Below are 107,573 nucleotides of genomic sequence, written 5' to 3' on the forward strand. Positions count from 1 at the left end.
ACGCGCCGCCGCAGCCCTCCCGCTCATCCCCTCCCCGATCAGACGCGCGAAGCGACGCCGCACATCCATCGACAACGTTCTCGCCATGACAAGACCCCCGACAGAGGGAGCCACGGGACCGCCGCCAACGCAAAATGTGACTCGGAGATAACGTCCGGTGCTTTAACGTAGGCGGGGCGGCGCGTCGGGATCGCGGACGGGGCCGGACGGCTCCGGCGCGGGCAGGTCGATGCGCAGGCCGTGACGCGCGAGGGCCGCCGATACCGCCGCGTCTGCGCGAAGGAAGGCCACGTCCAGTTGGCCCGCCTCCAAGCCAGAGAAGATGAGTGCTTCCGAGACGGCGCGGGCGATGTCTTCCTCGGCGCCAGGCACGGTCTCAATGAAGGCCAGGACATGGCCGCGTGTGCCGTCGTCATATGTCGCCTGCGCCAGATAGCCGCTGCGGGCCAGCCCCGCCGCCAGCCCCAGCTTGGCGTCGAGCGCCGAGAGCAGCGCCTCGGGCAGGGTGCCGGGCGGTGCGATCTCGGACAGGCGGCGCTCGGCTTCGGTGGGCGCGGTCCGGGTCGTCTCCGCCAGCCAGGCCATCGCCGCCGGCTCCAGCATCTGGGCCGAGGGCGCGTCTTCCAGGTTGAGGCCCAGCCCCAGCCCCTCGGCCGCCAGGAGCGCGGCCAGGCGCCGGCCCGACAGCGTGGCCGTGGGCGCGCCGCCAGCGAAGGCCTCTAGCCGCTCGGGCAGGTCGAAGGCCAGGGCATAGCGGGTGCCTTCCACGTCGAAGAGACGCGGCGTCACCGTCTCGCCCTCGGCGGCCTCCAGCAGCAGGTGCAATTCGGCCTCGGCGAGGCGGCCCAGAAAGGCGAGCCGGTCGGTGTCGGCGCCGGTCTCCTCGGCGCGCAGATGGGCGGTATCGAGCGGAGTCATGGGCGTCTCTCAGATCAGGCCAGCGCGTCCCGGATCGCGGCGCGGAGGGCGGGCAGCGTCTCGGCCTCGAACCACGGGTGTTTCTTGAGCCACGCGGTATTGCGCCAGGACGGGTGAGGCAAGCACCAGACGCGCGGCGCATGGGCGCGCCAGTCGCGCACCCGGTCGGTCACGCGGCCTTTCCCGAGATGCCAGGACTGCGCGTAGCCACCGATCAGCAGCGTCACTGGCGGATCGCCCGCATGGGCCAGCGCCTTTTCCCGCCACTTCCGGGCGCAGACCTTGGGGGGCGGGATGTCGCCGCCCGCCTTGTCGTAGCCGGGAAAGCAGAAGCCCATCGGCACGATGGCCACGCGGCTCTGGTCCCAGAACGTCGCCTCGTCCACCCCCATCCAGTCGCGCAGCCGCACGCCAGAGGGGTCGTCGAAGGGCTTGCCGGACAGATGCGCGCGCATCCCCGGCGCCTGACTGGCCACCAGGATCCGTGCGCCGGGGGCGAACCAGACGACCGGGGCAGGCGCATGGGCCGTCTCCGTCGCCGCGAAGCGGTCGGCGCAGTGGCGGCAGGCGCGGATCTCGTCGGTGACGGCCATGGAGCGCAGCTAACGACGCGCCCGCCCGATGCAAGGGGTCAGCAAGGCGCGAGCCGGGCGCGCAGGGCCGCAGAGGCGTCCGGGTGCAAGCAGGTCGCTGGCGTCTGTCCGGCGGGTGAGGGGCCGGAAAGCGCCATCCTCGGTGGCGCGCAGCCAGGAGGAGATGGGGAAGTCCGCTCCAAGCGGCCCAGTCGGGCATCCGCGCGAGACCTCGACCGAGAGGATGCCCTGGAGCTGGACCCCGTCGGCGCGCCGGGCCGCGACCTCGACTTTGGCGGTGGCGAAGCGGGGCCGTTCGCACGGGGGAATGGCGGCGGTGTATGCCCGCGCGCGGTGATCGACCCGCAGGCCGTCTGCGACCTACGCGACATCCAGGGGCACGGTCACATCGACGGCTGGCGCGGACGCGCGCTCCACCACGAAGGCCGGGCGCAGCGTCGCATCGCCGTTCGAGAGGCGCAGCGCATCCGGAACGGCCAGAGCCAGGGCGACATCGGCGGGCGGCGTTCCGAGCGGATCAAGGCGGGACGCGGCGACCAGCCCGGCCGGGGTGATCGCATCGCAGGAGGCCGCGCAGCGTCCTGGCCAGTTGGCGCTTTCGCTGGGCGTGGCCGAGCTGTCCATCGCGATGGCGGCTCTGCTCGCGGCGTTCCTGGGGCAGGCCTCGGGGCTGGTGGGGACGGAGCTTTGGCGGGACCGTCGCGTGGTGATCTGACAGCGATCTCCGGGCGTGGGCCGGTGATGCCGGCGCCATCTGAGAGGCGACGGGCCCTCTCGGAGCGGTGCCGGGGGCGGCAGCGCGCCCGGGCGGGCGTTCCTCCACCCGGGAGGCGCGCCGCCCTGAGGCGGCGTCCCGGCTTGGCAATCTGTCGGCGGATGCCGGTTAGCGCCTGAGCGTCCCCGGGCGGCTGAAGGTCATCGGACCCGAGAGCGCCTCGGGCGCGCCGGTCCAGGCATAGGCGAGCAGGCAGGGATCCCGGTCGCCGGTGGTGATCCGGTGCTCGTGGCCGTCATCGTTGAGGATCAGCGAACCGGGCGCGAAGACTGCCGCGTCGTTCTCGGACCAGGAGCCGGCGATCGAGATGTAGCTCTCGGAGATGCCCTTGTGGCTGTGCTGGGGGTAGGTCGTCTTGGGCGCGAAGAGGACGAAGCCGAGGATCAGGTCGTCGGCGGGGACGGGGCCCTTCGGGCCGAGCACTTCGCAATAGGCGTAGCGGCGGGCCAGCGCCTTGGGCATCTTGTCATATCCGTATTCCCAAGTGAGGCGGTCTCGCACCTCGCACCTCGCACCTCGCACCTCGCACCTCGCACCTCGCACCTCGCACCTCGCACCTCGCACCTCGCACCTCGCGCAGCGCGCGGGCCATGCCCTGCATCGCGCCCCGCTCGCCCAGGTCGAGGGCGCGTGGGAAATGGGCGGTGACGGGGCGCAGCTCGGCCCGGCGCGGTGTGATCTGCGGGTTTGCGGCGATGACGCGGGAGAGCGCCTCGCGCACGCGGCGGCGATGGGAGCGGATCCGCGTGCTGCCCCCGGCCGAGCCATGGCGGTAGAGGGCGTCGAACTCCCGCAGAAGGTAAAGCCAGTCGGGGGCGTCCAGAAGGGTGGGGGTGTCGGTCATGGTGGGGGCGGTGGTAGCGTCTTGCTCAGAACCCTTCCATCGTCATCTCGGCCGCGCCCCAATTTCTGGCCTCCAGATCGGCGTGGTCGATCCAGAATTGGAGCACGCCGACATCGCCCCATAGGAAGCCCGGCATGTCGTCCGAGGTGAGTTGCAGCAGCAGGTGCCGGGACTGGTTCTCCTCCGCGGCGCCCTGGACGTTCGCGGAGGGGCCGAACATGGCGTGGACCTGTTCGTCCGACCAGCCCGATCTCCGGCGACGCGTCTGAAGATGGATCCGCAATCTCGCCGGGATGGCGTCGAAGGCCTCCCGCGGGCCGGGCATCATGGCGCGATACGCGCGCGCGGCCGCGTCTTCGACGATGGACTGTCCGGCTCCGAGATTCGGTGCGACGCCCGATCCTGCCGCGAGCCAGGGATCGAAATCGGTCCAGAAGCGCGAGGCGAGATCCGGGCTGACCGGGGGCCCACCAGGGGCGGCCGTCGAGGTCGCGGAGCCAGTCCGCGGCGAGGGACCGGAAGGGGACCTGCTCGAAGGATCGGCGTTGCAGGCGCTCAAAGGCCGACCGATGCTGATCGTGGCCTTGCGCGCGCTCCAGGGAGAGGAACGGCAAGGCCTTGTCGGCCGTCTGGAGCATGGCCCAGATCATGGTCTGGATCGTGCGGACGGGAAACGCCGCCAGTCGCGGGTCCGGCTGGCCGGGGGGCGGCGGAGGTCCGAAGTGGTCGCGCAGCGGCAAGTGGAGGTCCTGGGGCGGCGGGCCGAGGATGTCGGTCTTGACCCGGGACCACGCGCGCTCGTCGGGCAGGAGGTGCAGGGCATCCAACTCGGCCGAGCCGAGGAAGCGAACGGGCCAGCGGGGAAAGCCCGCGGGCGCGGCGGAGATGAACGGCGCCGCCGGGTGATGGTATCGCCATTCCTGCGCGCCGTAGACGGGCGGGGTCATCGGTGGCGGGGCCGTCGGCTCCGCCGGCGCAACTGGGGGCACATGGACGACGGCACGGGCGCCCGGCCCGTTCTCGAAATCGGTGCCCGCGAAGAAGACGAGCATGCCTCGGTCATGTCCGCCCGGAATGCGGAGCGTCTGCGCCAGTTCGGCGAGGTCGATCCGTGCTAGGCAGTGGAGGCCGGGGGCCTGCCACCCCGTTCCCCGTCTGGGTTAAGGGAGCTTTCCGAGGGAGGGCTGGCCGCCGAGACAGCTCCGGCTGGTTTGCCAGAAGCGTTCGTCGGCCCGGTCCAGCCGGTCCGGAAGCACGGCCTCCCGCTTCGGGACGCGGAACGCGCTGGTGAGATCCCGGCTCAATGACACGTCGTCCGCCCGCTTCGTTTTCCGGGGTTCAGCCGAGGCGAGAAATCCGGTGCGATTGTGGCGCCATGCCCGTTGACAGCCTCGTGAGGCTTCCCTATCTCGCGGTCGTTGGCACTCCCCGAGGGTGAGTGCCAACAGGGAGAAACGTTTTAGCTGAGAGGCCCCGCAATGGCTTTCACACCGCTGCACGACCGCGTCCTGGTTCGCCGCGTCGAGTCCGACGAGAAGACCAAAGGCGGTCTGATCATCCCCGACACCGCCAAGGAAAAGCCCGCCGAGGGTGAGGTCATCGCCGTTGGCGAGGGCGCCCGCAAGGACTCGGGCGAACTGATCGCGCCCGCCGTCAAGGCCGGCGACCGCATCCTGTTCGGCAAGTGGTCGGGCACCGAGGTCACGATCGACGGCGAAGAGCTGCTGATCATGAAGGAATCGGACATCCTCGGCATCATCGGCGACGCCTCCGCCGCGAAAGCCGCCTGATCCGCACCCCATCCGCAGGAGGTGGGCATGTGATGCCCACCCTACGCAACACAAGTTTTTAGGAGAGTATCATGGCCGCTAAGGACGTGAAATTCGACACCGACGCCCGCAATCGCATGCTCAAGGGCGTCAACACCCTGGCCGATGCCGTCAAGGTGACCCTGGGCCCCAAGGGCCGCAACGTCGTTCTCGACAAGTCGTTCGGCGCTCCGCGCATCACCAAGGACGGCGTCTCCGTCGCCAAGGAGATCGAGCTTGAGGACAAGTTCGAGAACATGGGCGCGCAGATGGTCAAGGAAGTGGCCCAGCGCACCAACGACGAAGCGGGTGACGGCACCACCACCGCCACCGTGCTGGCTCAGGCCATCGTCAAGGAAGGCATGAAGTCGGTCGCCGCCGGCATGAACCCGATGGACCTGAAGCGCGGCATCGACATGGCCACCGCCAAGGTCGTCGAGGCGATCAAGGCCGCCGCCCGTGACGTGACCGACAGCGACGAAGTCGCTCAGGTCGGCACCATCTCCGCCAACGGCGAGGCCGAGATCGGCCGTCAGATCGCCGACGCGATGCAGAAGGTCGGCAACGAAGGCGTCATCACTGTCGAGGAGAACAAGGGTCTCGAGACCGAGACCGACGTCGTCGAGGGCATGCAGTTCGACCGCGGCTACCTGTCGCCCTACTTCGTGACCAACCCCGACAAGATGACCACCGAGCTGGAAGACGCGATCATCCTGCTGCACGAGAAGAAGCTCTCGTCGCTGCAGCCGATGGTTCCGCTGCTCGAGTCGGTGATCCAGTCGCAGAAGCCGCTGCTGATCATCGCCGAGGACGTGGAAGGCGAGGCCCTGGCCACGCTGGTCGTTAACAAGCTGCGGGGCGGCCTGAAGATCGCCGCCGTGAAGGCGCCGGGCTTCGGCGACCGCCGCAAGGCCATGCTGCAGGACATCGCGATCCTGACCGGCGGCCAGGTGATCTCGGACGACCTCGGCATGAAGCTGGAGAACGTCACGATCGACATGCTGGGCTCCGCCAAGCGCGTCTCGATCACCAAGGACGAGACCACGATCGTGGACGGTGCCGGCGAGAAGGCCGAGATCGAGGCGCGCGTCGCCCAGATCCGCGGCCAGATCGAAGAGACCAACTCCGACTACGACCGCGAAAAGCTGCAGGAGCGTGTCGCGAAGCTGGCCGGTGGCGTTGCCGTCATCCGCGTCGGCGGCATGACCGAGGTCGAGGTGAAGGAGCGCAAGGACCGCGTCGATGACGCGCTCAACGCGACCCGCGCCGCCGTCCAGGAAGGCATCGTCGTCGGTGGCGGCGTCGCTCTGGTCCAGGCCGCGAAGTCGCTGGACGGTCTGACGGGCGCCAACAACGACCAGAATGTCGGCGTGTCCATCGTCCGCAAGGCGCTGGAAGCCCCGCTGCGTCAGATCGCCGAGAACGCCGGTGTCGACGGCTCCGTCGTCGCGGGCAAGATCCGCGAGAGCGACGACCTGAAGTTCGGCTTCAACGCTCAGACCGAAGAATATGGCGACATGTTCAAGTTCGGCGTGATCGACCCCGCGAAGGTCGTCCGCACCGCGCTGCAGGACGCCGCCTCCATCGCCGGTCTGCTGATCACGACCGAAGCCATGGTCGCTGACAAGCCGCAGAAGGAAGGCGCTGGTGCCGGTGGCGGCATGCCCGACATGGGCGGCATGGGCGGCATGATGTAAGCCGACCCCCAGGTCGACACCGACACATACGCGGCCCCCGGAGCGATCCGGGGGCCGTTTTTCATGCGCGCGGCGGGAATTATTCCGCGAATGGGGCGCGTTCCGCACGCGGAATGCCTTTCGGGCGGCTCAATGCGGTCCGAATGTTGATCAATCCTCCGCGTGTCATTCGCTGCACGAGGAATCGGTCATGTCCGATAGCGGAAACTCAGCCCCTTGCTTTCTTGCCGACGAAAGCGGCGCTATCACCGTTGATTGGGTTGTCCTGACGGCCGCTCTGGTCGGGCTGGGATTGGCGGTGATGGCCGTCGTCAGCGGCGGCGCGGAAGACCTGTCCGGCGACGTTCGGACCCAGCTCGAGTCGGATGGCATTATCCGCGTGAGCTTCTCGAACGGCGGCGGCGCGTTCGAGGCGGCCGCGGCGTCACTTGGCATCGATGTCTCGGAAGAGCTCGGCCAGATGCGGACCATGAGCAACAGCCAGATCCTTGCCGAGCTCGAGTCGTCCACCAATGCGCTGGCCACGGCGAGCGCCGACGCGGAGAGCCTCGCGGCGGCTTTCGCGGCCTTCGAGGCCGATACGGGCTGGCAGACGATCGAGATGGTCGGGGACGGCAATGGCGAGCCGGTGCCGCATACCGTCAACCACAGCTTCACCCATAACGGCCAGACCTACACGAATACGGCGCAGGTCGAAGAGGCATCGATCATGCTGGCGAATACGATCGTCTACGAGGAAGGTCGGGTTGACGCCTATACCAACGAGGCGGCCGAGCGCGGGATCTGACCCGCCGATCCGTGCCCGGCGCCGGAGGGCGCGCCCGGTCGGCGCGCCTCCGAGGGGGGCGCCGGCAGGAGAGGGGCGGCGCAGGTAGCGTGAAAGCGGTGCCTTGAACCGATACTCCCTAGGCACTGCACGGGCCGGAAGGACCACGGGGTGGACCGCACGTATCGCGTCTGGGACGTCGTCACGAACGGCACGACCGTGCTGGTCTTCGGTGCGGTCGTTGCGCTGTCTTGGGTCAATCTCGATCCCCAGCCCTATCAGATGATGGTCGAATATCCGATCTGGTTCAAAGTCTTGATCGGATATGATCCGCAGCGCGGGCAGGCCGCGTTTGCGGCCCCTTTTTTCGTTGGGCGCTCCGCCTAGCGGCGGGGAGCGGCGCCGAGCGTCCGGAGATGCAGCGCCGTCGCGGCGTCGATCTTTGGGGGCGCGGGTCGGTGGGCAGACCGTGTGGGGGAGCGCCTCCGCTCGAAGAGACGCGGCAGCGCCGCGCGGAGGGGGCGCAGGGTGGGCAGGATGGGGCGGGGCAGGTCGATAAAGGCCATCTTTGGCTCCTGTGATGCGGATGCGTCGATGCCCTCAGGCTGCCCGCCGGACGCGTCTTTCGGCCAGTTCCTCGACTGAACCGCGCCCGCTACAGATCGTGAACTGGCGAGACCGCGCCGCCCCGCGCTAAGGTCGGGGCGGAGGTGCTCCATGGATATCAAGCCCTACGGGCTGATCTGCCCGATCATCCAGGCGGCCGAACTGCTCGAGCCGCGCTGGACGATTCCGATCCTCACCGAGATGTGGGGCGGCTCCAGCCGCTTCAACGACATTCGCCGCGGGGTCGGGAACATCTCGCCGGCCCTGCTGTCACGACGACTCAAGAGCCTTGAGGCCGTGGGTCTGATCGAGCGGGTGGAGGATCCGGCCACCGGGAGCATCGACTACCTGCGGACCGCGAAGGCGCGCGCCCTGGAGCCCGTCCTCGACGCGATGGCCCGCTGGGCTCTGGTCCATTGCGATGCCGAGGAGTCCTGCGACGGGATCGAGGTCACGTCCCTGATGTGGGTCGTCGGGCGGAAGATCGCGTCCGATCTCTTCCCGCCCGGCCGCACCGTGCTGCGTTTCCACTTCGCCGATGACGACCTCGAATGGCCGACCTGGCACGCGCTCGTGCGCCCCGGCGCGCAGACCGAGATGTGCACCGACGTGCCCGGCTACGATGTCGATCTCTATATCGAGACGACGGTTCCCGCGCTGGCCGCGACCGTCCAGGGCCGTTCCACCATCGGGCGCGAGATCGCGGCGGAGCGGCTGTTCGTCACCGGCGCGCCGCGCCTCGCCCGGACGATGGAGGTATGGATGCCAAGGGTCTCCTATGCCGACACGACGGATGGGATCGGACTGTTCGACGCCGGGCGGGGGCGGAGCGGAACGGCCCCGAGGGCGCGCCCCAATTCCTGTGGGCACCGTCATTAGAAGGGCGGCGCAGGTGGCGTGACAGCGGCGCCTTGAAACGATTGTCCCTAAGCACTACGCGGGCCGGACGCACCACCGGAGGGGCCGCATGTATCGCGTCTGGGACTTCGTCACGAATTACTCGATCCTGCTGGTCCTCGGTGCGGTCATCGCGCTGCTCTGGGTCAATCTCGATCCCCAGTCCTATCAGGCGATGGTCGAATATCCGATCTGGTTCAACGACTTGGTCGGATACGATCTCCAGCGCTGGCAGGCCACACTGGCCGCGCACAGCTTGGACCCGGCGGGGTTCGGCAATCCAGGCGGCGCGGAGAAGGTCCTGACGGCCCATTACTTCGTCAACAACATCCTGATGGCCTTCTTCTTCGCCATCGCGGGCAAGGAGGTCTGGGAGGCGGTCGTCCTCAAGAACGGCAGCCTGCGCGGCAAGAAGGCGGCGACGCCGCTTGTCGCCACCGTCGGGGGCATCCTCGGGCCGATCGCGGTCTATCTGGGGCTTGCGTCGATCCTGGGCTCGACCACCTATGATGCGCTGGCCAATGGCTGGGCCATCCCGACGGCGACGGATATCGCGTTCAGCTATCTCGTGGGCCGGATCGTTTTCGGCGCGGGGCACCCGGCCGTGCGATTCCTGCTGCTCCTGGCGATTGCGGACGATGCGGCGGGCCTCATCATCCTGGCGGTCTTCTACCCCGAAGGTGAGGTCGCGCCGATCTGGCTGCTGCTGTCGCTGATCTCGGCGGTCGCGGTCTATCTCCTGGCCAACTGGCTGCCGCGACGCATGGATCGGGGCGATCAGCTGCGCATGCATTCGACCCGGGTCCGCCGGAGGCTCAAGTGGTGGCCCTATCTCTTTGCGGGCGTGCTGAGTTGGTTCGGTTTCGCCCAGGCGGGGCTGCATCCGGCGCTGGGCCTGCTGCCCATCGTGCCGACGCTGCCCCATGCCGACCGTGCCTTCGGCATCTTCGCCGAGGCGGAGGCATATCTGCACGACCTCCTCAACGAGGTGGAGCAGTTGCTCAAGCACCCGGTCGAGATCGTCCTCTTCCTGTTCGGCCTGTTCAATGCCGGCGTCGAATTCTCTTCGATCGGAGCGCCGACTTGGCTGGTGCTGGCGGGCCTGACCCTGGGCAAGCCGCTGGGCGTGCTGCTGTTCGGCTATATCGGGGCGCATATTCTGCGTCTGGGGCTGCCTGCGGGGATGCGGACGGTGGATCTGTTCGTGGTCGGCTGCGTGGCGGCGATCGGCTTCACGGTCTCGCTCTTCCTGGCCTCGGTGGCCTTCGAGCCGGGGCCGGTCCAGTCGGCGGCGAAGATGGGCGCGCTGCTCAGCTTCGGATCGGCGGCCATCGCCATCGCCCTGGGCCGCGTGACCGGGGTGAAGAAAGTCGGGGTCTGACACCGGGATCGTTTCCCGATCCGGTCGAATTCACGGTAAAAATGAGGTGTCGGTGCGGTCAAACCGTGTCGGCGTCCACCTTTGGGCACCGTTAACCTGCTATAAGGGGCAAATGTGGGCCCTGCGGTCGGGGTCGTCCAACCAGTGATGCGATTCGGCGCCAGATGATCGAGTTCAACAACGTCTCCAAGTCTTTCTGGACCGGCAGGCAGCGTAAGGTGATCCTGGACCGCGCGTCGTTTCGGGTAGAAATGGGGCGCTCGGTGGGCATTCTCGCGCCGAACGGCACGGGCAAGACCACGCTCATCAACATGATGGCCGGCCTTGAAAAGCCCGACGAGGGCGAGGTGCGCCGCACCGCCCGCGTCTCCTTTCCGTTGGGCTTCATGGGCGGCATCCAACCAAAGAACACCGCGACCGAGAACGCGCGCTATATCAGCCAGCTCTACGGGCTCGACCCCGACTATGTGGAGGCTTTCTGCCGCTGGCTCTGCGACATTCGCGAATATTTCGACATGCCGGTCGGCACCTATAGCCAGGGGATGCGCGCGCGCTTCGCCTTCGCGCTGATGCTGGCGCTGGAATTCGACATCTACCTCATCGACGAGGGCATGCCCTCGACCACCGATGCGGGGTTCAACAAGCGCGCGGGCTCCATCCTGCGCGACCGGCTGGCCGATGCGACCGTCGTGATCGTCAGTCACCAGCCCCGCATCCTGGAGCGGTTCGCCACCTCGGCCGCCGTGCTGCGCGACGGAAAATTGCACCAGTTCGACACTTTGGACGAAGCCCGGAGGCTTTACGAGTATGACGCCTAGAGCCCTCAAGTACCGCATCCGCCCCGACACCTCCTATGCGCCGGCGGGGATCGAGCTGCCCAAGGACGCGACGCCCCCGACCGAACCCACCGTGCTGGCACCGCCCGCCAACGATCCCGCACCGGCCGAGGGGGAGCCGACGGGCCGTCAGCTGCGCCTCGCGCGGCGGATCGCGCAGAAGCACGGGCTTGAGGTTTCTTCGGACAGAGAGGCGGTGGAGGCGCTGCGCGCTCGGGGGATCGACCCGTTCTCTCGGGCCAACATGCTGCAACTCGTGCCGGGGCAGGGCGAGGAGGCCTCCGTCCCCGCGCTCGCGCCCGAGGCGCCGCCGCCGGCGGAACCGGTCGTGCTGGACGGGGACCGCCGCGCCTCCGAGATCGTCAAGATCCAGCGCGACATCGCCCGGCGGCGCAAGCGGCGCCTGGCGCTGCTTGGGATGCGGTTGGCGTTCTTCGTGGGCCTGCCGACGCTGATCGCGGGGATCTATTTCTACGTGCTGGCGACGCCGATGTACGCCACCAAGTCCGAATTCGTGATCCAGCAGGCCGATCTGGCGGCGGGTGGCGGCGCCGGGCTGGGCGGGCTCTTCTCGGGCACGGGGTTTGCCACGCAGACCGACAGCATCGCGGTGCAGGGCTATCTGCTCTCGCGGGAGGCGTTCCAGCGGCTCGACGCGGAGCTGGGCTTCAGCGCCCATTTCGCCGACCCGAATATCGACGCGCTCCAGCGTCTCGACTCCGGCAGCTCGCGGGAGGATGCCTATGAGCTTTATCAGCGCATGGTCGAGATCGGCTACGACCCGACAGAGGGCGTCATCAAGATGGAGGTCGTTGCCGCCGATCCCCAGATCAGCGCCGAGTTCAGCCGCGCGCTGATCGGCTATGCCGAAGAGCAGGTCGACCAGCTGACGGCCCGTCTGCGGTCCGACCAGATGGAGGGGGCCATCGAAAGCTTCCAGGCCGCCGAGGCGCGGATGTTGGCCGCCCAGGCCCGTGTCGTCGATCTACAGGAACAGCTTGGGGTCGTCTCGGCCGATGCGGAGTTGTCGAACCGCTACACTCAGATCAGCGCCATCGAGACCGAACTGCGGGCCGAGCGGCTGCGGCTGGACCAGCTGCTGGCGAACCCGCGCCCCAACGCCGCCCGGGTCGAACTGGCCGAGAACAATATCGCCAATCTCAACGCCGAGCTCGAGATGTTGCGCGACGGCCTGACCGACGGGGTCAATGCGGATGTGAGCCTGGCCCGGATCTCGGCGGAGCTGGGCGTGGCGCAGATGGACCTGCAAACGCGGCAATTGCTGCTCCAGCAGGCCGCGCAGCAGCAGGAGACGGCCCGGATCGAGGCGAACCGGCAGGTCCGCTACCTGTCGACGCCGGTGGCGCCCCTCGCCCCCGACGAGGCGACCTATCCCCGATCGTTCGAGAACACGCTCCTGGCCTTCCTGATCTTCTCCGGCATCTACCTGATGGTCTCGCTGACCGCCGCGATCCTGCGGGAACAGGTCAGCGGGTAACGCTCTTGACCTCTCCCTCGGCGTCATAGCTTGATCGACACGCCGAGGGAGGGCCCCGCTTTGACCATCCTATCGCGTCTTTTGCTGGCGCTTCTGCTGCTGACGGCGCCGGCTTGGGCGCAGGACGAAGCGCAGCCCACCGGCACCATCGAGACCGAGCAGACCGCGGGGGGCGACAGCGCCATCGAGCGGCGGATCGAGGGCATCCTGTCGGAACTGGAGGGCTATGAGGCCGTGCGCGTCGATGTCCGCGAGGGCATCGTCACCTTCACCGGCGAGGTGCTGACCCCAGAGGCAATCAACCGGCTCGACGTGCTGGCCGCGCGGGTCAACGGGGTTGTCGCCATCGAAAACCGGGTGACCGAGGATACGGACGTTGCACGGCGTCTGGATCCTGTGCTGGAGCGGTTCCACGACCGCTTCTGGCAGGCCGTCGCGTATCTGCCGCTCCTGGTCATCGCGATCGGGAGCGGGCTGCTCGTGATGGCGCTGGGCTTTGCTTTCTCCCGCTGGGACGCGCCCTGGCGGCGGCTGGCGCCCAACGCCTTCATCGCCGAGATCTACCGCGTGATCCTCCGCCTCGCCTTCGTGTTGGCGGGCGTGGTGGTGGCGTTGGACATCCTGAACGCGACCGCCGTGTTGACGGGCCTCCTGGGCGCGGCGGGGATCGTCGGCCTCGCCGTCGGCTTTGCCGTGCGCGACACGGTGGAGAACTTCATCGCGTCGGTCATGCTGTCGCTGCGGCAGCCGTTCCGGCCGAACGACTTCGTCGATATCGAGGGCAATGTGGGCTCCGTCATTCGCCTCACCAGCCGGGCCACGGTCCTCCTGGACCCGGACGGCAACCACGTCCGCCTGCCCAATTCCTTCGTCTTCAAGGCCAAGATCCTGAACTACACGCGCAACGACGAGCGCCGCTTCGGCTTTGCCCTGGGCATCGATCCGAATGACGATCTGGCGGAGGCCCGCGCGATCGGCTTGGACACGTTGCGGGCGCTGCCCTTTACCCTGGAGGATCCGGCCCCCGCCGTCTGGGTGAAGGATGCGGCCGATTCCACCGTCACGATGGAGTTCTACGCCTGGATCAACCAGCGGGACACGGATTTCATGGTGTCCCGGGGCGAGGCCTTGCGCCTCGTCATGGCGGCCCTGACCAGGGCCGGGATCGGCCTGCCGGAGCCGTCCTACCGGCTCAACCTGGTCGGCGGCGGCCTGCCCGTCATCGACCTGCCGGACGCCGAGGCGCGGGCGCGCGCGGTCACCGTCTCCAAGGAGGAGACACCGCGCAAGCCGGAGCCGATGCCCAAGGCGCAGGATGTCGCCGCCGACGACACGATCACCCGGCTCGTCGACGAAGAGCGGCGCGAGACCGAGCGCCGCGACCTCCTGAGCGAGGCCGCGCCCGAGGAATGACCATGTCCGCCCCCATCCTTCAGCGGGCCTTGCCCTTCACGCCATGGGCCGACCCTGCCCTGTCGCGTCTGCCGGGCATGCGGCCGGTCGAGGGCTCCTGGATCGTGGTCGACGACGCCTATGCTGCGCAGATGGCGGAACGGGCGCGGTTGATCGCGGCGCGGCCCCAGGCGGTGCGGCAGGTCCTGCCCGAGGCGGGCCCGGCGCTAGAGGAATTGCGGGAGATCGTCCTGCGCGACCTGCCCGAAGGCTTCGCGCGGGAGGGCGCGGGCATGCGCTGCCCGGACGGGCGTGTCGTCGCGTTGGAGGGCGATCCCCTGGACGTGGTCGGCGCGCTCATCCAGGAGGACGTCCTGATTCTGCTCCCTGCCGGGGCGGAGCATCGCCTCGTCGCGGGGCTGCTCTGCTTCCCGGCCTCCTGGACGCTGGCCGAGAAGATGGGCCGTCCGCTGACCGCGATCCATCGGCCGGTCCCCGTCTACGATTCCGATCTCGCGCCCCGGGTGCAGCGTCTCTTCGACCGCGCGCAGCCCGGCCGCCCGCTCTGGCGGGCCAATGCGCTGGCCTATGCCGATCCGGCCCTCCACCAGCCCCGGCGCGAAGCCGATCCCCGCCAGGACGCGGCGCCGCGCTACCTGCGCTCCGAACGGCAGACGGTCCTCAGGCTGCCCCAGAGCGACGCGGTCCTCTTCGCGGTCCACACCTATGTCGTGCCCTTCGACCGGCTCACCCCCGCGCAACGCGAGGGCTGCCCCGGTCTCTGATCAGGGAGCGGCGAAGTGCTTGGACAGCTTCAGCCCCTGGCCCTGGTAATTCGAGGCGATCCCCGCGCCATAAAGCTGCGCCGGGATCTCCGACATGGCCTCGTAAACCAGGCGGCCGACGATCTGGCCATGTTCCAGCGCGAAGGGCGCCTCGTGGCAGCGCACCTCCAGCACGCCCCTGGCGGGCGTGCCATAGCCGAAGCCCGGATCGAAGAAGCCCGCGTAATGCACGCGGAATTCTCCCACCATGGCGAGATAGGGCGCCATCTCCGCCGCATGGCTGGGCGGGATCGTCACCGCCTCGCGGCTCACCAGGATGTAGAAGGCGCCAGGGTCCAGCACGATGCGCCGTTGATCGGTGCGGATCGCCTCCCAGAAGTCGCGGGGCGCATAATAGCCCAGCCGATCCAGGTCGATGACGCCGGTATGGGGCTTGGCCCGCCAGCCGACGAGGTTGTTCGGCCCTGGCTCCAGATCGACGGAAAAGCCCAGCCCGTCATCGATCATCGCGGGGCCGTCGACCAGCGGCGTCCGGGCGTGCAGCGCGCGCAGGGCGTCGTCGTCCAGCACGGCCGCGCCGGCGCGGAACCGGATCTGGTTGAGCCGCATTCCCGGCCGCACCAGCACCGAAAAGCTGCGCGGGCAGATTTCGGCATAGAGCGGGCCGGTATAGCCCGGCGCGATGCGGTCGAACTCCCGCCCGCCATCGGTAACGGTGCGGGTCAGCAGGTCCAGGCGGCCGGTCGAGGATTTGGCGTTGGCCACCGCCGAGAGATGCGCGGGCAGGGCGAGCGATTCCTGGAGCGGCACGAGATAGACCGCGCCCTTCTCCAGCACGGCGCCGCGACTCAGGTCGATCTCGTGCATGTGGAAGTCCGGCAGACGGTCCGTCAGCGTGGCGTCGCCGGGCAGGAAGGACGCGCGGACGCGGTAGGCGACATGCCCGAGTCGCAGATCGAGCGAGGCCGGCTGCACCTGACCCGGCACCGGGTCGGGCCCACGGATGGCGCCGGCGGCCAGAAGCGCCTCGATCTGCTGGCTGGCCAGCACGCCGGTGGGATGAATCACGGGTTGGGTCATGCGGCCCCCGAACGACGGACGCCCCGGGCCGGGCGGCGCGGGGCGTCGGGTCTGCCCCGGAGCGGGGCGAAATCGATGGTCGGGCTAGCAGGACTCGAACCTGCGACCTTCCGTCCCCCAGACGGACGCGCTACCAGGCTGCGCCATAGCCCGACTTCCCGCCCTACATACGGTCCTTCGCGGCGGGCGCAAGCGGGAATTCGGGCGGCGGGGAAGGTCAGCGCGATGACCCTTCGGACAGGTCCTCGGCGATCTCCTCTGACAGGGCGCGATAGCGGCGGACAAGGCGGCGCAGGCGCTTGCGATCGAGCGGCGCGAGCGGTTCCGCCCCCCGGGCGAGGCGCCGCGCGCGGGTAAGCGGGTAGGGCGCGTCCGCGGCGGGCTCCGAGGCGGGGGGCTCGACGGGATCGGCCGGGCGCGCAGCGGGAAGGTCGGGCTCCGGCTCGGGCGCGTGGCGCAGCTGATGCGGCGGATCGGCGGGGGCCGCCGTGTCGTCGACCGCGGGGGGCAGGCCGGGCGGGGCCCAGTCCAGGGGCCGCTTCGCGGGGTCCGGCGTGGGCGCTTCGGGGAGCGGGTCCGCCGGAGGCGTCGCGGCGTTGGAAGAGACCGGCGCGTCCGGCTGCTCCGGCAAGCTGTCGAAGAGAGGGGTCGGGTGATCCCTGGCGATCGGAACAGCTGGCCGCGTGGCCTGGACCGGGTCTGGCACGCTGCGCGGCGGGCCCAAGTCGGGGGCGGGCCGGGTCGGCTCCGTGGGCTCGGGCGTGACGGGCGGCGGGCTCTCCGTCCGCTTTGGCTCCGGGGGGGTGGGTTTCGACGCCGTGTCCTTCGCGCCCATGGGGTCGCCCTTGCGGATGACGCGCCGCGTGCGCGGGGCTGGGGTCGGCTCCTCCGCGGCAAGCTCGGGCGAGAGGTCCCGGATCGGGTCGACGCCCCCCTCCTCGATTCGCTGCGCGACGGCCCGGATCGTCAGGCCATCGTCATGCAGCAAAACCTTGATTCCCCCCAGAAGCCGCATGTCCTCGGGCCGGTAGTAGCGCCGTCCTCCGGCGCCTTTGACCGGGGCGATCTGGTCGAATTTCGACTCCCAGAACCGCAGGACATGGGTCGGCACGCCCAGCCAATCCGCGACCTCGCGAATCGTGCGGAACGCGCTGTCTGACTTCTCGGGGGATTTGGGCAAGGTCAGGCCTTGTTGCCTTCGACCACGCGGTCCTTCATCAGATGTGAGGGCCGGAAGGTGAGCACGCGGCGCGGCGGGATCGGCGCCTCTTCGCCGGTCTTCGGATTGCGGCCGACTCGGGCCGACTTGTCGCGGGTCGAGAACGTGCCGAAGCCCGAGATCTTGACCTGCTCCCCGGCCACGAGCGCATCCGAGACATGCTGCAAAACCGAGGCGACCAGTGTCGCGCTCTCGTTGCGGCTAAGTCCTACTTCGCGGAACACGGCCTCGCTCAGGTCCATCCGCGTCATTGTTTTACCGGCCATCCCTAACCTCCCAGTCGATTTCATCAACCGCACCCTCTACCATGTTGCCAAGACCCAAAGCGGTGTCAATGCCGAGGCTTAGGGCGCGAAGTTCATGCGTGGGACCAAAGCGGGAACGCGCGTGATCCTGCCTACCAGCGCAGCAGAATCGCGCCCCAGGCAAGCCCGCCGCCGATGGCTTCGGTCACGGTCAGGTCGCCTCGGCGCAATTCGCCCCGTTCCTGCGCGACCGACATCGCCAGGGGAATCGATGCGGCCGAGGTATTGCCGTGGTCCTGCACGGTCACCACGATTTTCCCCATCGGCAGGTTCAGCTTTGCCGCCGTGCGGGAGATGATGCGGATATTCGCCTGATGCGGCACGAGCCGGTCGATCTGATCGGCGGTCACGCCGCCCTTGGCCATCACGTCGATCGTCGATTGGGCCAGCTTCTCGACGGCGTGGCGGAAGACTTCCTTGCCCGCCATGATTAGGTGGCCTGTCGTTTGCGACGAGGACACGCCCCCCGAGACCTGCAGAATCTCGCGGTGCCGTCCGTCGGAATGGAGATCCGTCGCCAGAATGCCGCGATCGGCGGGGGTGCCTTCGCCTTCGCCCGCCTCCAGCACCAGCGCGCCGGCGCCGTCGCCGAACAGAACGCAGGTGGAGCGGTCCTGCCAGTTCATGATGCGGCTGAAGGTTTCGGCGCCGATGACGAGCACCCGTTCCGCCTGGCCCGACAGGATCAGCGCGTTGGCGTTCGCCAGCGCATAGACGAAGCCCGCGCAGACCGCTTGAACGTCGAAGGCGAAGCCGCGGGTCATGCCCAGCTTTTGCTGCACGATCGTGGCCGTCGCCGGAAAGGTGAGGTCGGGCGTGGAGGTGGCCAGGACGATGGTGTCGATCTCATCCGGCTCCAACCCGGCGTTGGCGAGGGCCGCCTTGGCCGCCTCGGTGGCGAGATCCGAAGTCGTTTGCCCCTCTTCGGCGAAATGGCGCCGCTCGATGCCCGAGCGGGCGCGGATCCATTCGTCGGAGGTTTCCAGAAAGCCGGCGAACCATTCGTTGGGGACGACCCGTTCGGGCAGATAGTGGCCGACGCCTCGGACGATAGCGCGCTTCATTCCTGGGTCTCCTTTGCCCGGGTCGCCGAAGCGATGCGGGACTTCAGACGCTCCGAAAAGCCGGAGCGCGACAAGTTCCAAGCGAGATCCAGGGCGGCGGCCACCCCGGTCTCGTCCGCTGAGCCGTGGGATTTCACCACGGTCCCGTTGAGGCCCAGGAAGACGCCACCATTCACCCGCCTGGGGTCGATCCGCTTGGAGAGGCGCTTGAGCGAGCCCATCGCCAGCAGCGCCGCGATCTTCGACAGGGGCGTGGCGCTGAACGCCTCGCCCAGCATGTCGCGGACGAAGCGGGCCGTGCCCTCGCCCGTCTTGAGCGCCACGTTGCCGGTGAAGCCGTCGGTGACGATGACGTCGGCGGTGTCGCCTGGGATATCGCCGCCCTCAATGAAGCCCACATAGGAAAATCCTGCCGCGCCCGCATTGGCTTCGATCAGGTCCGACGCTTCCTTGAGTTCGGCCCGGCCCTTGGTCTCTTCGGTGCCGACATTCAGCAGACCGATACGCGGGCGCTCCAGGCCCAGACCGTTTCGGGCGTAGGAACTGCCCATCAGCGCGTATTGCAGCAGATCGTCCGGGTCGGCCCGGATATCGGCGCCGACATCCAGCATCACGTTGAAGCCCCCCGCGCTGCGCGAGGGCCAGAGCACTGCGATGGCGGGCCGCTGCACGCCCGGCAGCTTGCGCAGCCGGATCATCGAGACCGCCATGAGCGCGCCGGTATTGCCGCAGGACACGCAGACATCCGCTTCGCCGGTGCGCACCGACTCGACGGCGGACCACATCGAGCTGTCCTTGCCCTGGCGGACGATCTGGCTCGGCTTGTCGTCCATCCGAACGACGCCGTCGGCATGGCGGATCGTCACGTGATCGGAGAGGCCGCGACGCTTGGCGATCAGGGCCGAGAGCACGGCGGAGTCGCCATGCACGATGAATCGCATCGCGGGCGTGTGCCGAATGGCGCGGGCCAAGCCCGCGACCACGGCCTCCGGCCCGAGATCGCCGCCCATCGCATCGACGGACAACACGCCGGAGGCTGGCCTGATGCCCGCTCCGGTGCCGTCCCCGTCAGCTGGCATCCGGCCTGTCCCCCCGCTCATGCGTTCTCGGAGTGGCTTACAGATCGTCCTCGAGCTCGACCGTGTCGGCCGTCACGACCTCCCGGTCGGCATAGTGGCCGCAGGCGCCGCAGACATGGTGCGGACGCTTCAACTCACCACAGTTCGGGCACTCGGCCGGGTTGCCCGGCTTCAGAAAGTCGTGCGAACGGCGGTTGTTGCGGCGGGACGGAGTGACCTTGTTCTGCGGAACGGCCATGGCTCAACCTCGGGTGTTGTCGGCGGGGCCGATGCGTGGCCCGCGATGCGTTTCGGTGTTCGGACGGTCCCTATTGCCAATCCGGCCAAGGGTCCAGCGGTTTCCCGGCCCCTCGGGGAGGCGGAGCGCGCCTGATACAAGGATTCGCGCAAGATGCAAGCCCGGGGGGCCGGTGCGGCGGGCTATTCCTCCCTGTCCTCCTTGCCTTCCATCCGCGCCTTGAGGGCGGCGAGACCGGCGAAGGGTTTGACCTTGTCGTCGTCGAGCGGGGCCGCGCCCGCGGGGGCGGCGGTCAGGTCGATCTCTTCGGCGCCCTCGGCGCGGGGATAGGCGGGGATGGCCAGGGCCAGGGCTTCTTCCAACAGGTCACCCAGATCCAGCACGGCGGGCAGGGGCTCGATCGCGTCGTCGTCTTCTCCCATCTCGACCTCATCGCCCGTCGGCGGCGTGTAGTCGGCGGCGAAGCGGCGGGTTACGTCTTCCTCGATCCGGGTCGTGACCGGATCGGTCGTCACCCGGCAGGGTTGGACGACAGTCGCCCCGAGATGTCCCTCGACGGTCCAGTCCCGGCCCGGGCCGGGTTTCAGCACCCCTTCGAACCGCAGCTTGCGGAACACGTCCACATCCATCCGATCGGCCAGGGCTTCCAGCTGCCCCTCATCCGGGACGAGCCGGAACGGCGTGGGTTTGCGCTGCGGCAGGTCCGACAGGCGCAGCGGTTTGGACAGAATGGGCGTCATAGCGAACTCCGTCGCGCGGGGGGCGGGCTTGATGGGGGGGAACCGCGCGGGTAAGGCATAGGACCAAACGCCCGGAGGCCGCAACGGCTCCGGGAGGTGGAGGGACACGTGGCCAGGACGAGACGGATGATTGGGCGCCTATCGCTCGCGGCTGTTTGCGCGGGGGGGCTCACGGCTTGCGCGGCCACGTTTCAGAACCATGGCTACGTCCCCGACGAGGCGATGCTCCAGGAAGTGATCGTGGGCGTCGATACCCGCGATTCGGTCGAGAGCCTGGTCGGACGCCCCTCGACGGCGGGTGTGCTGAGCGAGGACAACTGGTATTTCGTCCGCTCCCGCGTCCGCTCCTTCGCCTGGCGTGCGCCCGAAACCATCGAGCGGGAGCTTGTCGCTATCTCCTTCGGGGAGGACGGGACCGTCGAGAATATCGAGCGCTTCGGCCTGGAGGACGGGCGTGTCGTGACTCTGTCGCGCCGCATCACCGATACCTCGATCCGGGATTTCGGGCTCATCCAGCAGCTTCTGCGCAACTTCGGCCGGGTCGATATTGGCGAGACGCTCGCTGCCGGCAACTGAGATGGGAGGTGACACGGCCGAGCGGTATCTGCTGCGCGCGGCCGAGATCGCCGCTATGCCGGGTCAGGACAAGACCCATTTCCTGAACGCCAACGCGCGGCGGCTGAACCGGTGCCTGGGCGACGCGACCGGGCTGACGGCCGTTGGCATTCATCTGATCGAGGTCGCGCCGGGGCACGAGACCACCGAATATCACCGCCATTATCACGAGGACGAAGCCGTCTATGTCATCTCGGGCCGCGCGACTGCGACGATCGGAGCCGAGGATATGGAGATAGGGCCGGGCGACTTCATCGGCTACCGCGCCGGGGGCTGGCCCATACCATCGTCAATACCGGGGCCGAGCCTCTCAGGCTCCTGGTGATCGGCCAGCGCCTGGGGCAGGACGAGGCGGACTATCCGCGCCTGGGCAAGCGGATCTATCGGCAGGTGGGCGTCGGCGCGGATATCGCGGACCTGGATTCCCTGATCCATCCGGTGACCGGGGCGCGGACGTGAGCGTCAGGCCGCTGGCGTGTCCTGGCTGAAGAGATTGAGCCATCCATCGGGTGTCCGGCGCCAGAGGCTCGTCACCCACATCGCTTCCTCCGGCCGTCCGGGACGGGTGAATCGCGCACGATAAGAGAGCAGGCCCAGCCCGTCCCCGGGGGCGGAGGCGCGCGGGGACTCGATGGCGTAGGACGCGATTGTCGGGCCTTGGGCCAATTGGCCGACATGGTCGTCGCGGTCCGCATAGCCGTCTGGGTAGAGGCCAAGGAAATCGGAGTGGAGCGCGGCGCGGTCGGCCTCCGCATCGCCGGCGACGAGCGCGTCCCAGATCCCGCGCTCCGCGGCAAGAAGCTCGGCCAGCACATCGGTCGGTTCCTCGATGCGGGCCAGCAGCGATTCCAGCGCGTCCAGGTCCGGGCCGTCGAACTGCCCGAAGCTCTGCATCCAGACCGAGGCCGCGCGCAGGGCGTCCGGCTGCAACTTACACCAGACAACGCGGCCGCGCCGCTCCCGCGCGATCAGGCCCGCGCGGTCCAGGGCAGCGAGATGCTTGGAGATGGCGGCGAGCGAGATGTCGAACCCCTCCGCCACGTCGGTGACGGCCATGTCGTCCTCCAGCAGCATCGACAGGATCGCGCGGCGGGTCGGGTCCGCGAGCGCGGCGAAGACGGTGTCGAGGGACGGGGACATAGAGCGGGCCGATGCCCGCCCGAGGGGCCGCGGTCAAGGATGTTCAACTCCGGCGTTGAATATGTCGCGCATGTAGGGGTGGCTCTGGTGCTGAATGGAGTGCTTCGTAACGACTTGAAAGGGCTGCGTTTCCGCAGCGCGGCGGAGCGCGTTGACTCCGTGCCTCCGGCCCCCTAGACCCTGCCGCAACATCCGTGGGGGCCAAATGCCTGACGAACCCGACGACCGCCTGCGCGCCCTCGAGGCCCGCATCGCCGCGGCCAAGGGCGGCGAGCAGAAGGACCACATGGAGGAGCACTACTCCCAGGCGCAGCTTGCCTGGCGGATGGTGATCGAGATGGTCGCGGGGCTGGGGATCGGCTTCGGCATCGGCTACGGACTCGACGTCGTCCTGGGAACGCAGCCGTTCCTGATGGTGGTGTTCACGCTTCTCGGCTTCGTGGCCGGGGTGAAGACGATGATCGCCTCCGCCAAGGAGGTGCAGGGCAAGATCGACGCCAAGGCGGCGTTAAAGGAACCGGGCGCTGGCGCGCCGAGAGACGAGGGAAAGCATGGCTGAATCTGCCGAAGGCGGTCTGGTCTTCCACCCGATGGACCAGTTCATCGTGAAGCCCCTGTTCGGGGAAGCGGGCGATCCGGTGGGCATGCTGACGCTGACCAACCACACGTTTTGGCTGGCCCTGGCGGTTTTGTCGGTCGTGCTCCTGTTCGTCGTCGGCACCCGCGGGCGTGCCATCGTGCCGTCGCGGACGCAGTCGGTCGCGGAGCTCTTCTACGGCTTCGTCTATAAGATGGTGGAGGACGTGACCGGCAAGGACGCGATCCGCTATTTTCCCTACATCTTCACGCTCTTCCTGTTCATCTTCTTCGCCAACTTCCTGGCGCTGATCCCGATGAGCTATTCGCCCACCTCCATGATTGCCGTGACGGCGGTTCTGGGCTTTGGCGTGTTCTTCGCGGTGACGATCCTTGGCTTCGTCAAGAATGGCGCGTCGTTCCTGGGATTGTTCTGGGTGTCTTCGGCGCCCCTGGCCTTGCGGCCGATCCTTGCCGTGATCGAGGTGATTTCCTACTTCGTTCGCCCGGTCAGCCACTCCATTCGTCTTGCTGGCAACATCATGGCCGGTCACGCCGTGCTGAAGGTTTTCGCGGGTTTCGCAGCGATCGGTGCGGTCGCGCCCCTGGCCATCTTCGGAATCGTCGGCATCTTTGCCCTCGAAGTGCTGGTCGCCGCGATCCAGGCCTACGTGTTCACGATCCTCACCTGCGTCTACCTCAAGGACGCGTTGCATCCGCATCACTGAGTTGCGGTGGGCATGGTGTTGCCCACCCTACGACCATCGACAGACTTCCAACGTAAGGAGAAATACCATGGAAGGCGATCTCGCTCACATCGGCGCTGGCCTGGCTGCTATCGGTTCCGGCGCTGCCGCCATCGGGGTGGGCAACGTGGCTGGCAACTTCCTCGCCGGCGCCCTGCGCAACCCCTCGGCTGCCGGCGCGCAGACCGCGACCCTGTTCATCGGCATCGCCTTCGCGGAAGCCCTGGGCATCTTCGCGTTCCTGGTGTCGCTGCTGCTGATGTTCGCGGTCTAAGGCCCGCAGATCATCCTTACGCTCGGCGGGCGGCCCAAGGGCCCCCGCCGCAGGACACTCAGCCGCCAAGGGGGCATAAGACATGGCCGATCCGGTCGACCCATCCAGCGCGTCCGCCTGCGTCGTCGACGGCAGTGCCATCGGCATGCCGCAGCTTTGCGCGGACTGGTACCTGAACCAGATTTTCTGGCTGCTGGTCGCGCTGGTCGCGATTTACTTCGTCCTGACCCGCATCGCTCTGCCGCGCGTGGGCGCGGTTCTGGCCGAGCGGTCCGGGACCATATCCAATGACTTGGCCGCCGCCGAAGACCTGAAGCGTCAGGCGGTCGATGCCGAGGCCGCCTATGAAAAGGCCCTGGCCGACGCCCGCGCCGAGGCGCAGCGCATCTCGGCGGAGGCACGTGCGGCGATCCAGGCCGATCTGAACGCCGCCATCGCGAAAGCGGACGCGCAGATCGCCGAGAAAACCGCCGAATCCGAGGCTCAGATCGCCGAGATCCGTGCGGGCGCGAGCGCATCCGTGGCCGAGGTGGCCCGCGACGTGGCCGGCGAGATCGTCCGTGCCCTCGGCGGCAAGCCCGACCAGGGCGCCATCGACGCCGCAGTCGACACCCGCGTGAAGGGGAGCTGAGCCGATGATCCGCACGACCATTCCGCTGATCCTGCTCGCCAGCCCGGCCCTGGCGGCCTCGGGCGAGTATGGCTTCTTCTCGCTGCGCAATACCGACTTCGTCGTCTCGATCGGTTTCGTCATCTTCATCGGTATCCTGGTCTACTTCAAAGTGCCGGGCCTGCTGTTGGGGATGCTCGACTCCCGCGCCGAGGGCATCCAGAAGGATCTCGATGAGGCCCGTTCGCTGCGCGACGAAGCGACCGCGCTGTTGGCCGATTACGAGCGCAAGACCCGCGAGGCACGTGCTCAGGCCGACGAGATCGTCGCCACCGCCAAGGCGGAGGCCGAGGCCTCCAACGTCCAGGCGCGCAAAGATCTCGAAGCCTCGGTCGAGCGTCGTCTGGCGGCGGCCGCCGACCAGATCGAGAGCGCCCGCGCCGCTGCCGTCCGCGAAGTCCGCGACGAGGCGATCCGCGTCGCCACCGCTGTGGCGGCCGATATGCTGGCCAAGCAGACCTCGGCCTCGGACCGGGACGCGATGATCGACCGGTCGATCGAAGCTGTGCGCGAGCGGTTGCACTGACGACTTGGTTCGGTCTTAGAACGGGGCGCCTTCGGGCGCCCTTTTTCGTTTCGGGAGGAATGCATGGACGGTTGGGGACGGATGAACCGGGCGGCTTTGGACGATGCCTATCAGGTCCGGGCCTATATCCCTGGCGGCGACGACTACCCGGCGCGATGGGCCAAAGCGGCGGCGGCCTTTCGCGCCGCGCATCCGCCGGAGACGATCCCGGTCGGCCCCGCAGCGGTGGACCTGTTCCGGCCGGAGGGGGAGGCCGCCGGGCTCATGGTCTTCGTCCATGGCGGCTATTGGCATCTCTTCGGGCGTGAGGACTGGTCGCATTTCGCCGAGGGAGGTCTGGCCCAGGGATATGCGGTGGCGATGGTCGGCTATCCGCTCGCGCCCGGCGTTCGGATTGCCGAGATCACGGCCCATGTCGCCCGGGCCATCGACGCGGTGGCGGCTCTGGTGGAGGGGCCGATACACCTGACGGGGCATAGCGCCGGGGGCCATCTGGCGGCGCGGATGGTGATGGCCGATGCCGCGCCGTCTTGCCTGGACCGCATCGTGGCATGCGTGCCGATCAGTCCCGTCACCGACTTGCGTCCGCTTGTGGCCCTGTCGATGAACGCGGAGCTGCGGCTCGACACGGCGGAGGCCGTGGCCGAGAGCCCTTGCTTGGGGGCGCCTCTGCCGGGGCGGCGGATCGCGGTTCATGTCGGCGAAGCGGAGCGGCCGAGCTTTCACTGGCAGGCCAAGGCGCTGGCCACGGCGTGGGATGTCCCGCTGCGCATCGCCGCGGGCCGGCACCATTTCGACGTGATCGACGCGCTCCGGGATCCGGGATCGGCGCTGATGGCCGACATCCTGGGCTGAGCTAGAGCGGGCCGCTCCGATAGAGCCGGACGCGCAGACCGCCATGGGCGATCGGCGCGCTTTCGTCGAGATCAAGCCCGGTCGCGCGGGCGAGCGACGGCTCCGAGGTCACGAGTCCCAGCCGCCAGCCCGAAAACCGCTCGCGCAGCGCCGTGCCCAGCGCGCCGTAGAGGCCATAAAGCGGCTTCCGGTCGCCGATCCGCGTGCCGTAGGGCGGGTTGGCGATGACGAGGCCGGGGCCGCCCGGCGGCGGGGCGATTTCGCTGACGGTGCGTTTTTCGAAATGGCAGAGTTCCGCCACGCCGGCCCGCTCCGCATTCGCGCGCGCGGCGGCGAAGGCCCCCGCGTCCCGGTCCGAGCCGTAGAAGCCGAGATCCGGGCGAGGCGGCTGGGGCATGTCGCGCAGCGCGGCCCAGGCGGCCGCGTCGAATGTCGCGAGGCGCTCGAAGGCGAAGCGGCGGGCGCGGCCGGGGGCGAGCCCCGCAGCGATCTCGGCCGCCTCCAGCACGAAGGTCCCAGAGCCGCAGAACGGGTCGAGCACTGGCTCGGAGCCATCGAAGCCGCAGGCGCGCAGCAGAAGCGCGGCCATGGTCTCCCGCAAGGGTGCCTTGCCGACTGCCTGTTTTGCCCCGCGCTTGTGAAGCGGATCGCCTGAGGTGTCGACGGACAGGATGACGAGGTTGTCGTCGATCCGGGCGCGCACCGTCACCGGGTCGGGCCCCTCCAGCGGCGCGCCCAGCTCTTCGTGGATGGCGCGGGCGATCCGCTCCTCCGCGGCGCCTTTGTGGTAGATCTTCGACTTCCGGTTGGTCGCGACCTCGACCCGCACCGGCACATCGGGGCGCAGCACCTCGCGCCAGGGAAACTTGCGCGCACGCTTGTCGAGTTGTGCGAGGTGAAACGCGCGAAAGCTGCCGATCCGGGCGGAAACCCGCCCCGCCCCGCGAAGCTTCAGGTTGGCGCGCCAGACCTCGGGCCAGCCCCCCATGAGTACGACGCCGCCAGGGACGGGCCGCGCGCCCGAGAGGCCCGCCGCGCGCGCCTCCTCGGCCAGGATCGGCTCCAATCCGGGCGGGGCCATGAGGTGAATTTCAAAGCTCATCGCACTTGCCTAGACGATCGCGCGGAAAGGCGAAATGGCCTCTGGACTCGGGCGGTCCGCGCTCCATCTGCCGTCAGGAAACAACCGGAGTAGACTATGTTGGAACAGGCCCTGACCCAGACCCACCGCGCGCGGCTGGAGGCCGAAATCGAACGCGCGCGCCTCGCGGCCAAGGAGGCCACCGCGCATGCCCGCGAGACGGGCGCCAAGATGCCGCCGCGGGAAGAAGACGACGCCGAGATGCAACTCTATCACAAGGCCGGGCGCGCGGCGTTCTTCTTCTGCATCTGGTTCGCGATGGTGTCGCCGATCATCCTGTTCATCACCCTCTGGGACTGACCCGTCCACTCGCCCGATAGGGGAATACAACGAAGGCCCGGCGCGCGCGTCGCGCACCGGGCCTCTTGTGGGTCAGCTCTCTTGTCGGACGGCCGGTGTCTCAGCCGGTCTGATCCAGCGCGAGGCCGGGATAGAGCGGCTCGTAGATCGGCTCCAGCGTCGCGGTGTCGAAGAGCGACGAGACCGAGGTGCCGTTCCAGATGTTCAGGATCGCCTGGGTCAGCATCGGCGCCGAGGGGACAATGCGGATATTGGGGCAGTCCTGCACCGGCTGCGGCTGCTGGATCGAGTCCGTGATCACCAGGGATTTGAGCTGCGAATTGGTGATGCGGCCCACGGCGGGACCGGACAGCACGCCGTGGGTGATATAGGCGTGGACCTCGGTCGCGCCCGCATTCACCAGCACATCGGCCGCTTTGCAGAGCGTTCCGGCCGTGTCGCAGATGTCGTCGACGATAATCACCTTCTTGCCCGACACGTCCCCGATCACCGTCATCTCGGAGACCTCGCCCGCCTTTTCGCGGCGCTTATCGACGATGCTCAGCGGGGCGTTGATCCGCTTGGCCAGTTCCCGCGCGCGCGCCACGCCGCCCACATCCGGGGAGACGACCATGACGTCCTCCATCTGGCCGCGGAAATGGTGGCGGATGTCGAGTTCGAAGATCGGCGACGCGTAGAGGTTGTCCACCGGAATGTCGAAGAAGCCCTGGATCTGGGCCGCGTGCAGATCCATCGTCAGTATCCGTTCGACGCCGGAATTGGCGATCAGGTTGGCGACCAGCTTCGCGCTGATGGGCGAGCGCGATTTGGTCCGCCGGTCCTGACGGGCATAGCCGAAATAGGGGATCACAGCGGTGATGCGCCCGGCCGAGGACCGGCGCAGCGCATCGGCCATGATCAAGAGTTCCATCAGGTTGTCATTGGCCGGGTTCGAGGTGGGCTGGACGACGAACATGTCCTCCCCGCGCACGTTCTCGAACACCTCGACGAAGATCTCCCCGTCATTGAACCGCTCGACCCGCGCGTCGACCAGGCCCGTCTTCATACCGCGATGCAGGGTCATCCGCCGCGCGATCTGTGCCGCGAGCGCGGGGTTCGCATTACCGGACATGAGCTTGGGGTCAGTATTGGGCATCGGGCGGGCCTCGCGAATCGCAGCCAGAGCAGGGTGGGGCCGCCCTAGCACCGTGCGCCCTTCCGGCAAAGCGCCCCCGGCGCGATTGCCCCCGCTGCAGGGGCACGCTAGCGCTACCAAAAAGATACCGGGAGGGTCCGATGCGGATCGACTACTATTTTGCCACCATTTCCCCCTTCACCTATCTCGCGGGCACGCGGCTGGAGGAGGTCGCGGCCAAGCATGGGGCCGAGGTCGCCTACAAGCCGCTCAACCTCGCGGATCTGTTCCTGCGCACCGGCGGCACGCCGCTGCCCGAGCGGCACGAGAACCGCAAGGTCTGGCGCTTGCAGCAGTTGCGCCGCACGGCGGCCGCGCTCGGCATGCCGATCAATCTTCAGCCCGCCCATTGGCCGACCAATCCCGCGCCCTCCTCCTATGCGATCATTGCGGCGGCCAAGGATGGATCGGGGGATGTCGGCGCCCTGGTCGCGGGCCTCACCCGGGCGTGCTGGGCGGAGGAGCGGGACATCGCCCAGGACGACGTGATCGCCGACTGCCTGGAGGCGGCGGGCTTCGATCGTGCGCTGGTCAACAGGGGGATGATGGAAGGCGCCGAGACCTACGCCCGCAACCTGGAGGACGCGGTGGCGGCCGGTGCCTTCGGCGTGCCGTTCTACATCGTGGGCGACGAGCGGTTCTGGGGCCAGGACAGCATTGGCGAGCTCGACGCCTATCTCGCCACGCTGTGAGACCGCTTCTGGCGCTGCACTGCGCCCTGGCGTCGGGGGGCGCGTGGCGCCGGGTCTTCGCGGCCTTGCCGGAGGTGCGGGGCATCGCTCCGGACCTGCCCGGCCATGGGCAGGCGGCCGAAGCGCAAGGGCCGATGATGGACGCGGCCCTGGCGCGGGTCCATGCGGCGGCGCCCGAGGGGCCTCTGGACGTGGTCGGCCACAGCTACGGCGCCGTGGTCGCGCTCGCCCTGGCCGTGGAAGATCCGGCCCGCATTCGCAGCCTCACCCTGATCGAACCGGTCCTGTTCGCCGCCCATCCGGAAGCTCTTGCCTGGAGCCGGACCGCGATGGCGCCTTTCGCGGAGGCGCTGGCGCGGGGCGATCGCGCGACGGCCGCGGCGCATTTCAACGGGCTCTGGGGGATGGGCGACTGGGCCGCGCTTCCATCGCCGGTGCGGCGCTACATCACCGACCGCATCCACCTGATCGCGGCCACCCGAGACGAGTTGGAGCGCGACCGCCACGGTCTCTTGCCGCGTCTCTCTGCGGGGTTCGCGCCCTTGCTCGTCACCCGGCGCGATCCGCCTCTGCCCATTCTGCGCATCGCCGAAGGCCTGGCGGACCGAATGCCTGACGTGCGCCGGATCGAGATCGAGGCCGGGCAGGATCACATGCTCCCGATGAGCGCGCCGCAGGCCGTCGCGGGCATCCTTCAGGCGGAGATGGCCAGGGGGCGATGACGGTCGCCAGACCGGAAGAGCGGCTTGGCGGGCGGGTGACGATGAACCGCGGCAACCGTCGGGCATATCTTCCCGAGGACCTGTATATACAGGTGGGCGCCAGGTAGCATGACCAGGGCCATACCAGAGCCAGCTCCCTCGGATTTGCTTAAGGCCACCGGAATTATGCCGGGATGACGTGAAGCGCAGAAGCATCGTCACGCCAGGACATAGGCGCCAGCTGGGACCATGACAACCGCGCAGGCGCTGCCGACACTGCGGAACCCGCACGGCCGGGTGCGGCGTTTGGATGCAACCCTGAGCGCTCAGACGAAAGGAGCCCCGCGAGGACTCCGGTCGCTACGACCGACGGCCCCGGAACCGCGCGCTAGCAGAGCAAAGGGCAGGCGAGCGGGCCGCGCGTCATCGGATGGCCATGCCGGGCCATCTCTGCCCCTTTGGCCTGAAATCCCAGTCGATGTTCAGACGCCAGGGGCTATGACATCGGCGACACCCTGCTGACCTGCCGCGCGGAGGCCGACGCCTTCAAGCGGCCCAGGGGGGCGAGACGATGACCCACGACCCTCATCGATGGGGTGCGGATCGGCGGCTACCCCGACTTGAAGACGCATCTCCGCGACCGCGTGCTGGGCGAGGGCGAGACGACCGACCTCCCCGTGATCGCGATCTTGTGCGCCACCGCGCTGAGGGCCGCGGCGATCGTGCTGAACCTCAGAGAGCTTTCCGATCCTCCCATGGGTCAAGTGGTTCCTCGCCACCTCGATGGTCGCCCGCGCCATCCAGAAGCTCCAGGACGTGGGGGGCTTCGGGAACGGCTTCCTCGGCTACGACCTGCTAGCGTGGCGCAACGGGGCCCTATGGCTATGCCTATCCGTTGCTCGAACTCTATGGCGACATCGGTATGATGGCCCTGATCGGGACCGGCAGCGCGCTGATTTGGCTGGTCGCACCGGTCGGCGTCTTCATCGGCACCATCGGCGACGTCTCAGTCATCAATGCGGTCTATGTCGACAAGCGGGGGCTGACCGACGCCAGTGTCGGCGGCGGCTCAAACCTGCCGCTGGGGGCGATCTCGCTCAGCGAGAACCTCGCCATGCTGGCGCTTGGCCGTGGATGCCGGGGATCGCGATCGCGGGCTGAGCCAAGCCTGCGGCGGCGTGACTCATGTCTTCTCAGGCGGTTTCGGGCTGGACGCACGTTCGCGCTCCGTTCACACTCGGGCCCATGACACCCGACACCTGCGCCCCCGGCCTCCAACCCGGCCAGCTTCTGGCCCGCGGCGTCGCCCGCCATCTTCGCGCGCATGATTTCACCTGCCTGGAGGAGTTCTCGCCCGAACGCGGCCGCCGTCTCGATGTCATGGCGCTCGGCCCCAAGGGCGAGTTCTGGATCGTCGAGTGTAAGTCGTCCCGCGCGGACTTCACGTCCGACTGCAAATGGGAGGGCTATCTCGACTGGGGGGACCGTTTCTTCTGGGCCGTCGACACCGACTTTCCCACCGGGATCCTGCCGCCCGAGACCGGGTTGATCCTGGCGGACGGGTTCGGCGCGGAAGTGGTGCGGATGCCCGAGGCCACGCCGCTCGCCGCCGCCCGCCGCAAGGCGCTCACCCTGCGCTTCGCGCGCTGCGCGGCGCTGCGGCTGCATGCCAGCCGCGATCCGGGGTTGGGCCTGCCCTGACGACCGCCCGCTCGGTGACGCCGGGCCCCCGTCGGTAGAGAACGCGGCCATGGCCGTTTCGCCGACCCGGTAGCCCCAGCATTTCGCGTCCAGAATCGCCCCGCAGCGCGCCGCCGAGCGGCGTGCTGTGGGTCATCTGCGCGCGCCTCTCAGGCAGCCGAGCCGAAAGCCCCAGCGACGCGAGCCCCTCCCGCGCTACGATGGCGGCGTTGTAGGCGGGCAGGGCGGCCCTGCCTCGGGGCGCAGCAGTGCGCGCAACCCACGCCCATGATCCGGCAGCGGGCGCGCCCCTATCCCTCGCTCCCCGTCACGCCGACCGGAGTGCGGTGCAGGCGGACTTGCTCCCGCGCCACCCGCGCCAATCGCGAGGGGCACCCGCGCGTCGCCCCGGGGCCGAGCGCGTCGCTATCTTTTGGTCTTGCGGGCCATGGCGGCGGCAGCGCGCAGCTCTTCCGCGATTTCGAGCGCTTCGTCGGGCTCGAAATCCATCGGGATCTCGATCCCGTCGCCCTCGACATACAAGCGCACCATCCCCGCATCGGTCGGCCCGATCTGGAGATTGGCGGAGATGTCGCTTTCGTCATTGATGCCCATACCGCGTGACTAGACGCGGGCGCGGCGCCGTGCAAGCCAGGGCGTATGGATGACATCACCTTCCGTGACCTTGCGCCGGGCGATCCCGGATGGGTGCTTCAGCGCCACGGCGAACTCTACTGGCAGGACGAAGGCTATGATCAGCGCTTCGAGGCGCTGGTGGCGCGCATCCTGGCCGACTTCATCGAAACCCGCGGCCCGCAGGAGCGGGCCTGGATCGCAGTCGATCGCGAGGGCCGGCGCCAGGGCTGTGTGTTCTGCGCGCGGGACTCGGAGACGGACGCGCGTCTGCGGATGTTCCTTGTCGAGCCGGCGCGGCGGGGCACGGGGCTGGCGCAGGCGCTGCTGGAGGCGGTCATCGCCCACGCCCGCGCAACCGGCGCCTCCCGCCTCGTCCTCTGGACCCATGAGAGCCACCGCGCGGCGGGCCGCCTCTATGCCCGCAGCGGCTTCGAATTGCTCGACGAGACCCCGGTCGATGCCTTCGGCCAGTCCACGATTGAACAAAACTGGATGTTGCCGCTCTGACCCTTGCGGCCGGGGGACGCCCCCCGGACCCCCGGCGGCACGGGCGCGCGACGCTCCCATCGGCGCGCCTGCGGCATTTGTCGTGTCGTGAGTATTTGGAAACCCGTGATGAGCACGGACACCACGCGTGCGGTATGCCTGCCCGCGGTCTTTCTTCCCTGCTCAAATATCCCCGCCGGAGGCGCACAGTCCCGCCAGGCGTTCCCGCCTGCTGAGGATCTTTGCATCTCGAAGCATGCCGTCGCCGCTATGTCTGCTTCCCCGCCTAACATCGGGCTCTTGCACCCCAGGGCTGGCTTCGGTATGCGCGGCCCTGTGCCGGCGTAGCTCAGTTGGTTAGAGCGCCTGATTGTGGATCAGGAGGTCCCCCGTTCGAGCCGGGGCGCTGGTACCATCCCCCTCATATATGTGGCCGCAGCAGGCCTGCGACGTCGACGCGGGCGCGCAGCTTGGCACAGATCAGGAAGAGCCCAGCGATCTTGCGTTGCAGGAACAGCGCGTCGATCGGCAGGGGCGGGGGGACGAATCCGTTTTCGCCCAGTGCCATGCCCTCGGCCTGGAGGCGGCGGGACAGCGCCGGATCGCCGAAATCGTAGAGGCCGGATCGCAACGGGGCGAAGACCATCTCCATCATCGACAGGATTCGGGCCGCATGGTCGGCGGTGACGGTCTCGTCCAGAAACCCGATCGCTTGCGCCGCCTCCCGGACCGCGTCCGCATCCCCCGAGAGACCCGCGCGCATCAGATCCCGGTACTGCGCCACGGTCGTCTCACTGAGCGCCCGCGTGGCGCCGAAATCGAGCAGGACGATCCGCGACCGCTCCGGATCGTAGCGGTAATTCGCGAGATTGGGGTCGGTCTGCATCAGCGCGAAGTCGAAGAGTTCGCGGAAGAGCAAATCCAGAAGCGCGGTCGCCACGGCATCCCGCTCGGCCTGGGGGGCGGTCTCCAGCGTCTCCAGCGGGCGGCTGTCCAGGTAGGACATGGCCAGGATGCGCGGCGTGGTCCAGTTGTCATGGCGCTGCGGGACGGCAAAGCGGTCATCGCCGGACAGGAGTTCGGCGAAGCGGGCCATATGGGCGCCCTCGGCCTCGTAATCCGTCTCGGCGTGCAGTTGCAGCCGCGCTTCCTCGACATAGGGAACCAGATCGAATCCCGCCGGGATCAGGCCAGACATGCGCACCAGAGCCGCGACATTGGCCACGTCGCTGTCGATGCTGCCCGCCACGCCCGGATACTGGACCTTCACCGCGACATCCCGCCCGTCCTTGAGCTGCGCGCGGTGGACCTGCCCGATGGAGGCGGCGGCGATCGGTCGGACGTCGAATCGGGCGAAGTGGCGCAGCCAGTCTCGGGGCCACTCGGCGGCGAGCACCTTCTTCAACTGCGCGGGGGGCATGAAATCGGCTTCGGCGCGCAGGCGGGCCATGATCTCGGAGAGCTCGGGCGGGAGCATCTCGCCCGTGTCCATCGACAAAAGCTGCCCCATCTTCATGGCCGCGCCGCGCATCCGGGCCAGTTCGTCGGCGACGCGGCGCAGATTGCCGGGTGTCAGCAGCAGATCGCGCCGGGCGGGACGGCGACCGCGCAGCAGCTCGCCCGCGCCGCCCGCCGCCATGGAGCCGGCGACGCCCAGGGTCATGCGGCCCAGCCGCCCCATTCGCGTGAAGCGGCCGGAAGGAACGGCCACGGGGCGGCCGAAATCGGGTCTGTCGGTCATCGCGTGCTCCGCCTTGGGGGACGGGGCGGAGGTAGGGCGCGGGGCGCGGGTGGCGACTATTGCAGGTCGCCGAACGCCTTTTGCAGGCGTTCCACCGCCTCCACGATCCGGCTGCGCGCCATGCCGAGGTTGAAGCGCAGGAAGTTGTCGCCGCCGCTGCCGAAGCTGGTGCCGTGATTGGTGGCGATGCGGGCATCGTGCTCCACCCGCGCGGTGAACTCTTCCCGCGTCATGCCGGTGCCCGAGAAATCGACCCAGGAGAGATAGGTCGCCTCCAGCGGCACCGAGGTCACGCCGGGAATGGCGGCGATGCCCTCGTCGAAGATCCGGCGATTGCCGTCGATATAGGCGACCAGATCGTCGACCCAGGCCGCGCCTTCCGGCGAATAGGCGGCGCGCACCATCTCCAGACCGAAGCTGTTGGGCGAGATGCCGAGCCCCGCCATACGGGCCGCGAAGGCGGCGCGCAGGCTCTCGTCCTCGATCACCACGTTGCCGATATGGCTGCCCGGGATGTTGAAGGTCTTGTTGGTCGAGGTCATCGACACCAGCCGGTCGCGGACGCCCTCGATGGAGGACATCGGCAGGAAGCGGTTGCCGGGGAAGACGATGTCGCGGTGGATCTCGTCCGAGACTAGGATCAGGTCGTGGCGCTTGGCGAAGGCGGCGAAGCCGGCCAGTTCCTCGGCGGTCCAGACGCGGCCATTGGGATTGTGGGGCGAGCAGAGGATCATCAGCTTGGCGCCGCTGCCCTCCATCTGCGCGTCCCAGGCGTCGAAGTCACAGCTATAGCGGGTGCCGTCATAGGCGAGATCGCATTCGATCACGCGGCGCCCGGCCGCTTTGATGACGCGGGCGAAGGCGTGATAGACAGGCGTGAATAGGACGACGCCATCGCCCGGCTCGGTCCAGGTATCGACGCAGATGCCCGTGCCGTTGACCAGCCCGTGGGTCGAGAAGATCGCTTCGCGGCTGACCTCCTCGCCGTGGCGTTCCTTGCCCCACCAGCGGATCGCGTCGCGATAGGCGGTGTCGTCGCCCGAATAGCCGAAGATGCCATGATCCAGCATCGCGCGCAGCGCGTCGGTGACGCAGGCGGGCGGGCGGAAGTCCATGTCCGCCACCCACATCGCCAGTCCGTCCTCGGCCGGGACGCCATAGACGGCCTCCATGCGGTCCCACTTCACGCAATTCGTGCCGCGGCGGTCGATGATCTGATCGAAGCGGGGGTCGGCAGTCTTGTCGAAACGCGGGGCGGCGGTCATGCGGGTCTCCTGGTGGTGGACGCGCCGGATGTGGCACCACCTCCCCCGGAGGGCAAGACGCGCCGATGCACGGTGCGGTTGCGCGGCCGCGCGCGCGCGCTTATCTCGCGCTCATCATGAAGCGCCCGATCCTCATCCATCCCGACCCGCGTCTCAAAAAGGTGGCGAAGCCGGTCTCCGACATCTCCGACGAGCTGCGGGGGCTGGCCGACGACATGCTCGAGACGATGTACGACGCGCCGGGCATCGGGCTGGCCGCGCCGCAGATCGGGGTCGATGCCCGGCTGATCGTGCTCGATTGCGTCAAGGAGGAGGGGGCGGCGCCGCGCCCGCTCGCCATGTTCAACCCCGAGATCGTCGCCGCCTCGGACGAGACCAGCACCTATGAAGAGGGCTGTTTGTCGATCCCGGAGCAGTTCGCCGAGGTGACGCGCCCCGCCGAAGTCACGGTGCGCTGGATCGATGCCGACGGCAACGAGGTGTCGGAGGATATGAATGGGCTCTGGGCGACCTGCGTGCAGCACGAGATCGACCATTTGGACGGCAAGCTCTTCATCGACTACCTCAAGCCGCTCAAGCGCCAGCTGATTACCCGCAAGATGATGAAGCTGAAGCGCGAGCGGGCCCGTGGCTGAGGTCTATGCGCCGCGCCTGACAGCGCGGCTGCCCGACCGCGAGGCGTTCGGCATCCCGATCAAGATGCACTGGATCGATCTGCAAGGGCAGGCGGCGCCGCCCGGTGCCTTGCTCGCGTCCGCTTGGGCCTGCGTCGCGGAGGTTCTCCCGGCCGCCATGGCCGAAGAGGGCGGCAGCGAGGGGGCCGCCTTTTGCGTGCTGCATCGCGGGGCCGAAGGCGTGTGGCTGCTGATGGATTGGTGGGCGCATGGGGATATCCTGTGCCAGCGATTGGCCCGTGCTGACATGGATGCGGATCCGTTCGAGCTTCTGACGGACCGGCCGCTCCTGGCCTGCGTCTGGGAACTGGAGGTCATCGCGCGGGAGCGGGCTGCCTGGATCGCGCACATGATGGGCCCGGTCCCGAACCGCAGCGCCTGGCTCCGGGCCTGAGCGTCGCCGCTTGCGGGGGCGGCGGCGATGGGCCAGCTTGGGGTCATGCTCGAAATCCTCCGCCATCCCGACCCTGTCCTGCGCCTGCGCTGCACCCCCGTGACCGGAGATCCGACCGCGCTGGCGCGCGACATGCTGGTCGCGATGTATGCCGCGCCGGGCCGGGGTCTGGCCGCGCCGCAGATCGGCGTGGCCGAGCGTCTCTTCGTGATGGATGCGAGTTGGAAGGACGGGCTGCCGGATCCGCGGGTCTTCGTGAACCCCGAGATCGTCGCGTCGGAGGGTCGGCAGGTGAGCGAGGAGGCCTGCCTCTCGATCCCCGGTCAGGCACGGCGCGTGGCGCGGGCCGAGATCGTGACGCTGGCCTTCGACGGACCCTCCGGGCGGCGGCGCGAGGTCTTCCAGGGCTTTGCCGCGGCCTGCGTGCAGCATGAGATGGACCATCTCGACGGCATTCTGATCCTGGATCACGATCCCGTGGCCTGAATTGCGGTGGCTTGGCGGCATTTGTCGGGCGAAAACCGGAACGAATTAGGACTTCGTTATCGATTGGCTCGCTAGCCAGGGGCGGCAAGGATCGAACGGATGCGAGATGGCGCCGAGATGGCAGGCTTTCACGTTCCCGGATGCACGGGGGGTCGCCATGCTCGCGCTGGTCGCCCTCTTTGTGTTCACAGCCGATTTGCTGATCCAGCGTGCGGTCTCGGCCGCCATTGCCCGCGATTCGGTGCGCGAGGTGGCGCATTTGGCAGACCTCCTGTCAGAGCAGCCTGGGCTGACGGACGCTTGGCTGTGGCAGGGCCCCTTGCCGGCGGAGCTGCCGCCATCGGAAGCGCCCCATTTTCCGGCGATCGAGATCCATGGCTTCGATGTGGACGGCCATCCGGTCAGTCCCGGCACCACGGAATTCGGGCGCGTGGACCCTTCCACGCTCTCTGCTGTTGCGACCGGTGACGCGCCGGTGGTGACCCTTGTCGAGCGGCCTCCGGGGATGAGCCCGCAGGCCGTCGCCTACCTCCCCCAGCGCGACCGGGCAGGCAGCCTGACCGGCATCGTTGGCCTCGTCGCGACCCAGGCGGCGGGGCATGACGCGCTTCTGCGGACCGTCAGGATCCTTGGGATCGGTCTTGCCACGCTCTGCGCGTCGCTGCTGCTGGTCGTCGCCTTTCATTTGCAGTGGCTGGCGCCAAGGCAGCACCGGCAGGCCTCGGGAAAGACCGATGCATTAACAAATGTCTTCAACAGGTTGGCCTTGCATGAGGCGCTCGAGGCGGCGCTCGACCCCAAAGGCGCTGGGCCGCCGACGGTCGGCCTCCTTTCGGTCGACATCGACCGTCTGCACGTGCTCAACGACGCAGCCGGAACCCAGGCGGGCGACGACTATCTCCGCGCCGTGGCTGGCTGTCTGACGGCGCGGCTTCGTGCCGGCGACACGGTGGGACGCGTGGCCGGAGACCGCTTCGTCGCTGTCGTGCCCGGGGCAACGACCACCGGGCTCGCGGCCCTGGCCGCAGGGTTGCAGGCCGCCATGCGGCGGGACATGCCGGGCGTCGCTGGCCCTGCAGCGGCAACGGTCAGCATCGGCCATTACGTCGCGAGGGTGGGCCAAAGCGCGCCGGAGGCGCTGCGTCGTGCGACCCTGGCCTTGCGCCAAGCCAAGGCACAGGGACGCGGAGGCGTCGCGGCCCATCGGCCGTCACTCGACGCGCAGGATCGCCGCCGGCAGGCGGTCGAGCGCGCCCTGCACGGCGCATGGGAGAGCGGGCGGATGGAACTCTATTTCCAACCGATCGTCGCCGCCGCCGATGCGCGGGTGGTGGGCTTCGAGGCGCTCTTGCGGATGCGCGACGAAAACGGCGCGCCGATCTCTCCGACGGAGTTCATTCCCGCGGCGGAACGCTCGGGCCAGATCCACGATATCGGCATGGAAGCCCTGGTTCGGGCGATCCGGATCGCGACCGACTGGCCCGCGGATCGGTTCGTTTCCGTCAATCTGTCGCCCGCGCAGTTCCGACGGTCCGACTTGGTCGAGCGGGTCGCGGCCTGTCTCGAAAGCACGGGCTTCCCCCCATCCCGGCTGGAATTGGAGGTGACTGAAAGCCTGCTGATCGGCGACGAGGAACGGGTGACCGATCATCTCGTCGGCCTCAAGGCGCTGGGTCTGTCGCTGGCGCTGGACGACTTCGGGACCGGCTATTCGAGCCTCAGCTATCTGTTCCGCTTCAGCTTCGACAAGCTCAAGATCGATCGGGTCTTCCTGGAGGGCTACAGTTTCGAGAGCCCGAAACATGCCGAGATCATCGAGATCATCGGGCTGCTGGGCCGGAAGCTTGGCATGACCGTGGTGGCCGAGGGCGTCGAGACGGAGGCGCAGCGCGAGATGCTGGCGCGGCTGGATTGCGATCAGATGCAGGGCTTCCTGTTCGGCAAGCCGGTGTCGGCCGCCGAGGCTTTGCGGATGATGGTCCAGGCGCCGCGCCCATACCCGCCGGTCCGCGTGCGTGCGGTGTGACAACGCCTGCGCCCGATAGGCGCGCCGTTGAGCCGTTGCCCCAGGCTGGTCTCCGTCCAGGGCCGGACGGTCTCGATGGCCTCGGTCTTGGAGCGTCAAGCTGCCGTGCCGGAGGGTCTCCGGCCGCCCTGGGCCGACCTTTGGGAGATGACGTTGGGGCAGGGCGCGCGCCGGGTCCGAAAAACGGGGATCGACGGATGGATCGCACCGTCTGGACCCGGGCGCGCGCTTGGCCCAAAAGCGCCGCCATGGCTCATCGTCCCTTCCTCTTCTGGCCCGACCCGCGCCTGACCCGTCCTTCGGAGCCGGTCGATGCCGTCACCGACGAAACCCGAGCGATCTGGGCCGAGATGGTCGACGCCATGCGCGCTATGCCGGGCGTGGGCCTCGCGGCGCCGCAACTGGGCATCCCGCTGCGGCTCGCGATCGTCGATGACGGGACCGGGGTGACCTATCTCGCCAATCCGCGCATCCTGCACGCGTCCACGATCTTGCGCGAACATGAGGAGGCCTCGCCCAACCTGCCCGGCGTCTCGGCCAAGCTGAAGCGGCCGCGTGCCGTGACGGTGGCCTATCTCGATGAGACTGGCGCCGCGCGTGAGGAGGAGTTCGTTCTGCTGCGGGCGACCTCGGTGCAGCACCAGATCGACCATCTCGACGGCAAGCTCTACATCCACCGCTTGTCCAAGACGCGGCGCGACATGATCCTGAAGAAATACGAGAAATTGCGGAGGACGTGAGATGCGCGTGATCTTCATGGGAACGCCGGATTTCTCCGTCCCGATCCTGGAGGCCATCGCCGCCGAGCACGAGCTCGTCGCCGTCTACACCCAGCCGCCGCGCCCGGCGGGCCGGGGCAAGAAGACGCGGCCCTCGCCGGTCCAGGCCCGCGCCGAAGCGTTGGGGCTGGAGGTGCGGCATCCCGTTTCGCTCCGCGATGCGGAGGTGCAGGCGGCCTTTGCGGCGCTCGATGCCGAGGTTGCGGTCGTCGTTGCCTACGGGCTTATCCTGCCGCAGGCGGTGCTGGACGCGCCCGCGCGCGGCTGTCTGAACGTGCATGCGTCGCTTCTGCCGCGCTGGCGGGGCGCGGCGCCGATCCACCGGGCGGTGATGGCGGGAGACACGCGCACGGGCGTATGCCTGATGCAGATGGAGGCGGGGCTCGATACCGGGCCGGTCCTGATGCGGGAGGCGACCGATATCGGGCCGACCGATACGACGGGCGATCTGCATGACCGACTGTCGCAGATGGGCGCGCGGATGGTGGCCCAGGCGCTGCCCGCGCTCGACGCGCTGTCCCCGGTGGCGCAGCCGGAGGAGGGCGTGACCTATGCCGACAAGATCGACAAGACCGAGGCGGCGCTGAACTGGGACAACGCCGCGGACATCGTGGCGCGGCAGATCAACGGGTTGTCGCCCTTTCCCGGCGCCCATGTCCAGCATGGCGGCGCGCGGCTGAAGCTGTTGCGCGCGCAGGCCGTCGCGGGCGAGGGAATGCCGGGCACCTTGCTTGCGCTCGATCCGCCGACCGTGGCCGCGGGGCAGGGGGCCGTCGCCCTTCTGGAGGTGCAGCCGGCCGGGCGCGGGCCGATGGAGGCCGGCGCCTGGATCAACGGCGCGCGGCTGGCCCTGGGCGACCGACTGAGCGACTAGCCGCCTTTACCGCGCGGGGCGGGACGCTTAGACCGGGGCGACACGGACGGAGCCTGCCTTATGACCAAGCCGCCCCTCAGCCTTCACCTTGCCGCGCCGCGCGGCTTTTGCGCGGGCGTGGACCGGGCGATCAAGATCGTCGAGATGGCGCTGCAGAAATGGGGCGCGCCGGTCTATGTGCGCCACGAGATCGTGCATAACCGCTTCGTGGTGGACGGGCTGCGGGAGAAGGGCGCGGTCTTCGTGGAAGAGCTCGACGAGTGCCCCGAGGATCGGCCGGTCATCTTTTCCGCCCATGGCGTGCCGAAATCCGTGCCCGCGGCCGCCCAGGCGCGGGAGATGGTCTATGTCGACGCGACCTGCCCGCTTGTGTCGAAGGTCCATATCGAGGCCGCGCGCCACCACGAGAACGGCTTGCAGATGGTCATGATCGGCCATGCAGGACACCCCGAAACCGTGGGGACGATGGGGCAGTTGCCCGAGGGGGAAGTCCTGCTGGTCGAGACGCCGGAGGATGTGGCCGGCCTGACGCCGCGCGACCCGGAGCGGCTGGCCTTCATCACGCAGACGACGCTCTCGGTGGACGACACAGCGGAGGTCGTGGCGGCCCTGAAGGCGCGCTTCCCCGCCATCGTCGGCCCCCACAAGGAAGACATCTGCTACGCCACCACCAACCGCCAGGAGGCGGTCAAGGCGATGGCGCCGCTCTGCGATGCGATCCTCGTGGTCGGCGCGCCCAATTCCTCCAATTCCAAGCGCCTTGTCGAGGTCGGAGCCCGTGCGGGATGCAGCTATGCGCAGCTGGTCCAGCGGGCGGCCGATATCGACTGGCGCGCCTTGGAAGGGGTGCGGTCTGTCGGGATCACGGCCGGGGCCTCGGCCCCCGAGGTCCTCATCGCCGAGGTGATCGACGCGTTCAAGGCGCGCTACGACGTCACCGAGGTGCCGGTGGTGACGGCGGAGGAGAACGTCGAATTCAAGGTGCCACGGGTGTTGCGCGAACCGGCGTGACCTCGCGCCCTCTCCTCCGGTGGTGGTGTGAAGGGGGAGGCCAGATGACCGACTATCTTGGGACCGAGGCGCAGCGCGCGTTGCTGGCGCGGGGACAGGCGATCCATGTCCTGACCCGGGTCGATCCCGCCTTCACCTATTATGGGCGAACGGTGGGGTTGCTCGAACCGGAGGAGCAGGGGATCGAGCGGCTTGTCGCGCTCGCGCGGGTGCAGGGCAGCAGCAATAATGCGCGCATGCCCAATGCGCGCCTTTCGAGATTGCGGGCGGAGGTGGAGAAAGCCGGGCTCACGGTCACGCATTACGCCCGTTGGGTCGGCGGGGACGAGACCGTGCGGCGCGCGGAGGCCCTGGAGCAGGAGATTGTCCTGCCCGAGGATCTGACCGTCGAAGAGATCGACGCGTAGACGCCCGGCTCGACGCTGGATGCTTTCGCGTCGATGGCGTGATCCTGCGGCGTGCTGCCGCCCGCGCTGGCTGTGCTGACGGGACGGGACGAGCAGGGCGTCTGCCTGATCGCGCGAGACGGGGTGGGCCGCGTCGTGTCCTGCGCAGGGGCCGCGGCCTTCATGCGGCCCGAACACGCCCAAGCTCGATCGGAATGCTGGTGGGGCATGCTCGCGACCGATCCGGGTCGGCGCGGCGCGCGGCTTTCGCTGCTGCTTGGCGCACGGGCGATCCTGATCATGCGCGGGCGCTACGGCTTCGGCGGGGTCACGACCGGCGTGGCTCCGGGCAGCGCCCCGTCGGAGGAGACCATCCTGAGCGCGGCCGATCCGACCCTGGTCGCGGGCGGGCGCATGACGAAGTGAGCCGCCCCTGGCGTATCCGGCTCGGGGGGGGGGCACGGCTGGGATTCGGAGAGATGCCGTGACCCATCGACAAAGGGCCGTCAGGGTGCCGGGCTGGTTCGACCAGTCATAAGCGGCGGATCGATCCGCGGCCCAAGCCGCGTCCGGCCTGTTGAAGGCGGCTCCCCGGCGGGCGAGACGCACTGCGCGGGTGGTGGCGGCTCGCCTTGACGCCGCAGGGGGGCGGTGGCCCCTTTCCTCGACCGGTTCGCCGTGGCATCCCCCGCCCATGTTCGACGACCGTATCCCGCCTTCTGCATTGCTGCTGGGCCTCGCGGGTCTGCTCCCCTTCGCCTGGGGGGTGGTGACCATGTGGGTGCCCGGGACGGCGGAGCTGACCATGGGCCTGATCGGGCCGCGATTCATCGGGCCCTATGTGGGGCTGTCCTACGGGACGGTGATCCTTTCCTTCATGTCGGGCGTGCTCTGGGGCTTCGCCACGCGGGCCGAGGGCGGCGTGGCGGCCTCGGGTTATGCCCTATCGACTTTGCCGGCGCTGTGGGCCTTCTTCATGGTGGGCGGCGGACCGGTCTCGGCGGCGATGGCGCTGATCGCGGGGTTCCTGGGCCTGCTGGGGCTGGACTGGCTGTTCTGGAACCAGGGTCTGGCGCCGGCCTGGTGGATGAAGCTGCGCGTTCTGCTGACGACGGGCGTCGTGCTTTGCCTGCTGCCGGTGACGTTGTGAGTGATGCGAAGACCCTAGAGGTCTACGACGCGCAGGCCGCTGCCTATGCCGCCGCGTTCGATGCCGAGCTGCCACGCGATCTGGAGGCCTTCGCGGCGCTGCTGCCCGAGGGCGGGCGGGTCCTGGATCTCGGCTGCGGCCCCGGCGGGATGGCGGGCTGGCTGGCGGGCCAGGGCTTCGCCGTGGACGCCTGGGATGCCTCGCCCGAGATGGTCGCCTTGGCGGGGCGGCATGCGGGCGTGACGACCCGCCTCGCGGTGTTCGAGGATTTGGAGGCCGAGGGCGTCTATGACGGCATCTGGGCGAGCTTTTCGCTGCTGCATGCCCGGCGGTCGGAACTGCCAGACCTCATCGGCCGAATGGCCCGGGCTTTGCGGCCAGGGGGCGTGGCTTATGTCGGGATGAAGCTCGGCAGCGGCGAGGGGCGCGACGCGCTGGGGCGCCATTACGCCTATGTCTCGGAGGCGGAGCTGACCGGATGGCTGGAGGTGGCCGGTCTGACACTCGTCCAGGTGCGGACCGGCCGCGCGAAGGGGCTTGCGGGGACCGACGACCCTTTTGTCACGGTGACGGCCCGTGGCTGAGCTGTTCGCCTATACGGACGGCGCCTGCTCGGGCAATCCGGGGCCGGGCGGCTGGGGTGCGCTGCTGGTCGCGCGGGAGGGCGACGCCGTCCTCAAGGAGCGGGAGCTGAAGGGCGGCGAGGCCAACACGACGAACAACCGGATGGAATTGCTGGCCGCGATCCACGCGCTGGAGGCGCTGGAGCGGCCCTCGCGCCTGACCGTCGTGACCGACAGCGCTTATGTGAAGGGCGGGATCACCGCGTGGCTGCATGGCTGGAAGCGGAACGGCTGGAAGACCTCGACCCGGAAGCCGGTGAAGAACGAGGATCTGTGGCGGCGTCTGGATGCCGCGCAGGCACGCCACGATGTCGTATGGGAATGGGTCAAGGGCCATGCCGGCCATCCCGAGAACGAACGCGCGGACGAGTTGGCCCGCGCCGGCATGGCGCCGTTCAAGGCGCGCGGGTGAGCGCGGGATGGTGACGCTGACCATCCCGATCGTTGCGGTCTTCGTTCTGCGCGGGGTGGGGGCGGCCACCGAGCTTCTGATGCTGCGGCGGCTCGCGCCGCCGGTCGGGACATGGGCGCAGGTCTCGGGCGAGATCGAGGACGGAGAGACCGCGTGGCAGGCCGCGCTGCGCGAGACGCGGGAGGAGACCGGGCTGGTGCCCGACTCGCTCTGGTCGGCGGATTGCCACGAGATGTTCTACGAGCCCGCCCGAGACGCCTTCACCATCGCGCCCTGTTTCGTGGCCCGCGTGGCGCCGGCAGCGGAACCCGTGCTGAACGCGGAGCACGACGCGGCGGCCTGGCTCAGCTTCGACGACGCGCTGGCGGCGGTCTCTTTCGCGGGGCAACGCCGGGTCTTGCGCGCCATCCGGGAAGAGTTCGTCGACCACGATCCCCACCCGGACCAGCGGTGCTGGCCATGACGCTGATTTCCGTTCTCGATCTCGCGGCGGTGCTGGTCTTTGCAGTGACGGGGGCGCTGGTGGCGGCGCGGGCGCTGCTCGACGTGGTCGGGTTCATTTTCGTGGCCTGCCTGACCGCGGTGGGCGGCGGCACGGTGCGGGACCTGCTGCTCGGGCGCGACCCGGTGTTCTGGCTGGCGGAGCCCGCGCCGGTGGCCGTGGCCGCGGTCGTGGCGGTGGTGGTCTTCTTCACGCATCATCTGGTCGCCTCCCGTCACACGGTGATCGTCTGGCTGGACGCAGTGGCGCTTTCGGTCGCGGTGGCCGCGGGGGTGGCGGTGGCCCATGGCTTGCAACAACCGGTCTGGGTACAGATCGTCTTGGGGATCGTGACGGGCTGCTTCGGCGGTCTGATGCGGGACGTGGTCTGCAACGAGGTCCCCTTGGTGCTGAAGGCGGGCGAGCTCTATGTGACCGCGGCGCTGGCCGGGGCCGGCGCGGCCGTCGCGATGCGGGAGCTGGGCGCGGACGGGCTCTGGCCGCTGGCGGCCTGCACCGGGATGACCTTTCTGTTGCGCGCGGGCTCGATCCGCTTCGGATGGCGGCTGCCTGCCTTCCGGCCGCGTCCGCCCCGGGCCTGAGCGCGCGCTTTCTGCGCCCGCTCCCTGCGGTCGGTTCATCTCCCGTTAACTGCTCCGGGCGATCTCGGGATTTCCGATCGCCAGAAGGGGGCCCGACCGATGCAGACCGTCCGATCCATCGCCGAAGAGATCGTCGCCCGGGAGGGCGGTTTCGTGGACGACCCGGACGATCCGGGCGGCGCGACGAAGTTCGGCGTGACCATCCACACCATGCGCCGCCTGGGTCTGGACCTGGATAGCGACGGGGATGTCGACAGCGCGGATGTGCGGCGCCTCACCCGCGCGCAGGCCACGGATATCTTCGTCGAGCATTATTTCGACCGTCCCCGACTCGGCCTCCTGCCAGAAGTGCTCCAGGCGAGCGTCTTCGACATGTATGTGAATGCCGGGGCGCATGCGGTCCGCATCCTTCAGAGACTGCTCAACCAGATGGGCCAGACGGTGGCCGTGGATGGAGTTCTCGGGCCTCGCACGGCGGCGGCGGCGGCCGTCGCCGCCGATCTGGCGCCGGATCACATCGCGGACGCTTACGGGATTGCGCGCCGCAACTATTACTACGCCCTGGCGGATCGGCGACCGGCCTCCCGCAAATACGCGCGGCGGCGAGATGGCGGGAAGGGCGGCTGGATTACCCGCGCGGAGGTCTTCATTTCCCCGCGTCACCATCTCAGTACGGCGCAGCATGAGGCAAGGGTGGCGGCATGGGCGTGATCGGCGGGTTCATTCGCGGCAGCGGGGCGGTCGCTTCGCTCGGCCGTGCGGCACAGGGCCTGTCGGAGGTCTTTTTGCCGAACGCCACCGAGGGCCAGGCACTCGCGCACGCCGCGCAGCGGGCGGCGCTGGAGCAGCTCGGGGCGGAGTTCGCGCTGCCCAAGCGCGGGCGCTTCGACCGGATGCTGGACGGCCTCAACCGGCTGCCGCGCCCGTTGCTGGCGCTGGGGACGCTGGCGTTGTTCGTCTATGCGATGGCCGAGCCTGTCGGATTCGCGGCGCGGATGGAGGGGCTGGGCTATGTGCCCGACCCGCTCTGGTGGCTGCTGGGCGCGATCGTGGGATTTTACTTTGGCGCGAGGGAGTTGCATTACGCCCGTGGCCCGCGCCCGCCCGCCGAGCCGCCGCGGCCGGAGCCGGTCCATTCGGCCTGGCGGGCGGCGGATCACGCCGAAGCGCGGCCCACGGAGGGCAACGAGGAGAACGCCGCCTTGGCCGAGTGGCGACAACAGGCGCGTATGTAGGGTCAGGCGACGGTCTGCGGGAAAGGAAACGGAAGCGTGACTGTGTTCGGATGGCTGGCCCTCGGGGCCTTCGGGTGGCTGCTCCTGTTTCAGGCGGCCCTGGCCCTTGGCGCGCCGCTCGGGAGATTGGCTTGGGGCGGACAGCATCGGATCCTGCCGCGGAAGCTCCGGTTGGCCAGTGCGGTGACGATCCCGGTCATCTCCGTCGGGGGCTTGGCGGTCGGGCAGGCGCTGGGCCTCTGGCCGGTCCTGCCGCGCGCAGCGCTCGCCCCGATCCTCTGGGGCTTCGCCGGGCTGTTTGGGCTGAGCCTGGCCGGAAACCTTGCCTCGTCGAGCGGCATCGAACGGGCGCATGGCGCGCCGCTCGCCGCGATCCTGGCCTTGGGATGCGCTTTGCTGGCCATCGATCTGTGAGGCCGGGGAGGTCGAAATAACGCAGGCGTGACGACGCACCCCCGTTGGCCCCGGCACGGTCGTCGCTTATACGGGATGTATGATCGTAGAACTCGGCCATTTCGCCCTCGTCCTCGCCTTCGCCACGGCCCTCGTGCAGATGGTGATCCCGCTCATCGGCGCCCATTACCGATGGAGCGGATGGATGGCGGTCGCGTCGCCGGCTGCCACCGTTCAGGTGCTCCTGGTCGGGTTCAGCTTCGCGGCGCTGACCTATGCCTTCGTGACCTCGGATTTCTCGCTGCGGCTGGTGGTTCTGAACTCTCACACCGACAAGCCGATGCTCTACAAGGTGACTGGGGTCTGGGGGAACCACGAGGGATCCCTGCTGCTCTGGGTGCTGATCCTGGCGCTGTTCGGGGCGGCGGCCGCGTGGTTCGGATCGCAACTGCCGACGACATTGCGTGCCCGGGTGCTGGGCGTGCAGGCGAGCGTCGGGGTCGCGTTCTACGCCTTCATCCTGTTTACCTCGAACCCGTTCGAGCGGCTGGCCGTGCCGCCGTTCAACGGCGAGGATCTAAACCCGCTGTTGCAGGATCCCGGTTTGGCCTTCCATCCGCCGTTCCTCTATCTGGGCTATGTGGGCCTCAGCATGGCGTTCAGCTTTGCCGTGGCGGCACTGCTTGAGGGGCGCGTCGACGCCGCCTGGGGGCGCTGGGTGCGGCCCTGGACCCTGGCGGCCTGGCTGTTTCTCACCATCGGTATCGCGCTGGGTTCCTGGTGGGCCTATTACGAGTTGGGCTGGGGCGGGTTCTGGTTCTGGGATCCGGTCGAGAACGCCTCCTTCATGCCCTGGCTGATCGCCGCTGCCCTGCTGCATTCCGCCATCGTGGTGGAGAAGCGGGAGGCGTTGAAATCCTGGACCATCCTTCTGGCGATCCTGGCCTTCGGCTTTTCCCTGGTCGGCACGTTCATCGTCCGCTCCGGCGTTTTGACCTCGGTCCACGCCTTCGCGAACGACCCGGAGCGCGGCGTCTACATCCTGGCCATCCTCGGTATTTTCACCGGTGGGGCGCTGTTGCTTTATGCGTGGCGCGCGCCGTTGATGCAGGCCAAGGGCGTGTTCGGCGTCGTCTCCCGCGAAAGCGCGCTGGTGGCCAACAATCTGCTGCTGGCGGTGAGCTGCTTCGTGGTGTTCATCGGGACGATCTGGCCGCTGATCGCGGAGCTTCTGTTCGACCGGAAGCTGTCGGTGGGTCCGCCCTTCTTCAACGCGGCCTTCACGCCCTTCGTCATCGCCATCGCGATCATCCTGCCGCTGGGGTCGATCCTGCCGTGGAAGCGGGGGACGGTGACGACGTTCCGCAAGATGTGGCCCGCCGCCGCCCTGGCTGTCGCGATCGCGGGACTGATCTGGGCGATCGAGACGGAGAAGTCGCTGGGCGGGCCGCTCGGCGCGGCCCTGGGCGTCTGGCTTGTGGTTGGTGCCGGGATCGACCTGTGGTCGCGGACGGGACGCGGGGCTCTGTCGAACCGGCTGTCTCGGCTGACGCGCCTGCCGGGGGCGGATTGGGGCAAGGCCCTGGCCCATGGCGGTCTCGGGATCACGATCTTCGGGGTCGCCGCGCTGGTCGCCTGGGAGCAAGAGAAGATCGCCGTCATGGATGTCGGCGACCGGATGGAGTTGGGGCGCTACGAGGTCGTGTTGGAGGACGTGCGCCGGGTGCAGGGGCCGAACTACATCTCCACCCTGGCGCAGATGCATGTCTATGAGGACGGGCGCGACATCGGCGTGCTGCCCGCCGAGAAGCGGATCTATCCGGTGGCGCAGATGCCGACGACCGAGGCGGGCATCGACAATGGCTTTACCCGCGATGTCTATGCCGTGATCGGCGATCCGCAACAGGGCGGAGGCTGGGCCGTGCGGGTCTACATCAAGCCTTTCGCGAACTGGATCTGGGGCGGCGCGATCATCATGGCGCTGGGCGGGATCGTCTCTCTGACCGACCGCCGGTATCGCGTGGCGGCCGGCGCGCGGAAGACCGCGCCGCAGCCGGTCCCGGCGGAATGAGTCGGCGCAGGGGGTGGTGGGCAAACTGCCCACCCTACATCGCCGCTCTGTTCCTGAGCGTGGCGCCCGTCGCCGCCGTGCAGCCAGACGAGGTGCTGGACGACCCGGTCCTGGAGGGGCGGGCGCGGGATATTTCTGGCGGTATCCGCTGCCTCGTCTGCCGCAACGAGTCGATCGATGAGAGCAACGCCGATCTGGCGCGCGATCTGCGTCTGCTGATCCGGGAGCGCCTCGTGGCCGGGGATAGCGACGCGGAGGTGATCGACTTCCTGGTCGATCGTTACGGGGAATACGTGCTGTTGAACCCGCCCGCGACCGGCTCGACTCTGTTGCTCTGGGGGGCGCCGCTGGCTTTGCTCCTGCTTGGGGCGGGCGTGGCGGTGGCGCATATCCGGGGGCAGCGGACGGCCGCGCCCACGGACACGCTGAGCGAGGCGGAAGAGGCGCGGCTGCGGGAGTTGACCGAAGGCCGCGGAGACGGCTAAGCCCGACCCACGGTCCGCAGTTCACCGAGGCGCCGCCGTCCCTGTCGGGACATGCTGAACCTGCCAGTCACCTCCGATAAGCTCCGCTGCGTCCGGCGGGCAAGGGCGGCCCCTCGACCACCGCAAGGACGCGCGACCGGAGACCTGCCATGACCCGTGAGGCCATTCCCCTGGTGGTGGACGACCTGTCCGCCTTCACCCGAACCCTGCGCGCCGATCTCGCCCTGGAGGCGTCCCATCAGACGGTGTTGAACGCGCTGGCGCGGGCCGGGGGATTTCGGAACTTCCAGCATCTGAAGGCTCTGCGCCAAGCGCCGGACGCGGAGGCGCCACCGGACCTGAGCGCGGTGCGCAAGGCGGCGGCGTGGTTCGATACGGCCGGACGCTTCACGGGCTGGCCGGTGAAGCGGTCGCTGCGGCTGCTCTGCCTCTGGCCGATCTGGGCGCGGCTCCCGGCCGGGGAGTTTTGGGACGAGCGGGGCGTTTCGGACCGGATCCATGCCCGCTGCACCTTCCGTGACGCGGCGGGGATCCGGCGCGAGATGGTCGGCGAGGGGATGCTCTGGCGCACCCGTGACGGGTCGGCATATCGCAGGGTCGAGCGGCGGCCCGACGCCACGCAGCGCGCCTTGATCCGTGCCGTCGGGTAGGGCTTTCGCCTCCGGACGGGGGCGGCTACCTTCGCCCCCGCAATCCCGGAGGGTCCGATGGACTACGACACGATCCGCCTGAGCGTCCGCGACGATGTCGCGGTGCTCCAATTCAACCGGCCCGAGGTGATGAACGCGCTGTCGACGCAGATGCGGGCCGAGATCCTCCACGCGGTCGGTGCCGCCGAGGAACAGGCGCGGGTGCTGGTCATGACCGGCAAGGGCAAGGCGTTTTGCTCCGGTCAGGATCTGGGCGACCGGGCCAACATGAACGATCTCAACCTGGAGCGGACGCTGCGCGACGAATACGAGCCGATGCTGCGGGCGATCTTCGATTGCGGCATCCCGACCATCGCCGCCGTCAACGGTCCCGCTGCCGGGGCCGGGGCCAACCTCGCGCTGGCCTGTGACGTGGTGATCGCGACTGAGAGCGCGGTCTTCCTGCAAGCCTTCACGCGGATCGGGCTGATCCCCGACGCGGGCGGCACCTATTGGCTGCCGCGCCAGATCGGGACGGCACGAGCCATGGGCGCGGCCTTGTTCGCGGAGCCGGTCCCGGCCCGGCAGGCGGCGGAGTGGGGGATGATCTGGGAGGCGGTTCCGAACGAGGATTTCCGCGAGGTCTGGAACGAGCGGGCGCGGCATCTCGCGCGCGGGCCTTCGGTCGCCTACAAGGCGGTGAAGGAGGCGATCCGCGGGAGCTTCGACAATAATCTGGACGAGCAATTGGCGCTGGAGGCGCGGTTGCAGGGGAAAGCGGGGCAGACGCGGGACTTCAAGGAGGGCGTGCTGGCCTTCCTGGAGAAGCGAGCGGCTGCCTTCGAGGGGCGCTGACGCGCCCTTGCACCTCGGGATGCCCGCGTCGTATCTGGCGCCGAAACGATGGAGGGTCTGGCATGCGCCGCGTTGTCGTGACGGGACTTGGAATGGTGACGCCGCTGGCTTGCGGCGTGGAAGAGACGTGGCGGCGGCTGCTGGACGGGCAGTCGGGCGCGGGGACGATCACGCGGTTCGACGCCTCGCATCTGGCGACGACCTATGCCTGCGAGATCCCGCGCGGGGATGGCAGCGACGGCACCTTCAACCCGGACGATTGGATGTCGCCGAAAGAGCAGCGCAAGGTCGACGATTTCATCCTCTACGGGATGGCGGCGGCGCAGCAGGCGGTCGCGGATAGCGGCTGGGCGCCGGGGGAGGCGGGCAAGCTGCGCACCGGCGTCATGATCGGCTCGGGGATCGGCGGGCTGGAGACCATCGCCGAGACCGCGATCACGCTGAAGGAGCGGGGGGCGCGGCGGGTGTCGCCGTTCTTCATTCCGTCCTCGCTCATCAACCTGGTGGGCGGGCAGGTCTCGATCCATTTCGGCTTCAAGGGGCCGAACCACGCGCCGGTCACGGCCTGCGCGACGGGTGCCCATGCCATCGGGGATGCGGCGCGGATGATCATGCTGGACGATGCGGATGTGATGGTCGCGGGCGGCGCCGAGGCCCCGATCTGCGAGATCGGGATCGCCGGGTTCAACGCCTGCAAGGCGCTGTCTACCAAGTGGGGCGACGACCCGACCAAGGCCTCGCGGCCCTATAGCGCGGACCGCGACGGCTTCGTGATGGGCGAGGGGGCCGGCATCGTCGTGCTGGAGGAGTACGAGCACGCCAAGGCGCGGGGCGCCAAGATCTATGCCGAGGTCGTGGGCTACGGCATGTCGGGCGACGCCTACCACATCACGGCCCCGTCTGAGGATGGCGAAGGGGGCGAGCGGGCGATGCGCGCGGCGTTGCGCAACGCCAAGCTGGAGCCCGGAGCCGTCGATTACGTCAACGCGCACGGCACCTCGACCATGGCCGACACGATCGAACTGGGCGCCGTGGAGCGGGTGCTGGGCGATCATGCGGCGAACGTCACCATGTCCTCGACCAAGTCGGCGACCGGGCATTTGCTGGGGGCCGCCGGGGCCATCGAGGCGATCTTCTGCGTGCTGGCCCTGCGCGATCAAGTGGCTCCGCCCACACTGAACCTCGACGCGCCAGACGCGGAGACCAAGATGTCGCTTGCGCCAAAGGTCGCCGAGCGGCGCAAGATCGATGTGGCCGTGTCGAACTCCTTCGGGTTCGGCGGTACCAATGCCTCGCTGGTTCTCGCGAAGCCGTCTTAAGGCCGGCCCAATCAACTTCGGAGCGTAACCCTCGGATGTGGAAGCATATCGCAGCCAATGCGATGACCCTCGGGATCGTCGGAATCGTGGTTCTGATCGGCCTCATCCAGATCGGGAAATCACAATGGTCGGAGCCGGGCCCCCTGGCCGAGCCGACCTTTTTCGAGGTGCCGCGGGGGGCGAACCTGACGCAGGTGAGTTCGGCTTTGGAGCGGCAGGGGATCATCGTCTCCGACAGCGTTTTCCGCCTGGGCGTGCGCTACACGGAGCGCGACGACGAGATCAAGTTCGGCACCTATGAGATCCCGGCCCGGGCGACGATGCCGGAGATCCTCGACATCATCACCGCCGGAGGGCCTTCGGTCTTCCCGTACACGGTGACGCATCTGCTGAGGGCCAGTGGGCCCGAGGTGCGCGTCCGAGAGCGGCAGCCGGGCTCCAGCGATTTGATCGAGATCGCGACCTTCGTGCCCGGGGTGGATCCGGTGCCGGAGGCCTACACCGCGCTTGTCGAGAGCGGAGAGCCGATCACCTGGCGCATCTCCGTCGCGCCCGGCCTGACCTCCTGGGAAGTGATCGAGGGGCTGAAATCGGCGGATTTCCTGACCGGTGCCGAGGAGCTGGGCGTTCCGGCGGAAGGCACGCTGGCGCCGGATACCTATGAGGTCGCGCGCGGTGCGGAGGCCGGCACGCTGATCGACCGGATGCAGGACGCGCAAGAGCGGGTCATCGCAGAGGCCTGGGCCAACCGCGCGCCGGGCCTGCCGCTGGCGGACCCGCTGGAGATGCTGACGCTGGCCTCGATCATCGAGAAGGAGACCGGGGTGGCGGAGGAACGGGCGCTGGTCTCCGGCGTCTTCGTCAACCGGCTGAACCAAGGGATGCGGCTGCAAACGGACCCGACCGTCATCTATGGCGTGACCGAGGGGCGCGGCAGCCTGGGACGTGGGCTGCGGCGCAGCGAATTGGACCGGATGACGCCTTATAACACCTATCTCATCGACGGTCTGCCGCCCGGCCCCATCGCCAATCCGAGCGCGGCGGCCATTCGCGCGGCGGTCGACCCTGCGGAGACGGATTATGTCTTCTTCGTCGCGGATGGGACCGGCGGGCACGCGTTTGCGGAGACCTTGGCCGAGCATAACGAGAACGTTGCCGCTTGGCGGGCGATCGAAGCGGCGCGGGAGAGCGTCGAGAACTAGGGGCGTGTTTCCCTGACAGCGAAAAAGGGCGGCCGTTGGGCCGCTTTCTTTTGTGTGGATCAGGGGATCAGGCGCCGACGATTTGAGCTGTGCGGTCGCGCTCGATCGCGGCGGCGCGGGGGCGGTCTCGCACCTCGTAGACGCGTTCGTCGGAGGCCTGGATCCGCGAGGGGCGTCTTGCTCGGAGGCGGGAGCTGTAGAGGTTTGATCTGCCTGAAATGCGTATGTGGTCAGTTACTTGGGGTGAAATTGAGTGCTCCGCGCGATTTCATGGTTGACCGGGCGAACGCTCTCCGGGACATTTCAGTCAAGCTGGAAGAAATGGGCGAGGCGCCGAGGGTTTGGGCAACCAAATCGGGGCGCTTTTTTCGTTTCTAGGGACGTGCGGACCGGGGGCAACCTGCACGGAGCTTAACATGACAGACGAGAGGGTAAGGCCCGCCGGAACGCTGGTTCCGGAGGGATTGGATGCGCGCGCGGAGGTCGCGCGCCGCAGCATGGAGACGCTGCGGGAGCTGGTCGACCGCAAGGTCGCCGATATCAGGAGCGCCGAGGCGTGGGGCGAGACGGGCAGCGATCTGGACCGGCTCATGCGGGATCTGACCCGTGCCGTGCTCTCGGCTGTGGAACTGGAAGGGAAGATCCAGGATGCAAGACGGATCGAACGTGGAGGCGACGGGCTCGACCTCGATGCGGCCCGATCTGAGATCGGGCGCCGACTCGATCTGCGCGCTGCCGCCGGAGGCGCGACAGGCGTGGATGGAGGGGCTGAGCGATAACGCCCTGGGGGCGTTGCCTTGGCTCTTCGACTTTTGGGCGCTGCCGCATCAGGTGGCGCCCGAGGGCGATTGGCGGACTTGGGTCATCCTGGGGGGGCGCGGCGCGGGGAAGACCCGCGCCGGATCCGAATGGGTCCGTGCTCAGGTCGAAGGAAGCCGACCCTTGATGCCCGGGCGCGCCCGGCGCGTCGCCTTGGTGGGCGAGACCTACGAGCAGGTTCGCGACGTGATGATCGAAGGGGAGAGCGGTATTCTGGCTTGCACCCCGCCCGACAGGCGGCCCCGCTGGGTGGCGGGGCAGCGCAAGCTGGTCTGGCCCAACGGGGCGGAGGCGCAGGCCTTCAGCGCCCATGACCCGGAGGCCTTGCGGGGACCGCAATTCGATGCGGCCTGGGTGGACGAGTTGGCCAAGTGGAAGCGGGGGCAGGAGACCTGGGACAATTTGCAGTTCTGCCTGCGGCTCGGGACCGATCCGCGAGCGGTGGTCACGACGACGCCGCGCAATGTCGAGGTACTGAAGGAGCTTCTGGGGCGGGCCTCGACGGTTTCGACCCATGCGCCCACGGACGCGAACCGGGCGCATCTGGCGCGGCCTTTCCTGGAGGAGGTCCGGGCCAAATATGCGGGCACGCGGCTGGGACGGCAGGAGCTGGACGGCGTGCTGCTGGAGGACATGGAGGGGGCATTCTGGACGACGGCGGCGCTGGATGCCCTGCGGGTCGATGCGGTGCCGGAATTCGACCGGGTGGTCGTGGGCGTGGACCCGGCGGTGAGCTCGGGCGGGGCGTCGGACGAGACGGGCATCGTGGTTGTGGGCGCCGTGACGCAGGGGCCGCCCGCGACCTGGCGGGCCTGGGTGCTGGCGGATGCCAGCGTCTCGGCGGCCTCGCCGACCGAATGGGCGGCGGCGGTGGCGGCGGCCTATGCGAATTTCGGCGCGGATCGCGTGGTCGCGGAGGGCAACCAGGGCGGCGAGATGATCGAGGCCGTGTTGCGGCAGGTGGCACCTTTTGTGAGCTATCGCAAGGTGACGGCCCGCCAGGCCAAGGGCGCCCGGGCGGAGCCTGTCGCCGCGCTCTATGAGCAGGGGCGGGTGCGGCACCGGCGGGGGCTGGGCCGGTTGGAGGACCAGATGTGCCGGATGGGACCGGGCGGCTATCAGGGCCGCGGGTCGCCCGACCGGGTCGATGCGCTGGTCTGGGCGATGTGGGACGCGATGCTGGACCCCGCGCGGGCGCGGGGGGGACCGACGGTCCGGGTGTTGTGACAGGCCCCTGGCGGGGCGACGGAACTGAGAGAGGGGCGCCGCTGGGGCGCCCCTTTCTGTTGGGAACGGACGGAAAGGACGGCCGATGTTCGGATTTGGCAGGAAGGACCAGGATGCAGCGCCGGCGCGGCGGGAGGTCAAAGCCTCGGCCGCGGGGCGCGTCATCGCCTGGGGCACGGTCGGGCGGAACGTCTGGTCGGCGCGCGATACCGTGTCGCTGACGCGGAGCGGGTTCGCCTCGAACCCGGTCGGGTTCCGGGCCGTCAAGCTGATCGCGGAGGCGGCGGCGGCGGTGCCCGTTGTCGTGGGCGATGGCGCCGCGCGGTTCGAGGTGCATCCGGTGATGGACCTGCTGCGGCGGCCGAACGGCACGCAGGGCCGGGCGGAGCTGTTCGAGGCTCTGTTCGGGCAGCTTCTGCTGTCGGGAGACGCCTATCTGGAGGCGGTCGGCCCGGAAGGCGTGCCGCTGGAGCTGCATGTTCTGCGCTCGGACCGGATGTCGGTGGTGCCGGGGCCGGACGGGTGGCCGGCGGCCTATGACTATTCGGTCGGGGGCCGGTCGCATCGGTTCAAGGTCGGCGAGGTGTCGCCGGTGCTGCATATCCGCAGCTTTCACCCGCTCGACGACCATTACGGCTTGTCGCCGTTCCAGGCGGCGGGAAGCGCGATCGACGTGCACAACGCGGCCTCGGCCTGGTCGAAGGGGCTGCTGGATAATGCGGCGCGGCCCTCAGGCGCCATCGTGCATCGCGGCGAAGCGCCGCTGACCCAGGAACAGTTCGACCAGCTGACCGCCGCGCTGGAGGCGCATCATCAGGGGTCGCGGAATGCGGGGCGGCCGATCCTGCTTGATGGTGGGTTGGAATGGGAGAGCATGGGGCTGTCTCCCTCGGACATGGAGTTCCAGAAGACCAAGGAAGTCGCGGCCCGTGAGATCGCGATGGCCTTCGGCGTGCCGCCGATGCTGCTGGGGATCCCGGGCGACGCGACCTATGCAAACTACGTTGAGGCCAACCGGGCCTTCTACCGGCTAACGGTGCTGCCGCTGGTCGGGCGGGTCTCGGATGCGGTGGCGCGGTGGCTGTCGACGCATATGGGCGAAGCGCTGGATATCCAGCCCGACCGGGACCGCATCCCCGCCTTGCAGGCGGAGCGGGACGCCGAGTGGCAGCGGATCGCGCAGGCCGACTTCCTGACGGCGGCCGAGAAACGGGAGCGGCTGGGTCTGCCGCCCTTGGGGGATGCGTGAGCGTCCAGCGGGGCGGGTCGCGGTTCCTCTACGAGCCGTTCGACGCCGCGAACGCCCGCATCGAGGCCAATGAACGCGTGTTGGAGGAGCGCTGGGACGCGTTGTCGTTCCGGCTGCGGCATATCGAGGGCGTGCTGGAGCGGCTGGAGCGGCGGCTCTGGCTGGCCGTGATGGGCGTGGCCGGGACCGTGCTGGCCCAGGGCGTGACGTATCTGATCCAACTTTGAGGGAGGGGCTCATGGCCTTGGAACGGAAGTTCGCGCACGGGGATGCCCGGGTGCGGCTGGCGGACGGTGTCCGGATCACCGGCTATGCCTCGTGGTTCGGCGTCGAGGACGGGGGCCGCGACGTGGTCCAGTCCGGCGCCTATTGCGACAGCCTGGCGCGGGCCAGCGCCGAGGGGCGCGCCATCAAGATGCTTTGGCAGCATGACCCGACACAGGTGATCGGCGTCTGGGACGCCGTGGTCGAGGACACGCGCGGGCTGCGCGTTGAGGGGCGGCTGCTGAAGGGCGTGGAGAAGGCCCGGGAGGCTGCGGCCCTGATCGAGGCGGGGGCGCTGGACGGGCTGAGCATCGGCTACACCGTCAAACGCGCCGTGAGGGACGGGCAGGGGCGCAGGCTCCTGCAGGAACTGGAGCTTTGGGAGGTGTCGCTTGTGACCTTTCCGATGCTGCCCAGTGCGCGGGTGGGGGCCAAGGCGGACCCCCTGCGCGACGTGGCGCAGGCCATTCGGGCCGCGCGTCTTGAACTGGCGCGCGACTGACGCCGCCGACATCCAGAGGAGAGACCCGATGAGCCATGACGGCGTCGGCGAAGTCGCCGAGGCGCTGACCGGATTGGTCCGCGATCTCAAAGGCTTCCGAACGGAGATGACCCAGAAGATGCAACAGCAGGAAGAGCGTCTGAACATGACCTACAAGAGCCACCGTCCGCAGCTGGAGACGGCGCAATCGACCGAGGCCCCTCATCAGAAGGCGATGGACCTCTACTTGCGTTCGGGCGACGACGATGCGCTGCGCGCGCTGTCCCTGGAGGGCAAGGCGCTGAACACGGCCGTCTCGGCCGAGGGCGGCTACTTGATCGATCCGCAGACCGCCGAGACGGTCTCCTCGGTGCTCAAGGGCGCGGCGTCGATCCGGGCCATTGCCAATGTCGTGAACGTGGAGGCGACCTCCTACGATGTGCTGGTCGACCATACCGAACTGGGCACCGGCTGGGCCACCGAGAGCGCGCCCACCGCGGAGACGACCACGCCCGTCTTCGACCGCATCTCGATCCCGCTGCACGAATTGTCGGCGTTGCCGAAGGCGTCGCAGCGGCTGCTGGACGACGTGGCGTTCGATATCGAGGGCTGGCTGGCCGGGCGGATTGCCGACAAGTTCGCGACCGCCGAGGCCACGGCCTTCGTGTCGGGAGACGGCATCGACAAGCCGACCGGCTTCCTGACCTACACAGCGGTGCCGGATGCGTCCTGGAGTTGGGGCGATATCGGCTATGTGCCGACCGGCGCGGCCGCCGATTTCGATTCGAACAGCCCGTCGGATGCCATCGTCGACCTGGTCTATGCGCTGGGCGCGAAGTATCGGGCCAATGCGACCTTCGTGATGAACTCCAAAACGGCGGGCGCCGTGCGGAAGATGAAGGACGCGGACGGGCGGTTCCTGTGGGCCGACAGCCTGCAAGCGGGCCAGCCGGCGCAGCTGATGGGCTACCCGGTGCTGATCGCCGAGGACATGCCCGATGTGGGCGCGAACGCTCATTGCGTCGCCTTCGGCGATTTCGGGGCGGGCTACACCATTGCGGAGCGGCCGGACTTGCGGGTGCTGCGCGACCCGTTCTCGGCCAAGCCGCATGTCCTGTTCTACGCCACCAAGCGCGTCGGCGGGGACGTCACGGATTTCGCGGCGATCAAGCTGCTGAAATGCGCCATCTCGTGATCCTGTCGCGGGCCACGCGCCCGTGACGCCATCCCGCCGGCCGCTCTCGCGGGCGGCGGGGGCGGGGCCGGAGGGCCCCCGGCTTGGTCCGCACGCGCGGTCCGCCGGCCTCGTCAGAACTTCATGCAATTTCGGGAGGGCCGCATGGTCTTGAGGGTCTTGGAAACCGAGGCGCTGGCGGATGCCGCGCTGCCGGTGGCGCAGCTGGCCACCCATATGCGCCTGGCGGAGGGCTATGCGCTGGTGCCGGGCCAGGAGGACCGGCTGCGGCTGCGCCTGCGCGCGGCGATCGCGACGATCGAGCGGCGGCTCGGGCTGATCCTGATTGCGCGGGAGGTCGTGTTGACGGGGCCGGGCGGGGCCGCGCGCATCGCCGTTCCGGTCGGGCCGAACGCGGTGTTGGTCTCGGTGGAGCAGGAGTTGGGCGGCGTCACCTCGGCCATCACGGGGGGCGTGCTGCGCCTGGAGGACACGTTGGGTCCCGTTCTGGAGCTGCCGAAGGCGCCGCCGGAGACGGCGCAGCTTCGCGTGATCCTGCAAGCCGGGTTCGCGAACTGGGACGCGGTTCCGGCGGAATTGGCGCAGGCGGTGCTGGCCTGGGGGGAGGCGCTCGATCTGGGCGAGGACGCGCCCAAGGCCGCGGAGCGGTTGATCGCGCCCTGGCGGGCGGCTCGGATCGGGGCGCGGGTCTGATGCCGCGGCAACTGACGCGGCGGCTGACGCATGAGGCACCCACGCGCGTGGAGGACGGCGCGGGTGGCTGGACCCGGAGCTGGGAGATGCGCGGCGCGCATTGGTGCGAGGTGCGGATGCGCTCGGGCCAGCTGAGACCGACGGAATTCGGGCGGACGCCGCGGCTGGCGGTGCGGATCGTGACCCATGCGGTACCGCAGGATCAGCCGACCCGGCCCTGGCCGGGCCATCGCCTGTCCGACCTCGGGCGCGGCTACATCGTCGATGCGGTGCACGAGAACGATCCGAACGACCGCTACATGACGATCCTCGCCTCCGAGGAGGTGGTGGAATGACCTATGCGATGGGCGCGAGCCTCCAGACCGCGGTCTATGGCACCCTGGCCTCGGACCCGGCGCTGGATGGGATGCTGGCCGGCGCGATCTATGACGTGGTGCCGCAGCGGGCGCCGGATCTGTTCATCGCGCTGGGGCCCGAAGACGCGGTCGGGATCGGCGACGCGACCGGGCAGGGCGCACGGCACGACCTACGGATCAGCGTGGTGACGAAGCGCGAGGGCTACTCGGCGGCCAAGGCGGCGGCGGTGCTGGTCTCGGACGCGCTGCTGGGCGCGCCGTTGAGCCTGACGCGGGGACGACTGGTCTCGCTGCGCTTCCTGAAGGCGCGGGCGCGGCGGGACGAGGGCGAGAACACGCGGCGGATCGATCTGTGGTTCCGCGCGCGGGTGGACGACGACAATTCCTGAGGAGTGGGACTATGAGCGTACAAAGCGGCAAGGACCTTTTGCTGAAGGTCGATCTGGATGGGGTCGGAAACTTCGCGACCATGGCGGGGCTGCGCGCCACGCGGCTGACCTTCAACTCGGGCAGCATCGACGTGACCTCGCTGGAGAGCGCGGGGGGCTGGCGCGAATTGTTGGGGGGCGGCGTGAAGTCGGCGGCGATCCAGGGCTCGGGCGTGTTCCGCGACGCGGCCTCGGATGCACGGGCGCGGACGATGTTCTTCGACGGCGCCGTGCCGGTGTTCCGGATCATCATCCCGGATTTCGGGACCGTCGAGGGGCCATTCCAGATCACGTCGCTGGAATATGCGGGCAGCCATGACGGTGAGGCGACCTATGAGATCGCGCTGGCCTCGGCGGGGGCGGTGAGCTTCACCGCGCTTTGATGGGGGACGGGAACCCTTGGGCCGGGGAGGTGGCGCTGACGCTCGACGGGGAGCGCCGGGTGCTGAAGCTGACTTTGGGCGCTCTGGCCGAACTGGAGGCGGCGATGGAGGCGGACAGTCTCGTCGCGCTGGTCGAGCGGTTTGAGACCGGGGGCTTCTCCGCGCGGGACGTGGCGGCATTGCTGCTGGCGGGGCTGCGCGGAGGCGGGTGGTCCGGCGGGGCGGGAAATCTGCTGGACGCGGAGATCGAGGGCGGGCCGCTGGAGTGCACGCGGGTGGCCGCGTTGCTGCTGGGACGCGCCTTCGCGTTGCCGGGCGGATGAGCGGGACGTTCGACTGGTCCGCGCTGATGCGGGCGGGGATGCGCGGGCTGGGGCTGAGCCCCGCCGTGTTCTGGGCGCTGACGCCGGCGGAGCTGGCCTTTCTGCTGGGGCATGGGGACGGGCGGCTGCCGATGGACCGCGCGGCGCTGGAGGCGCTGGCGGCTCGGTTTCCCGATGAAGGAGGGACGTGATGGATCGTGAGATCGGCAAATACGGCGATGAGCTGGACGCCTTGGAAGAGAAGCTGGGGGGCGGCCATCTGGTCATCTCCCGCTTCACCAGGGAGCTTGGGGCGCTAGAGGGACAGATGTTGTTCACGCAGCGCGAGGTGAAGGGCCTGTCGCGCAGCTTCGGCGGAAGTCTGAAGCGGGCTTTCGACGGGGTCGTCTTCGACGGAACGAAGTTGTCGGACGCGCTGAGCGGGCTGGCCCGGTCGATGGTGAACGCGACCTACAACGCGGCCGTGAAGCCGGTGCAGACCGCGCTGGGCGGCGCCTTGGCGCAGGGGATCAACCGGATCCTGCCTTTCGCGGACGGTGCCTCTTTTGCGCAGGGTCGGGTGATGCCCTTCGCGTCGGGGGGCGTCGTCTCGGGCCCGGTGGCGTTTCCGATGCGCGGTGGCACCGGGCTGATGGGCGAGGCGGGGCCGGAGGCGATCATGCCGCTGCGTCGAGGCGCGGATGGGCGGCTGGGCGTCGAGATGACCGGAGGCGGGGCGGTGACCGTGAACATGAACATCACAACGCCGGATGTCGCCGGATTCCGGCGGTCGCGCAGTCAGGTCGCCGCCGAGATGTCGCGGGCCTTGGCGCGCGGCGCCCGCAATCGCTGAGGGAGGTGAGCCATGGGCTTTCACGAGATACGGTTTCCGACGGCGCTCTCTTTCGGGAGCGTCGGCGGGCCGGAGCGGCTGACCGAGATCGTCGCGCTGGCAAATGGGCATGAGGAGCGGAACACGCCCTGGGCTCATTCGCGGCGGCGCTACGATGCGGGGATCGGGATGCGGTCCCTAGACAATCTGGCCGAGCTGATCGCCTTTTTCGAGGCACGGCGTGGGCGGCTCTATGGGTTCAGGTGGAAAGACTGGGCGGATCACCTTTCCTGTGGGCCGTCCGGGGTGCCGGGTCCTGGGGATCAGGTGATCGGCTTTGGCGACGGAAGTGCGACGGAATTCGCGTTGACGAAGACCTACGCCTCGGGTGGCGCGGATTATGTGCGGCCGATCACCAAGCCGGTGGAAGGCAGTGTGCGGGTCGCGGTGGACGGAATCGAAGTCGCCGAAGGCGCCGGGTTCACAGTCGATCCGACGACGGGGCTCGTCAGTCTGAACGTCACGCCAGGGTCGGGGCTGGTGGTCTCGGCCGGTTTCGCTTTCGACGTTCCGGTGCGGTTCGACACGGATGCGATCCGGATCTCGGCAGCGGGGTTCCAGGCGGGCGAAGTGCCGGACGTCCCGGTCGTGGAGCTGCGCGCATGACCGGTCTGCTGGGACGCTTCGCGGGAGGTGTGAGCACGATCTGTCGGGCTTGGGTGCTGACGCGGACGGATGGTCGTGTGTTCGGCTTCACCGATCACGATGCTTCGCTGACGGTGGATGGCGTGACCTGCGTGGCGGAGTCGGGGATGACGGCAGGCGCGCTGGAGGCCGCCACGGGGCTGTCGGTGGACAACACCGAGGCCGTCGGAGCACTGCGTCACGATGGGCTGACCGAAGCGGACATGCGCGCGGGCCGGTGGGATGATGCTGCCGTGGTGGCCTATCTCGTGGATTGGCGGCTGCCCTCGGCTTTCGAAGTGGTGTTTCGCGGGACGCTTGGGGAATTGAGCGTGGGCGAGGGCGCCTTTACCGCCGAGCTGCGCGGGCTCTCGGAGGCTCTGAACCGCGTGCGGGGCCGCGTCTACCAGCCGCGCTGTGATGCCGTTCTGGGCGATTTGCGCTGCGGGGTCGATTTGGCCGATCCCACCTTCTTCGGCGAGGGCGTCGTGGATGCGGTCGAGGAGGGTCGGGTGCTCAGCCTGTCGGGGCTGGCGGCATTCGCGGATGGCTGGTTCGCCCGGGGTCGGATCGAGGTCTTGGATGGGGCGGCGGCCGGTCTTGTGGAGCAGATAAAGCGCGACGTGGGACAAGCCGAGCGGCGTGTCGAGCTTTGGGGCGCGCTGCGCGCCGATCTGGCTGTGGGAGATCGGGTTCGCGTCGAGGCGGGCTGCGACAAACGGGCGGAGACATGCCGCGCGAAGTTCTCTAACTTTTGGAACTTTCGAGGGTTTCCGCATATCCCTGGGGACGACTGGCTGATGGCCTATCCGACATCGGGCAAGCGTAACGATGGCGGGCGGCTGTGAACCGCGTCGTCAATGAGGCGCGGCGGTGGCTGGGCACGCCCTACATGCACCAAGCCTCTGTGCGGGGCGCGGGGACGGATTGCCTGGGGCTGATCCGTGGCGTGTGGCGGGCCCTCTACGGCAACGAGCCTGAGGTCGTACCGCGATACAGTGCCGATTGGGCGGAGCCGCAGCGCGATGAGGTGCTCTGGCGGGCGGCGTTACGCCATTTGGTTCCGGTCCCGCCCGAGCGGGCGCTGACATCCGGGGAGTGCCTGCTGTTCCGGATGCGCGACGGTAGCGTCGCCAAGCATCTCGGCATCGTAGGTCTGGACGGACCCATGCCAAGCTTCATTCACGCCTATAGCGGGCGCGGCGTGGTCGAAAGCCCGCTGTCTCGCCCTTGGGTGCGCCGTATCGCGGCGCGCTTCGACTTTCCCGCCTGAGGCGGCACGGAAGGACCTGACACATGGCGACACTCGTTCTTGGCGCGGCTGGCGCCGCTATTGGTGGCAGCCTTGGCGGCTCCGTCCTGGGCTTGAGCGCAGCGGTGATCGGGCGGGCGGCTGGCGCCACGCTCGGCCGCGTGCTGGATCAGCACATATTGGGCGGTGGCGCGGATGCCATCGAGCATGGGCGGATCGACCGGTTTCGTCTGACCGGTGCGGCGGAGGGCGCGACCGTGCCCCGCGTGACCGGGCGGATGCGCGTGGGGGGCCAGGTGATCTGGGCCAGCCGGTTCAAGGAAAGCCGCGAGACGAGCGGTGGGGGCGGCAAGGGGACGCCCAACACGCCTAAGACGACGACCTTTTCCTACTCCGTGTCCTTTGCGCTGGCGCTTTGCGAAGGTGAGATCCGGCGGATCGGGCGCATCTGGGCGGATGGGGAAGAAATCGCGCGAGATAGCGTTCAGCTGCGGCTCTATCACGGGAGCGAGGATCAGCAGCCGGACGCGCTGATCGAGGCGATCGAGGGGACCGGGCAAGCGCCGGCCTTTCGCGGGACGGCCTATGTGGTGATCGAGGATCTGGAACTGGGACGGTTCGGGAACCGCGTGCCGCAGCTCTCTTTCGAAGTGGTGCGCGCGGCGGATGCGCCGGAGATCGGCTCGCCCGTTTCGGACCTGATCCGCGGCGTGGCCATCGTGCCTGGCACCGGGGAATATTCGCTGGCCACTTCGCCGGTGCATTTCGACTATGGCGGCGGGCTGAAGGACGCGGCGAACGTCAATACGGTGCAAGAGATCTCCGATTTTGAGGTCTCGCTGCGTGACCTGACGGAGGAGCTACCGCAGGTCGGGGCCGCGTCGCTCGTGGTGTCCTGGTTCGGCGACGATCTGCGTTGCGGTGCTTGCCGCCTGCGGCCGCGGGTGGAGCAGACCGAGTTCGACGGCACGCCGATGGCGTGGGAAGTCAGTGGCATGGACCGGGCCTCGGCAGAGACCGTGCCGTTGGCGGATGGACGGCCTGTCTATGGCGGGACGCCTGCGGACGCGGCCGTGATCGAAGCGATTCAGGGGCTGACCGGGCGGGGCATCGACGTCACGTTCTATCCTTTCATTCTGATGGAGCAGCTTGCGGGCAATGGCTTGCCAGATCCGTATGGGCAACCGGAGCAAGCTGCACTGCCGTGGCGGGGACGGATCACGACGGCTCTCGCGCCCGGACAGCCTGGGACGACGGACCGGACAGCGGCGGCGCGCGCGGAGGTCGACGCGTTCTTCGGCACGGTGCGTGCATCTGACTTCGCGCTTTCCGGTGGAGACGTGGTGTATTCCGGCCCCGCGGAGCTCAGCTATTCCCGCTTCATCCTGCACTACGCTGCGCTTTGCGCAGCGGCAGGCGGCGTCGAGGGGTTCTGCATCGGATCCGAAATGCGTGGTCTGACGCGGATCCGGGCCGATGGCGACAGCTTTCCGGCAGTGGAGCGTCTGCGGGATCTGTTGGAGGATGTGCGCCTGTTGCTGCCTGGCGCGAAGCTCGGCTATGCGGCGGATTGGTCGGAGTATTTCGGGTATCATCCGTCGGATACGGGGGATGTCCATTTCCATCTCGACCCGGTCTGGTCGCATCCGGATTGCGACTTCGTCGGGATCGACAACTACATGCCTCTGACGGACTGGCGGGATGGATCCGACCATCTGGACGCGGGTCACGGGAGCATCCTGAACCCTGGCTATCTGCGCGCCGGGGTGATCGGCGGCGAGGGCTACGATTGGTATTATCCGGACGCGGCGGCCCGTGACGCGCAGGCCCGCGCGCCCATCACAGACGGGGCGTATGGTGAGCCTTGGGTGTTCCGCTACAAGGATTTGCAGGGCTGGTGGTCGAACATGCACCACGACCGCATCAGCGGCGTGCGGCAGGCGAGCCCGACCGGCTGGGTGCCTATGTCCAAGCCGATCCGTTTCACCGAGTACGGCTGTGCAGCCATCGACAAGGGAACGAACCAGCCCAACAAATTCCTCGATCCGAAATCTTCGGAGTCACGGCTGCCGCACTACTCGGCGGGGACGCGGGACGATGCGGTGCAGCAGGGCTATCTCGATGCGATGCTCCATGTCTGGAGTGACGCCGCGAACAACCCGGTTTCGGCGCTCTACGGGGCGCCGATGCTGGACTTGGATCACAGCTTCGTCTGGGCCTGGGACGCGCGGCCCTGGCCGGCATTCCCCCAGTTGCTGGATTACTGGAATGACGGGGCGAATTACGCCCGGGGCCACTGGGTGAACGGGCGTAGCGGATTGCAGTCGCTGGCGCAGACAATCGCCGAAATTTGCCGTGACGCCGGTATCGTCGACGTCGATGTCTCAGCGGTGCGCGGGGTGCTGCGCGGCCACCAGACGGATGACGTTCAGAGCGGCCGAGCCGATCTGCAGTCCTTGCTACTGGCCTATGCTGTGGAGGCGGTCGAGACGGGCGGTAAGCTGGTCTTTGGGATGCGTGAAGTGCCTCGGATACATGATGTGTCCGTGGATGACCTCGTCCGGGCGGAGGGGCCGACCCGTTCGCTGACGCGAAGCGCCGTCGCCGAGATCCCGGGGCGTGTCCGCGTCGGATATGGCGATGCGATGGGCCAGTTCGAGGCGCGTATGGCGGAAGCCGTGCATCCTGGATCGACAGGTCTGCCTGTCGATGAGTCGTCCTTTCCGCTCTCCCTGACAGCTGGCGAAGGTCATGCCCTGGCCGAACGGTTCCTGGCCCAGGCGCGCGTGGCGCGCGATGGGTTGGAATGCGGGCTTGGGCCGTCCCGTCGCGACGTGGCGCCGGGCGATCTCCTCCGTTTCGAGGGCGAGGCGGAGCGGTGGCGGATCGACCGCATTCAAGATGAGGGCATGCGTTTGATCCGGGCGCGCCGCGTTGAACCTACCTCGTTTCGGCCGGGCGGTGACAGCGAGGACCCCATTGCCCGTCCCAGGCCATCGGCGCCGCTCCCGGTGGAGGCGGTCTTTCTGGACCTTCCGCTGTTGACCGGGGAAGAAGTGCCGCGTGCTCCCTATGTGGCAGCCGCGGCCTCGCCCTGGCCCGGAACCGTCGCCGTCCAATCATCCGTCGAGGATAGCGGCTATGTCTTCGACACCGCTCTGGATGTGCCCGCGGCGATGGGTGTGACACTATCGGAGCTTCCTTCCGCATCGCCTGGGCGTTGGGACAGGGGCGCCGACCTCCTGGTTCGAATACCAGGTGCGGAGCTTCAGAGCGTTTCGGACACGGCGCTTCGGGCAGGGGCAAATGCCCTGGCGATCGGGAGCGGCGCGACGCAGGGATGGGAGATCCTGCAGTTCCGGGATGCAAGCCTGGTGGAACCGGATGTCTGGGCTCTCTCCATGCGGCTGCGAGGCCAAAGGGGCACGACGATCCCGGCAAATTGGCCCCTGGGCGCGCAGGTGGTGATTCTGGATGGCGCGTTGGGTCAGGTGCATGTGACCGCAAACGGCGTCGGGCTCCCCCGCCATTATCGATTGGGGGCGGCTCGCCTGCCGCTTGACCACCCAAGCGTCATCCATCGCGAGGTGACACCGCATGCCGTCGGGCTGCGTCCCTTTTCGCCCGTCCATCTGCGGGCCGACTGGGTCGGGGGCGATCTCGCGATCCAGTGGGTGCGGAGGACGCGGGCCGTGGGCGAGGCTTGGGGCACGGCGGATGTGCCGCTCGCGGAAGCGTCGGAGCGCTACCGTATCGAGGTCTCCGACGATCTTGGCGCGACGCTTGTCACGAATGCGTCCAGCTCGACCGCCGTCATCAGCGCCGCAGAACTGACTGCGAGCGGTCTGACGGTCGCGCCGTTCCGCATTCGTGTGGCTCAGATCTCGGACGTGGTCGGTCCGGGCGCGTGGGCGGAAATGACGCTCTCGTGACAATGTGACGAATGGCTTACGCCCTGGGCCAGAAAGGCCTAGTATCATGACGCGACACGAGCACGAGGCGCGCCATGACCCGGACAGACACCAATATCCGTTCCGTCGATTTCGTTTGGGAGCAGGCGCTGAGCGAGGCTTCTGATGCCATCGCTGCCGAGCCTCTCCTGGGCGGCCTCGTGCATTCGTCGATCTTGCACCATGCTTCGCTCGAGAACGCGTTGGCCCATCGTTTCGCCCAGAAACTGGCGTCGCAGGAGATGGGCGAGCAATTGCTGCGCGAAATCGCGGACCAAGCCTATGGCGAAGACCTGGATCTGGGCCAAGCCGCGCGCGCCGATATAGTCGCGGTTTTCGAGCGCGATCCTGCCTGCCATCGGTTTCTGCAGCCTCTTCTGTTTTTCAAGGGATTCCAAGCTGTTCAAGCCTATCGAGTTTCAAACTGGCTTTGGCGGAAGGGACGGCAGGATCTTGCCTATTTCGTCCAGATGCGGATCAGCGAAGCCTTTGGCGTCGACATTCATCCTGGCGCGAGGATTGGCCGCGGGATCATGATCGACCACGCGCATTCCATCGTGATCGGCGAGACCGCCGTGGTCGGGGACAATGTGTCCATGCTGCATTCCGTGACCTTGGGCGGCACCGGCAAGGAGCATCATGATCGACATCCGAAAATTGGCAACGGCGTCTTAATCGGAGCCGGAGCGAAGGTGCTCGGGAACATCAAGGTCGGCCACTGCTCTCGCATCGCGGCCGGATCGGTCGTGCTGGAAGAGGTTCCGCCGATGAAGACTGTCGCAGGCGTTCCGGCCCGCATCGTCGGAGAGGCGGGCTGTGCGCAGCCCTCCACCATGATGGACCAGTTGATCGGAATCCGCGGCCCGGACGCCTGAGAGACGGCCGGCATCGGGCCTGGTCCGGTAGCGCCGCGCCCGGATCCGTGATCGGGCGCGGCGGAGGCTCAGGCGAGCATCGTCATCGGGTTTTCGAGGTTCTCGGCTAGCGCCTTCAGGAAGTCAGCCCCAAGCGCCCCGTCGATCACCCGGTGATCGACGCTGAGCGTTACCGACATGACGGTCGCCGCCGTGATTTCGCCATCGGCGCCGATGACCGGCTTCTTTACCCCCGAGCCCACCGCCAGGATCGAGCCGTGCGGCGGATTGATGACGGCGTCGAAATTGTCGATGCCGAACATCCCGAGGTTGGAAATGGCGAAGCTGCCGCCCTGATACTCGTGAGGGGCGAGTTTGCGCTCGCGGGCGCGTGTCGCGAGGTCCTTCATCTCGGCGGATAGCGCCGACAGGGACTTGTGATGCGCGTCCTTGAGAACCGGCGTGAATAGGCCGCCCTCAATCGCGACGGCAACCGCCACATCCGACGGTTTGAGCTTCAGGATGCGGTCGCCCGCCCAGACGGCATTGGCGTCCGGCACCTGCTGAAGGGCGATGGCGCCCGCCTTGATGATGAAGTCGTTCACCGACAGCTTGACACCCCGCGATTCCAGTTGCTTATTCAACTGGCTGCGGAACTTGAGCAGCGCATCGAGCTTGATCTCCCGACGCAGATAGAAATGCGGGATCGTCTGCTTCGCTTCGGTGAGGCGCGCGGCGATCGTCTTGCGCATCCCGTCGAGCTTGACCTCCTCGAAGTCGCGCCCCTCATACATCTTGAGAACGGTATCGGTGGCCATACCGGCAGGCATCGCCGGCTTCTGGCCCTGGGCTGCCGCTGCGGGCTTGGCTGCCTCGGCTTGCGGGGCAGCCGCAGGCGCCGCCTTCGACGGATCGAACGCCTCGACATCCGCTTTCACGATACGCCCACGCGGGCCGGAGCCCTTCACCTGCGACAGGTCGATCCCGCGATCCTTGGCTATACGCCGCGCGACCGGCGTGGCGAAGAGACGTTTGCCGTCGCCGCCACTTGGCGCCGGGGCCGGGGCGCTGTTGCCACCAGCTTCGCGGCCATAGCCCTTTTGGGGCTCGGTGTCCGGCGTAGGCTCCGCCGGAGCGGCATTGGAGGATCCGCCCGACGACGCGCTGTCGATGGCGGAGGCGTCCTCGCCCTCCTCCAGCAGCACCGCGATCGGAGAGTTCACCTTCACGTTCTCGGTGCCCTCGGCCACGAGGATCTTGCCGACGATGCCTTCATCGACAGCCTCGAACTCCATCGTCGCCTTGTCGGTCTCGATTTCGGCCAGCAGGTCGCCGGAGGAGACGGTGTCCCCCTCCTTGACAAGCCATTTCGCCAGCGTGCCCTCCTCCATCGTGGGGCTGAGGGCGGGCATCAGGATTTCGGTCGCCATGTGCTGAGCCCCTTATTTGTAGGTCACTTTGCGGACGGCCTCGATCACCTCGTCGGTGGAGGTCAGCGCCAGCTTTTCGAGATTGGCCGCGTAGGGCATGGGCACGTCCTTGCCCGTGCAGGTCACGACCGGCGCATCGAGATAATCGAAGGCGCGCTGCATGATCGTCGAGGCCATGTGGTCGCTGAAACTGGCCACAGGGAACCCTTCCTCGACCAGGACGCAGCGGTTCGTCTTCATCACCGAGGCAAGCACCGTGTCGTAGTCGACCGGGCGCAGGGTGCGAAGGTCGATCACTTCCGCCTCGATCCCGTCGCCTGCGAGCTTTTCAGCCGCCTCCAGCGCGTAGGTCATGCCGATCCCCCAAGAGACCAGCGTCACGTCCGAGCCCTCGCGCCAGATCTTCGCCTTGCCGAAGGGGATCGTGAAGTCGTCCAGCTTCGGCACGTCGAAGGACTTGCCGTAGAGGATCTCGTTTTCCAGGAAGATCACCGGGTTGGGGTCGCGGATGGCCGTTTTCATCAGGCCCTTCGCGTCGGCTGCCGAGTAGGGCATCACCACCTTCAGCCCCGGGATCGAAGCATACCAGGCCGCATAGTCCTGCGAGTGCTGGGCGCCGACCCGCGCGGCCGCGCCGTTGGGCCCGCGGAACACCATCGGCGCGCCCATCTGGCCGCCCGACATATAGAGCGTCTTGGCCGCCGAGTTGATGATCTGGTCGATCGCCTGCATCGCGAAGTTGAAGGTCATGAATTCGACGATCGGACGCAAACCGCCGAAGGCCGCGCCGACGCCGATCCCGGCAAAGCCGTGCTCGGTGATCGGCGTGTCGATCACGCGCTTGGCGCCGAACTCGTCCAGCATGCCCTGGGTGATCTTGTAGGCGCCGTTATACTCGGCGACCTCTTCACCCATGATGAAAACGTTCTCGTCGCGGCGCATCTCTTCGGACATGGCGTCGCGCAGCGCTTCGCGGACGGTCTGGCTGACCATCTCGGTCCCCTCGGGCCAGTCCGGGGAGGCGTTGGATTGCGGCGCCGGCGCCTCGCTGGCGACCTGAGCCGCGGCGGGGGCAGGGGCGGGGGCCTCGTCGCGGGCCTCCTGGGTAGGCGCCTCGGCGGTGGAGCCGATATCGTCGGCGCTCTCGCCCTCCTCCAGCAGGACGGCGATGGGCGAGTTGACCTTCACCCCTTCGGTGCCTTCTGCGACCAGGATCTTGCCGATCGTCCCCTCGTCGACGGCTTCGAATTCCATCGTCGCCTTGTCGGTCTCGATCTCGGCCAGGATGTCGCCGGAGGAGACGGTGTCTCCCTCCTTCACCAGCCATTTCGCCAGCGTGCCCTCCTCCATCGTGGGGGAGAGGGCGGGCATCAGGATCTCGGTCGCCATTTACACGGCCTCCTGCGGAACTTCTTTGGCGTAGATGTCGGTCCAGAGCTCTTCGAGCGCGGGCTCCGGGCTTTCCTTGGCGAATTCGGCGCTCTCGTTGACGATCTCCTTCACCTCCTTGTCGACGGCCTTCAGGTCGTCTTCGGTGGCGTGCTTGCCGGTCAGCAGCATCTGGCGGATCATCTCGATCGCGTCCCGTTCCTCGCGCATCTTCTGCACCTCGTCGCGGGTGCGGTATTTGGCCGGGTCGGACATGGAGTGGCCGCGATAGCGGTAGGTCATGACCTCAAGGATATACGGGCCCTTGCCCGAGCGGCAGTAGGCGACGGCCCGCTCGCCCGCATCCTTGACCGCCAGCACGTCCATGCCGTCGACCTCTTCGCCCTCGATGCCGTAGGCCGCGCCCCGCTCCCAATAGGAGGGCGACTTGGTCGAGCGCTTGGTCGAGGTGCCCATGGCGTATTGGTTGTTCTCGATCACGAAGATCGCGGGCAGGTCCCACAGCTCGGCCATGTTGTAGGTCTCGTAGACTTGGCCCTGGTTGGCCGCGCCGTCGCCGAAATAGATGAAGGTGACGTTGTCGTTGCCCTTGTATTTATCGGAGAAGGCCAGCCCCGCGCCCAGCGGCACCTGGGCCGCGACGATGCCATGGCCGCCGTAGAAATGCTTCTCCTTGGAGAACATGTGCATCGAGCCGCCCTTGCCCTTGGAGTAGCCCCCCTCGCGGCCCGTCAGCTCGGCCATAACGCCCTTCGGGTCCATCCCACAGGCCAGCATGTGCCCGTGGTCGCGGTAAGAGGTGATGCGCTTGTCGCCCTCTTTCGCGGCGGCCTCCAGGCCGACCACGACGGCCTCCTGGCCGATATAGAGGTGGCAGAAGCCACCGATCAGGCCCATCCCGTAAAGCTGGCCGGCCTTCTCTTCGAACCGCCGGATCAACAGCATGTCCTTGTAGTAGCCGAGCAGCTCTTCCGCGCTGACGTTAGGTTTCGCTTTGGCGGTCGATTTGCGCGCTGCCATTCTTGTTCCTCCGGTCGCGAGAACGTTCAACGTTAAACAGTCTCTACCGGCTGTGGCCCAAGAACGCAAAGCGGCTTATGTGGTGGGGGGTATGCGTCTCGCGCAAGGCCGCCTTTCCGGATGTTTGTCAGGCTATTCGACGATGATCTCGTCAGTGCGCGCGACGCCGAGTACGGCCCGCGCCCGTTCGTCCAGAAGGTCGAGGTCGAGGAAGTCGTCGGAAAGGCGCTTGGTGCGGTCGGTCATCCGCTCCACTTCCTCCGTCAGCAAGGCCAATTCGGCCTCGAGCACCTGCCGCTCGGCTTCAAGCTCCACCCCTCGCAGCACACCGTACTCGCCCTGGACCGCGGCGAAGGTGAAGTAGAGGGCAAAACCCAGGAGGCCGATAGGGAGAATCAGGCCGGGGCCTGGAGTGAGACGTCTGGTCGACATGCATGGTCCTGCGCGCTCGGACCTCTGCCGGGCCCGTTCTCCGACACCCTAGCGGCAAATGATTCGCGGTGTCAGTCCCTTCCGGGCGACGGGCGCGCGCCGTTGCGCGCCCGCCACGGCCTCAACCCGCGACCGAGGCGTCGCGGATGCTGTCGATGGTCGCGCCCAGGGTCGCGTCGAACTCTTCCTGCGACTGCTGGTCCGACAGACCCTCGGTCAGCGCCCGGCTGAAGCTGGCGATGACGCCCTTGTTCTGGGCCAGGCGCGCATTGGCTTCCTCGCGGGAATAGCCGCCCGAGAGCGCGACGACGCGCATCACCTGCGGATGGTCGACCAGCGGCTGATAGAAGTTCGCCTGCTCGGGCAGCGTCAGCTTCAGCATGATCTCCTTGCCCTCTTCCAGCGCGTCCAGATGCTTCAGGATCGCGTCGCGCAGCATCGCTTCGGCCTCGGCCTTGTCGGGGATGGAGATCGTGATCTCAGGCTCCAGGATCGGGATCAGCCCATGCGCCAGGACCTGGCGCCCGACCTCGAATTGCTGGGCCACGATCGCCTCGATTCCCTCGGCATTGGCCGCGCCGATCACCGAGCGTTCCTTGGTGCCGAAGATGCCCATTTCGACCGCGCGGGCCAGCGTGGCGTCGAGGCCCGGCATCGGCTTCATCAGCTGCACGCCATTCGCGGCCGCCTCCAGTCCCTTGTCGATCTTGAGGAACGGGACGACGCCCTTCTTCTCCCACAGGAACTGGGCGGCGGGCATGCCGTCGAATTCCCGGTCCATGGTCTGCTCGAACAGGATGGCGCCGATCACCTTCTCGCCGGTGAAGACGGGCGAGGTCACGATCCGCTCCCGCATGCCGTGGATCAGGTCGAACATCTCCGCATCCGAGGAATAGCGATCCTCCTCGATCCCGTAGAGGCGCAGAGCCTTCGGGCTGGAGCCCCCGGATTGGTCGAGGGCCGCGATGAAACCCTGGCCGGCGCGGATTTTGGCGGCTTGATCGACGTTGCTCATGAGCTCTCCTCCGGGGCACGAAAACTTTTCCCGGCCTAAGCCGCGCCCGATGTTACGGCAAGGGCGTGGTTGCGCTAACGCGCCGGACGATCCGGTGATCCCGGCGCGAAGCTCCGACCTCCTATCGCGCGGCGGCGGACCAGGCGGCCAGCGCGATGTCGGCCATCTCCGCGGCGCGGTCCTCCCAGATGGGCCAGGCCGCGTCCGGGATTGATCTGTCGATTCGATCAAGCAGACGGACGGCCCCCCGGTCGCCACGGGCGCCGGCCAGCGAGGCGTAGAGCTGGGCGGCCTGGAGGCTGCGCACCGCGCCTTGGCCCGAGAAATGGGCCTGGGCGCGCGCGGCCAGATCGCGCGGCGACGCGTCGAGCCCGTCCAGCGCGCCCGCTGCCTCCGCCTGCATGTCGAGCCGTGCGGCAAAGTCCAGATCATCTTCCAGCCGGTCCATCAGGCCCTGCGCCCCCGGGGCCCCCGCGACCCCCGCCACCAGCGCGGCGGAATAGGCCGCCGCGGGATCGCGCGCGGACAGGGCTTCGGCGACCGCCAGGGCCACCTCTCCGTCCTGCTGCGCGAGGCCCGACAGCAATGCCAGCCCTCGCGCCTCGGCCAGCGGCGCGCCTTCCCCGCGCAGGAGCGCCAGGCCGACCTCGCGACGTTGCGCCTCCGTGAGCGTGTCCGGAGTGTCCAGCGCCTGCACGACGAGCGCCGGAGGCAGCGCGGCTCGCTCCGCGGCGGGCGCCTGCCGGACGATGGGCTGGAGACCTTCGATCAGGGCCAGCGCCCCGTCTTCGAAGCTGCTCGGCTCCAGAAACAACGGCGCGTCAGGAGAGAAACCCGTCTCGATCACGAGCCGGTCCGGATCGGCGACGAAGGCGGACCAGCCTTGGGCCACTTCGGTCACGAAGGTCTTGCCATGCTTCGGCAGAACGCCGTCTTCGGCCTGTGCCGAAAGCATCCCGCTCAACATCTGCGTGATCGCCGCCCCGGCCTGATCGGGGTCGATAAGAGGCGGCGGCAGGAAGCCCTGCGCCACCTCCCATCCGCCAAGATTCTCAAGGATCAGCGAGGCCGCGCGCAGATCGCCCGATGGCTCCGGATCCTGACCCTCGCCCGCCCAGAGCGTGACGTAGTCGAAGTCCAAATCCAGCGTGGCGGCCAGCACGCCCGCCAGGCCGGTCTCGATCCGGGCCTGGGCCGCGGCGCTGGGCATGTCATAGACGACGTCCATGACGACTTGGGGCAGGCTGAGTCCCGCCGGTCCCATCATCATCGCCAGCGGCCCGGCATCCGGCGGCAGGCAGTCGGGGGCGAGCGTCACCGCTCTGGCGGCCAGACTGAACTCCATGCGGCTTGCGTCGAACGGGTCGCCGGTCAGCACCTCCATCCCGCCGATGGAGATGTCGCAGACCGGACCGTCGGTGATGTTGTCGTAGAGCGTCACTTCCAGGTCGTCGATCGCCAGGGTGCCCTCGGCGATCGAGACCGAAAGGTCGGAATAGCGCAGGTCCATCTGCGAGCGGAGCGCGAGCACGCCGGAGCGAACCACGGAGGCCGCCAGCCGGTCGGGGTGGATCAACTCCCAAAGGGACCGCTCCTGCGCGGCGGCAGGCAGGGCGGTGGCCGTGGCGAGGAGTGGCAAAACGAGGCGGCGCATGATCGGTCCTCCAGTCCGGAATGTCTCCAGACTAGGGGCGCCCGCGCCGCCCAAGCAAATGCTTTTAGTCCGAGAGCGCGGCCACGCCGGGCAGGGTTTTCCCCTCCATCCACTCCAGGAACGCGCCGCCCGCGGTCGAGATGTAGCTGAAATCGTCCGCGACGCCCGCTTGGTTCAGCGCCGCCACCGTGTCTCCACCGCCCGCGACGGAGATCAGCTTGCCCTCCTGCGTGAGCTTGGCGGCATGGCGCGCGGCGGCGACCGTCGCCGCGTCGAAGGGCGACAGCTCGAACGCGCCCAGCGGACCGTTCCAGATCAGCGTGGCGCAGCCATCCAGGACCGTCTTGATATGGGCGACCGAGTCCGGGCCCGCGTCGAGGATCATATGTCCGGCGGGCACCTCCTCAGCCCTGACGGTCTTCGTCGGCGGATTGGCGCGAAACTCCTCGGCCACCACCACGTCCCGCGGCAGCAGGATCGCGCACCCGGCCGTCTCGGCCTTGGCCGCGATCTCGCGGGCTGTGTCCAGGAGGTCGTGCTCGCAGAGGCTCTTGGCGACATCGATGCCCTGCGCGGCCAGGAAGGTGTTCGCCATGCCGCCGCCGATGATCAGGTGCTGGACCCGGCCCACGAGATTGCCCAGCAGATCGAGCTTGGTCGAGACCTTGGCCCCGCCGACCACGGCAGCCACGGGCGGGGTCGGGTTGCCGAGGGCCTTCTCCAGGGCTTCGAGTTCGGCCTGCATCAGCCGTCCGGCGCAGGCGGGCAGCAGACGGGCCAGCGCGTGGGTCGTGGCATGGGCGCGGTGCGCGGCCGAGAAGGCATCGTTGCAATAGACGTCGCCGATGGCCGCGAGGCGCTGGGCGAAGCCCTGGTCGTCCTTCTCTTCACCGGGGTTGAAGCGCACGTTCTCGAAAAGCAGCACATCGCCCGCCGCCATCGCGCCGACCGCCTCGCCATAACTGCCATCGACGAACCCCACCTCGCGGCCGAGCGCGGCGCTCAGGGCGGGGACCACCTGGCGCAGCGACATCTCCGGCACGACCTTCCCCTTGGGCCGGCCGAAATGCGCGAGCAGGACGGGTTTGCCGCCCTTGGCGATGATGTCGGTCACCGTCGGCACGATCCGGTCGATCCGGGTTGTGTCGCTCACGCGCCCGTCCTCGACGGGCACGTTAATGTCCACGCGGGTCAGGACGACCTTGCCGTCTAGGTCCATGTCGTCGAGCGTCTTGAAGGGCATGCGGCGTCTCCGGTGCGGTTTGCGCCGTCCTTAACCGTGGACGGCGCCGAGCGGAACCGGAGGACTGGGGCTCTGCCCCAGACCCCGGGATATTTAGGCAGGGAAGAAGAGGAGGCGTCGGCCCCTCCTCAGATCAGCTTGCCCATCGCGACGGCGGTGTCGGCCATCCGGTTGGAGAATCCCCACTCGTTGTCGTACCAGCTCAGGATCCGGCACATCTTGCCGCCATCCATCACCTTGGTCTGATCCATGTGGAAGACGGAGGAATGCGGGTCGTGGTTGAAGTCGGTCGAGACCAGCTTCCTCTCGGTATAGCCCAGGATGCCCTTCAGCGGCCCGTCGGCAGCGGCCTTGATCGCCGCGTTGATCTCTTCGACGGAGGTGTCGCGGGCGGCGGTGAAGGTCAGGTCCACGACCGAGACGTTCGGCGTGGGCACGCGAATCGCGACACCGTCCATCTTGCCGTTGAGCTCCGGCATGACCAGGCCGACGGCCTTGGCGGCGCCGGTGGAGGTCGGGATCATCGACAGAGCCGCGGCGCGGGCGCGGTAGAGATCCTTGTGCATCGTGTCCAGCGTCGGCTGGTCGCCGGTGTAGCTGTGGATCGTCGTCATGAAGCCGCGTTCGATCCCGATGGCGTTGTGCAAGGTGTGGGCCACCGGCGTGAGGCAGTTCGTCGTGCAGGACGCGTTCGAGACGATCAGGTCGTCCGAGGTCAGCGTGTCGTGATTGACGCCATAGACGATGGTCTTGTCGGCATTGGTGCCGGGCGCCGAGATCAGCACGCGGCTGGAGCCGTTCTCCAGATGCGCCTGACACTTCTCCTTGGAGGTGAAGATGCCGGTGCATTCCATCACGACGTCCACATCGGACCAGGGCAGGTCGGCGGGATTGCGCTCGGCGGTGACGCGCATCGGACCGCGGCCCACATCGATCCAGTCGTCGCCGGTGGTCACCTCGGCCGGAAAGCGGCCATGGACCGAGTCGTACTGCAGAAGGTGGGCATTGGTCTCGACGGGGCCCAGATCGTTGATCGCGACGACCTCGATATCGGTGCGGCCCGATTCAATGATCCCGCGCAGGACGTTGCGGCCGATCCGGCCAAATCCGTTGATTGCTACCTTGACCATGAATTCCTCTCAGCTGTGCGATGCTGTGACGTGGTAACGGACCGTTATCGCTAACGGTTCCACGCGGCGCTAGCACGGCGTCGGGGCGGCGGGCAAGTCAGCGCCAGAACGCGACCAACTCGATCAGGCGCAGCAGGCGCCGGGCGAGGAAGAGCAGCGCCTCGGATCCGTTGAGGAAAATATCGGCCAGGATGAAGGCCAGAAGGACGAAGCCGAGGCCGATAGCGATCTTGTTGGTCATGGCGCGACCATGACCGGGCTGCGGGGCCGGGGGAAGCCCGCCCCGCAGCCGATCCGTCAGATCAGGCGGCCCATATGGCCCGCGACATCGGCCATCCGGCAGGAGAAGCCCCATTCGTTGTCGTACCAGGCCAGCACGCGGACCGTGCGGCCGACGACCTTGGTCTGGTCCGGGGCGAAGATCGAGGAATGGGTCGTGTGGTTGAAGTCGATGGAGACCTTGGGCTCCGGATCGTAGGCGAGTACGGCGCCCATGTGACCGGCGGCGGCCTCGGCGACGACCTCGTTGACGTCGGCGACGGTCACGTCGCGTCCGGCCTGGAAGGTCAGATCTACCGCCGAGACATTCGGGGTGGGAACGCGCAGCGCGGTGCCGTCGAGTTTGCCGGCCAGTTCGGGCACCACCTCGCCGATGGCCTTCGCCGCGCCGGTCGAAGTCGGGATCATCGCCATGGCCGCCGCCCGGGCGCGGTATAGATCCTTGTGGCGGCGGTCCAGCGTCGGCTGGTCGCCGGTATAGGAATGGATCGTCGTCATCACGCCGGACTCGATCCCGATGGCGTCGTTGAGCACCTTGGCCAGGGGGGCGAGGCAATTCGTCGTGCAGGAGGCGTTGGAGGCGACATGGTGGTCGCGGGTCAGCGCCCGGTGGTTCACGCCATAGACCACGGTCAGGTCGGCATTCGTGGCCGGGGCCGAGACCAGCACGCGCTTGGCGCCGCGGTTCAGGTGGACCGCCGCCGCGTCGCGCCGGTTGAACTTGCCGGTGCATTCCAGAACGACGTCCACGCCGTCCCAGTCCAGCTCTTCTGGGTCGTAGGTCGACATCACCTCGATGGGCCCTGCGCCCAGGTCGAGCGTATTGCCCTCGACCCGAACTTCGCCGCCATAGCGGCCATGCACCGAATCGTAGCGCAGCAAGTGGGCGTTGGTCTCGATCGGGCCGGTGGCGTTCACCTTGACGACGGCGACATCATTGCGCGCGGCGGAGGCGATATGCGCCAAAGTGCAGCGCCCGATCCGCCCGAACCCGTTGATCCCGATCGTCACCGTCATGGCCGTTCCTCGCTGGCTGTTTCACGCCGGTATATGGCGGTATACCGTGGGGGCAACGGGCGCGACCGGGCCGTTAGCGGTAAACTTGCATTGGTTGCGCAAACGGTTAGCGCTATCTTGCGGGAACGCGCTTCGGCGCCCCGGCGTTTGGGCCGGATATCCATGACGCTCGTTTCGGCGGGCCGAGACCCTTGAGCGAGGAACAGCCTGCATGAGCGGACTTCTAGCCCTGTTGGACGACGTGGCGGCCATCTCGAAAGTGGCGGCGGCCAGCGTCGATGACGTCATCGGTCAGGCGACCAAGGCCGGGGTTAAGGCCGCTGGTGCGGTGATCGACGACGCGGCGGTGACGCCGAAATATGTCCACGGCTTCGCCCCGGCCCGCGAGATCCCGATCGTCCTCAAGATCGCGCGCGCCTCGCTGTTCAACAAGATCGTGATCCTGCTGCCCATCGCGCTCCTGCTCAGCAGCTTCGCGCCCTGGCTGATTCCGCCGCTCCTGATCCTGGGCGGGCTCTATCTGTGTTTCGAAGGCGCGGAGAAGCTCCACCATTGGCTCAGTCCCAAGCAGCCCGCCAGCCTTGCCAAGATCCAGGACCCCGAACATACGCCCCTTGACGCCGCCCATCTGGAGGAGCAGCGCGTCAAAGGGGCGATCAAGACCGATTTCATCCTCTCCGCCGAGATCATGACCATCGCGCTCGCCGCCACGCCCGAGGGCGGCGTGATCTACCAGGGCGTGATTCTGGCTCTGATCGCCGTCGCCATCACGGCCGCCGTTTACGGCGCCGTGGCGCTGATCGTGAAGGCGGACGATTTTGGCCTGCATCTGGCCAACGAGGGTCGGACGGCAGCCGGGCGTAAGCTGGGGGAGATGATCGTGCGCGGGATGCCGGGCTTCATGAAGGCCCTGACGGTCGTCGGGACGGCGGCGATGCTCTGGGTCGGCGGCAACATCATCGTGCATGCGCTGCATGAGATGGGGCTACATCTCCCCTACGAGCTGATCCACGGCGCGGCCCATGCGGTCGGGCAGGGGAATGGCGTAGTTGAATGGGCGGTGACGGCGCTGATCGACGGGATCATCGGGATCGGGCTGGGCTTTGCGGTGATGCCGGTCGCGGCGCGGATCGGCGGTCTGCTGGGCGACGAGGATGCAAAGGCGCATTAGGGCCGCTGCCGCACCTTCGTGGTTCCATCGCGTTCGACGATCTCGAACTGGTCGGAATGGGCCTTGAACCATTTCAACCATTGCCCGATCGCCGGGTGCGCCTTGTCGTAGCCATGAGAGGCCTTCACCTCCTTGGAGACGGCTGAGAACTTTCCACTCGCTCTCGAGCACCACCCGCACCGCCGCGACGATCGCGTCATCGTCGGTCGAGGCCGCAGGTACGGAGGACGGTGGCTTGTGCGATAGCGGCTCGAACCGCGTGCAGGCGGCTTGAAATGTCTTCGGCGTCTTGGTCTCGCCCATCCCTCTCACATCGACCCCCAACCGCCGCAGCATCCGGGCGAGCGGCGTGAAATCTCCGTCGGAGGAGACAAGGACAACCACCCCAAGGCCCTCGGTCATCGTCAAGTGCAGCGCGTCCAGGGCGAGGGTGATGTCGGTCGCATTGCGGGACGGCGTGGCGGCGGCGGAGAGGATCGGCTCGAAGGCGCCATGAGCCGCCCAACCCCTGAGGGCCGCGTCGCTGCCATAGACCCGGACGACGCGCGGGCGCTCAGTATGGCCGGCAAGAAGGCGCGACGCATAGCTCGACGAGACGTTGTCGCCGTCGATGAAAATACCTGTCCTGAGACGCGGCGGAGAGGGAAGGGCGGGGGCAGCCATACCCTTCCCTCTTCAATGACGATTGCGGCGGCGGAAAGGCGTGCCCGCCGGCCGCCGGATCAGAGCAGGTCCCGCGTCGCCTGTGCCACCGCCTGCGCGGTGATGCCGAAATGCTCGTAGAGCTGTTCGGCGGGCGCGGAGGCCCCGAAACTCTCCATGCCGACGAAGGCTGCTTTGTTCGGGCGTCCCCGCTCGCCGCAGAGCCACCGGTCCCAGCCCATGCGGCACCCCGCCTCGACGGCGACGCGGACCGGCCCGGCGGGCAGGACGCGCTTGCGGTACTTCTCGTCCTGCTGCTCGAACAGTTCCCAGCACGGCATCGAGACGACCCGCGTCCCGATTCCGTCCTGTTGCAACAGCTCGCGCGCCTCCAGCGCGATGGACACCTCGGAGCCGGTGGCGAGCAGGATCGCCATCCGCTTCCCTTCGGCCTCGGCCAGCACATAGGCGCCCTGGGCGACCAGGTTCTTGTTCGTCGCCTCCTTGCGCACGGTCGGGATGCCCTGCCGCGTGAGCGACAGCACGGAGGGCGTCCGCTCCGAAGTCAGCGCCAGTTCCCAGGCTTCGGCCGTCTCGGTCGTGTCGGCGGGGCGGAAGACGTTCATGTTCGGCGTGGCGCGGCTGATCGCCAGATGCTCCACCGGCTGGTGCGTCGGCCCGTCCTCGCCGAGGCCGATCGAGTCATGGGTCATGACATAGGTCACCGGCACGCCCATCAGCGCGGACAGCCGCATCGCCGGGCGGGCATAATCGGTGAAGCACATGAAGGTGCCGCCGTAAGGCCTTGCGCCACCATGCAAAGCCATGCCGTTCATCGCGGCGGCCATGCCGTGTTCCCGGATGCCGTAATAGATGTAGCGGCCCTTGCGGTCCTCGGGGCTGAACATGCCGAGCCCCTCGGTCAGCGTGTTGTTCGAGCCGGTCAGGTCGGCCGAGCCGCCGATGGTCTCGGCCATGATCGGGTTGACGACCTCCAGCACCATCTCCGACGATTTGCGGGTGGCGACCTTGGGCTGCGTCTCGGCCAGTTGGCGCTTTAGCGCCTTGATCGTGGCCGAGAGCCGCTTGGGCGCGGCGCCCGAGAGCGCCCGCTCGAACTCTGCCTTCTTGCCGGAGCCGAGCGCGTCGAACCGCGCCTGCCACTCCGCATGCGCCGCCGCGCCGCGCCGTCCGATCTCTTCCCACTCGGCCTTGAGGTCCGCAGGGATCTCGAAGGCGGGGTAATCCCACCCATAGGCGCGCTTGGCGTTCTCGATCAGCGTCGGATCGGTCAGCGCGCCATGGCCCTTGGAAGTGTCCTGCGCGCTCGATCCGATGGCGATATGGGTTTTGCAGGCGATCATCGTCGGACGGTCGCTCTTGCGCGCCTCGGTCAGGGCGGCGTCGATGGCCGCCGGGTCATGCCCATCGACCTCCAGCACATGCCAGCCGGACGCCGCGAACCGCATCTTCTGGTCGGTCGCGTCCGACAGCGAGACCTTGCCGTCGATGGTGATGCCGTTGTTGTCCCACAGCACGATCAGATGCGAGAGCTTCTGGCGGCCGGCGAGGGCGATGGCCTCCTGGCTGACCCCCTCCATCAGGCAGCCGTCGCCGGCGATCACATAGGTGTAGTGGTCGACGATCTTCTTGCCGTAGCGCGCGCGCTGCACTTCCTCGGCGATGGCCATGCCGACGGCGGTGGCGATGCCCTGGCCCAGCGGGCCGGTGGTCGTTTCGATCCCGGGCGCGTGGCCCCATTCGGGGTGGCCCGCGGTCACGTAGCCCAGCTGGCGGAAGTTGCGCAGCTGGTCCAGCGTCATCTCCGGGTAGCCCGTCAGATAGAGCAGCGAATAGAGCAGCATCGACCCATGCCCGGCCGATAGCACGAAGCGGTCCCGGTCCGGCCAGTTCGGCGCGGCGGCGTCGAACTTCAGATGCTTTTCGAACAGCACGGTGGCGACATCGGCCATGCCCATCGGCATGCCCGAATGGCCCGAATTGGCGGCGGCGACGGCGTCCAGCGTCAAGGTGCGGATTGCGGTGGCCCGGCGCCAATGGGCCGGGTTTGCCGTGCGCAGGGCGTCGAGATCGGGGGTCTGAGCAGCGTCGGACATAGGGGTCTCCGGGCGATCGTGGGTGGCGCGTTCCTAAGCAGGCTGCGTTAAGCGCGCAAGGCTTCGAACGACCACGGGCCTTTGACTCCGGGCCCGGATTGCGATTCTGTGCGCAAAACCCTGTCAAAAACACGGGAGAGCAGGATGGTGGATCAGGCGGAGCTGGAGGCGACGCTCGCGCGGCTCGAAGCGGCGCTCCAGTCGGTGGACGTTCCGGAGGCTGCGCCGGATCTCTCCGGCGAGCTTGCCGAGGCACGCGCGGCCCAGGCTGCCGCCGAGGCGCGGGCGGAGACCCTCGCCGATGAGCTGGAAGGCGCCAAGGCGGAGATTGCGAGCGTGCAAGAGGCGTTTGCGGAGGCACAGGCCGCCGCGGCCGCCGCCCCCGAGGCCATCGCCGGAGACGAGACCGAGCGGATGCGCGGCGCGCTCGACGCACTGACGGCCGAGGTGGAGCGTCTGCGCAGCGGCACTGGCGATGCCGATGCGGCGCTGCTCGCCGAGGTGGACGCCCTGCGCGCCGCCCGCGCCCTGGACCTCGCCGAGATGAAGGCCCTGCTCACCGACCTGGAACCGCTGCTGGAGCCCGCCCATGCCTGACGTCACCATCGAGATCGGCGGTCGCGCCTTCACCGTCGCCTGCCAGGATGGCGAGGAATCCTATCTCTCCGCCGCCGCGGCCCTGCTCGACCGCGAGGCGCAGCAACTGGTTCAGGCGGGATCGCGCCTGACGCCGGACCGGATGCTGCTGATGGCCGGGCTGATGCTGGCCGACAAGTCGATCTCCGCCGAGGAGGAGTTGCGCACGATGGACCGCCGCCTGGCCCAGCAGACGCGCCTCCTGGACGAGCTTCAGGCGCAGCCGACCCCCGAGCCGGTCGAAGTGATCAAGGAGGTGCCGGTCGAGGTCGAGAAGGTCGTCGAGGTCGAGAAGATCGTGGAGACGATCTCGGACGAGGCGCTGGCCCGACTGAAAGCCCTCGCGGACCGGGCCGAAGCCCTGGCCGCCCAGAGCGCGGAGCGCTCCGCCAGCTGATCGGACGTGGCGGCGCCCTCCGGCTCGGGCTGGGGGCGCCGACCCCCGCGCGTGCCGGCGGGTGCGAGTGGTTCTTTGGAGGGGGCGGTCGCCCTCGGCTAACCGCCCGGAGGCGCGCGCCGGCCTCAGTCGAGCCCGATTTCAGCCAGCAGACGCAACGCCTCCTCGGCGGGCGAGGCCAGCGCGTCGCGATTCTCGCCAGGATGGAAGCGCGCGCGCACCGCAGTCGCCATCGGGCGCGGCGTCAGGAGGTGAACCCGGGGGGCGTTCGGCGTCGTGGATTCCGCCTGCCAGGCGCGCACGAGATCCCGCTGCGCGGCCTTGCTGGCCATATAGGCCCCGGCGAATTTCAGCGGCCGGTCGTCGTCGAAAAACACCGCCGTGCCGCCCCCGGCTGCCTGAAGCAGCGGCGCGACATAGGGGATCAGCCGGGCCAGCGCGGCGATGTTCACCGCCACCGTCTTTTCCATGTCCTTTTCCGAGATCATCGGCGCGGGCGTCAGCGGCGGGGCGTGGACCGCCGTGTGGATCCACAGCGGCAGCGCGCCCCAGCGGTCATGGATGCCCCGGCAGAGATGCTGCATCGCACCGGGATCGGTCACGTCCATCGGGGCCAGGGTCGCGGCGCCTCCGGCGGCCTGGATTCGGTCGTCCAACTCTTCCAAGGCCCCCTGCGTGCGCGCGACGGCGACGACATGGGTGCCGCGCGCGGCCAGGGCTTCGGCCAAGGCGGCGCCCAGGCCTCGGGACGCGCCGGTCACGAGCGCAAGATCGGGTCTGTCCATAGGGCTCTCCTGCAGTCCTGCGCCGCCTGCCATGTCCCGAGAGCGGGATCAAGTTGACACCCCGGGCGGCGGCGCGGAAAAGAACCCGTGCCGAAACAACGCGCCGAGGATCCCGTCATGACCCCCAACCTTCAGGCGACGCAGCGCCCGTCCCTGTCCCGGCAGGCCGCCTATGTCCTGGCCGGTACGCTGGTGATCGCCCTGGCCGCGCAGGTCAGTATTCCTTTCTATCCAGTGCCGATGACGCTCCAGACCCTCGCCATCCTGGGCGTAGGTTTTGCGCTGGGCGCGCGTCTGGGCGCGATCACTCTGGTAACCTATCTCGCCCAGGGCGCGATCGGTCTGCCCGTCTTTGCGAATTTCGGGAACGGCGCGGCCTTTTTCGGGCCGACCGCCGGGTTCCTCGTCGGCTTTGTCGGGCTGGCCTTCCTGGCCGGTCTCGCCCGTGACCGTGGGCTCACCGGGCCCGTGGGGCTCTCGGCGGTCGCCGTGGCGGCGTCGCTCGCGCTTTATGTCCCGGGCCTCGCCTGGCCGATGGGCGTGGCCGGCGCGCTGGGTGTTCCGGTCTGGGGGGCGGATCTCGCCTTCGGACCGCTTGCCGCGGCCTTCATGACGCCGTTTCTGGTCGGGGATTTGGTCAAGGCCGTGATCGCGGGGCTTCTCGCCTCCGGCGTCCTGACCTGGATGCAGTCCCGCCGCTGAGGCGGCCGCTCAGCCAGCTTCCGGGGCCGCCTTCGGGCGGCCCTTGTTTTTTGACGACAATTGTCGGGCCAGCGATGCTTGGCAGGACCCGCTCGGCAACAGACTGCATCCGGCGCAAAGCGTGTTGAGATCCTGGGGCACGATCCTGTCCAGGACACGTGTCCGGCACTCCTCCCAACTCAGCCGGTCCCCTGGATCGAGGTCGAGCACGGCCCCGTGCATGAGGTCGAGCCCATCGATCATGTCGTTCGTGCTGCAACCTAGGCCACGGCGATGTGGGCAGGACGCGCAGATCACGTCGGCGCTGGAGGTGATCAGGATCTCCTTCCCGTCACCGGCAGGGCCGCCAAGCTCTCCGTACGCGATCCGGGAGGTGTTTGCCACGAACGCATCGGTGTAGCCCTGACCGTCATAGGTCACCGCGCAGAGGACGTGATGGCGGCGAAGGCGGATCGGCATGGCACCATCGAGCTTGTTGGCCCCACAACCATAGGGAAAGCAGCTCGGATATGATATCGAAGAATAGGCGAGTCCGCCTATTCCGCCGCTTTCAGCCGAAATCCCTTCTCCAGCTGGTCGGCGGGTTCCACCGGATACTCCCCCGAGAAGCAGGCATCGCAGTATTGCGGCGCGTTCGGATCACGGCCCTTGGCCTCTCCGACGGCCCGATAGAGGCCGTCCAGCGAGATAAAGCGGAGCGAGTCGACGCCGAGATGCCGCCGCATCTCCTCCTCGGACATGGAGGCGGCCAGCAGTTTCTCGCGCTGCGGCGTGTCGACCCCGTAGAAGCATGGCCAGGCGGTCGGCGGGGAGGCGATGCGGAAATGCACCTCCTTCGCGCCGGCATCCAGGATCATCTCCTTGATCTTGCGGGAGGTCGTGCCGCGCACAACCGAGTCGTCCACCAGGATCACGCGCTTGCCCCGGATCAGGGCCCGGTTCACGTTCAGCTTGAGCCGGACGCCCATGTTCCGGATCGACTCCGTCGGCTCGATGAAGGTCCGGCCCATATACTGGTTGCGAATGATTCCCATCGCGTAGGGGATGCCCGATTCGAGGCTAAAGCCGATCGCGGCCGGTGTACCCGAGTCGGGGACGGGGCAGACCAGATCGGCTTCGACCGGCGCCTCCTTGGCCAGTTCCCGCCCAATCGCCTCGCGCGTGGAATAGACCGAGCGGCCGCCGAGAATGGAATCGGGACGGCTGAAATAGACATGCTCGAAGATGCAGAAGCGGGGGCGCTTCTGCTCGAAGGGCCGATAGGAGGTGACGCCCGACTCGGAGGTGATCACGACCATTTCGCCCGGCTCGATCTCGCGCACGAACTCGGCGCCGATGATGTCGAGGGCGCAGGTCTCGGAGGACAGCGCCCAACCCTCGCCGACGCGGCCCAGCACCAGCGGGCGCACGCCCAGCGGGTCGCGCACACCGATCAGCTTGGTCCGGGTCATGGCGATGACACTGAACGCGCCCTCGACCCTGCGCAGCGCGTCCTTCATCCGCTCTGGGATGTTTCGCTGGAGCGACCGGGCCATCAGATGGATGATGCATTCGCTGTCCGAGGAGGACTGGAAGATCGAGCCGCGCTCGATCAGCTCGCGGCGCAGCGCGTCGGCATTGGTGATGTTGCCGTTATGGGCGATGGCCGCGCCGCCCATGGCGAACTCGCCGAAGAAGGGCTGCACGTCGCGGATCGCGGTCGCGCCCTTGGACCCGGCGGTCGAGTAGCGGACATGGCCGATCCCGACCGTGCCGGGCAGCATGTCCATCACATCCTGCGAGGTGAAGTTGTCGCGGACATAGCCGAAGCGGCGGACGGAGTTGAACCCGTGCTCTGCGTCATGGACGACGATGCCGCCCGCCTCCTGGCCCCGGTGCTGCAGCGCGTGCAGGCCGAGCGCGGTGAAATTTGCGGCCTCGGCAACGCCGACGACGCCGAAAATGCCGCATTCTTCGCGCAGCTTGTCATCGTCGAAGGGAGTGCTTCGCCAGGTGAGATCGGACATGGGGGGACTCGCGGTGGAGGCTTCGCGTTGGCCGTCACATAACCATTGCAACGGCCCCTGTCACCCCGCCGCGCTGCGGATCGGAAGGCCGGGTTCGCGGCCGGGCGTCCGACAGGTCGTTGGCTGAGGCCGAAGCCGGGCCCGGCAGGAGGATCCTGAGAGGAGCGGTCGCGGAGGGGCTGCATCGGTGCGGGGCTGTCCGTCAGAGGGGTGGGGCCACGCCCGGCACCCGGACACATCCACCGGATGGGCCGCGCGGTGCCGCGAGAACTCAGTTGCCGACCACCGGCGCCGTTTCGACCGGAGTGCCGCATTCGCCAACCAGCGCCTCATAGCGCTGCACGATCCAGCTGGGCGCGTCCTCGGGGATCTGCGCCTCGAGCGCGGCCTGGGCGCGCGAGAAGACCGTGGCGGAGCGGCTCTCCTCGACGGAGGGGATGCCCTCGTTTACGATGACGCGGTCGTAGACGACGAAGCCGACGGCGACCAGAAGCACTCCGCGCAGGACCCCGAAGAGAAAGCCCAAGCCCTGATCGATCGGACCCAGGGCCGAATGCCGAACCGCCGACGACAGAAGCGGCGTGAAGATGGAGGCAACCACCAGCGCCAGCGCAAAGACGAGCGCGAAGGCCGCGATCACCGCCAACTCGCAGCTTTCGCCGAGAATATCGCCCACATAGGGGATTTCGCGGACCAGCGGCTCCGCGGCGCCGGCGAAGGTAAAGGCCAGGATCGCCGCCGCGATCCAGCCGACGATCGCCATGCCTTCACGGATCAGGCCCCGGGAATAGGCGAGGATCGCCGAAACGACGATGATCAGCGCGACGCCCCCGTCGACGATGGTAAAGCCTTCCATGTCCGTCCTTCCGTCGCACCTTCGGGGACGTCAGGCCGCGCCGAACACCTCGCCCACAAGGGTGGTCAGGTCGGGCAGCAGCCGCAGGGACATCCCCCCCGCATCCCCTGTCTTGCAGCCCTTGGGGGCCATCGCGGCGGTGAAACCAAGTTTTGCGGCTTCCTTCAAGCGATTTTCGGCCTGGGCCACCGGGCGCAGGGCCCCCGAGAGCGACAGTTCCCCGAAGACCACGGTTTCCGGCGGCACGCCCGCATCCTCACGCGCCGAGAGCAGCGCGCAGGCGACCGCGAGATCGGCGGCGGGCTCGGAGATGCGGATGCCGCCGGCGACGTTCAGGTAGACGTCGAGCCCGCCGAAGGAGATCCCGGTCCGCGCCTCCAGCACGGCGAGGATCATGCTCAGCCGCGAGCCGTCCCAGCCCACCACCGCGCGTCGGGGCTGCGAGAGTTGCGATGGCGCGACCAGGGCCTGGATCTCGACGAGCAGGGGGCGCGTCCCCTCGATCCCGGCGAAGACCACCGTGCCGGGCGCAGGCGCCTCCCGGTCGCCGAGGAACAGGGCGGAAGGGTTGGCGACCTCGGCCAGACCGCCGCCGGTCATCTCGAAGACGCCGATCTCGTCCGCCGGGCCGAACCGGTTCTTGACCGCGCGCAGGATGCGGAACTGATGCCCGCGCTCGCCCTCGAAATAGAGCACCGTGTCGACCATGTGCTCGACCACGCGGGGACCGGCGATCTGCCCCTCCTTGGTGACATGGCCCACCAGGATGACCGCAGTGCCGAAGCGCTTGGCGAAGCTGGTCAATTCCTGCGCGGAGGCGCGGACCTGGGCGACGGAGCCCGGGGCGCTGTCGACGGTGTCGACCCACATGGTCTGGATCGAGTCGATGATGGCCAGGGCGGGCTTCTCGGCCTCCAGCGTGGTCAGCACGTCGCGGAGGTTGGTCTCGGCGGCCAGCCGCACGGGCGCATCGCCCAGGCCCAGCCGCTGGGCCCGCATCCGCACCTGGGCCGTCGCCTCCTCGCCGGAGATGTAGACGACCTGTTCTCCCGCCCGCGCGAAGGCTGCGGCGGCCTGGAGCAGCAGGGTCGACTTCCCGATGCCGGGATCGCCCCCGACCAGCGTGGCGGAAGCGGGCACGAGGCCGCCGCCGAGGACACGGTCCAGCTCTCCCAGGCCCGAGAGGGTTCGCGGTGGCGGCGCCTCCTCGGTCTGGAGGTCCGTCAGCGCCATGCGCTTGCCCTTCATCCCGCCCAGCGACTTCTTGGAAGGGCCCTGGGACAGGGGCACCTCCTCCTGGATGGTGTTCCAGGCGCCGCAACCGTCGCAGCGGCCGGTCCATTTCTTGTGGATCGTGCCGCATTCGGTGCAGGCGAATTGTGTCACGGGCTTTGCCATGTTCCCGGTTTGGTCCATCCGGTCCGGGAAGGCAAGCACGCTGGCCGCTCATCGAGCCTGACGGCGCACTTCGCCCCTTGGAAAGACGAAGGCCCGGCGTGGCAGCGCCGGGCCTTCGGACGGGCAGGGGAGAGGCCCGTCTCTCGCGGGAGATCATTCGGCCGGGGTCGCCATCTGATCTCCACCGCGTCCCTCGCGCCGGCGCATGCCGACGATGTTCTTCGGCCGGTCGTGGCCGGTCAGCTTCAGCGCGTCCGTCACCTCGGCCAAGTCCTTCTGCAGGCGTTCGATCTGCTTTTCGGCCAGGCCTTCCTCGACGGAGACGGCCTGCATCCAGCGTTTGATCTCGCCCACTGTCGCCTGGGCCATGGAAATGCGCTGGCGATACTGTTCGACCTCGCGCTGCCGCTCGCGCAGGAAGGACCGGGCCCGCTCCACCTTTTCGGTGGAATAGATTTGGGCCAGGTCCCGGCTTTCGACCGACATCTGGGCCGCCGCCTGGAGAACGTCATATTCCAACTCGGCCAGGTCGGGATGGTGACGCATCCATTCGATCCGCTCGCGCATGGCGTCGAACTCGCGGCTCAGCTGGAACGTGCCCTCGCGGTCGGCCTGATGGACGTAGTGGTAAGCCTGGGCCACGTCCGCCATCGAGATGCGGAAATCGCGGTTCGTGACCTCCAGCCGGCGCATGCGGGCGTTGGCCGGAAGGAAACCGATCAGAACGATCAGGAGCAACCCGAGCCCGATCTGCACATACATCCCGGCATCGGGCACTTCGGTGCCTCCGAAAGAGACCGGGATGTCGAGCCATGGAAGAACGCCAACGGCCGCGGCGGCGGAGGTGCCCAGGACCGCGATCGTGGCGAGGATCAGCAGAAAGGCGCAGAACGACTGCACGGCAGAGACGAAGACGGCAACATGCGATGATGACTCGGTCATGGCCCAACCCCTTCCTGGTCCAGTTGAAGGTTCCTCCGTTGCTTAGGACATAGGATAGCAGAGACCCCCCGGGGCCCTGATAGACATTTGTCAAATTCACCGTGAATTCACCCGGAAATCGGGAGAAAGCCGCCGGGGTCAGAGGCCCGTCCGCCAGTTGCGGCCGGCGGGCCGGGCCTAGAGCCCCCGATACTTGGTCTGGTATCGCCGTCCGAGCGAGGTCAGCATCTCATAGCCGATCGTCCCCGCCTGCTCCGCCAGCATGTCCACACCGTGATGCGGGCTCAGAACGGAGACATGCTCGGGGTCGCTGTCCAGATGGCTGATATCGACGGTCAGCAGATCCATGGAGACGCGCCCGACGACCGGGCAGGGCACCTTGCCTGCCATCACATCGAGCCCCGGCTGCAAGGCGCGGTGCAGCCCATCGGCATAGCCCCCCGCCACCGTCGCTATGCGCGCGTCGGCGGGTGCGATCCAGGAGGCGCCGTAGCCCACGCCCTCGCCGCGGGCGACGTCGAAGCAGGCGATCACCGGCAGCTCCAGGGCGACGACGGGTTCCGCCTTGGCGTAAGGCAGCCCGCCATAGAGGCCGATGCCCGGCCGGACCATGTCGAAATGATAGGCCGGCCCCAGCAGCGTGCCGCCGGTGGCCGCCAGGCTGCGGGGCACGTCGATCCCGTCGGTCATGCGCCGGAAGACGGCCAGTTGCGCCGCGTTCTGCTCGCTGGAGGGGTTGTCCGAGGAGGCCAGATGCGAGGTCAGCAGCACCGGCCCCGCCTCCAGCGCGATATCGGACACGGCCGCCCATTCCGCCTCCTTCAGCCCCAGCCGGTTCATCCCGCTATCGAGCTGCAAGCCGAAGGGATGGCGGGGCAACGCTTCCAGATGGCGCGTGAGCTGGTCGACCGAGCAGAGCATCGGCACCAGATCGGCGCGCTGGATGTCGGTCGTGTCCCCAGCCATGTGCCCGTAGAAACAGTAGATGCGCGGCTCCGGCCCGAGGGTCCGGCGTAGGGCCAGCCCCTCTTCCACGGTCGCGACGAAGAAAGCCCGCGCCCCCTCCCGCGCGAGTCGGGGCGCCACCGCGGTCAGGCCCAGCCCGTAGGCGTCCGCCTTGACCACCGCCGCCGTCTCGCAACTGGGCGCCGACATCGCGTCGAGGGCGCGCCAGTTGGCGGCGATGGCTTCGAGATCGATATGGAGCGTTCCGGTCGGCATGTCAGGCGTGATGCGGCGCGGTGCGCGCCGCGTCAAGCGGGCGCGAGCCCCCTGCTCAGGCGCGTTCCGCCCGAAGGTAGCTGCGCATCCCGTAGATCAGCGGCGTCCCGGTCTCGGAGGAGCGGACGGCGCGGACCGCGCCGATGATGACCAGATGCGTCCCGATCGGGTCGATATCCTGCACCTCGCAATCGAAGGCGGCGAGCCCGGGCAGGATCGGCGCGCCGGTCTCCAGCGTCTCGGTGGCGAGCCCGGCGAAGCGCGCCGCGCCCGACGCGCCGCCACGACCGGCGAAGAGATCGGCCAGATCCTGTTGCCCGGCCTCCAGCACGTTGATCGCGAAGACGCCGTTCCGTCGGATGGGATCGGCCGCCGAGGCGCCTTTGTTGATGCAGACGAGCATGGTCGGCGCGTCGCCATCGGCGCTGACGCTGGTCATGGCCGAGACCGTGACCCCCGCGCGGCCCGCCGGGCCATCGGTGGTGACGACGCTGACGGTGGCGGCGGCGCGGCTCATGGCCTGAATGAAGCGGTCGCGAAGAGTGTCCATGCCGGGCCAGATAGCCGATCGGTCGGCGGTGTCGAGCGCGAAGCGCGAAGGGGGCTTGCGCCCGGCTGGGCGCGCACGGCAGACCGGGCCGAAACCGGAGGAGACAAGCCATGGCCCTGCAGGACGCGCGCGATCAGGTCGATATGGGGGTGACGCGGGACGACCCCAGGGGCCTCGCCTTCGAGAACGCCTTCGGCGGCGTGACCAGCGCGTTCCGGCGGCGCTATACCAAGGACTTGACGGGCTACGACCTAGCGATCACGGGGATTCCCTTCGATCAGGCGGTGACCCATCGGCCCGGCGCCCGCTTCGGCCCCCGCGCGGTGCGCGAGGCATCGACGCTGCAACCCTTCGATCCGCCCTATTACTGGGGCTATTCCCCGCTCGACGAATTCGCCATCGCCGATTACGGCGATCTCGGCTTCGATTACGCTAAGGTCGCGGCCTTCCCCGAGGCGCTGCGCGACCATATCCGCGGCATCCTGGAGCAAGGGGCCGGCTGCCTCGCCATCGGCGGCGACCATTACGTGAGCTTCCCCATCCTTCAGGCCCAGGCTGAGCGTCACGGCCCGATCTCGCTGATCCAGTTCGACGCCCATTCCGACACCTGGCCCGACGACGACATGAGCCGGATCGATCACGGGACGATGTTCTACAAGGCGGTGAAGACCGGCGTGGTGGATCCCGCCACCTCGGTCCAGATCGGCATCCGCACGGTGAACCCCGACACGCTGGGCGTGACGACGATCGATGCGCGCGCCGTTCACGAGGCCGCGCCGGGCGCCGTGGCGGCCCAGGTAAAGCAACTCGTCGGCGACCGGCCCTGCTACCTGACCTTCGACATCGACTGCCTCGACCCGGCCTTCGCGCCCGGGACCGGGACGCCCGTCTGGGGCGGGCTGAGTTCCGGCCAAACGGCGGCGATTTTGCGGGATCTCGCGGGGATCAACCTGATCGGCGGCGACGTGGTCGAGGTCTCGCCGCCCTATGACACCACCGGCGCCACCGCCATCGCGGGCGCCCATGTGCTGATGGAGCTCATCTGCCTCTGGGGCTGGACCCGGCGGGGCTAAGGCCCCTCATCTTGCCCAAAATACCTCGGGGGGCCCGAAGGGCGGGGGCAGAGCCCCCTCCGAACGCTCCGCCCGCGCCTCAGCTTCCGGTCATGTCCCGCGTCCGCCGGACCAGCCGTTCCCCCGGCAGATCCTCGCCCAGCACGAGCGTGCGGGCATCGCGGGCATAGGTCTCCAGCAGGTTGCCGTAGAACCGGTCGCGCCCGCCGGTGAGCGCGCCGATGGCCGTGCCGGTCAGCGTCTCGCGGGCCGCGCCGGCCGTGACGGTCAGAGGCACCGACGCCCGAAGCGACCCGCCCTGGTCGATCAGCCGCAGCGTCGCCGAGAGCTGCGACTGACCCCGCCCGGTCGCCGTCGCGGTGCCGCCGACCACGTCGAGCACCCCGATTTCGGCCTGCATGATCCAGCCCGACGGATCGGTCCGGTCCGAGAACTCGCGCCGCAGCGCCTCGGCGAGATCGACCACGATTCGATTGCGATACTCCGGCCCCCCGTTTCGGAAGTCGCCCGCGCTGGAATCGACCCGGAACGCGGCGATGCGCAAGGCGCTGCGCTCCGCCCGGGTCAGCGCCGTGCCGGTGGGGCCGGTGCAGGCGGCGGCCAGCGCGGCGGGAAGAAGAGCGAGAAAGCGGCGACGTTGCATGATCTTGATCCTCATTGTCGGACCAAGTCACCTAGCGGACCCTCGCTGCAGGTCCAACCGCGTGCTTGCCCCGGGCCGCCGCCCGTGAGACAGGAACGCGCCAACCGATATCGCCGCAGGAGACCCCCCATGGAGATTCGAGAGGCCCTCACATTCGACGACGTGCTGCTGGTCCCGGGCGAAAGCCGGGTGCTGCCCGGCGGCGCCGACATCCGCACCAAGGTGACGAAGTCGATCACGCTCAACATCCCGCTGCTGAGTTCGGCGATGGACACCGTGACCGAGTCGCGCATGGCCATCGCCATGGCGCAGGCCGGCGGAATGGGCGTGATCCACCGCAATCTTGACCTCGACGCCCAGCAGAAAGAAGTCCGCCGTGTCAAGCGCTTCGAGAGCGGGGTGGTCTACAACCCGATCACCCTGACCCCCGACCAGACGCTCGCCGATGCCAAGGCGATGATGGAGCGCTACCGCGTCACCGGCTTCCCGGTCGTGCGCGATGGCCGCGTCGTTGGCATCGTGACCAACCGGGACATGCGCTTCGCCACCGACGACGCGACGCCGGTCCAGGCGATGATGACCTCCGAGAATCTCGCCATCCTGCAGGAGCCCGTGGACACCGCGGAGGCGCGCAGCCTGATGCACGCCCGGCGGATCGAAAAGCTGCTGGTGGTCAATGCGCAGGGCAAATTGACCGGGCTGATGACGATCAAGGATCTGGAGCAGGCGGTGCTCAACCCCCAGGCCTGCAAGGACCAGTTGGGCCGTCTGCGCGTCGCGGCCGCGACGACCGTCGGCGATGCCGGCTTCGAGCGGTCCGAGGCGTTGATCGATGCGGGCTGCGACCTGATCGTGGTCGATACCGCCCATGGCCATTCCGAGGGAGTCGGTCACGCTGTAAACCGAATCAAACGGTTGTCCAACGATGTTCAAGTGGTCGCCGGCAACGTCGCAACCGCCGAGGCCACGCGCGCGCTGATCGATGCGGGCGCGGACGCGGTGAAGGTGGGCATCGGCCCGGGCTCGATTTGCACCACGCGGGTGGTCGCCGGCGTGGGCGTGCCGCAAATGACCGCCATCATGGACAGCGCCGGCGCCGCGGGCGACATTCCGGTGATCGCGGATGGGGGCATCAAGTATTCGGGCGACTTCGCCAAGGCCATCGCCGCCGGGGCCTCCTGCGCGATGGTCGGGTCGATGATCGCGGGCACCGACGAGAGCCCGGGCGAGGTGATCCTCTACCAGGGCCGCTCCTTCAAGTCCTACCGCGGCATGGGCTCGCTCAGCGCCATGGCCCGGGGCTCGGCCGATCGCTACTTCCAGAAGGACGCGGCGTCGGACAAGCTGGTGCCGGAGGGGATCGAGGGGCAGGTGCCCTACAAGGGGCCGGCCGGCACGGTGATCCACCAGTTGGTCGGCGGCCTGCGCGCGGCGATGGGCTATACCGGCTGCGCGACTGTCGAGGAAATGCGGGGCAACTGCCGCTTCGTGAAGATCACGGGGGCGGGCCTGCGCGAAAGCCATGTGCACGACGTGCAGATCACGCGCGAAGCCCCGAACTACCGCGCCGGATGACCCCCGGCGCGCGCGTTCAGGCCGCCATCGAGGTTCTCGACCGCGTTTTCGCGGGCGCGGCGGCGGAGCGGGCGCTGACCGGCTGGGCCCGCGGCGCGCGCTATGCCGGGTCCAAGGACCGCGCGGCCGTGCGCGATCACGTGTTCGACGCGCTGCGGCGTCTCCGGTCTGCGGCGTGGCTCGGGGGGCTGGGCGACCGCCCCTTCGCGGCGCTGGATGGCCGGGCCGTGATGGCTGGGCTGCTGATCGGGCGCGGGGAGGATCCCGCGACGCTCTTCACCGGGGAGGGCCATGCCCCCGCCCGGTGGGACGCGGCGGCGCCCGATGGGCCCATGCCCGAGGCTGTGGCGCAGGACTGTCCCGACTGGCTGCTGCCGCGGTTTCGCGCCTCCCTCGGGGAGGATGCCGCGCCGGTGCTGGCGCATCTGCGTAACCGCGCGCCCGTGGTGCTGCGCGCCAACCGGCTTCGGATAACCCGCGACGCCCTGGCCGAGCGGCTTGCCGCCGAGGGGGTCGAAACCGCCCCGCATGCGCTTGCGCCCGACGCGTTGGAAGTGACGGGATCCGCGCGCGGGCTCACGGGCGGCGTCGCTTTTGCCGAGGGCCTGTTCGAGATGCAGGACGCCGGGTCGCAGGCCCTAGTCGCCCAGCTGCCGCACATGACCGGGGCGCATGTCCTGGACCTCTGTGCTGGCGGCGGGGGCAAGTCGCTGGCTCTGGCCGCGCGGGGCGCACGGGTGACGGCGCATGACGCCGACCGCGCCCGGATGCGGGACATCCCGGCGCGCGCCGCGCGGGCCGGCGCGTCTATCGAGATGGTCGACGATCCGAGTGCGGCCGCGCCCTTCGACGCGATCGTCTGCGACGTGCCCTGTTCCGGCTCCGGCAGTTGGCGGCGCGCGCCCGAGGCGAAGTGGCGGCTCGATCCCGACCGTCTGGCCGAACTCACACGGACACAGGACGCCATCCTGGATCGGGCCGTGTCGCTGCTCCGCCCCGGAGGCTGGATCGCTTACATGACCTGCTCCCTCCTGCGGGAGGAGAACGACGCCCGCGCCGACGCGGCCCTGGCCCGTCACGGCTTGCGGCTGGAGCGGCGCTGGGCCTGCACGCCTTTGGATGGTGCCGATGGCTTCCATCTGAGCATCTTGCGAGACAAAGCCGCATAAAGGACGACGCAGGGTCAATTTTCTGCTTAGACTGGATGCGTTAATGCCGCTTTAACCCTTTGGGCGTTTAGTCTAGCGGAACGAATCGAGTGAGAAGGGACGTGCTGCGGCATGTTCCCGGGGGCCCACCAGTTGCATGAATCGGCCACGAGGACGCGTCGCACGCTGATCCGGTCTGCGGTGTTGCTGATGGCCGCGGCCGCCGCCGGGCTCGGGGCCTGGACGGCGGATGCGGCACAGATTCAGGCCGTGCTCGCGGCGGCGGCCGCGGCGATCGTCGTGGTCGTGCTCGGCCTTCATCTGGTTGATTTATTGTCGCGCCGCTCCGAGCGGCACCGGCTGGAGGTGGTCATGGACTTTCTCCAGCACGACAGTGCGCCGGGCTTCTGCACCGATCCGGATGGGGCGATCTTTGCCCAGAACCGCGCGGCCCTGGATCGCTTCGGTCGCCGCGACGGCGCGACTATGGTGCGGGCCTTCGAGACGCTCTTCGCCAACCCGGACGCGGTCGTGCACCGTCTGCGCGCCATGGCCGAAATGTCCGACAGCGCGCGCGAGGACGTGGTCACGCGACGCGGCCATGTCCGTGTCGCGGTCCATCGCATTCCCGGCGGTTTTCTGTGGCGACTCGAGGATTTGGTGGACCGCGCGCCCCGGGCGGCGGATGGGAACGGGCTGCCGATTCTAACCTTCGGCTCCTCCGGGACGATTCTCTACATGAACGGCGTTTTGCGCGGCATGGTCGGCAAACGCGCCAAGTCGATCGAGGATGTCTTCGACGAGACGCCGCTGCGCAGCGGCCAGATGAACCGGCTTCGCGGCAAGGCCGGCTGGGAGACCGTGCGCCTCGTCCTGTCGGAACCGGTGAACGGCCGGCAGGAGGTGTTCGTCCTCCCCGTGGACGAGCCGGCCGACGGCCGGGTCTCGCTCGACGCGCTGCCGGTCGCCCTGCTGCGCCTGAATGGCGACGGGGAGATCGTCTTCGCCAACCGGCCCGCGCGGGATCTTCTGCCCCGCGCGACGCTGGAAAGCGGCATTCACCTCGCCTCGGTGGTGGAGGGGCTGGGCCGATCCGTGCGCGATTGGGTCGAGGATGCGGTCGCGGGGCGGGGTCTCTACCGGCCCGAAGTGGTGCGCGTCTCCGATGCGGATGCCGAGTCCTTTCTCCAGATCACCCTCGCCCGCCCGCTGGAGGGCGAAAAGGACGGGCTCCTGGCGGTTTTGAACGACGCGACCGAGCTCAAGACGATGGAGGCGCAATTCGTTCAGAGCCAGAAGATGCAGGCAATCGGACAGCTTGCCGGCGGGGTCGCCCATGACTTCAATAACCTGCTGACCGCGATCTCGGGCCATTGCGATCTGCTGCTGCTGCGTCACGGCGAGGGGGACGAGGATTACGCCGACCTCACGCAGATCACCCAGAACGCGAACCGCGCCGCCGCACTGGTCGGACAACTTCTGGCATTTTCCCGCAAGCAGACGCTGGAGATGCAGCAGATCGATCTGCGGGACACGCTCAGCGACCTGGCACATCTGCTGAACCGTCTTGTGGGCGAGCGCGTGACGTTGGAGCTCGACCACGACCCCGGGCTCGTGCCGATCCGCGGCGATCGGCGTCAGTTGGAGCAGGTTCTGATGAACCTGGTCGTGAACGCGCGGGACGCGATGCCCGATGGCGGCACCATTCGGATCGAGACGCGCTGCGTCACGCTGGACGAGCCGCTCACCCGTGATCGCGCGACGGTCCCGCCGGGGGATTACGTCGTCGTTACCGTCAGCGACGAGGGCAACGGCATCCCCCCCGACATGCTGCGCCGGATCTTCGAGCCTTTCTTCACCACCAAGCGGCCAGGGGAGGGGACCGGCCTCGGCCTCTCGATGGCTTACGGTATCGTCAAACAATCCGGCGGGTTCATCTTTGCCGATAGCACGACCGGAGTGGGGGCGACGTTCCGCCTGTATTTCCCGGCCGAGACGCGGCGGGACAACCGGCAGCGGCTCCAACCGGCCATTACCACACCGGCCCTTGCCCCCAATCCGGAGCCTGCCGCGGCGATCGAGGTGCAAGCCGGTTTGGCCTCTCTCTCGTCGGTCAATTCCGCGGATCACCCTGCGGCCGCCTCCGAACGCGCCGTTGCCGCGCAGCGAGGGGAGATGACGGACACGCCGTCGGTAGCGATGGCGGCGGCGATCTCCGCCGCGGGGGACCGGTCCGAAGCCTCTGCCTTGCGGACCAACGGTGTCTCAGCGGAGATGGCCATCGCCTCTCTTCTTTCCAAGGAAACGTGCATATCTCAGACGTCGGAGGCAGACCGTTCCGCGCTCGGCCCTCCTGCCTCCTCGAGCGGGGCAGGGCTCGACGATCAGGCAGATGGGCCGACCCGCCATGGCGCGGACTCGCAGGCCGAGGACGCCGCGTCCGCCGGGCCCAGCCGTCCGGTCGTGCTTCTCGTCGAGGATGAGGCCCCGGTGCGGGCGTTCGCGTCTCGGGCCCTCCGCCTTCGGGGCTATACGGTTCTGGAAGCCGCCAACGCGGAGGACGCGCTCGACGCGCTGCGTGACGAGGGGCTCGTGGTCGATCTCTTCGTAACGGACGTGATGATGCCGGGGATGGACGGGCCGAGTTGGGTTCGAGAGGCGCTCAAGAATCGCCCGACCGTCCGCACCGTGTTCATGTCCGGCTACATGCAGGAAACGCTCCTGGAAAAGGACTCGCCTGTCCCGAACTCCGTCTTCTTGCCCAAGCCCTTCTCCCTTTCGGACCTGACCCGCACCGTCGAAAACGTTTTGCACTGACCGGACCGCCGGTCACGGTGCCGCAAGGCTCCGCCACAGATCGAAATCGTCGGCCCGTTCGATTTCAAGCCGCCGCCGCCGTATGTCGTCGAGATCCACGGGCCGAGCCGGAGAGCTATTGCGTAGCTCGATCTCGGGCAGGGGCCCGATCCGGTCTTCCAGAAAACGGTAGAGCTGCTCCGGCCGGTCGTATCGAAACAGGTGATCCACCCCACCCGCGAGCATGCGCGCCTGCGACCCGATCTTGGCGAAGGGGGGCGGCTGCTTCGAGAGATAGGCATCGACGAACCCGGCGAAATCCATGTCCTCGGTCGAGTTCGGCTGCCCTGCCAAACCAGGCCGGCTCCGATAGCGAAACCAGCTTCCAAGCCAGGAGACGGGCTCGCGCATCACCGCGACCAGCTCCAATGGGCGGCGGCCGCGCTGCTCGAAGAAGGGGGCAAGGTCGCGCCGATACTTCGCCACGCCACAGTGCTTGAGTCCCGGCGGGTTGAGGATCGCCGCATCCGCCCGCGGCGCCAAGGCGGCCTCAAGCGCGGTCGTCCCGGTCTTGGGCACCGCGAGCAATACAAAGCGCGCCTTCCAGAAGACCAGCATCAGCCCTCGCTCGATAACGATTGATTAACCACCTTCCTACAAAATCGGTGGAGTTGAATGTGCTTGCCTATGTTCCACCTTTGTACCATAACAGGCGCAAGAACAAGATATGAACAAAACCGCGATTGCCGCTTTGGCGGCAGCATGTAACAAGGGCGGATCAGATGGCAACGACGAACCTCCTCGACATGGCTGACAAAAAGAAGGCCGACAAGCAGAAGGCCCTCGATAGCGCGCTGGCGCAGATCGAGCGGCAGTTCGGCAAGGGCTCCATCATGAAGCTCGGCGGCGACAACCAGATGCCGGATATCGAGGCGACCTCGACCGGCTCCCTCGGGCTGGATATCGCGCTGGGCATCGGCGGCCTGCCCAAGGGGCGCATCATCGAGATCTACGGGCCGGAGAGCTCCGGTAAGACGACGCTGACCCTGCATGCGGTCGCGGAGGAGCAGAAGAAAGGCGGCGTCTGCGCCTTCGTCGATGCGGAGCATGCGCTGGATCCCCAATATGCGCGCAAGTTGGGGGTCGATCTCGATGAGCTGCTGATTTCCCAGCCCGATACCGGTGAGCAGGCGTTGGAGATCGTCGACACGCTCGTGCGGTCGGGGGCCGTTAGCCTCGTGGTAGTCGACTCGGTGGCGGCGCTGACGCCCAAGTCGGAGCTCGAGGGCGATATGGGCGACAGTTCTGTCGGTGTGCATGCACGGCTGATGAGCCAGGCGATGCGCAAGCTGACCGGATCGATCAACCGGTCGAACTGCATGGTCATCTTTATCAACCAAATCCGGATGAAGATCGGCGTCATGTTCGGCTCGCCCGAGACGACGACGGGCGGCAATGCGTTGAAGTTCTATGCCTCCGTGCGTCTCGACATCAGGCGCATTGGCGCGATCAAGGACCGCGATGAGGTCGTGGGCAACGCGACGCGCGTGAAGGTCGTCAAGAACAAGGTCGCCCCGCCGTTCAAGCAGGTTGAGTTCGACATCATGTATGGCGAGGGCATCTCCAAGATGGGCGAACTGCTGGATCTCGGGGTGAAGGCCGGCGTGGTCGACAAGTCCGGCGCATGGTTCAGCTATGGCGACGAGCGCATTGGTCAGGGCCGGGAGAACTCGAAGCAATTCCTGCGCGATAATCCTCAAGTCGCGCTCGAGATCGAGGACAAGATCCGTGCGGCGCATGGTCTGGAATTTCAGATGAGCGCGTCAGACAAGGATGAGATCTTCGACGAGTAGGAGATCGGGCGTCCGGCCTGTTGCCGTCTGAGCGGATCGCGACGCCCGCAAGCCGATCTGGACGATTGAAACGAGAGCGGCGCCCCTCCTTGGCGCCGCACTTCTATCGGGCGGCGCCTATCCCGGACCCACTCGACAGCGTGGAATGCCGACGTTAACAAGCCGGTCGCACTCCCAAGGATCCCGGACCGATGCCCAGCCTGAACGACATCCGCACGACTTTCCTCGATTATTTTGAGGCGAAGGGCCACGCCAAGGTCGACAGCTCTCCCTTGGTTCCGCGCAACGACCCGACATTGATGTTCACCAATTCGGGCATGGTGCAGTTCAAGAACCTCTTCACCGGTCAGGAGACGCGCGATTACGTCCGCGCGACCACGGCGCAGAAATGCGTCCGCGCGGGCGGCAAGCACAACGATCTCGACAATGTCGGCTACACCGCGCGGCATCATACGTTCTTTGAAATGCTGGGTAATTTCAGCTTCGGGGATTACTTCAAGGACGACGCGATCGCCTTCGCCTGGGAGCTGATCACCAAGGAGTTCGGGATCGATCCGTCCCGTCTGCTGGTCACGATCTACCATACCGACGACGAGGCCCACGCCATCTGGAAGAAGGTCGCCGGCTTGCCGGACGACCGGATCATTCGGATCGCCTCGGACGACAATTTTTGGCGGATGGGCCCGACCGGACCTTGTGGCCCTTGTACGGAGATCTTCTACGATCACGGCGACCAGATCCCGGGCGGCCCGCCGGGCAGCCCCGAGGAAGATGGCGACCGGTTCATCGAGATCTGGAACCTCGTTTTCATGCAGAACGAGCAGTTCGCCGACGGCCGGCTGGAGCCGCTCGACATGCAGTCCATCGATACCGGCATGGGGCTGGAGCGGATTGGCGCGCTTCTGCAGGGCAAGCACGACAATTATGATACCGACCTGATGCGGGCGCTCATCGAAGCCAGTGCGCAGGCCATCCGCACAGATCCCGATGGGCCCACGAACGTGCATCACCGGGTCATCGCGGATCACCTGCGGGCGACCGGTTTCCTGATCGCGGACGGGGTGATGCCGTCGAACGAGGGCCGCGGCTACGTGCTGCGCCGCATCATGCGGCGGGCGATGCGCCACGCGCATCAGGCTGGCGCGTCCGAGCCGGTCATGCACCGCCTCGTCCCTGCGCTGGTGCATCAGATGGGGGGGCATTACGGTGAGTTGCGGCGGGCGCAGCCGCTGATCGAGGAAACTCTCCGTGGCGAGGAGGAGCGGTTCCGCAGCACGCTGGACCGTGGCTTGCGCCTGTTGGAGGACGAGGTTGCGCGCCTTCCGGATGGGGGCACGCTGCCGGGTGAGGCGGCGTTCAAGCTCTACGACACCTATGGGTTCCCGCTGGACCTGACGCAGGACGCTCTGCGCGAGAAGGGGTTGAAGGTCGATCTGGCCGGCTTCGAGGCCGCCATGGCCGAGCAGAAGGCCCGCGCCCGGGCGGCATGGTCCGGATCGGGGGAACAGGCGGATGCGGCGATCTGGCTCGACCTTGCGGACCGCCACGGCACGACGGAGTTCCTTGGCTACGACACGGAACAGGCCGAGGGGCATATCATCGCGCTCGTCCGGGACGGGGCCGAGGTCGAATTCGCTTCCGCCGGCGAGACTGTGACCGTGATCGTGAACCAGACGCCGTTTTATGCCGAGGCCGGCGGTCAGGTCGGCGATACCGGTCGCATTCGCGTCGGGGAGGCGGTGCTCCGCGTGACCGACACCAAGAAGGTGGCCGGTCTTTTCCTGCACATGGCCGAGGTCGAAAGCGGCGAGGTCGTGGCTGGGCAGACCGCTAAGATGGAGGTGGATCACGCCCGGCGAAGCGCGATCCGCGCGAACCACTCGGCCACGCATCTTCTGCATGAGGCGCTGCGCTCGGCGCTCGGCGACCATGTGGCGCAGCGCGGCTCTCTCAATGCCGAGGACCGCTTGCGCTTTGATTTCAGCCACGGGAACGCGCTGACGTCCGAGGAACTGGCGCGGGTCGAGGCGGATGTGAACCGCTACATTCGCCAGAACTCCGAGGTCTCCACGCGGATCATGGAGCCCGACGCGGCGCGGGATCTGGGGGCGCAGGCGCTCTTCGGTGAGAAATATGGCGACGAGGTGCGGGTCGTGTCCATGGGCCGTGCCGAAGGCTCCGGCAAGGGGACCGATGGGGCGACCTATTCGATCGAGCTTTGCGGCGGCACCCATGTGGCCCGGACCGGTGAGATCGGCGCGTTCGTGGCGCTTGGGGATCAGGCCTCTAGCGCCGGGGTGCGCCGGATCGAGGCGCTGACCGGCCAGCCCGCGATGGACTATCTGCGCGCGCAGGACCATCGGATGGCGGAACTTGCCAATCTCTTCAAGGCGCAGCCTGAGGAAGTCGGCGACCGGGTCCGCGGGCTTTTGGAAGAGCGCCGCGCCTTGCAGGCCGAGGTCGCCAGGCTGCGTCGTGAGGCGGCCATGGGCTCCGGCTCCGAGGTCAAGGAAATCAACGGCATGAAGGCCGTTCTCAAGGTTGTCTCGGGGGTCTCGGGCAAGGATCTGGGGCCGCTGATCGATCAGCAGAAGCAGTCGCTGGGCTCCGGTATCGTGGCGCTCATCGCGGATACGGGCGCCAAGCCGGCCGTCGCCGTGGGCGTGACCAAGGACCTGACCGACCGTGTGAGCGCCGTCGATCTCGTCAAGGCCGCGGTCGAGGCGCTCGGCGGGCGGGGCGGCGGTGGACGGCCCGAGATGGCGCAAGGTGGCGGGGCGGATATTGCCCAGGCCGATGCGGCGCTCGCCGCGGTCGAAGCGGTGATTGCCGGGGCCTGACCGGCCCCGCCATGCCGCCTGGCGCCGGAGCGCGGCGCGGCGTAAATGCCCGGTCGCCCCTCAGTGCCCAGTCGTGTTCGAAAAGACCTGCATCACCACGATCCCCGCAATAATCAGGACCAGGCCGATCATTGCCGGCGCATCCAGCCGCTGACCGAACCAGAGCCACCCGATCGTCGCTATGAAGACGATCCCCAGGCCCGACCAGATCGCATAGGCGATGCCCACAGGGATCGTCCGCAGCACCTGCGCGAGCAGGTAGAAGGAGACCGCATAGGCGAGGGCGGTCACGACCGATGGGACGAGGCGGGTGAAACCTTCGGAGAGCTTGAGGGCCGAGGTCCCGACGGTCTCGGCCAGGATCGCAAGAACGAGATAGAGCCAGGGCATGTCAGCGTCCGATATAGCGGTCGTGGCGATGGTTCACCGCGACAATCAGGTTCACGATCACCGCGCCGAGCAGCGACGCGGCGACCAGCCAGGGGTCGAGGACCAGGAGGGCCACCGCGAAGAGGGCCGCGTCGAATCCCAACTGCACCCAGCCCGCGCGAATCCCCGCCCGTTCCTGCAACCAGAGCGCCAGGATGCCGATGCCGCCCAGCGATGCGCCATGGCGAAAGATCACCAGCAGCCCCACGCCGATCACGCTGCCCGCCAGGGCCGAGGCCACCCAGGGCGACAGGCTTTCGATGATCAGCACCGCGGGGAGCGCTGAGGAGAAGACCGAGACGAGTGTGACCGCGATGACCGTCTTGGCGACGAAACGCGGTCCGAGACGGAGCCAGCCCAGGATGTAGAAGGGCAGGTTGAGCAGGAAGAACCACAAGCCGAAAGACCCGCCGGAGAGGTAGCTTAGGAGCACGCCGAGCCCCGCGGTCTGGCCGGTGATCAGGCCATCGGCCCGCAGCAGATGGACCCCGAGCGCGCAGAGCGCCGCGCCCAGCACGAGGGACTGCGCATCCTCTAGCGCCGTATGCGCCAGGGAGGGGGGGAGGTCTGCGGCGCCCTGGTCCTGGGCGGGCTGCTTGGCGGTCATCGCTGTGGGCTAGTCTTGGGGGGCGCGGAAGTCCAGCGCGCTCCTGTGTCCCAAAAAGCTTGCCCTTTTGCGCCTAATTGTCCCTAATTTGGGGATAGGTTTTTGGGGAGGAACCATGCTCTTGCGATTTGCAGCTATTGTCGCGTTCGTCGCCGGCTCTGTCGGCGCGCAGGCTGCGACGCTTTCGCTCTCTCCGACCGCAGACGGTTCGATGCGTGTCAACATCAACGGCACGGCCATCAACGAAACGGATCCGACGGTCACCACCCTGCGATCCGGCGCCACCAACGACGGTCGCGGTTTCTTCATCTTCGATCTCAGCGGCATCGCGGCCGGCTCTACGATCGGAGCGGCGACGTTCGGGGCGACCTTCACCGGCACCCCAACGAATACGGTTAGCGATTTCGCGCTCCGCTTGGATGCGTTCGGTGGCGACGGCATCATCGATACGAGCGATTACGCCGCGACCGCCTCGCGATTCTACGACGTGACGCGGCCGCGCACCGAGGTGACGGCCGGCGACCGGCTCGAGGTGAGTGCCTCGCTGCTGTCGCAGGCAGTGCAGGGCGCACTCACGACGGGTTTCCTGACGGTTCGGTCTTCGACAGCGAATTTCGCGACGATCAACTTCGCGTCCTCGGAGAACACGACGTATAATGCGCCGAGCCTGTCCATCGAATTCACGCCCCCGGCGGAGGTGCCGCTCCCGGCGGGCGGGGTGCTGCTCCTCGGTGCGCTTGGCGCGGCGGTCCTGCTGCGGCGCCGCAGGGGCTGATCCGAAGCGGTGCGGACGCCCGAAGGCGCCCGCACCGGGTCGGCTCAGAGCGCGGCCTGGAGGTTCTCGTCGACCTTCTCGAGGAAGCCCATCGTGGTGAGCCACTTCTGATCGGGGCCGACCAGCAGGGCGAGGTCCTTGGTCATGAACCCGCTCTCGACCGTGTCCACGACGACCTTTTCCAGCGTCTGGGCAAAGGTCATCAGCTGGGCGTTGTCATCCAGCTTGGCGCGGTGCTTGAGCCCGCCCGTCCAGGCGAAGATCGACGCGATGGAGTTGGTCGAGGTCTCCTTGCCGGCCTGGTGCTGGCGGTAGTGGCGGGTGACGGTGCCGTGGGCGGCCTCGGCCTCCACGATCTTGCCGTCGGGCGTCATCAGCGCCGAGGTCATCAGGCCCAGCGAGCCGAAGCCCTGCGCGACCGTGTCGGACTGCACGTCGCCGTCATAGTTCTTACAGGCCCAGACATAGCCGCCGGACCACTTCATCGCCGAGGCGACCATGTCGTCGATCAGGCGGTGCTCGTAGGTGAGGCCGGCTTCCTTGAACTTATCCGCGAATTCTTCGTCGAAGACCTTCTGGAACAGGATCATGAACTGGCCGTCATACTGCTTCAGGATCGTGTTCTTGGTGGACAGGTAGACGGGATAGCCGCGCTGCAGGCCGTAATTGAACGACGCGCGCGCGAAATCCATGATCGACTGGTCGAGGTTGTACATCGACATGAACACGCCCGAGGAGGGGGCCTTGAAGACCTCGTGCTCCTCGACGGTGCCGTCCTCGCCGACGAACTTCATCGACAGCGTGCCCGGGCCGGGGAATTTCATGTCGGTGGCGCGATACTGATCGCCGAAAGCGTGGCGGCCGATGACGATAGGCTGGGTCCAGCCAGGGACGAGGCGCGGCACGTTCTTGCAGATGATCGGCTCGCGGAAGACGACGCCGCCCAGGATGTTGCGGATCGTACCGTTCGGGCTGCGCCACATCTTCTTGAGGCCGAACTCTTCAAC

General features: G+C 68.1%; 123 protein-coding genes, 2 tRNA genes and 2 pseudogenes (1 of these 127 running past the window's edge). 79 read left to right on the forward strand and 48 right to left on the reverse strand.

The features are described 5' to 3' along the window. Positions 1-162: 162 nt before the first annotated feature. The 6 genes from DTQ71_RS10175 to DTQ71_RS10195 form a co-directional block, all read right to left on the reverse strand. Entirely contained in the window at positions 163-918 is a 756-nt protein-coding gene (locus DTQ71_RS10175) for a hypothetical protein (RefSeq protein WP_109564201.1), read from the reverse strand. Positions 919-932: 14 nt separating this feature from the next. After that, a complete protein-coding gene (locus DTQ71_RS10180) occupies positions 933-1,511 on the reverse strand; it encodes a uracil-DNA glycosylase family protein (protein ID WP_109564202.1) in 579 nt (192 codons plus the stop codon). Between the two features lie 360 nt (positions 1,512-1,871). Continuing rightward, positions 1,872-2,135 (reverse strand): hypothetical protein, encoded by a 264-nt coding sequence (locus tag DTQ71_RS10185; RefSeq protein WP_109564203.1) that lies wholly within the window; start codon positions 2,133-2,135, stop codon positions 1,872-1,874. A gap of 259 nt (positions 2,136-2,394) precedes the next feature. After that, on the reverse strand, positions 2,395-2,748 hold the full coding sequence (locus DTQ71_RS24880) for a dimethylsulfonioproprionate lyase family protein (protein ID WP_245947410.1): 354 nt from the start codon (positions 2,746-2,748) through the stop codon (positions 2,395-2,397). 4 nt (positions 2,749-2,752) lie between these two features. Next, on the reverse strand, positions 2,753-3,130 hold the full coding sequence (locus tag DTQ71_RS24885) for a hypothetical protein (protein WP_245947413.1): 378 nt from the start codon (positions 3,128-3,130) through the stop codon (positions 2,753-2,755). A 25-nt stretch (positions 3,131-3,155) separates the two neighbouring features. Next, positions 3,156-3,458, reverse strand: a complete 303-nt coding sequence (locus tag DTQ71_RS10195) for a DUF1963 domain-containing protein (protein ID WP_211317130.1) — start codon at positions 3,456-3,458, stop codon at positions 3,156-3,158. A gap of 241 nt (positions 3,459-3,699) precedes the next feature. Here DTQ71_RS10195 and DTQ71_RS10200 point away from each other — a divergent pair, with 241 nt between their 5' ends. From DTQ71_RS10200 to DTQ71_RS10220, 5 genes are all read left to right on the forward strand, one after another. Further along, positions 3,700-4,248, forward strand: a complete 549-nt coding sequence (locus DTQ71_RS10200; RefSeq protein WP_109564204.1) for a hypothetical protein — start codon at positions 3,700-3,702, stop codon at positions 4,246-4,248. Between the two features lie 360 nt (positions 4,249-4,608). Then, the gene (locus tag DTQ71_RS10205) at positions 4,609-4,920 is read left to right on the forward strand and encodes a co-chaperone GroES (RefSeq protein ID WP_109564205.1); all 312 of its coding nucleotides are present in this window, start codon (positions 4,609-4,611) and stop codon (positions 4,918-4,920) included. A gap of 71 nt (positions 4,921-4,991) precedes the next feature. Further along, the gene (groL, locus tag DTQ71_RS10210) at positions 4,992-6,635 is read left to right on the forward strand and encodes a chaperonin GroEL (protein WP_109564206.1); all 1,644 of its coding nucleotides are present in this window, start codon (positions 4,992-4,994) and stop codon (positions 6,633-6,635) included. Positions 6,636-6,825: 190 nt separating this feature from the next. Continuing rightward, positions 6,826-7,422, forward strand: a complete 597-nt coding sequence (locus DTQ71_RS10215; protein WP_109564207.1) for a hypothetical protein — start codon at positions 6,826-6,828, stop codon at positions 7,420-7,422. 150 nt (positions 7,423-7,572) lie between these two features. Beyond that, positions 7,573-7,788, forward strand: a complete 216-nt coding sequence (locus DTQ71_RS10220; RefSeq protein WP_109564208.1) for a hypothetical protein — start codon at positions 7,573-7,575, stop codon at positions 7,786-7,788. On the opposite strand, the gene DTQ71_RS10225 is transcribed toward DTQ71_RS10220, so the two are convergent. Beyond that, entirely contained in the window at positions 7,785-7,967 is a 183-nt protein-coding gene (locus DTQ71_RS10225) for a hypothetical protein (RefSeq protein ID WP_109564209.1), read from the reverse strand. The two genes, DTQ71_RS10220 and DTQ71_RS10225, sit on opposite strands and share 4 nt — an antisense overlap. Before the next feature lie 151 nt (positions 7,968-8,118). Between DTQ71_RS10225 and DTQ71_RS10230 the strand changes: the two genes are divergently transcribed. The 6 genes from DTQ71_RS10230 (at position 8,119) to DTQ71_RS10255 (ending at position 14,796) form a co-directional block, all read left to right on the forward strand. Beyond that, entirely contained in the window at positions 8,119-8,886 is a 768-nt protein-coding gene (locus DTQ71_RS10230; RefSeq protein ID WP_109564210.1) for a winged helix-turn-helix transcriptional regulator, read from the forward strand. 88 nt (positions 8,887-8,974) lie between these two features. Further along, a complete protein-coding gene (locus tag DTQ71_RS10235; RefSeq protein WP_109564211.1) occupies positions 8,975-10,285 on the forward strand; it encodes a Na+/H+ antiporter NhaA in 1,311 nt (436 codons plus the stop codon). A gap of 164 nt (positions 10,286-10,449) precedes the next feature. Further along, entirely contained in the window at positions 10,450-11,103 is a 654-nt protein-coding gene (locus DTQ71_RS10240; RefSeq protein WP_109564212.1) for an ABC transporter ATP-binding protein, read from the forward strand. Next, positions 11,093-12,619, forward strand: coding sequence for a KpsE/RkpR family capsule polysaccharide export protein (locus DTQ71_RS10245; RefSeq protein WP_109564213.1), 1,527 nt, complete (start codon positions 11,093-11,095; stop codon positions 12,617-12,619). Before DTQ71_RS10240 ends, DTQ71_RS10245 begins: the two co-directional genes overlap by 11 nt. Positions 12,620-12,679: 60 nt before the next feature. Then, on the forward strand, positions 12,680-14,032 hold the full coding sequence (locus tag DTQ71_RS10250) for a mechanosensitive ion channel family protein (protein WP_109564214.1): 1,353 nt from the start codon (positions 12,680-12,682) through the stop codon (positions 14,030-14,032). Positions 14,033-14,034: 2 nt separating this feature from the next. Further along, positions 14,035-14,796 (forward strand): heme-dependent oxidative N-demethylase family protein, encoded by a 762-nt coding sequence (locus tag DTQ71_RS10255; RefSeq protein WP_342768116.1) that lies wholly within the window; start codon positions 14,035-14,037, stop codon positions 14,794-14,796. On the opposite strand, the gene DTQ71_RS10260 is transcribed toward DTQ71_RS10255, so the two are convergent. From DTQ71_RS10260 to DTQ71_RS10295, 8 genes are all read right to left on the reverse strand, one after another. Then, positions 14,797-15,876, reverse strand: a complete 1,080-nt coding sequence (locus DTQ71_RS10260; protein ID WP_109564216.1) for a 2'-deoxycytidine 5'-triphosphate deaminase — start codon at positions 15,874-15,876, stop codon at positions 14,797-14,799. A gap of 76 nt (positions 15,877-15,952) precedes the next feature. Then, positions 15,953-16,029: transfer RNA gene (locus DTQ71_RS10265), tRNA-Pro, on the reverse strand. A 64-nt stretch (positions 16,030-16,093) separates the two neighbouring features. Further along, positions 16,094-17,056 carry a MerR family transcriptional regulator gene (locus DTQ71_RS23860; protein WP_211317131.1) on the reverse strand — a complete coding sequence of 321 codons (963 nt, stop codon included), beginning with the start codon at positions 17,054-17,056 and terminating at the stop codon, positions 16,094-16,096. Positions 17,057-17,058: 2 nt separating this feature from the next. Then, positions 17,059-17,361: an integration host factor subunit alpha gene (ihfA, locus tag DTQ71_RS10275; protein WP_109564217.1), complete on the reverse strand. Its 303-nt coding sequence runs from the start codon at positions 17,359-17,361 to the stop codon at positions 17,059-17,061. Positions 17,362-17,492: 131 nt separating this feature from the next. Beyond that, positions 17,493-18,464, reverse strand: a complete 972-nt coding sequence (locus DTQ71_RS10280) for a beta-ketoacyl-ACP synthase III (RefSeq protein WP_109564218.1) — start codon at positions 18,462-18,464, stop codon at positions 17,493-17,495. Continuing rightward, positions 18,461-19,564 (reverse strand): phosphate acyltransferase PlsX, encoded by a 1,104-nt coding sequence (plsX, locus tag DTQ71_RS10285; protein ID WP_407066403.1) that lies wholly within the window; start codon positions 19,562-19,564, stop codon positions 18,461-18,463. Before plsX ends, DTQ71_RS10280 begins: the two co-directional genes overlap by 4 nt. 16 nt (positions 19,565-19,580) lie before the next feature. Next, positions 19,581-19,781, reverse strand: coding sequence for a 50S ribosomal protein L32 (rpmF, locus tag DTQ71_RS10290; protein WP_109564220.1), 201 nt, complete (start codon positions 19,779-19,781; stop codon positions 19,581-19,583). A 182-nt stretch (positions 19,782-19,963) separates the two neighbouring features. Next, the gene (locus DTQ71_RS10295) at positions 19,964-20,521 is read right to left on the reverse strand and encodes a YceD family protein (RefSeq protein WP_109564221.1); all 558 of its coding nucleotides are present in this window, start codon (positions 20,519-20,521) and stop codon (positions 19,964-19,966) included. Between the two features lie 126 nt (positions 20,522-20,647). On the opposite strand from DTQ71_RS10295, the gene DTQ71_RS10300 reads away from it, so the two are divergent. The 3 genes from DTQ71_RS10300 to DTQ71_RS24240 are packed head-to-tail and all read left to right on the forward strand — an operon-like array spanning position 20,648 to position 21,595. Beyond that, positions 20,648-21,097, forward strand: a complete 450-nt coding sequence (locus tag DTQ71_RS10300) for an outer membrane protein assembly factor BamE (protein WP_109564222.1) — start codon at positions 20,648-20,650, stop codon at positions 21,095-21,097. Between the two features lies 1 nt (position 21,098). Beyond that, the gene (locus DTQ71_RS10305; RefSeq protein ID WP_245947414.1) at positions 21,099-21,461 is read left to right on the forward strand and encodes a cupin domain-containing protein; all 363 of its coding nucleotides are present in this window, start codon (positions 21,099-21,101) and stop codon (positions 21,459-21,461) included. After that, positions 21,458-21,595: a hypothetical protein gene (locus tag DTQ71_RS24240; protein ID WP_245947416.1), complete on the forward strand. Its 138-nt coding sequence runs from the start codon at positions 21,458-21,460 to the stop codon at positions 21,593-21,595. Before DTQ71_RS10305 ends, DTQ71_RS24240 begins: the two co-directional genes overlap by 4 nt. 3 nt (positions 21,596-21,598) lie before the next feature. Here DTQ71_RS24240 and DTQ71_RS24245 read toward each other — a convergent pair whose 3' ends face one another. Together DTQ71_RS24245 and DTQ71_RS24250 are read right to left on the reverse strand one after the other, a co-directional pair. Further along, positions 21,599-21,949 carry a nuclear transport factor 2 family protein gene (locus DTQ71_RS24245; RefSeq protein ID WP_245947463.1) on the reverse strand — a complete coding sequence of 117 codons (351 nt, stop codon included), beginning with the start codon at positions 21,947-21,949 and terminating at the stop codon, positions 21,599-21,601. Positions 21,950-21,970: 21 nt separating this feature from the next. Beyond that, positions 21,971-22,276 (reverse strand): annotated as a pseudogene (locus DTQ71_RS24250) (ArsR/SmtB family transcription factor); the annotation flags it as partial. A gap of 205 nt (positions 22,277-22,481) precedes the next feature. Between DTQ71_RS24250 and DTQ71_RS10315 the strand changes: the two are divergent. The 6 genes from DTQ71_RS10315 to DTQ71_RS10340 all read left to right on the forward strand — a co-directional run bounded on the left by DTQ71_RS10315 (position 22,482) and on the right by DTQ71_RS10340 (position 25,923). Then, positions 22,482-22,835: an AtpZ/AtpI family protein gene (locus tag DTQ71_RS10315; RefSeq protein ID WP_109564224.1), complete on the forward strand. Its 354-nt coding sequence runs from the start codon at positions 22,482-22,484 to the stop codon at positions 22,833-22,835. Further along, a complete protein-coding gene (locus DTQ71_RS10320; protein WP_109564225.1) occupies positions 22,828-23,580 on the forward strand; it encodes a F0F1 ATP synthase subunit A in 753 nt (250 codons plus the stop codon). Before DTQ71_RS10315 ends, DTQ71_RS10320 begins: the two co-directional genes overlap by 8 nt. Before the next feature lie 67 nt (positions 23,581-23,647). Then, the gene (locus DTQ71_RS10325; RefSeq protein WP_109564226.1) at positions 23,648-23,872 is read left to right on the forward strand and encodes a F0F1 ATP synthase subunit C; all 225 of its coding nucleotides are present in this window, start codon (positions 23,648-23,650) and stop codon (positions 23,870-23,872) included. An 82-nt stretch (positions 23,873-23,954) separates the two neighbouring features. Further along, a complete protein-coding gene (locus tag DTQ71_RS10330) occupies positions 23,955-24,503 on the forward strand; it encodes a F0F1 ATP synthase subunit B' (RefSeq protein WP_109564227.1) in 549 nt (182 codons plus the stop codon). 4 nt (positions 24,504-24,507) lie between these two features. Further along, positions 24,508-25,068, forward strand: a complete 561-nt coding sequence (locus tag DTQ71_RS10335) for a F0F1 ATP synthase subunit B (protein WP_172500052.1) — start codon at positions 24,508-24,510, stop codon at positions 25,066-25,068. Positions 25,069-25,131: 63 nt separating this feature from the next. Further along, positions 25,132-25,923 (forward strand): alpha/beta hydrolase, encoded by a 792-nt coding sequence (locus DTQ71_RS10340; protein WP_245947418.1) that lies wholly within the window; start codon positions 25,132-25,134, stop codon positions 25,921-25,923. A gap of 1 nt (position 25,924) precedes the next feature. Here the strand turns inward: DTQ71_RS10340 and DTQ71_RS10345 are convergent, their stop codons facing one another. After that, the gene (locus DTQ71_RS10345) at positions 25,925-27,025 is read right to left on the reverse strand and encodes a THUMP domain-containing class I SAM-dependent RNA methyltransferase (protein ID WP_109564229.1); all 1,101 of its coding nucleotides are present in this window, start codon (positions 27,023-27,025) and stop codon (positions 25,925-25,927) included. A gap of 96 nt (positions 27,026-27,121) precedes the next feature. On the opposite strand from DTQ71_RS10345, the gene DTQ71_RS10350 reads away from it, so the two are divergent. Next, positions 27,122-27,364, forward strand: a complete 243-nt coding sequence (locus DTQ71_RS10350) for a hypothetical protein (protein ID WP_109564230.1) — start codon at positions 27,122-27,124, stop codon at positions 27,362-27,364. Between the two features lie 100 nt (positions 27,365-27,464). Here the strand turns inward: DTQ71_RS10350 and DTQ71_RS10355 are convergent, their stop codons facing one another. Continuing rightward, entirely contained in the window at positions 27,465-28,499 is a 1,035-nt protein-coding gene (locus DTQ71_RS10355; protein ID WP_109564231.1) for a ribose-phosphate pyrophosphokinase, read from the reverse strand. A 140-nt stretch (positions 28,500-28,639) separates the two neighbouring features. On the opposite strand from DTQ71_RS10355, the gene DTQ71_RS10360 reads away from it, so the two are divergent. The 4 genes from DTQ71_RS10360 (at position 28,640) to DTQ71_RS10375 (ending at position 31,632) form a co-directional block, all read left to right on the forward strand. After that, positions 28,640-29,230, forward strand: a complete 591-nt coding sequence (locus tag DTQ71_RS10360; RefSeq protein WP_109564232.1) for a 2-hydroxychromene-2-carboxylate isomerase — start codon at positions 28,640-28,642, stop codon at positions 29,228-29,230. After that, the gene (locus DTQ71_RS10365; RefSeq protein WP_170125395.1) at positions 29,227-29,952 is read left to right on the forward strand and encodes an alpha/beta fold hydrolase; all 726 of its coding nucleotides are present in this window, start codon (positions 29,227-29,229) and stop codon (positions 29,950-29,952) included. The genes DTQ71_RS10360 and DTQ71_RS10365 overlap by 4 nt, the downstream gene beginning before the upstream one ends. Positions 29,953-30,826: 874 nt before the next feature. Further along, complete coding sequence (locus DTQ71_RS24255; protein ID WP_245947420.1) at positions 30,827-31,180, forward strand: hypothetical protein; 354 nt, start codon at positions 30,827-30,829, stop codon at positions 31,178-31,180. Further along, a complete protein-coding gene (locus DTQ71_RS10375; protein WP_109564233.1) occupies positions 31,177-31,632 on the forward strand; it encodes an MmcB family DNA repair protein in 456 nt (151 codons plus the stop codon). Before DTQ71_RS24255 ends, DTQ71_RS10375 begins: the two co-directional genes overlap by 4 nt. A 405-nt stretch (positions 31,633-32,037) precedes the next feature. Here DTQ71_RS10375 and DTQ71_RS10380 read toward each other — a convergent pair whose 3' ends face one another. Beyond that, complete coding sequence (locus DTQ71_RS10380; protein WP_109564234.1) at positions 32,038-32,226, reverse strand: DUF6324 family protein; 189 nt, start codon at positions 32,224-32,226, stop codon at positions 32,038-32,040. A gap of 45 nt (positions 32,227-32,271) precedes the next feature. Here DTQ71_RS10380 and DTQ71_RS10385 point away from each other — a divergent pair, with 45 nt between their 5' ends. Together DTQ71_RS10385 and DTQ71_RS10390 are read left to right on the forward strand one after the other, a co-directional pair. Further along, a complete protein-coding gene (locus DTQ71_RS10385) occupies positions 32,272-32,754 on the forward strand; it encodes a GNAT family N-acetyltransferase (protein WP_109564235.1) in 483 nt (160 codons plus the stop codon). Positions 32,755-33,071: 317 nt separating this feature from the next. Continuing rightward, positions 33,072-33,148: transfer RNA gene (locus DTQ71_RS10390), tRNA-His, on the forward strand. A 6-nt stretch (positions 33,149-33,154) separates the two neighbouring features. On the opposite strand, the gene DTQ71_RS10395 is transcribed toward DTQ71_RS10390, so the two are convergent. Then, on the reverse strand, positions 33,155-34,474 hold the full coding sequence (locus DTQ71_RS10395) for an ABC1 kinase family protein (protein WP_109564236.1): 1,320 nt from the start codon (positions 34,472-34,474) through the stop codon (positions 33,155-33,157). A gap of 56 nt (positions 34,475-34,530) precedes the next feature. Further along, positions 34,531-35,739 carry a MalY/PatB family protein gene (locus DTQ71_RS10400; RefSeq protein WP_109564237.1) on the reverse strand — a complete coding sequence of 403 codons (1,209 nt, stop codon included), beginning with the start codon at positions 35,737-35,739 and terminating at the stop codon, positions 34,531-34,533. Positions 35,740-35,855: 116 nt separating this feature from the next. Here DTQ71_RS10400 and def (DTQ71_RS10405) point away from each other — a divergent pair, with 116 nt between their 5' ends. The 41 genes from def (DTQ71_RS10405) (at position 35,856) to cysE (ending at position 68,816) form a co-directional block, all read left to right on the forward strand. After that, the gene (gene def / locus DTQ71_RS10405; protein WP_109564499.1) at positions 35,856-36,374 is read left to right on the forward strand and encodes a peptide deformylase; all 519 of its coding nucleotides are present in this window, start codon (positions 35,856-35,858) and stop codon (positions 36,372-36,374) included. Further along, complete coding sequence (locus tag DTQ71_RS10410; protein WP_109564238.1) at positions 36,367-36,807, forward strand: hypothetical protein; 441 nt, start codon at positions 36,367-36,369, stop codon at positions 36,805-36,807. The genes def (DTQ71_RS10405) and DTQ71_RS10410 overlap by 8 nt, the downstream gene beginning before the upstream one ends. Before the next feature lie 45 nt (positions 36,808-36,852). Beyond that, on the forward strand, positions 36,853-37,293 hold the full coding sequence (gene def, locus DTQ71_RS10415; RefSeq protein WP_109564500.1) for a peptide deformylase: 441 nt from the start codon (positions 36,853-36,855) through the stop codon (positions 37,291-37,293). Positions 37,294-37,450: 157 nt separating this feature from the next. Next, a complete protein-coding gene (locus DTQ71_RS10420) occupies positions 37,451-39,319 on the forward strand; it encodes a putative bifunctional diguanylate cyclase/phosphodiesterase (protein ID WP_170125396.1) in 1,869 nt (622 codons plus the stop codon). Between the two features lie 248 nt (positions 39,320-39,567). Continuing rightward, positions 39,568-40,059: a peptide deformylase gene (locus DTQ71_RS10425; protein WP_109564501.1), complete on the forward strand. Its 492-nt coding sequence runs from the start codon at positions 39,568-39,570 to the stop codon at positions 40,057-40,059. Position 40,060: 1 nt separating this feature from the next. Beyond that, entirely contained in the window at positions 40,061-40,972 is a 912-nt protein-coding gene (gene fmt, locus DTQ71_RS10430) for a methionyl-tRNA formyltransferase (protein WP_109564240.1), read from the forward strand. Between the two features lie 60 nt (positions 40,973-41,032). Beyond that, the gene (gene ispH / locus DTQ71_RS10435) at positions 41,033-41,983 is read left to right on the forward strand and encodes a 4-hydroxy-3-methylbut-2-enyl diphosphate reductase (RefSeq protein WP_109564241.1); all 951 of its coding nucleotides are present in this window, start codon (positions 41,033-41,035) and stop codon (positions 41,981-41,983) included. Positions 41,984-42,027: 44 nt separating this feature from the next. Next, positions 42,028-42,390, forward strand: a complete 363-nt coding sequence (locus tag DTQ71_RS10440; RefSeq protein ID WP_109564242.1) for a hypothetical protein — start codon at positions 42,028-42,030, stop codon at positions 42,388-42,390. 51 nt (positions 42,391-42,441) lie between these two features. Then, positions 42,442-42,795 carry a hypothetical protein gene (locus DTQ71_RS10445; RefSeq protein WP_109564243.1) on the forward strand — a complete coding sequence of 118 codons (354 nt, stop codon included), beginning with the start codon at positions 42,442-42,444 and terminating at the stop codon, positions 42,793-42,795. A 268-nt stretch (positions 42,796-43,063) separates the two neighbouring features. Next, the gene (locus DTQ71_RS10450) at positions 43,064-43,519 is read left to right on the forward strand and encodes a DUF3429 domain-containing protein (protein ID WP_109564244.1); all 456 of its coding nucleotides are present in this window, start codon (positions 43,064-43,066) and stop codon (positions 43,517-43,519) included. Continuing rightward, entirely contained in the window at positions 43,516-44,103 is a 588-nt protein-coding gene (locus DTQ71_RS10455; protein ID WP_109564245.1) for a class I SAM-dependent methyltransferase, read from the forward strand. The genes DTQ71_RS10450 and DTQ71_RS10455 overlap by 4 nt, the downstream gene beginning before the upstream one ends. Further along, positions 44,096-44,554: a ribonuclease HI gene (gene rnhA / locus DTQ71_RS10460; protein WP_109564246.1), complete on the forward strand. Its 459-nt coding sequence runs from the start codon at positions 44,096-44,098 to the stop codon at positions 44,552-44,554. Before DTQ71_RS10455 ends, rnhA begins: the two co-directional genes overlap by 8 nt. A gap of 7 nt (positions 44,555-44,561) precedes the next feature. Continuing rightward, a complete protein-coding gene (locus DTQ71_RS10465) occupies positions 44,562-45,017 on the forward strand; it encodes an NUDIX hydrolase (RefSeq protein ID WP_109564247.1) in 456 nt (151 codons plus the stop codon). After that, positions 45,014-45,637, forward strand: coding sequence for a trimeric intracellular cation channel family protein (locus DTQ71_RS10470; protein ID WP_109564502.1), 624 nt, complete (start codon positions 45,014-45,016; stop codon positions 45,635-45,637). Before DTQ71_RS10465 ends, DTQ71_RS10470 begins: the two co-directional genes overlap by 4 nt. Before the next feature lie 99 nt (positions 45,638-45,736). Next, positions 45,737-46,348, forward strand: a complete 612-nt coding sequence (locus DTQ71_RS10475) for a holin-associated N-acetylmuramidase (RefSeq protein ID WP_109564248.1) — start codon at positions 45,737-45,739, stop codon at positions 46,346-46,348. Next, positions 46,339-46,872: a holin family protein gene (locus tag DTQ71_RS10480; protein WP_109564249.1), complete on the forward strand. Its 534-nt coding sequence runs from the start codon at positions 46,339-46,341 to the stop codon at positions 46,870-46,872. Before DTQ71_RS10475 ends, DTQ71_RS10480 begins: the two co-directional genes overlap by 10 nt. Before the next feature lie 36 nt (positions 46,873-46,908). Next, positions 46,909-47,286 (forward strand): hypothetical protein, encoded by a 378-nt coding sequence (locus DTQ71_RS10485; protein WP_146204838.1) that lies wholly within the window; start codon positions 46,909-46,911, stop codon positions 47,284-47,286. A gap of 79 nt (positions 47,287-47,365) precedes the next feature. After that, positions 47,366-49,336 (forward strand): heme lyase CcmF/NrfE family subunit, encoded by a 1,971-nt coding sequence (locus DTQ71_RS10490; RefSeq protein WP_109564251.1) that lies wholly within the window; start codon positions 47,366-47,368, stop codon positions 49,334-49,336. Further along, positions 49,333-49,821, forward strand: coding sequence for a cytochrome c-type biogenesis protein (locus DTQ71_RS10495; RefSeq protein WP_109564252.1), 489 nt, complete (start codon positions 49,333-49,335; stop codon positions 49,819-49,821). Before DTQ71_RS10490 ends, DTQ71_RS10495 begins: the two co-directional genes overlap by 4 nt. Before the next feature lie 149 nt (positions 49,822-49,970). Beyond that, entirely contained in the window at positions 49,971-50,471 is a 501-nt protein-coding gene (locus DTQ71_RS10500; RefSeq protein ID WP_109564253.1) for a DUF2087 domain-containing protein, read from the forward strand. 57 nt (positions 50,472-50,528) lie between these two features. Continuing rightward, a complete protein-coding gene (locus tag DTQ71_RS10505; RefSeq protein ID WP_109564254.1) occupies positions 50,529-51,305 on the forward strand; it encodes an enoyl-CoA hydratase-related protein in 777 nt (258 codons plus the stop codon). Positions 51,306-51,367: 62 nt separating this feature from the next. Continuing rightward, positions 51,368-52,624 (forward strand): beta-ketoacyl-ACP synthase II, encoded by a 1,257-nt coding sequence (gene fabF, locus DTQ71_RS10510; protein ID WP_109564255.1) that lies wholly within the window; start codon positions 51,368-51,370, stop codon positions 52,622-52,624. Between the two features lie 35 nt (positions 52,625-52,659). After that, on the forward strand, positions 52,660-53,826 hold the full coding sequence (gene mltG / locus DTQ71_RS10515) for an endolytic transglycosylase MltG (RefSeq protein WP_109564256.1): 1,167 nt from the start codon (positions 52,660-52,662) through the stop codon (positions 53,824-53,826). A 416-nt stretch (positions 53,827-54,242) separates the two neighbouring features. Continuing rightward, positions 54,243-54,605 (forward strand): hypothetical protein, encoded by a 363-nt coding sequence (locus tag DTQ71_RS24260; RefSeq protein WP_245947422.1) that lies wholly within the window; start codon positions 54,243-54,245, stop codon positions 54,603-54,605. Beyond that, on the forward strand, positions 54,586-55,872 hold the full coding sequence (locus DTQ71_RS10520) for a DNA-packaging protein (RefSeq protein ID WP_245947465.1): 1,287 nt from the start codon (positions 54,586-54,588) through the stop codon (positions 55,870-55,872). The genes DTQ71_RS24260 and DTQ71_RS10520 overlap by 20 nt, the downstream gene beginning before the upstream one ends. Positions 55,873-55,957: 85 nt before the next feature. Beyond that, a complete protein-coding gene (locus DTQ71_RS10525) occupies positions 55,958-57,121 on the forward strand; it encodes a phage portal protein (RefSeq protein ID WP_109564258.1) in 1,164 nt (387 codons plus the stop codon). Continuing rightward, a complete protein-coding gene (locus tag DTQ71_RS10530; RefSeq protein ID WP_109564259.1) occupies positions 57,118-57,348 on the forward strand; it encodes a GTA head formation protein, RCAP_rcc01685 family in 231 nt (76 codons plus the stop codon). The genes DTQ71_RS10525 and DTQ71_RS10530 overlap by 4 nt, the downstream gene beginning before the upstream one ends. A gap of 11 nt (positions 57,349-57,359) precedes the next feature. Then, entirely contained in the window at positions 57,360-57,887 is a 528-nt protein-coding gene (locus DTQ71_RS10535; protein ID WP_109564260.1) for an HK97 family phage prohead protease, read from the forward strand. A 28-nt stretch (positions 57,888-57,915) separates the two neighbouring features. Beyond that, the gene (locus DTQ71_RS10540; protein ID WP_109564261.1) at positions 57,916-59,061 is read left to right on the forward strand and encodes a phage major capsid protein; all 1,146 of its coding nucleotides are present in this window, start codon (positions 57,916-57,918) and stop codon (positions 59,059-59,061) included. 144 nt (positions 59,062-59,205) lie between these two features. Next, positions 59,206-59,754 carry a head-tail connector protein gene (locus tag DTQ71_RS10545; RefSeq protein ID WP_170125397.1) on the forward strand — a complete coding sequence of 183 codons (549 nt, stop codon included), beginning with the start codon at positions 59,206-59,208 and terminating at the stop codon, positions 59,752-59,754. After that, positions 59,754-60,089 (forward strand): head-tail adaptor protein, encoded by a 336-nt coding sequence (locus DTQ71_RS10550; RefSeq protein ID WP_109564263.1) that lies wholly within the window; start codon positions 59,754-59,756, stop codon positions 60,087-60,089. Before DTQ71_RS10545 ends, DTQ71_RS10550 begins: the two co-directional genes overlap by 1 nt. Continuing rightward, positions 60,086-60,499 (forward strand): DUF3168 domain-containing protein, encoded by a 414-nt coding sequence (locus DTQ71_RS10555; RefSeq protein WP_109564264.1) that lies wholly within the window; start codon positions 60,086-60,088, stop codon positions 60,497-60,499. Before DTQ71_RS10550 ends, DTQ71_RS10555 begins: the two co-directional genes overlap by 4 nt. An 11-nt stretch (positions 60,500-60,510) precedes the next feature. Then, positions 60,511-60,921 carry a phage major tail protein, TP901-1 family gene (locus DTQ71_RS10560; protein ID WP_109564265.1) on the forward strand — a complete coding sequence of 137 codons (411 nt, stop codon included), beginning with the start codon at positions 60,511-60,513 and terminating at the stop codon, positions 60,919-60,921. Further along, on the forward strand, positions 60,921-61,244 hold the full coding sequence (locus tag DTQ71_RS10565) for a gene transfer agent family protein (protein WP_109564266.1): 324 nt from the start codon (positions 60,921-60,923) through the stop codon (positions 61,242-61,244). The genes DTQ71_RS10560 and DTQ71_RS10565 overlap by 1 nt, the downstream gene beginning before the upstream one ends. Next, complete coding sequence (locus DTQ71_RS10570) at positions 61,241-61,435, forward strand: rcc01693 family protein (RefSeq protein ID WP_109564267.1); 195 nt, start codon at positions 61,241-61,243, stop codon at positions 61,433-61,435. Before DTQ71_RS10565 ends, DTQ71_RS10570 begins: the two co-directional genes overlap by 4 nt. Next, positions 61,435-62,076 carry a phage tail tape measure protein gene (locus tag DTQ71_RS10575; RefSeq protein WP_109564268.1) on the forward strand — a complete coding sequence of 214 codons (642 nt, stop codon included), beginning with the start codon at positions 61,435-61,437 and terminating at the stop codon, positions 62,074-62,076. The genes DTQ71_RS10570 and DTQ71_RS10575 overlap by 1 nt, the downstream gene beginning before the upstream one ends. 12 nt (positions 62,077-62,088) lie before the next feature. Further along, on the forward strand, positions 62,089-62,721 hold the full coding sequence (locus tag DTQ71_RS10580; protein WP_109564269.1) for a DUF2460 domain-containing protein: 633 nt from the start codon (positions 62,089-62,091) through the stop codon (positions 62,719-62,721). Further along, the gene (locus DTQ71_RS10585; protein WP_109564270.1) at positions 62,718-63,587 is read left to right on the forward strand and encodes a DUF2163 domain-containing protein; all 870 of its coding nucleotides are present in this window, start codon (positions 62,718-62,720) and stop codon (positions 63,585-63,587) included. Before DTQ71_RS10580 ends, DTQ71_RS10585 begins: the two co-directional genes overlap by 4 nt. Then, the gene (locus DTQ71_RS10590; RefSeq protein ID WP_109564271.1) at positions 63,584-64,012 is read left to right on the forward strand and encodes a C40 family peptidase; all 429 of its coding nucleotides are present in this window, start codon (positions 63,584-63,586) and stop codon (positions 64,010-64,012) included. Before DTQ71_RS10585 ends, DTQ71_RS10590 begins: the two co-directional genes overlap by 4 nt. A gap of 23 nt (positions 64,013-64,035) precedes the next feature. Continuing rightward, positions 64,036-67,923, forward strand: a complete 3,888-nt coding sequence (locus tag DTQ71_RS10595) for a baseplate multidomain protein megatron (RefSeq protein ID WP_109564272.1) — start codon at positions 64,036-64,038, stop codon at positions 67,921-67,923. A 74-nt stretch (positions 67,924-67,997) separates the two neighbouring features. Next, positions 67,998-68,816 (forward strand): serine O-acetyltransferase, encoded by an 819-nt coding sequence (gene cysE, locus DTQ71_RS10600; protein ID WP_109564273.1) that lies wholly within the window; start codon positions 67,998-68,000, stop codon positions 68,814-68,816. 68 nt (positions 68,817-68,884) lie between these two features. Here the strand turns inward: cysE and DTQ71_RS10605 are convergent, their stop codons facing one another. The 10 genes from DTQ71_RS10605 to gap (DTQ71_RS10645) form a co-directional block, all read right to left on the reverse strand. Continuing rightward, positions 68,885-70,225 carry a pyruvate dehydrogenase complex dihydrolipoamide acetyltransferase gene (locus DTQ71_RS10605; protein WP_109564274.1) on the reverse strand — a complete coding sequence of 447 codons (1,341 nt, stop codon included), beginning with the start codon at positions 70,223-70,225 and terminating at the stop codon, positions 68,885-68,887. A 12-nt stretch (positions 70,226-70,237) separates the two neighbouring features. Continuing rightward, on the reverse strand, positions 70,238-71,614 hold the full coding sequence (locus DTQ71_RS10610; RefSeq protein ID WP_109564275.1) for a pyruvate dehydrogenase complex E1 component subunit beta: 1,377 nt from the start codon (positions 71,612-71,614) through the stop codon (positions 70,238-70,240). Further along, positions 71,615-72,634 carry a pyruvate dehydrogenase (acetyl-transferring) E1 component subunit alpha gene (pdhA, locus tag DTQ71_RS10615; protein ID WP_109564276.1) on the reverse strand — a complete coding sequence of 340 codons (1,020 nt, stop codon included), beginning with the start codon at positions 72,632-72,634 and terminating at the stop codon, positions 71,615-71,617. 132 nt (positions 72,635-72,766) lie between these two features. Continuing rightward, entirely contained in the window at positions 72,767-73,066 is a 300-nt protein-coding gene (locus tag DTQ71_RS10620) for an FtsB family cell division protein (protein WP_109564277.1), read from the reverse strand. Positions 73,067-73,187: 121 nt separating this feature from the next. Continuing rightward, positions 73,188-74,081, reverse strand: coding sequence for a fructose bisphosphate aldolase (locus DTQ71_RS10625; protein ID WP_109564278.1), 894 nt, complete (start codon positions 74,079-74,081; stop codon positions 73,188-73,190). 121 nt (positions 74,082-74,202) lie between these two features. After that, entirely contained in the window at positions 74,203-75,735 is a 1,533-nt protein-coding gene (locus DTQ71_RS10630; protein ID WP_109564279.1) for a hypothetical protein, read from the reverse strand. 64 nt (positions 75,736-75,799) lie between these two features. Continuing rightward, a complete protein-coding gene (locus DTQ71_RS10635; RefSeq protein ID WP_109564280.1) occupies positions 75,800-76,978 on the reverse strand; it encodes a phosphoglycerate kinase in 1,179 nt (392 codons plus the stop codon). A gap of 128 nt (positions 76,979-77,106) precedes the next feature. Then, positions 77,107-78,108, reverse strand: a complete 1,002-nt coding sequence (gap, locus tag DTQ71_RS10640) for a type I glyceraldehyde-3-phosphate dehydrogenase (RefSeq protein ID WP_109564281.1) — start codon at positions 78,106-78,108, stop codon at positions 77,107-77,109. 97 nt (positions 78,109-78,205) lie between these two features. Then, on the reverse strand, positions 78,206-78,349 hold the full coding sequence (locus DTQ71_RS23485; RefSeq protein ID WP_170125398.1) for a hypothetical protein: 144 nt from the start codon (positions 78,347-78,349) through the stop codon (positions 78,206-78,208). Positions 78,350-78,405: 56 nt separating this feature from the next. Continuing rightward, a complete protein-coding gene (gene gap / locus DTQ71_RS10645; RefSeq protein ID WP_109564282.1) occupies positions 78,406-79,404 on the reverse strand; it encodes a type I glyceraldehyde-3-phosphate dehydrogenase in 999 nt (332 codons plus the stop codon). Between the two features lie 211 nt (positions 79,405-79,615). Between gap (DTQ71_RS10645) and DTQ71_RS10650 the strand changes: the two genes are divergently transcribed. Next, a complete protein-coding gene (locus DTQ71_RS10650) occupies positions 79,616-80,575 on the forward strand; it encodes a DUF808 domain-containing protein (protein WP_109564283.1) in 960 nt (319 codons plus the stop codon). Here DTQ71_RS10650 and DTQ71_RS24605 read toward each other — a convergent pair. The 3 genes and pseudogenes from DTQ71_RS24605 to tkt form a co-directional block, all read right to left on the reverse strand. Beyond that, positions 80,572-80,703, reverse strand: a complete 132-nt coding sequence (locus tag DTQ71_RS24605) for a hypothetical protein (RefSeq protein ID WP_281271236.1) — start codon at positions 80,701-80,703, stop codon at positions 80,572-80,574. The two genes, DTQ71_RS10650 and DTQ71_RS24605, sit on opposite strands and share 4 nt — an antisense overlap. A gap of 130 nt (positions 80,704-80,833) precedes the next feature. After that, positions 80,834-81,238, reverse strand: a pseudogene (locus tag DTQ71_RS24890) (NYN domain-containing protein); the annotation flags it as partial. Positions 81,239-81,297: 59 nt separating this feature from the next. Next, on the reverse strand, positions 81,298-83,334 hold the full coding sequence (gene tkt, locus DTQ71_RS10660; protein WP_109564285.1) for a transketolase: 2,037 nt from the start codon (positions 83,332-83,334) through the stop codon (positions 81,298-81,300). Positions 83,335-83,478: 144 nt separating this feature from the next. On the opposite strand from tkt, the gene DTQ71_RS10665 reads away from it, so the two are divergent. Beyond that, complete coding sequence (locus DTQ71_RS10665) at positions 83,479-83,931, forward strand: hypothetical protein (RefSeq protein WP_109564286.1); 453 nt, start codon at positions 83,479-83,481, stop codon at positions 83,929-83,931. Further along, positions 83,924-84,367 (forward strand): cell division protein ZapA, encoded by a 444-nt coding sequence (locus tag DTQ71_RS10670; protein WP_109564287.1) that lies wholly within the window; start codon positions 83,924-83,926, stop codon positions 84,365-84,367. The genes DTQ71_RS10665 and DTQ71_RS10670 overlap by 8 nt, the downstream gene beginning before the upstream one ends. Before the next feature lie 125 nt (positions 84,368-84,492). Here the strand turns inward: DTQ71_RS10670 and DTQ71_RS10675 are convergent, their stop codons facing one another. Beyond that, entirely contained in the window at positions 84,493-85,152 is a 660-nt protein-coding gene (locus tag DTQ71_RS10675; protein ID WP_109564288.1) for an SDR family NAD(P)-dependent oxidoreductase, read from the reverse strand. 117 nt (positions 85,153-85,269) lie between these two features. On the opposite strand from DTQ71_RS10675, the gene DTQ71_RS10680 reads away from it, so the two are divergent. Next, entirely contained in the window at positions 85,270-85,854 is a 585-nt protein-coding gene (locus DTQ71_RS10680) for a biotin transporter BioY (RefSeq protein ID WP_109564503.1), read from the forward strand. A gap of 9 nt (positions 85,855-85,863) precedes the next feature. Here the strand turns inward: DTQ71_RS10680 and DTQ71_RS10685 are convergent, their stop codons facing one another. From DTQ71_RS10685 to DTQ71_RS10715, 7 genes are all read right to left on the reverse strand, one after another. Beyond that, complete coding sequence (locus DTQ71_RS10685; RefSeq protein WP_109564289.1) at positions 85,864-86,313, reverse strand: DUF1284 domain-containing protein; 450 nt, start codon at positions 86,311-86,313, stop codon at positions 85,864-85,866. A 77-nt stretch (positions 86,314-86,390) separates the two neighbouring features. After that, the gene (gene purF, locus DTQ71_RS10690; protein ID WP_109564290.1) at positions 86,391-87,860 is read right to left on the reverse strand and encodes an amidophosphoribosyltransferase; all 1,470 of its coding nucleotides are present in this window, start codon (positions 87,858-87,860) and stop codon (positions 86,391-86,393) included. Between the two features lie 271 nt (positions 87,861-88,131). Continuing rightward, positions 88,132-88,716 (reverse strand): CvpA family protein, encoded by a 585-nt coding sequence (locus DTQ71_RS10695; protein ID WP_109564291.1) that lies wholly within the window; start codon positions 88,714-88,716, stop codon positions 88,132-88,134. A gap of 30 nt (positions 88,717-88,746) precedes the next feature. Continuing rightward, a complete protein-coding gene (gene radA, locus DTQ71_RS10700; protein ID WP_109564504.1) occupies positions 88,747-90,114 on the reverse strand; it encodes a DNA repair protein RadA in 1,368 nt (455 codons plus the stop codon). 153 nt (positions 90,115-90,267) lie between these two features. After that, a complete protein-coding gene (locus DTQ71_RS10705) occupies positions 90,268-91,056 on the reverse strand; it encodes a DNA repair protein (RefSeq protein WP_109564292.1) in 789 nt (262 codons plus the stop codon). 177 nt (positions 91,057-91,233) lie between these two features. Then, entirely contained in the window at positions 91,234-92,277 is a 1,044-nt protein-coding gene (alr, locus tag DTQ71_RS10710) for an alanine racemase (RefSeq protein ID WP_109564293.1), read from the reverse strand. A 55-nt stretch (positions 92,278-92,332) separates the two neighbouring features. Next, entirely contained in the window at positions 92,333-92,827 is a 495-nt protein-coding gene (locus DTQ71_RS10715; RefSeq protein ID WP_109564294.1) for a flavin reductase family protein, read from the reverse strand. Between the two features lie 110 nt (positions 92,828-92,937). Here DTQ71_RS10715 and speB point away from each other — a divergent pair, with 110 nt between their 5' ends. Next, the gene (gene speB, locus DTQ71_RS10720) at positions 92,938-93,900 is read left to right on the forward strand and encodes an agmatinase (protein ID WP_109564295.1); all 963 of its coding nucleotides are present in this window, start codon (positions 92,938-92,940) and stop codon (positions 93,898-93,900) included. 79 nt (positions 93,901-93,979) lie between these two features. Here speB and DTQ71_RS10725 read toward each other — a convergent pair whose 3' ends face one another. Continuing rightward, positions 93,980-94,558: a hypothetical protein gene (locus DTQ71_RS10725; protein WP_109564296.1), complete on the reverse strand. Its 579-nt coding sequence runs from the start codon at positions 94,556-94,558 to the stop codon at positions 93,980-93,982. A gap of 114 nt (positions 94,559-94,672) precedes the next feature. Between DTQ71_RS10725 and guaB the strand changes: the two genes are divergently transcribed. The 3 genes from guaB to DTQ71_RS24265 all read left to right on the forward strand — a co-directional run bounded on the left by guaB (position 94,673) and on the right by DTQ71_RS24265 (position 100,083). Further along, positions 94,673-96,118, forward strand: coding sequence for an IMP dehydrogenase (guaB, locus tag DTQ71_RS10730; RefSeq protein WP_109564297.1), 1,446 nt, complete (start codon positions 94,673-94,675; stop codon positions 96,116-96,118). Then, positions 96,115-97,287, forward strand: coding sequence for an RsmB/NOP family class I SAM-dependent RNA methyltransferase (locus tag DTQ71_RS10735; protein WP_109564298.1), 1,173 nt, complete (start codon positions 96,115-96,117; stop codon positions 97,285-97,287). Before guaB ends, DTQ71_RS10735 begins: the two co-directional genes overlap by 4 nt. A 189-nt stretch (positions 97,288-97,476) precedes the next feature. Beyond that, positions 97,477-100,083, forward strand: a complete 2,607-nt coding sequence (locus DTQ71_RS24265; RefSeq protein ID WP_245947424.1) for a hybrid sensor histidine kinase/response regulator — start codon at positions 97,477-97,479, stop codon at positions 100,081-100,083. A 12-nt stretch (positions 100,084-100,095) separates the two neighbouring features. On the opposite strand, the gene DTQ71_RS10750 is transcribed toward DTQ71_RS24265, so the two are convergent. Next, a complete protein-coding gene (locus DTQ71_RS10750; protein WP_109564299.1) occupies positions 100,096-100,680 on the reverse strand; it encodes a gamma-glutamyl kinase in 585 nt (194 codons plus the stop codon). Between the two features lie 164 nt (positions 100,681-100,844). On the opposite strand from DTQ71_RS10750, the gene recA reads away from it, so the two are divergent. Both recA and alaS read left to right on the forward strand, forming a co-directional pair. Then, entirely contained in the window at positions 100,845-101,915 is a 1,071-nt protein-coding gene (recA, locus tag DTQ71_RS10755) for a recombinase RecA (protein WP_109564300.1), read from the forward strand. Between the two features lie 191 nt (positions 101,916-102,106). After that, on the forward strand, positions 102,107-104,755 hold the full coding sequence (gene alaS, locus DTQ71_RS10760; RefSeq protein WP_109564301.1) for an alanine--tRNA ligase: 2,649 nt from the start codon (positions 102,107-102,109) through the stop codon (positions 104,753-104,755). Between the two features lie 60 nt (positions 104,756-104,815). On the opposite strand, the gene DTQ71_RS10765 is transcribed toward alaS, so the two are convergent. Both DTQ71_RS10765 and DTQ71_RS10770 read right to left on the reverse strand, forming a co-directional pair. Next, positions 104,816-105,145 (reverse strand): DMT family transporter, encoded by a 330-nt coding sequence (locus tag DTQ71_RS10765; protein WP_109564302.1) that lies wholly within the window; start codon positions 105,143-105,145, stop codon positions 104,816-104,818. A gap of 1 nt (position 105,146) precedes the next feature. Then, entirely contained in the window at positions 105,147-105,791 is a 645-nt protein-coding gene (locus tag DTQ71_RS10770) for a YitT family protein (RefSeq protein ID WP_109564303.1), read from the reverse strand. Between the two features lie 115 nt (positions 105,792-105,906). On the opposite strand from DTQ71_RS10770, the gene DTQ71_RS10775 reads away from it, so the two are divergent. Beyond that, complete coding sequence (locus DTQ71_RS10775; RefSeq protein ID WP_109564304.1) at positions 105,907-106,566, forward strand: VPLPA-CTERM sorting domain-containing protein; 660 nt, start codon at positions 105,907-105,909, stop codon at positions 106,564-106,566. A gap of 44 nt (positions 106,567-106,610) precedes the next feature. On the opposite strand, the gene DTQ71_RS10780 is transcribed toward DTQ71_RS10775, so the two are convergent. After that, on the reverse strand, positions 106,611-107,573 hold the 3' portion of the coding sequence (locus DTQ71_RS10780) for an NADP-dependent isocitrate dehydrogenase (protein ID WP_109564305.1). It continues 246 nt past the right edge of the window; 963 of the gene's 1,209 nt are visible here — the last part of the coding sequence; its start codon lies off the right edge, out of view; the stop codon is at positions 106,611-106,613.

The sequence above is a fragment of the Jannaschia seohaensis genome (genome assembly GCF_900116765.1).
GTDB classification, from domain to species: Bacteria; Pseudomonadota; Alphaproteobacteria; order Rhodobacterales; family Rhodobacteraceae; genus Jannaschia; species Jannaschia seohaensis.

Bases quoted from the DNA above. Each gene is read 5' to 3' on its own strand.
- DTQ71_RS10175 (WP_109564201.1), bottom strand. From the start codon at position 918: ATGACTCCGCTCGATACCGCCCATCTGCGCGCCGAGGAGACCGGCGCC.
- DTQ71_RS10180 (WP_109564202.1), bottom strand. From the start codon at position 1,511: ATGGCCGTCACCGACGAGATCCGCGCCTGCCGCCACTGCGCCGACCGC.
- DTQ71_RS10185 (WP_109564203.1), bottom strand. From the start codon at position 2,135: ATGGACAGCTCGGCCACGCCCAGCGAAAGCGCCAACTGGCCAGGACGC.
- DTQ71_RS24880 (WP_245947410.1), bottom strand. From the start codon at position 2,748: ATGCCCAAGGCGCTGGCCCGCCGCTACGCCTATTGCGAAGTGCTCGGC.
- DTQ71_RS24885 (WP_245947413.1), bottom strand. From the start codon at position 3,130: ATGACCGACACCCCCACCCTTCTGGACGCCCCCGACTGGCTTTACCTT.
- DTQ71_RS10195 (WP_211317130.1), bottom strand. From the start codon at position 3,458: ATGATGCCCGGCCCGCGGGAGGCCTTCGACGCCATCCCGGCGAGATTG.
- DTQ71_RS10200 (WP_109564204.1), top strand. From the start codon at position 3,700: ATGCTGATCGTGGCCTTGCGCGCGCTCCAGGGAGAGGAACGGCAAGGC.
- DTQ71_RS10205 (WP_109564205.1), top strand. From the start codon at position 4,609: ATGGCTTTCACACCGCTGCACGACCGCGTCCTGGTTCGCCGCGTCGAG.
- groL (WP_109564206.1), top strand. From the start codon at position 4,992: ATGGCCGCTAAGGACGTGAAATTCGACACCGACGCCCGCAATCGCATG.
- DTQ71_RS10215 (WP_109564207.1), top strand. From the start codon at position 6,826: ATGTCCGATAGCGGAAACTCAGCCCCTTGCTTTCTTGCCGACGAAAGC.
- DTQ71_RS10225 (WP_109564209.1), bottom strand. From the start codon at position 7,967: ATGGCCTTTATCGACCTGCCCCGCCCCATCCTGCCCACCCTGCGCCCC.
- DTQ71_RS10230 (WP_109564210.1), top strand. From the start codon at position 8,119: ATGGATATCAAGCCCTACGGGCTGATCTGCCCGATCATCCAGGCGGCC.
- DTQ71_RS10235 (WP_109564211.1), top strand. From the start codon at position 8,975: ATGTATCGCGTCTGGGACTTCGTCACGAATTACTCGATCCTGCTGGTC.
- DTQ71_RS10240 (WP_109564212.1), top strand. From the start codon at position 10,450: ATGATCGAGTTCAACAACGTCTCCAAGTCTTTCTGGACCGGCAGGCAG.
- DTQ71_RS10245 (WP_109564213.1), top strand. From the start codon at position 11,093: ATGACGCCTAGAGCCCTCAAGTACCGCATCCGCCCCGACACCTCCTAT.
- DTQ71_RS10255 (WP_342768116.1), top strand. From the start codon at position 14,035: ATGTCCGCCCCCATCCTTCAGCGGGCCTTGCCCTTCACGCCATGGGCC.
- DTQ71_RS10260 (WP_109564216.1), bottom strand. From the start codon at position 15,876: ATGACCCAACCCGTGATTCATCCCACCGGCGTGCTGGCCAGCCAGCAG.
- ihfA (WP_109564217.1), bottom strand. From the start codon at position 17,361: ATGGCCGGTAAAACAATGACGCGGATGGACCTGAGCGAGGCCGTGTTC.
- DTQ71_RS10280 (WP_109564218.1), bottom strand. From the start codon at position 18,464: ATGAAGCGCGCTATCGTCCGAGGCGTCGGCCACTATCTGCCCGAACGG.
- plsX (WP_407066403.1), bottom strand. From the start codon at position 19,564: ATGAGCGGGGGGACAGGCCGGATGCCAGCTGACGGGGACGGCACCGGA.
- rpmF (WP_109564220.1), bottom strand. From the start codon at position 19,781: ATGGCCGTTCCGCAGAACAAGGTCACTCCGTCCCGCCGCAACAACCGC.
- DTQ71_RS10295 (WP_109564221.1), bottom strand. From the start codon at position 20,521: ATGACGCCCATTCTGTCCAAACCGCTGCGCCTGTCGGACCTGCCGCAG.
- DTQ71_RS10300 (WP_109564222.1), top strand. From the start codon at position 20,648: ATGATTGGGCGCCTATCGCTCGCGGCTGTTTGCGCGGGGGGGCTCACG.
- DTQ71_RS10305 (WP_245947414.1), top strand. From the start codon at position 21,099: ATGGGAGGTGACACGGCCGAGCGGTATCTGCTGCGCGCGGCCGAGATC.
- DTQ71_RS10315 (WP_109564224.1), top strand. From the start codon at position 22,482: ATGCCTGACGAACCCGACGACCGCCTGCGCGCCCTCGAGGCCCGCATC.
- DTQ71_RS10320 (WP_109564225.1), top strand. From the start codon at position 22,828: ATGGCTGAATCTGCCGAAGGCGGTCTGGTCTTCCACCCGATGGACCAG.
- DTQ71_RS10325 (WP_109564226.1), top strand. From the start codon at position 23,648: ATGGAAGGCGATCTCGCTCACATCGGCGCTGGCCTGGCTGCTATCGGT.
- DTQ71_RS10330 (WP_109564227.1), top strand. From the start codon at position 23,955: ATGGCCGATCCGGTCGACCCATCCAGCGCGTCCGCCTGCGTCGTCGAC.
- DTQ71_RS10335 (WP_172500052.1), top strand. From the start codon at position 24,508: ATGATCCGCACGACCATTCCGCTGATCCTGCTCGCCAGCCCGGCCCTG.
- DTQ71_RS10340 (WP_245947418.1), top strand. From the start codon at position 25,132: ATGGACGGTTGGGGACGGATGAACCGGGCGGCTTTGGACGATGCCTAT.
- DTQ71_RS10345 (WP_109564229.1), bottom strand. From the start codon at position 27,025: ATGAGCTTTGAAATTCACCTCATGGCCCCGCCCGGATTGGAGCCGATC.
- DTQ71_RS10350 (WP_109564230.1), top strand. From the start codon at position 27,122: ATGTTGGAACAGGCCCTGACCCAGACCCACCGCGCGCGGCTGGAGGCC.
- DTQ71_RS10355 (WP_109564231.1), bottom strand. From the start codon at position 28,499: ATGCCCAATACTGACCCCAAGCTCATGTCCGGTAATGCGAACCCCGCG.
- DTQ71_RS10360 (WP_109564232.1), top strand. From the start codon at position 28,640: ATGCGGATCGACTACTATTTTGCCACCATTTCCCCCTTCACCTATCTC.
- DTQ71_RS10375 (WP_109564233.1), top strand. From the start codon at position 31,177: ATGACACCCGACACCTGCGCCCCCGGCCTCCAACCCGGCCAGCTTCTG.
- DTQ71_RS10380 (WP_109564234.1), bottom strand. From the start codon at position 32,226: ATGGGCATCAATGACGAAAGCGACATCTCCGCCAATCTCCAGATCGGG.
- DTQ71_RS10385 (WP_109564235.1), top strand. From the start codon at position 32,272: ATGGATGACATCACCTTCCGTGACCTTGCGCCGGGCGATCCCGGATGG.
- DTQ71_RS10395 (WP_109564236.1), bottom strand. From the start codon at position 34,474: ATGACCGACAGACCCGATTTCGGCCGCCCCGTGGCCGTTCCTTCCGGC.
- DTQ71_RS10400 (WP_109564237.1), bottom strand. From the start codon at position 35,739: ATGACCGCCGCCCCGCGTTTCGACAAGACTGCCGACCCCCGCTTCGAT.
- def (WP_109564499.1), top strand. From the start codon at position 35,856: ATGAAGCGCCCGATCCTCATCCATCCCGACCCGCGTCTCAAAAAGGTG.
- def (WP_109564500.1), top strand. From the start codon at position 36,853: ATGCTCGAAATCCTCCGCCATCCCGACCCTGTCCTGCGCCTGCGCTGC.
- DTQ71_RS10420 (WP_170125396.1), top strand. From the start codon at position 37,451: ATGCTCGCGCTGGTCGCCCTCTTTGTGTTCACAGCCGATTTGCTGATC.
- DTQ71_RS10425 (WP_109564501.1), top strand. From the start codon at position 39,568: ATGGCTCATCGTCCCTTCCTCTTCTGGCCCGACCCGCGCCTGACCCGT.
- fmt (WP_109564240.1), top strand. From the start codon at position 40,061: ATGCGCGTGATCTTCATGGGAACGCCGGATTTCTCCGTCCCGATCCTG.
- ispH (WP_109564241.1), top strand. From the start codon at position 41,033: ATGACCAAGCCGCCCCTCAGCCTTCACCTTGCCGCGCCGCGCGGCTTT.
- DTQ71_RS10440 (WP_109564242.1), top strand. From the start codon at position 42,028: ATGACCGACTATCTTGGGACCGAGGCGCAGCGCGCGTTGCTGGCGCGG.
- DTQ71_RS10450 (WP_109564244.1), top strand. From the start codon at position 43,064: ATGTTCGACGACCGTATCCCGCCTTCTGCATTGCTGCTGGGCCTCGCG.
- DTQ71_RS10465 (WP_109564247.1), top strand. From the start codon at position 44,562: ATGGTGACGCTGACCATCCCGATCGTTGCGGTCTTCGTTCTGCGCGGG.
- DTQ71_RS10470 (WP_109564502.1), top strand. From the start codon at position 45,014: ATGACGCTGATTTCCGTTCTCGATCTCGCGGCGGTGCTGGTCTTTGCA.
- DTQ71_RS10475 (WP_109564248.1), top strand. From the start codon at position 45,737: ATGCAGACCGTCCGATCCATCGCCGAAGAGATCGTCGCCCGGGAGGGC.
- DTQ71_RS10480 (WP_109564249.1), top strand. From the start codon at position 46,339: ATGGGCGTGATCGGCGGGTTCATTCGCGGCAGCGGGGCGGTCGCTTCG.
- DTQ71_RS10490 (WP_109564251.1), top strand. From the start codon at position 47,366: ATGATCGTAGAACTCGGCCATTTCGCCCTCGTCCTCGCCTTCGCCACG.
- DTQ71_RS10495 (WP_109564252.1), top strand. From the start codon at position 49,333: ATGAGTCGGCGCAGGGGGTGGTGGGCAAACTGCCCACCCTACATCGCC.
- DTQ71_RS10500 (WP_109564253.1), top strand. From the start codon at position 49,971: ATGACCCGTGAGGCCATTCCCCTGGTGGTGGACGACCTGTCCGCCTTC.
- DTQ71_RS10505 (WP_109564254.1), top strand. From the start codon at position 50,529: ATGGACTACGACACGATCCGCCTGAGCGTCCGCGACGATGTCGCGGTG.
- fabF (WP_109564255.1), top strand. From the start codon at position 51,368: ATGCGCCGCGTTGTCGTGACGGGACTTGGAATGGTGACGCCGCTGGCT.
- mltG (WP_109564256.1), top strand. From the start codon at position 52,660: ATGTGGAAGCATATCGCAGCCAATGCGATGACCCTCGGGATCGTCGGA.
- DTQ71_RS24260 (WP_245947422.1), top strand. From the start codon at position 54,243: ATGACAGACGAGAGGGTAAGGCCCGCCGGAACGCTGGTTCCGGAGGGA.
- DTQ71_RS10520 (WP_245947465.1), top strand. From the start codon at position 54,586: ATGGAGGGGCTGAGCGATAACGCCCTGGGGGCGTTGCCTTGGCTCTTC.
- DTQ71_RS10525 (WP_109564258.1), top strand. From the start codon at position 55,958: ATGTTCGGATTTGGCAGGAAGGACCAGGATGCAGCGCCGGCGCGGCGG.
- DTQ71_RS10535 (WP_109564260.1), top strand. From the start codon at position 57,360: ATGGCCTTGGAACGGAAGTTCGCGCACGGGGATGCCCGGGTGCGGCTG.
- DTQ71_RS10540 (WP_109564261.1), top strand. From the start codon at position 57,916: ATGAGCCATGACGGCGTCGGCGAAGTCGCCGAGGCGCTGACCGGATTG.
- DTQ71_RS10545 (WP_170125397.1), top strand. From the start codon at position 59,206: ATGGTCTTGAGGGTCTTGGAAACCGAGGCGCTGGCGGATGCCGCGCTG.
- DTQ71_RS10550 (WP_109564263.1), top strand. From the start codon at position 59,754: ATGCCGCGGCAACTGACGCGGCGGCTGACGCATGAGGCACCCACGCGC.
- DTQ71_RS10555 (WP_109564264.1), top strand. From the start codon at position 60,086: ATGACCTATGCGATGGGCGCGAGCCTCCAGACCGCGGTCTATGGCACC.
- DTQ71_RS10560 (WP_109564265.1), top strand. From the start codon at position 60,511: ATGAGCGTACAAAGCGGCAAGGACCTTTTGCTGAAGGTCGATCTGGAT.
- DTQ71_RS10565 (WP_109564266.1), top strand. From the start codon at position 60,921: ATGGGGGACGGGAACCCTTGGGCCGGGGAGGTGGCGCTGACGCTCGAC.
- DTQ71_RS10570 (WP_109564267.1), top strand. From the start codon at position 61,241: ATGAGCGGGACGTTCGACTGGTCCGCGCTGATGCGGGCGGGGATGCGC.
- DTQ71_RS10575 (WP_109564268.1), top strand. From the start codon at position 61,435: ATGGATCGTGAGATCGGCAAATACGGCGATGAGCTGGACGCCTTGGAA.
- DTQ71_RS10580 (WP_109564269.1), top strand. From the start codon at position 62,089: ATGGGCTTTCACGAGATACGGTTTCCGACGGCGCTCTCTTTCGGGAGC.
- DTQ71_RS10585 (WP_109564270.1), top strand. From the start codon at position 62,718: ATGACCGGTCTGCTGGGACGCTTCGCGGGAGGTGTGAGCACGATCTGT.
- DTQ71_RS10595 (WP_109564272.1), top strand. From the start codon at position 64,036: ATGGCGACACTCGTTCTTGGCGCGGCTGGCGCCGCTATTGGTGGCAGC.
- cysE (WP_109564273.1), top strand. From the start codon at position 67,998: ATGACCCGGACAGACACCAATATCCGTTCCGTCGATTTCGTTTGGGAG.
- DTQ71_RS10605 (WP_109564274.1), bottom strand. From the start codon at position 70,225: ATGGCGACCGAAATCCTGATGCCCGCCCTCAGCCCCACGATGGAGGAG.
- DTQ71_RS10610 (WP_109564275.1), bottom strand. From the start codon at position 71,614: ATGGCGACCGAGATCCTGATGCCCGCCCTCTCCCCCACGATGGAGGAG.
- pdhA (WP_109564276.1), bottom strand. From the start codon at position 72,634: ATGGCAGCGCGCAAATCGACCGCCAAAGCGAAACCTAACGTCAGCGCG.
- DTQ71_RS10620 (WP_109564277.1), bottom strand. From the start codon at position 73,066: ATGTCGACCAGACGTCTCACTCCAGGCCCCGGCCTGATTCTCCCTATC.
- DTQ71_RS10625 (WP_109564278.1), bottom strand. From the start codon at position 74,081: ATGAGCAACGTCGATCAAGCCGCCAAAATCCGCGCCGGCCAGGGTTTC.
- DTQ71_RS10630 (WP_109564279.1), bottom strand. From the start codon at position 75,735: ATGCGCCGCCTCGTTTTGCCACTCCTCGCCACGGCCACCGCCCTGCCT.
- DTQ71_RS10635 (WP_109564280.1), bottom strand. From the start codon at position 76,978: ATGCCCTTCAAGACGCTCGACGACATGGACCTAGACGGCAAGGTCGTC.
- gap (WP_109564281.1), bottom strand. From the start codon at position 78,108: ATGGTCAAGGTAGCAATCAACGGATTTGGCCGGATCGGCCGCAACGTC.
- DTQ71_RS23485 (WP_170125398.1), bottom strand. From the start codon at position 78,349: ATGACCAACAAGATCGCTATCGGCCTCGGCTTCGTCCTTCTGGCCTTC.
- gap (WP_109564282.1), bottom strand. From the start codon at position 79,404: ATGACGGTGACGATCGGGATCAACGGGTTCGGGCGGATCGGGCGCTGC.
- DTQ71_RS10650 (WP_109564283.1), top strand. From the start codon at position 79,616: ATGAGCGGACTTCTAGCCCTGTTGGACGACGTGGCGGCCATCTCGAAA.
- tkt (WP_109564285.1), bottom strand. From the start codon at position 83,334: ATGTCCGACGCTGCTCAGACCCCCGATCTCGACGCCCTGCGCACGGCA.
- DTQ71_RS10665 (WP_109564286.1), top strand. From the start codon at position 83,479: ATGGTGGATCAGGCGGAGCTGGAGGCGACGCTCGCGCGGCTCGAAGCG.
- DTQ71_RS10670 (WP_109564287.1), top strand. From the start codon at position 83,924: ATGCCTGACGTCACCATCGAGATCGGCGGTCGCGCCTTCACCGTCGCC.
- DTQ71_RS10675 (WP_109564288.1), bottom strand. From the start codon at position 85,152: ATGGACAGACCCGATCTTGCGCTCGTGACCGGCGCGTCCCGAGGCCTG.
- DTQ71_RS10680 (WP_109564503.1), top strand. From the start codon at position 85,270: ATGACCCCCAACCTTCAGGCGACGCAGCGCCCGTCCCTGTCCCGGCAG.
- DTQ71_RS10685 (WP_109564289.1), bottom strand. From the start codon at position 86,313: ATGCCGATCCGCCTTCGCCGCCATCACGTCCTCTGCGCGGTGACCTAT.
- purF (WP_109564290.1), bottom strand. From the start codon at position 87,860: ATGTCCGATCTCACCTGGCGAAGCACTCCCTTCGACGATGACAAGCTG.
- DTQ71_RS10695 (WP_109564291.1), bottom strand. From the start codon at position 88,716: ATGGAAGGCTTTACCATCGTCGACGGGGGCGTCGCGCTGATCATCGTC.
- radA (WP_109564504.1), bottom strand. From the start codon at position 90,114: ATGGCAAAGCCCGTGACACAATTCGCCTGCACCGAATGCGGCACGATC.
- DTQ71_RS10705 (WP_109564292.1), bottom strand. From the start codon at position 91,056: ATGACCGAGTCATCATCGCATGTTGCCGTCTTCGTCTCTGCCGTGCAG.
- alr (WP_109564293.1), bottom strand. From the start codon at position 92,277: ATGCCGACCGGAACGCTCCATATCGATCTCGAAGCCATCGCCGCCAAC.
- DTQ71_RS10715 (WP_109564294.1), bottom strand. From the start codon at position 92,827: ATGGACACTCTTCGCGACCGCTTCATTCAGGCCATGAGCCGCGCCGCC.
- speB (WP_109564295.1), top strand. From the start codon at position 92,938: ATGGCCCTGCAGGACGCGCGCGATCAGGTCGATATGGGGGTGACGCGG.
- DTQ71_RS10725 (WP_109564296.1), bottom strand. From the start codon at position 94,558: ATGAGGATCAAGATCATGCAACGTCGCCGCTTTCTCGCTCTTCTTCCC.
- guaB (WP_109564297.1), top strand. From the start codon at position 94,673: ATGGAGATTCGAGAGGCCCTCACATTCGACGACGTGCTGCTGGTCCCG.
- DTQ71_RS10735 (WP_109564298.1), top strand. From the start codon at position 96,115: ATGACCCCCGGCGCGCGCGTTCAGGCCGCCATCGAGGTTCTCGACCGC.
- DTQ71_RS24265 (WP_245947424.1), top strand. From the start codon at position 97,477: ATGGCCGCGGCCGCCGCCGGGCTCGGGGCCTGGACGGCGGATGCGGCA.
- DTQ71_RS10750 (WP_109564299.1), bottom strand. From the start codon at position 100,680: ATGCTGGTCTTCTGGAAGGCGCGCTTTGTATTGCTCGCGGTGCCCAAG.
- recA (WP_109564300.1), top strand. From the start codon at position 100,845: ATGGCAACGACGAACCTCCTCGACATGGCTGACAAAAAGAAGGCCGAC.
- alaS (WP_109564301.1), top strand. From the start codon at position 102,107: ATGCCCAGCCTGAACGACATCCGCACGACTTTCCTCGATTATTTTGAG.
- DTQ71_RS10765 (WP_109564302.1), bottom strand. From the start codon at position 105,145: ATGCCCTGGCTCTATCTCGTTCTTGCGATCCTGGCCGAGACCGTCGGG.
- DTQ71_RS10770 (WP_109564303.1), bottom strand. From the start codon at position 105,791: ATGACCGCCAAGCAGCCCGCCCAGGACCAGGGCGCCGCAGACCTCCCC.
- DTQ71_RS10775 (WP_109564304.1), top strand. From the start codon at position 105,907: ATGCTCTTGCGATTTGCAGCTATTGTCGCGTTCGTCGCCGGCTCTGTC.